We start from the raw sequence: 81,643 nt of genomic DNA on the forward strand, positions 1-81,643 counted from the left end.
CTCCCACCCCGCCCAGCCGACGCAGAGGCACTGGCCGACCAACTCAGGACGTACGCCAAGGCCGGAGCGTCCGAGTTCCACCTGTACCACGCCGGCCTGGCCTCACTGCAACGCCTGAAAGCCATGAAAGAAGCCTTGCGTCTGCATCCCTAGGCTCATTGGTCCCTGGCCCAGCAGAACACGGCTTTCCGCAGCCCCGCCCCCAATGCCCGGGTCGCTGGAGCACGAGGATCCGCAACCCGCTGCACACCATGCTTCACAGCCCGCTGGACACGAGAATCCCCAACCCACTGCACACCATGCCCCTGAAGCCCTCCGGATCTTCCGGGCATGGCCCCAACTAAGGTTGAAGGGAAGGCTGTGGCGGGGCGTAACCGACGATTCAGCGGGGAGTTCAAGGACGAAGCCGTTCGCATGGTGCTGGACGGTCCGCGGCCGGTGTCGCATGTGGCCAAAGAACCCGGCATCCACGACACCACGCTCGGAAATTGGGTGAACACCTATCGGCGAACTCGGAGCGACGATGTGGCGCCGGCGCAGGATGCGGGCGAGAAGAAGAGCGAGCGGGAACTTGCGCTGGAGCGGGAGAATCGCAAGCTCCGCGAAGAGAACGCGTTCTTGAGAAACGCCGCGGCCTTCTTCGCCCGGGAACAGCGGTGACTGTCAAGTACGAGCTCATCGATGCGGAGAAGGCCCATTGTGCCATTGTGGACATGTGCTCGTGGCTGGACGTGTCGCGGTCCGGCTATTACGAGTGGCGAGGGCGGCCGTTGTCGGCGACCGCTGAACGCCGTGAACGCCTGAAGGAAAAGATCGAGAAGTTATTCGAAGATAGCCATCAGACCTACGGTTATCGGCGGATCCACTCAGCCCTGCTGCGATCGGGTGAACAGGTCGGTGACCTGCCCGGCCCTACGCGACCACGGCCCCGCTCCTGAACGCGGCAGCGTTTACGGCGGTGGCCTGTGTCTGCTGCACAACCCAGACGAGCCGTTGGACAGCCCAATGCGCCTTCCTCCCTGGACTCGTCTCCGGACTTGACAGGCGCAGCATGTGCGCACCGCGCCGGCCGGCCGAGGCGAGGCGCCACCCGGCCGAGCCGGGCAGACCAGGGACACCGCGCGTACAAACAGCCCCGCCCCGATGCCACACGGCAGAGCTACTTCAATCCCTCAAGGCGTCCAGCGCACGCAGCCCGGGCGGGGCACTTGAGCGACAGCCGTCCGGCGGCAGATAGATTCCCTCTGTGACAGATGTACGGGTCGTGTTTCGAAAGTTCGGCGGAGCATTGCACTGGAACCACCCGGGCCGCCTACTCGGCGAGGACGAGCACGGAGTCTGGGTGGAGGTGCCCGGCGGCACGATCGCCCGCAAGGGTGATGGGCCGCCCGTCACGTGGGAGACAACCGCGATCATGCTGTTCCCTCGAAACGCCTGGTGGACCGCTTCGTTCAACGCCCCTCCCCACAAAAGCGAAATCTATGTCGACGTCACCACCATCCCGGAATGGAGGGACGGTGAGGTGACCATGCTGGACCTCGACCTGGACGTGGTCCTCCTGCGCGATGGCCGACTCGTCCTCGATGACGAGGATGAGTTCGCCGAGCATCAGGTGCTGCTCAATTACCCACCCGAGTTGATCTCGCAAGCAGAGGAGACCGCGCGCTGGCTACTCGATGCGGTAGGCGAGAGCAAGGGCCCGTTCGGCGGCGCACACATGCAATGGCTGACCATGAAGTGACCTCTGCGAAATCAAGAAAAGCCGACTTGGCGGGTATCTTCGGTTGACCGTCAATCCTGCAGTTCACCGCTGATCGCTCCAGAGCCCGCCACCAGAAAGCCCGAACGGACACACCCGGAACGTAGGGCGTGCCGCCTCTCGGACCGCTTCCGAGCCGACCGGACATCAGCGATCATCGACGGCAGCGAAGCCGTGATGAGGAGTCAGTTTCGGTCCCAGATCCGTCCGCTGGCCCAGGCGTATTCCCAGGCTTGGATGTCCGGCGGCTCGATGCCCAGGCCGGCCAGTATGGCGCAGACCTGCTTGGTGGTGGTTAGCGTGGTTGAGGGCCTGAGCCACGAAGATGCCGGCTCGGACCTCGCGCGTTCCGTTGTCCACGACGACCACGCGTTCCACGTCGGTCGGCTTGGCCAACGCCTGCTCCCAGAACTGCTCGGCCTCCGAGGCCCAGCCATGGGGCTTCTGTTCTCGTCACTGTCAACCCAGGCGAGTTCGGATTCGGCCAGACGTCGTATGTGGCTTCCATCCGACACGATGTGTGGCGGAGGGTGGAGAGGATGCCGCCGAAGGTGCCGACGCCACGGATTTCGAATTGCCCCGGGAGAGATCTTGGTCCTGGCAGAACCTCACGAGCTCCTTGCCGCCCAGTTGTTGTGGCGGACCGCGTCGAGCAAGACCCGTTCATCGTTCGCCTCTCTTCCAGCAGCAACGACGATCGTGCCGCGATATCGCCAGGGAACGCAACGCATATACGGCGACCTGATCTCAGCGAATGGGCCACCGGGCCTCCTGGCAACCACCGGGACCGGGCTCCCACCGGTAAACGACAGCCCGCGTACGAGCAACAAGATCCACTGCCATTCCACGGCTTCACCTCTGCTTGGCTTGGGCGTACGAGCTCACCTCGGTGACGATGTGAATCAGCCCGCTGCGGAAACCAGCCCACTCTCATATGCGGCGATCACAAGCTGTGCCCGGTCACGCGCTTCCAACTTGGCCAGCAGCCGCGTGATGTGCGTTTTCACCGTGGCCAGACTCACCTGAAGATGCTCCGCGATTTCGCCGTTGGACAGCCCGCGCGCAATCAACGTGAGCACATCCCTCTCCCGCTCAGTAACCCCGTCCAGCCCTTTAACCCGTGGCGTCACGGGTGTGCGAGTGAATTCTTCGATCAACCTTCGCGTCACCGTTGGTGCCAGCAATGCCTCCCCACTCGCGACGACCCTGATGGCGGCGAGCAGGTCTGCAGGTGGTGTGTCCTTAAGGAGAAATCCGCTTGCTCCCGCCCGAAGCGCGTCGTAAACATATGCGTCAAGATCGAACATCGTGACCACGAGCACCCGGGAAACATCCTTGATCCTTCGGGTCGCCTCGATGCCATCCATCTCCGGCATCCGCACGTCCATCAACACCACATCAGGCCTCTGCTCCATGGCCACGGTGACCGCTTCTGCCCCTGTCGCGGCCTCCCCGACCACGCCCAGGTCAGGCTCAGAGTCGACCAGCACCCTGAAACTTCCTCTGAGCAACGCCTGATCATCGGCCACGACCACCCGGATCACGGCGTCTCCTGATAGGGCAACTGGGCGAACACCCGAAACCCGCTCCCAGGTCTGCCCCCCGCTTCAAACGTGCCGCCATACATCATGACCCGCTCCCGCATCCCGATCAGGCCGTGCCCGGTGCCGACGGAAGGCGACGTGCGTCTCCCAGGTCCGTCATCTATCACTTCAATCCGTACGTCCTTGCCGTCGGCCACGACGGAGACCCGGCACCGGGCGGGCGCCGCGTGCTTGGCCACGTTGGTCAGCGCCTCCTGCACGATCCGGTAGACCGACAACCCCACACCATCAGGCAACCGGTCCCGCTGGTGGTGTCTCTCCCCCTGCCGCCCGCCGACAGCTCCGGCCTCGTCCTCAATCGCCGTCGAAGATCTGCCACCCCAGCCTGACACGCCCGCGCCGCCGCCCTCATCGCCTCGTCCCCGCACCCAACCCCCACTAGTGGTCTCCCCGCGGTACCCAACGTGATCGAGACCTCTCATCCCACGGCCTCCGACGCCATCACCAGCCCTTTCTGCATCACCAGCTGCGCCCAGGCTTTCGTGCAGAGTCCCGAAAGCACCAGAAGCACCCTTCACCCCAGAACTGCCGTCACCGCCGGCGAGCACCCGCCCGGCATCGCCCTCACCAACAACCGACACCCGCCCCGCATCGCCGCCACCAGCGATGTGGATCTGCAGCTCCACGTCAACCCCCGCAAGCCGAGCCTGCTCCGCGAGTTCTTCGAGTCCTTCGATGCCCGGGGTGGGCACGAGGTCAGGCACGTTGGTGGACCTCAGCATGCCGAGCAGGTGCCGCATCTCGACCAGTGCGCTCCGGCTGGCTGTCTCGATCACCCGCAGAGCGTCGTGGGCCTCCTCCGGCCTGGTCGACATCACATGATTGGCCACGCCGGCCTTGACGGCGATCAGCCCCACGCTGTGCGTGACCACGTCATGCAGCTCGCGAGCGATGCGCAGCCGTTCATCAGTCACCGCTTGCGACGCCAGCCGCTCGGCCTCGTGCGCCGCATAATGCCTGCGCTCGTGCACGGCACGGCCGATCGTCCATGAGCCGCCCAGGGCGGCGATCCCCATGAGTGGCTTATCGAAGTGGACCAGCCAGTCGGGAGCGCCCTCCTGTGGTGCACCCGCCAGGGTCAACCCGAACAACGTGACCAGGCTCAACCCTCCGATGGCGGACGAAGGGATCAAGGGGCCGACCCTATCGGACAGCGCGACAATATAGAGGGCGTACGCGGGTGCGAGGTAGGCGAACCCGATGGCATCGCTCATGACGGCGAAGACGGCCAGCACCAACGTCAGGCAGAACACGGGCAGCGGCCACAGTCTGCGCACCGACAGCAGCAGGCCGAGCCCGAAGGGCAGAGCAAACCTCATCCATGGTGGCAGCGCCGTGGCGTTGACCGCCATAGTGAAGGCCACGGACCCGAAGCACAGCCCCACCGCCATATCGAGCACGATCAGCTGGATGCGGCTCAAGCGCCGGGTGAAGAAGGGGTGCCTGTCGTCCACGCGTTGAACCGTAGCCGCTGAAGCGGCGAGCGCACGTCAGCCCAGGGTTTGACCTTCAGGTTCGAACCGTGGTCCGACGCGCCGCCGACCCTCCGCACCGCATCCTTTACGGCGTGATCGAACTCCACCGCCTCACGAAACGGTACGGCGACGCACTCGCGGTAGACGACCTGTCCTTCAAGGTCGGCCCCGGCCACGTGACCGGATTTCTGGGCCCCAACGGCGCCGGCAAGTCCACCACCCTGCGCCTGATCCTCGGCCTCGATGCGCCCGCTTCCGGGCAGGCGCTCATAAACGGCCGACCTTACACATCGCTCAGCAGGCCGATGCACGAAGTGGGCGCGCTTTTGGATGCGCATGCCGTCCACGGCGGACGCAGCGCCTACAACCACCTGCTCTGCCTCGCTCGCACCAACGACATCGGCGCCGCCCGGGTGACCGAGGTGCTGGAGCAGGTTGGCCTGGCGGGCGTGGGCCGCAAACGGGTAGGCGGCTTCTCGCTCGGCATGAAACAACGGCTCGGCATCGCGGCCGCCCTGCTCGGTGACCCCGGCGTGTTGATGTTCGACGAACCTGTCAACGGCCTCGATCCCGATGGCGTGCGGTGGATCCGCGGCCTCATGCGCTCGCTGGCCGCCGAAGGCAGGACGATCCTCCTCTCCAGCCATCTCACGAGCGAGATGGCCCTCACCGCCGAGCGCATCGTCATCATCGGCCGCGGCAAGCTGGTCGCCGAGGCGGCGGTCGCGGAGCTGACCGCAGCCTACCCATCGCTCGAAGACGCCTACATGGCGCTGACCGCCTCCAGCGTGCAGTTCGGAGCCGCCCGATGATCAGCCAGCGCAGACCACCAGCCGACGCCCGTCGAACGCCGAGCACCGCACGCGTCCTTCACCAGCGCCCGCCCACACGAATGAATGCGGTCGTGAACGTTCTCGCGTCGGAATGGATCAAGCTCCGCTCTGTTCGCTCGACCTATCTCATCGTCGTCCTCGGCGTCAGCGCCGTTCTGCTGGGCTACGCGCTGGCCGTGATGGCGGCCGGCATGTACGACGACGCCCCACCCCAACAACGCCTGAGCGCTCGCATCGCGGATCTCGAGGAGGTGGTCGTGATCGTGCCCCAACTCTGCATGGGCATCCTGGGCACGCAGGCCATCACGTCCGAATACGCGACCGGCCTGATCAGAACAAGCCTGACCATCGTCCCGCGCCGGTGGCCGATACTCGCCGCCAAGTCCACGGTCGTGGGGGCACTGGGCCTGATCACCGGTGCGACAGCGGTCTTCGGCACCTATGCCGTCACCCGATTGGTGCTCGATGACCGGTTCTCGGGTGCATACACCGGCGCGTTCGCGGACCGGCTCCCGCTCCTGATCGCCATCAGCGTCTCGGTGCCGGTGTTCGCACTACTCGGCCTCGGTCTCGGCGCGCTCCTGCGCTCGAGCGCCGGTGCGATCGCCATCATCGTCGGCCTCGTCTACGTCATCCCCATGATCATCGGCAACATCCCCGAACCTTGGAGCGAGCGCCTCGGGTCGGTGATGATCGGAGCGCTTCCCCGCGAGATCACCGGCGACACGATCACGACCTCGGTCTATGGCTCGCTTTTGCCTCCCGCGGCGGCCGCCGCCGTGCTGGCCTCCTATGCGGCTCTCCCTCTGCTAGCCACAACCTTGCTGATGCGCAGGAGAAACGCCTGAGGTGTGGGTGCCGATGCCACGAAGGATCCTGCATGTCGACGCCGACCCACACAAGGGCCTTTGCCGTGGCGATGCTGATCCACACGGAGGCCCCGCGACATGGCGTCCCAGACCCACACAAAGCCCCCGACATCCCGACGAGCCAACGAAGGACAGCCCGACATGTCGACGCTGACTCACACGAACCCCGACACGTCGACGCTGACCCGCACGAAGGTCCCCGACATGCGGGTCAAGAGACCGCAGCAAACACGTGGTCGTCCGGCGATGCGCAAGACCGGAACGCCTGCCGTACCACCAGGCGTTCCGGCTGCCATGCCGTCAGTGGGCTCAGACTTCGAGCACCACGGGGATGATCATCGGACGGCGGCGGTAGGTGTCGCTCACCCAGCGGCCCACTGTGCGGCGGACCACCCGGCGAATCTCCTGCATGTCGACCACCCCGTCCGCGGCCTTCTCCGCAAGGGCCCGTTCGATCTGAGGAATGAACTCGTCGAACTGCAGAGGGTCGATACCCGAACCTCGCGCGTGGATCTCTGGGCCCGCGGTGAGCTTGCCGGTGCTGGAGTCGACCACGACGACCACGGAGATGAATCCCTCGTCTCCGAGGATCCTGCGGTCCTTCAGCGAGGTGTCGGTGATCTCACCGACCGACGAGCCGTCAACGTAGACATACCCGGCGTGCACCGCACCGACGATCTTCGCGCGGCCGTCGATCAGGTCGACCACGACGCCGTCTTCGGCGATCACGATGTGATCGTCCGGCACGCCCGTGAGGGCGGCCAGCTTGGCGTGGGCGCGCAGGTGCCGCCATTCGCCGTGCACGGGCATGAAGTTCGACGGGCGTGTCAGGTTGAGCACGTAGAGGAGCTCGCCGGCGGCCGCGTGACCGGAGACGTGCACCTTGGCGTTGCCCTTGTGCACGACCCGTGCGCCCCACCGGGTGAGACCGTTGATCACCTTGTTGACCGCGGTCTCGTTACCCGGCACCAGCGAGGAAGCCAGGAGCACCGTGTCGCCCTCGGCGATGCGGATCGGATGGTCACGGTTGGCCATCCTCGACAGCGCCGCCATCGGCTCGCCCTGGGAACCGGTGCAGACCAGCACCACGTCCTGTGGCGGCCACTCCTCGATGTCGCGCGAGTCGACGATCAGCTCCGGCGGGACCTTGAGATAGCCCAGGTCTCGGGCCACTCCCATGTTGCGCACCATCGAGCGTCCGACCAGGGCGACCTTGCGGCCGTGCCGGGCGGCGGCGTCCATGACCTGCTGGATGCGGTGGACGTGCGAGGCGAAGCTCGCCACGATGACCCGCTGCTCGGAGGTGCGGATCACCTCGTCGATGACCGGCGCGATCTCCCGCTCACTGGTGACGAACCCAGGCACCTCGGCGTTGGTCGAGTCGGACATCAGCAGGTCGACGCCCTCGGTGCCAAGCCTGGCGAAGCCCCCGAGATCGGTGAGGCGCCCGTCGCTCGGCAGCTGGTCCATCCGGAAGTCGCCGGTGTGCAGCACGATGCCGGCGGGCGTCCTGATAGCCATGGCCAGCGCGTCGGGGATCGAGTGGTTGACCGCGAGAAACTCACAGTCGAAAGGTCCGAAGACGTGCCGCTCGCCTTCGATGACCTCGCGTTTGGTCGGCTGGATCCGGTGCTCGGTGAGCTTGGCCTCGATCAGGGCAAGCGTGAGCTTGGATCCGATGAGCGGGATATCGCGCCGCTCCCGCAGCAGATAGGGCACAGCTCCGATGTGGTCTTCGTGAGCGTGCGTCAGTACGACGGCTTCGACATCGTCGAGCCGGTCCCTGATGTATTCGAAGTCGGGCAGGATGAGGTCGACACCCGGCTGGTCAGGCTCGGGGAACAACACCCCGCAGTCGACGATCAGCAGACGGCCGTCGTATTCGAAGACGGCCATGTTCCTGCCGATCTCACCCAGCCCGCCGAGCGCGACGATGCGCAAGCCGCCGTGAGGCAGCGCCGGTGGGGGGCCAAGCTCAGGATGCGGATGGCTCATGCCCGGCCCCCACGGTCAGATCGTGTTCTCAAAACTCCCGGTTCCTCCCCGTTCCTATGCGTCTGTCAACTTCACCCCGCCGGCTACCAGGCAAGCACGCAGCTCGGCGATTTGCTTCTCTGTCGCGTCCACGAGCGGCAGCCGTACCGGTCCTACCTGCACGCCCACCATGCTCAGCGCCGCCTTTGCCATGATCGCGCCGCCCGCACGCAGCATGATCCCGTCCACTACGGGAGCCACCTGACTGTGCAGGGCCAGCGCTTGAGCGACCTCGCCGCTCTTGTACAGGTGGATCATTCGCGCCAACTCCGCGCCGACCACATGTCCGACGACGCTGACGAACCCGGTCGCCCCGAGCGAGAGCCAGGCCAGGTTGAGCAGATCGTCTCCCGAATAGAAGACGAGATCGGTCGCGATCATCACCTGACTGGCAGCGAACAGATCGCCTTTGGCGTCCTTGACGGCCACAATCCGTTCGTGTTGCGCCAGCCTGATCAGAGTCTCCGTTTTGATCGGCACTCCGCTACGCCCCGGAATGTCATAGAGCATCACGGGAAGATCGGTCGCGTCGGCGACAGCGGTGAAGTGCCGATACAAACCCTCTTGCGGAGGTTTGTTGTAGTAAGGCGTTACCACCAGCAGGCCGTGTGCGCCGGCACGTGCCGCCTGCTTCGCGAGCTCGACACTATGGCGGGTGTCGTTGGAGCCCGCTCCTGCCACCACGGCCGCGCGGTCACCGACCGCGTCGAGGACGGCACTGACGATACGCTGCTTCTCCTCGTCGGAAGTGGTGGGCGACTCACCAGTCGTCCCGTTGACGATCAAGCCGTCATTTCGCTGCTCGTCTACCAGATAGGTAGCAAGACGCCGCACAGCCACATAATCGACCTCACCGTCAGAAGTGAACGGCGTGACCATCGCGGTCAGCATACGGCCGAAGGGCGCATCGGTGGTTCCAGTTGGCGATGCCATAGTGCGAACGCTACCTGGATTCAGAAATCCATTGGACGTCGCCACCCCGCTTTGCCTGCCTGGAGCCGCCTTTTGCCCCCTTTCGACAGCAGCCGTGTGCTGCTCATCCAACGATAGGTCCTTCCGCCGAGTCCTCCAGCCACACCGGCAGTTGTGACCCGCCATTACTTCGCACGGACCACGTCGCAGCTCCGCGGTCCCCGCCCAGGAGCACTTTCCGCTACCGCTCACCCCGGTTCCCGGGTAAGCCGCGCGGGCCGACGACCGCCCTGTGACCGATCGTGCACCTCTTCCACGCCGAGCCACGCGCTCCCTGGCCCTGGTCCGCAGCCGAGTCTCCACCCGCCCGCGTCACATGGCGTTCCCGTGCCAGAAACAGGAAGGTCTCCGTGGATCAGGACTTCTTCGTGCTACCGGCCACTTGGTACGCGTGCAGGCGGGAGCGGAGGCTTCGCCCCTGCCTCACCCACGCGTCCCAGCCCACGTCGCTCCTTGCCCTTGTCGTCGCATCCCGCCCTGCCGGTGCGCGTCCCACCCTGTCCCCGCACGCGCGCACCCTCATCCCTGGTTCTCCACGCGGCTGCCCTCATTCCAGCACCGCACACGGTCACCCTCACCCCACTCTCCCCCACACGGTCACCCTCAACCCAACCCCGCACACGACCGCCCTCACCCCAGCACCGCGCACGGTCATCCTCACCTCAGCCCCGCACACGGCTGCCCTCTTCGCAGTTCTGGCTGGCCGGCGTGTTACTCGGTAGCAGCGTGTGACTGATTGTCGCCCGATGTCGGTACTTCGACCCTGATGGGGCATTTGGCCGTACAAGCGGTGTGCCGTACTGTCCGAACTGCGCGGATGTAGGGCGTGCGTGACGGGCCCGGGCAGTCGAAGCGACACCCCTGACCGCAGCGCCGCTCCATCGAGACCCACGGGCCGCAACCGGCCCGCTCGATCCACGAGCCGCTGGAGCGACAGGCATGGGCATGGAAGAGGTCGCCGATATGTGCTCGGGGGTACACACATCGACGACCTCTATCGGAGAATCGGTGTCCCTTACATCCGCGTTACAGGGTTTCTCCGATAATTTTCCGCCATCGCAAAGTTGGGGCTCCAGCAGTCATCGATGACGGTCGGTTACCTGCCGAATACGGCAACATAGGGCAACGCCTCACACGAACCCCCAGGGATGGACTAGTGGCCACCTCAGATCCGGTCTACCTGCGTGTCGTCGAAGACATCCGGCGACAGATCACCGACGGCACCCTTCCCCCCGGCGCGCCCATTCCGTCGCGGGCGCAGCTGACCCGTAAATATCAGGTCGGCGAGACCGCCGCCCGTCACGCCCTCCGCGTACTCGCGGGTGAGGGCCTCATCATCGGCCGCGTGGGATCGGGCCATTACGTCAGGGAACGCCCCGACCTCACCTCGTTGCATCGATGGCGGTTCTTGGACCATCCCGCCCCGTTCGCGGCAGACCTGCAGTCTCAGGGCAGACGCGTGACGTGGGACTGGCACAGCGAACCAGCCGAAGCGGGCGCCGACATCGCCAGGCGGCTGCGCCTCAGCGAGTCGACCACGCTGAGCAAGACGCGCTACGTCTATCGCAGCGACGGCAAGCCGCTACAGCTCGCCACCTCCTACGAGCCGATGGAGTTCGCCGCCCATTCGGAGGAGGAACGGCGCAGCCTGGTGGCGAGGATGTACGCCCACGGCATCAAGATCACCGAGGTCGTCGAGAGCGTGCACACCCGCGTTCCCCGCCCCGCGGAGAGCGATGCGCTCGACCTGGCCGCAGGCGTTCACGTTCTGCATATCGAGCGCACTCACTGGGCCGGTGATCGTCCCGTTGAGACCAGCGACATCGTCATCCCGGGAGACCGCTTCCGGATCACGTACAGCATGCCCGTGTAGGACCGGCCCTGGCTCCGGGCGAGCGCCTCCTCACCCGGAGCCCATCCTTCCGCCACGACCACGCTTCGCAGGGCAAGCCTCCACGCATTCCCTGGACGCCCTCAGCGGATGAATGCGTGTCGACAGGCGGCGCACGAACGCGATCTGCGGACGCCGCGGCGCACGCCGCGCGCTGCGGACGTCGGCAGACAAGTGCGCGGACAAGCGCCGCGAGCAGGAACCAGGCAAACGACTCGCCGATCATCGGCCCCGCTCTGGGCGGCCGCAACGACCTGGCCCGCCGCCCCCAGCCTGGGAGTCCCGTCACCCACAAGGTGCGTGCCGTGATATCCCGATATTTCATCCATGGGACAACGCGTGGGATTCGCGGCAAACGCGCAGGTCAGAGATTGTCGGTACGCGTTGATAGAACGGTCGCGGAGGTTGCCGATGCGAGTCAAGGATCTGCCGAAGAGCGACCGGCCCCGCGAACGGCTCATGTCCAGCGGCGCCGCTGCGCTGGCCGACCGGGAGCTGCTGGCCGTGCTGCTCGGTTCAGGGTTTCGCGGGTCGAGCGCTCTCGATCTGGCCAGCCAGGTGATCCAGCACTGCGGGGATCTGGAGGCGCTCAGCCGATCCGAGCCGCACCGACTGCTCACCGTGCCCGGCATCGGCCCGGCCAAGGCCGCGCGGGTGAGCGCGGCCTTCCATCTCGTACGGCGGGCGGACGCATGGCCGGAGCGGGAGCGGATCAACAGCACGTCCGACCTGGCACACGCGTGCGCTCCTCTGCTGCGAGATCGTGCTCAGGAGCGGCTGGTCCTGGTCGTGTGCGACATCCGTGGCCGGGTGCTCCGGCGCGTTGTGCTCTCCGAAGGCGGGGCCGACCATACAGCGGTGCCGATCCGGGAGGTGATCACCGAAGTGCTCACCGCGGGCGGCGCGATGTTCGGCCTGGGGCACAACCATCCGAGCGGGTCCCTGGAGCCGAGTGTGGCCGACCTGGAAGCCACCGCCCAGCTCGTCGCGGCCGCCGAGACCGTCGGGGTGCGACTCCTCGACCATGTGATCATCGTAGATGCCGCCTGGCGACGTATCCCGACATAATCCCAATCCGCCACGGATCTCGCCCAGCCACCATCAAAGGCCATGATCTCCTGCATAGCAACGAACTGCAGTTTTCCAAGGGATGACCATGAGAACCTAATGCCGCGGGAGGCCGTTATGGACGTCAGTCGGCCACCACCCGCCATGGCGTGGCTCTGTGCCTCCGGAGGGCACGACGCCACGTCCGTGGTTTCGCGCCGGTCCCGGGCGAAGCCCGATCGTCTACGTCGTGCGATTGGGCAGGCGCGTCGCCAGAGACCGGCGCGGAACACCTTCCGCGCAAGGCCATACGATTCGCTGCCTTCCTCTTCCGACGCCCTCACTTTGCTCGATCCGGTTGGACGGGCACCGGGTTACGGCAGCCGTGAACCGTCAACTGGTGTTGTGGCCTTGCTCCCCGTCGCTGCTCGATGTCGTCAACCACGCCGGACCAGAGCAGGGCCTTGCCGAGGGGGCGGAGAGACGCGACGGTGCCGAAGTTCCACCAGTTCTCGGCACGTCATCCAGCGGATCGGCCGCCGGTCGGGCCAGCGTCGCTAGATACCCTCGAAATACCACGGTCACATCCCCGCTCAGGAAGACCTCCACGAGTGTGCGACGACACCAGTCGCGCGCCTGCTCGGCGCTGTCGTCGCCCCGCGCGATGGCGTTGTCCACGCCGACCTCTCCCAACACGTAACGCAGGTAGTCGTCCAGTGTCATCGGCACGGCGATCTCAACGTCGGCGTAGCCGAGCAGGCGCAGCCCCGCCCCGATGAGCGGCAACTGCTGCACGGCCAGCGGCCGCCATCCGGGCGGCGATGGAAACCGCTGCTCGAACGACTCGAACCACGCCGTCAGCGCGTCACCGGTCAGCGAGGACCGCCCTTTCGAGAAGTCGTACACGAGGAAGACCCCGTCCGGAGTCAGGACGCGGGCCACCTCGGCAAGGGCGGACGTGAGATCGGTGTAGTTCAGCGAACCAGCGGCGGCGACCAGGTCGAACGACGCCGCAGCGAACGGCAGCCGCTCCGCCGTGCCGATGACGAACCGAGCGGAGGGCGCGACGGATCGCCGGTGGACCAGCATCGCCGGGACCGGCTCCAGGCCGATGACACGATGGGCCAAGGGCGCGAGCGCCGCAGTGGACACGCCGGCGCCCATCCGACATCCAGTGCGCGCCTGGCCGGACGCTCAAGGCGAACCTGCTCGAGCATGCGCTGATGCACCGGAGGACGGTCGAAGGCATAGCTTGCGACAGCCGTTCGCTGTCATAGACGCTCGTCATGGCCTCTCCGAGATCCGCACCGGCTAGACAGGTGATCACGCCTGTGAAAGCGTAGGCGACCAGGGATCGGGGATGGACTGCTCGGTCGCGTGGTCGCGTGGCCGGGGACCGCAAGGATGCGTTGCGGTGAGAGCTCTGCTGCCGCAAGCCCACGAACGAAAGGGTTCAGCATTCACCCTTCGCCACCAGTCGGGCGCTGCTCCGCAGCGGCTGCGGTCCTGAGTTGTCGACGCGAACCAGCTTCTTCGGCAGATCGAACAGAGAGTTCCACAGGTCGCGCACCCGAGAGTTCGGCCTGCTGGTGAACTCCTCGACCTTCACATTCACTCCCACTCTCGTGGTTTTACAGATGAAGGACAGGCCACCCGCCACGTACAATTCGTAAACCACTGGCATGCATTCACACGTACAATCCCTGACCCGCACCCACGACGCCGGATCGCCGGATCCCAGTTGATGACTCCGCGTACGTCGGCACCCGGCCGAACGTGCCGGCCGTGCAGGTCACCTTCGTCCCATCATGACGCTCACTATACCGGGCCCGTATCCATTGGTATCGTGAACGTATCTATAGACCTACAAGGCGTCTGTGTTGAGCACTCATGTACGGTTTCGTCTATGATCCGGACGTGCTAGATCGCGAAGGGCCCGTGCCCATCTACAAACAGGTCGCCGACCTGGTCCGCGATCAGATCGAACGCGGCGAGCTCCAAGCAGGCGATCCGGTGCCGAGCGAGGCCACGCTCGAAGAGGAATATGACATCGCGCGGACGACGGCCCGACGGGTGGCCCGGGAATTGCGCGAGCAAGGGCTGGCGTACACCGTGCAGGGCGAGGGCACGTTCGTCGGCCAGCCGGGTGCGCCACGCTCACCCAAGACGGTGCCGCTTTATCAGAAAATTGCCAAAGAAATCGCGAAAAGCATCCAGAATGGCGATATTCCGCCGAACAGGGCCATCCCGGGCGAAAAAGTGATGATGCGACAGTACGGCGTCGCAAAAGTCACCGCACGCCAGGCGGTCGCCTATCTCAGAGAGCAGGGATGGGTCTTCACCGTCCCCTATCGGGGCACTTATGTGAATATTCCAGAGAAATGGCCCATAAATCGTGATTCCTAGTCGCCCACGTTCGTGAGCGACCCGGCCACGCCGCGTCCCCCGGCGACTACGGACCCCCGGTGAAACACCGGCCGAGACGGAACCACGCGCAGACGATCGTCGTGGCGTCGTCCACCCCATGACCCGCCCAATAGCGGCGGTGTGTCCCGCGCCAGTCGTCGGTCGACTGGCGTCCCTCCCCTCGGCCCCGGGCGAACGCCCAGGGAGGCGAACGGCGTCAGCTCCACCCGCGAGACCCCGGCCTCAACCGGCCCTGCCACCGATGTCGCCCTCCGGGACCAGGCACTCGCCCTCGACTTCGTGGTGGTCGAGGGCGAGCACGCCCGCCGTGGGCGATCCTCCGGTGAGCCGGGCCGGGGGTGCCCGGCTCCAGCACCCTGAGTCCCTCCATACGCGGCTCAGAAGACCGGGATGATCTCCTCGGGATCGATGAAGTCCACCTGCACCCCTTCCAGGTCGAGCTCAGGAATGGCGGGGAAGGCGATCCCCCAGCGCTCCACGATCACCCGGATCCTGGCCATGGCCACGCGCCAGTTCTCCGCCTGCTCCTCGTACGACAGGACGCCGAGCCCGGCCTCCCTGGCGTGGTCCATGAGGACACGGTGGTTGGCCAGGAAGTACGGCGGAAGCTCCCAGAAGCCCTCAGGAGGCTCCCAGAGAATCATGCTCAGGAAGACGAACCCCGCCCTGAGCTGGCGCGTGATCAGCGCCTTGGTGTCGTCGGTGAGCCCGGGCCACTCGTTCTCCAGGATAGTCATGCAAATCTGGAGGTGGCGGGATTCGTCCCTGCCGATGCGCTGGAACATCTCGCCGAAGACCGGGTGCTGCGTCCCCGAGGCCATGCCCCTGAAGAGCGTGGAGGCGGCCATCTCACCCATCATGAAGCTGGTGAACAACACCGGGAGCGAGTATTTGCCCACGGCCGAGCTGTAGCCGTTCCAGTAGCGGCCGCCGTTGTGATAGAGCCAGCCGATGTTGTTGTGGGCGGCTGATTCGAGGTCGTCGGAGGGCGTCCAGTCGAGCGGTCCGCCCGGCCAGAGCTTGGCGATGGTGCGCTGGCAACACTCCTCGTGGTTCATCTCGTCACGAGTGATCGAGAAGAAACACTTCCTGACCGGGTCCTCCTCGTGTTTCTCGAACGCCTGGATGGTGGCGCGGGCGAACACCGCGGGCCCCGAGGCGTCGAAGTTCGCCAGGACCGCGAACCAGTACATGATGCCCAGGCGCTGCTCGCGGGTGAAGTCGTCCGGTCGGAGACCGTCCCAGGGCAGGTCGGCGGGGTTCCAGACCATGCGCTTGGACTTCTCGTAGATGGCGGCGAGTTTTTCGGTCTCGACTCGCCATTCCATGGGATAGATGTTGGGCTGCGGGATCTGCGGTGCAGGCCAGAAACCGCCCTCTGGGATCGTGAGGTCCGCCATGTGTGACACCTCCTCCCCCATCCTGCGTGTCGGCGTCACGTCTTTCAAGTACGGGCGCGCTGGGTGACGGCCACGCAGACCAGGACGGCCAGCGCCGCGACCACGGTGACCGGGCCGAATCGTTCGCCCATCAGGAACCACGCCCAGATCAGGGTCAGGAGGGGCTGGGTGAGCTGGGTCTGGCCCGCCCTGGCGATGCCGCCCTTGGCCAGGCCCGCGTACCAGGGGAAGAAGCCCAGGAACATCGAGACCAGCGCCACGTAGGCGAAACCGGCCACCGACTGCGGGGTCGGCGCTACGGGAGTGGTCAGGGCCAGCACCGCCGTGATGGGGGCCGTCAAGGGGAGGGACAGGACGAGCGCGTGGGAGATGACCTGCCAGCCCGGAGTCTCCCTGGACAGCCGGCCGCCCTCCGTGTAGCCGACCGCAGCCGACAGCAACGCGCCGACCAGGAGCAGGTCGGGCCAGGTCGGCCTGCCCTGGTGCTGGGTGAGGGTGAAGGCGGTGATGGCGGCGGCGCCGGCCGTACAGGCGGCCCAGAAGAGCGGGCGGGGGCGCTCGCCCGCCGACACGACGGCGCAGGCGGCGGTGGCGGCGGGGAGAAGCCCGATGACCACCGCGGCGTGAGCCGTGCTCGCGCCCAGGTCCAGGGCCAGGCCGCTGAAGGCGGGGAAGCCGAAGACCACGCCCAGGGAGATCAGGGCGTAGGCGCGCCACTGGTCGCGCGGCGGGAGCAGCGGGCGGCCGGTGGCCTTCAGGCAGACCAGGGCCACCACGCCTGCCACGGCGGCCCGGCCCAGGGCAGTCAGCCACGGGTCGAAACCCTGCATCGCGTAGACGGTGGCGGGGAAGGAGCCGGAGAACGCCAGGACGCCGAGGAACGCCAGGGCGGTGCCGCGACGTCGCCGGCCTCGGTCAGAGGCGGGGACCGCTACTCCAACACCGATAATAGCGCTATTCTCCATCTTCATGGACAACGATAGCAGTATCGCCAAGATCGCCGCGATACTGCGCGACGAGGCCGTCAGGCTCGGCCCCGGCGCGCGGCTGCCGTCCAGCCGGGAGATCATGCGCAGGCACAACGTCAGCCCCGTCACGGTGTCGCGGGCCATCGGGCAGCTGGCCGCAGAAGGGCGGGTGGTGACGAGACCCGGCAGCGGGGCGTTCGTGGCGCACCAGGTGGCCAGGGGCGAGGACCCGGCGGACCTGTCGTGGCAGACCGTCGCCCTGGGCGACCGGGTGGTCGACGAAGGGCCCGTCGCGGAGCTGCTGGGCGTGGCCGCCGACGGCGTCGTACCCCTCACCGGCGGCTACCTGCGTCCGGGACTGCGGCCCGACAGGCAACTGGCGGCCGCCGCGGCGAGGGCCGTGCGGCGGCCCGGCGCCTGGGCCATGCCGCCGCTGCCCGGCCTGCTCGAACTGCGCAGGTGGTTCGCGGCGCAGGCAGGAGGCGACGTGACCGCCGCCGACGCGCTCATCGTGAGCGGCGGGCAGGCGGCGCTCACGCACGCGTTCCGCGCGCTCGCCGCACCCGGCACTCCGGTGCTGGTCGAGACGCCCACCTACCCGGGCGCGCTGGTGGCGGCCAGGGCCGCGGGGCTGCGGCCCACGGCGGTGCCCGTGGACCGCGACGGGGTACGGCCCGACCTGCTGGCCGAGGCGTTCGCCGTCACCGGCGCGCGGGTCTTCCTCTGCCAGCCCACCCTGCACAACCCGACGGGCGCGACCCTGCCGTCCGGGCGCCGGGCGCAAGTGCTGGACGTGGCCAGGGCGGCGGGCGCGTTCGTGATCGAGGACGACTTCGCCCGCTACCTCACCGGCCAGGCGCCCCCGTCGCTGGCGTCCATGGACCGGCACGGCACCGTCGTCCACGTGGGCTCGCTGACGAAGATCCTCTCGCCGAGCATGCGGGTGGCGGCCGTCATCGCCAGAGGGCCGGCCGCGCACCGGCTGCGGGCCAGCCAGCTCGTCGAATCGTTCTTCGTGGCACGGCCGCTGCAGGAGACAGCGCTGGAGTTCGTGGAGTCACCGGCCTGGCGGCGGCACCTGGCCGCCGTGCACGCGGAGATCGGGATCCGGCGCGACGCGCTGGCCACCGCGCTCGCCGCGCGGATGCCGCGGGCCGAGCCGCACCTGCTGCCCGCCGGCGGGATGCACCTGTGGGTACGGTTGCCGGCCGAGGTCGACGAGAGCGCGCTGGTGGAGGCCGCGAGGCGGAACGGCGCGCTGGTGAGCCCCGGCCGGATCTACTACCCGTCCGAGCCGCCGGGGCCGCGGATCCGGGTGACCCACATGGCCGCCGCCCACCTGGCGGAGCTGCACGAAGGGGTACGCCGGCTCGCCCAGGCGCTGGACGAGGTCTCCACGAATCCCTGGTCGGGTCCGGGGCGAGCATGAATGCTTGATCCACACCTATTAGAGTGACCGGCATGCCGTGCCCTGCGGAGCTCGTACGCGACTTCGTGAACACCTACGACGTCGAGGCGCAGGCGGACGAGCTGTCCTCCCCCGCCGAGCTGGCCCTGTGGCTGCGCGAGCGCGGCCTGGCCGGGCCGCACGACCGGGCCACCGACGACGACCTCCACACCGCGATCGCCCTCCGCGAAGGTCTCAGGGCGGCACTCAGGCGCGAGGCCGCCGAGCTGCCCGCGTTGCCGTTCACGATCAGGGCGAGGCCGGGCGAGCGGCCCGAGCCGGCCGCCGCCGGCGGCGGCGTGCCGGGCGGGCTGGCGACGATCGCCGTGGCGGCCGTGACCGCGTCGTGGGACCGGCTCAAGGTGTGCGCGGAGGGAACCTGCCAGTGGGCGTTCGTCGACGGGTCGAAGAACCGATCGCGCTCATGGTGTTCCATGAGGGTATGCGGTAACCGCACCAAGACCCGGGCTTACCGGGCCAGGAAGAAGGGTTCACGTCATCTCCAAGGGTCAAACACCGATACGGTGTAAGTCGTGCCTTGTGGCATGAACGGCAGTCGAAGGAGCGGGCCGAGATGGCAGACGTAGGCGTCCGGGCGGCCCGGCGCGAGGATGTGCTCCAGGTTGCGAATACGCAGATCCGCGCCTGGCGCTACGGCTATCGGGATTTCCTCCCCGAGGGCCCACTCGAGCAGATGACCGGCGCGGCTGCGGAGAAGATGTGGTTGCGCCAGTGGGACGAGGCGATCGTCGCTCCGCCCACCCCCATGCATCGGGTGCTGGTGGCCGTGGAGACCATCCTCGACACCGAGGGCTTCCCCGCGCTCGGCAAGGGAGGCAGCGCCGCCCTGACCACTCCCCGTGGCGGCGAGCGCGTGGTGGGGCTGGCCTCCCACGCCCCCGCCGAAGATCCCGACCTCGACCCCAGCGTGGTGGCCGAGATGCTGACGCTGCTGGTCGACCCCGATTTCGTCCGCCGGGGCCACGGCAGCCGCCTGCTCAACGCCACCGTCGACCACCTGCGCGAAGACGGCTTCCGGCAGATCGTCACCTGGGCTTTCGCCGACAACTACGCGGTGCTCGGCTTCCTCGAATCGGCCGGCTGGGGCGAGGACACCGCCGAACGCGTTCTCGACATGGGCCGCCCGATCAGGATGGTCCGGCTCACCACCGACATCAGCTAGAAGGTCGACGACATGGCAACCTCCGGTCAGTGGTTCGCGGGCGCCCGCCCGCGCACGCTCCCCAACGCCGTCGTGCCTGTCATGGTGGGCACCGGCGTGGCCATCGGCGAGGGCGGCTTCGTGTGGTGGCGGGCGATCCTTGCGCTGTTCGTGGCGCTCTCCCTGCAGATCGGCGTCAACTACGCCAACGACTACAGCGACGGCATCCGCGGCACCGACGACCAGCGGGTCGGCCCCATGCGGCTGGTGGGCTCGCGGGCGGCCACGCCGCGGCAGGTGCTGACCGCCGCGCTGGGCAGCTTCGCCGTGGCGGCGGTGCTGGGGCTCGTCCTGGTCATCGTCACGCGGGCGTGGTGGATCCTGCTGGTGGGCGCGGCGTGCATCGCGGCCGGCTGGTTCTACACCGGGGGCAAGCACCCGTACGGCTACCGCGGCCTGGGCGAGGTCGCCGTGTTCGTGTTCTTCGGGGTGGTGCCCGTGGTGGGCACGGCCTTCGTGCAGACCGAGTCGCTCAGCTGGGCGGCGCTCGTCGCGTCGATTCCCGTGGGGCTGCTGTCGTGCTCGATGCTCGTGGTCAACAACCTGCGCGACGTCGGCACGGACGGCCAGGCGGGCAAGCGCACGCTCGCCGTGCTACTGGGCGCCGAGCGCACCCGCGCACTCTACGTCGCCTGCCAGGTGGTGCCGTTCCTCGTGGCGCTGGCCATGGTCCCGATCACGCCGTGGGCCGCGCTCGCGCTGCTCGCCGCGCCGCTGGCGGTCTCGCCGATCAGGGCGGTGCTGGGCAAGGCGGTCGGGCCCGCGCTGATCGCGGTGCTGCAGCAGACGGGGAAGCTGCAGATGGCGTACGGTCTGCTCTTCGCGGTGGGGCTGGCGTTCATCTTCTAGGGCGGACGGTCGTCTTCTAGGGTGGACGGGTGAAGGACTTCATCGCCGGTCTGCCCAAATGCGAGCTCCACCTGCACATCGAGGGCACCCTCGAGCCCGAGCTCAAGTTCGAACTGGCCAGGCGCAACGGCCTGCGGCTGCCCTATGCGAGCGTCGAGCAGATGCGGGCCGCCTACACCTTCGACAGCCTGCCGTCCTTCCTGCGGATCTACTACGAGGGCATGCGGGTGCTGCGCACCGAGCCCGACTTCTACGACCTGGCCATGGCCTACCTCCGCAAGGCCGCCGAGCAGAACGTCCGCTACGCCGAGATCTTCTTCGACCCGCAGGCTCACACCTCGCGGGGGGTGCCGTTCGACGTGGTGATCCGAGGGCTGCGGCGGGCGCTGATGGACGCGGAGGCGCGGCTCGGGGTGCGGGCGCAGCTCATCATGTGCTTCCTGCGCGACTTCCAGTCCGAATACGCGATGGCCACGCTGCTGGAGTCGTTGCCGCACAAAGAGTGGATCGCCGGCGTCGGGCTCGATTCCGACGAGAAGGGCAATCCGCCGGTGAAGTTCGCGGCGGTCTATGAGCGGGCCAGGCAGGAGGGCTATCTCCTGACGATGCACTGCGACGTCGACCAGGACGATGCGGCCGAGCACATCCGCCAGGCCGTCGAGGACATCGGCGTCAACCGGATCGACCACGGCGTCAACCTCCTGGAGGATCAGCGGCTGGTGGGAGCGGTCCTGGAGCGCGGCATGGGGCTGACCTGCTGCCCGATCTCCAACGGCTACGTCACCGACTCGATGAAGGCCGAGGACATCCGCAAGCTGATGGACCTGGGCGTGCGGGTGACGATCAACTCCGACGACCCGGCCTATTTCGGGGCCTATGTGGGGGAGAACCTGGAGGCCCTGCAGGGCGCGCTCCAGCTCACCAGGGACGAGCTGGCCCGGCTCGAACGCGACGCGTTCGAGATCGCCTGGCTGCCGCGGCACGTCAAGGACGCCTATCAAGCCGAGGTGGACGCCTACCTCTCCCGGGGGTGACGTGTCCAGCGTTATTACCGTTGGATAACCACGGGCATTCGGTGGCATAAAAGAGGCATCCTCTTGCTGGAGGGACGATGCCCGATTTCGCGATGCTCTCGGATGCGCCGGTGGATTGGCGGGGAGATCTGCTGCAGTTTCGGCGCTACGTTAATCCGCTTGTTTCGGTCATCACCCATCCCCGCACCCAGACGCCTTTGACCATCGGGATTTTCGGCGCTTGGGGAAGCGGGAAATCCACCCTGCTCCGCATGGTCGACGAGCGGCTCCTCGATCAGCACGGCGACGATTTCGTCCGGGTGCATTTCAACCCGTGGGTGCACCGCCGAGAGCCCGAGATGTTACTTCCGCTCCTGAACGCCCTGCACGACACGCTCAACGCCGACCCCGGCCGCCGTTTCGCCGACACCGTACGGCGACTCGGCACGATCATGCTGAACCTCGCCGCCGACGAGGTGCTGAAAAGGGTCAACCTGGGCTCGGTGAGCGTGGAGAAGATCGGCAGGCTCGCCCAGCAGTACGCCGAGCTCCGCGGCCAGGTCGACAGCCAGACCGGCCGGCTGCGCGGGCTGCTGCAGCAGGAGGCCGACCGCCTGGCCGCCACGGGCAAGACGATCATCTTCTTCGTGGACGACCTCGACAGGTGCGAGCCCGACCAGATCATCGACGTGCTCGAATCGATCAAGTTGTTCCTGGACCTCAGGAACGTCTTCGTGATGATCGCGCTCGCCAAGGATGTGGTCGACCGCGGGGTGTCGGTGAAGTATCAGCCGTTCGGCTTCTCCGACCACGCCACCGTCGCCGACGACTACCTCGACAAGATGATCCAGCTCCCGCTGCACCTCTACCCGCTCGGCCCGGCGGAGGTGGGGGCCTTCATCCGCGATTCGCTCCCCGGCGAGATGGCCGCCATGCATGGGGAGACGCTGGAACGGATCGTCGCGCCCAACCCTCGCAAGATCAAGCGGGTGCTCAACCTGTTGCGCTTGACCGAGGCCGTCATCGACAACACCCCCGGCCTCGCCGGACTGCACACCGACCTGGTGGTGCGGCTGGTGGTGCTGCGCGTGCAGAGCCCCGAGCTGTTCGCGGATGTGGTGCGGCAGCCGGCCCTGCTGGTCGCGCTCGAACTCGCCTACCAGGACAAACTGGTCACCGACGTGCTTCAGGGGTTCCAGGCGCGCTTCGGCGCCCAGGCCGACGAGCTGCAGCGTCTGACCCAGGCCCACCACGACAGGCACGCCTTCCTGGCACCGTTGTTCGCCGGCTCCACCTTCGAGGCGTCCGCAGGCGAGCTGCCCGCCTACCTGACCATGATCGGCGGATGAGATGCCGCCCGCCGCCCGTTACGAGCTCTACGGCCTGCGGTCCGGCAACCCGTACACCTGCCGGCCGCTGAACGCCGTCGCCGACGACGCCGACCGCGCACGCATGCTGGAGCTGGCCGGCTTCGTGCGGCTCGCGACGATCAAAGAGGCCGTCGAGACGGGCGTCAGCGAGAAAGGCCCGGTGTTCTTCCTCATCAACGGCGTGAGCAAGAGCGGCAGGACATCCCTGGCCAACCACGTGATGAGCCTCTACAGGCACGCCGCCGGGCTCGGCGAGAGCTTCGCCACCCACTGCGCGGAGCCCGAGGAGATGACCCAGGACCCCTATCCGATGATGTGCTCGACGCTGCTCTCCCTGCGCAACAAGATGAACGAGCAGGCCATCGCCATCCCCGACGTGCTGCGCGAGCGCTTCGCCGAGCTGGGCAGGCGGACGCACACCGACCAGATGAACGCGTACGACCTGCAGGAGATCGCCGGGCTCACCGGCTCGACCTACGCCGCGGCGAAGAGAGGCTTCGGCATCCGGTACGAGAGCGTCCCGACGAAGAAGCTGATCAGCCTGGCCACCAAGGTGTTCGAGAACACCCGTACCGTCGTCGTGTTCACGGTCGACGACTACGACCACGCCAACACCTTCAGGCTGACCAGGGCGGAGCGGGAGCGGCTGGCCTCCCACGTGCACGTCGTCGATCTGAGCGCCCTGACAGGGGAGCAGGTGGCACAACTGGCGCGCGGACGCTGGACGGGCCGGCCGCCCTCCCCCTTCCACGAGGAGGGCGTGAAGAGCGCCTTCAGCGGTCGCCCCTACACCGTCGGGCGGGCGATGCAACATCTGGAGCTGCTGCTGGAGTTCCGGCTGCGCGAGTACGACAGGGACGACCCCTGGCCCACGGACGACCTGCACATGCCCGAGAGCTGGCTGGTGAACCGGATGTACCAGCGCGAGAGATGGAACGGGCTTGGAGGCATCGATGGCTGACTACCCCGCGCGCAACCCCTTTCCCGCCCGTGGCACGTCCAGCGCCGAAGAGACGTCCCTGCCGGGCTTCCTGAGCGACTGGGCGCGCAGCACGCCCACCGCGCTCCTGCCGGGCGTGCGTGACGTCGTGCGCCAGGCCCGGGCCTACCTGGCGGCGTTCGACGGCGACGGCGGCCTCCATTGTCTGTACGGCGCGCACGGGATCGGCAAGACGCACGCCGCGCGGTCCATGATGGCGGTCGTCAACGAGGAGTCCCCCGACGCCGTTCAGCTCTACCTGAGATTCCAGGACGACGACTTCGTCGCCGCCTACCGGCGCATGGTCTCCCAGCTTCCGCTGAGCCTGCTGGTGGAGCTGAGCCTGAGCTACCTCGACACGCTCGCGGACGACCTTTCCGGCCGCGCGGTGAGGCCGGCCGCCGGGGAGTCCCGGCGGTCCGGCCCGTTCGTTCCTGATCCGGTGGAGTCCGGGGAGGTGCTGGAGGAACAGGCCAAGGAGATCGCCGCGGTGGCCGGCGACTGGCCGCAGTTCCAGCGGGCCCTGTCGTACCTGACGCGGCCCGGGTTCGCCGACGACGCCTACGACTGGTTGTGCGGGCGGCCGATCAGCCCGGAGTCCTCCAGGGCGCTCGGGGTCAGCGCCCAGATCGACGACCCGCTCACCTGCCGTTACGGCCTGCAACTGCTGACCAGGTTGGTGACCAGGGGCGGGCGGCCGTTCGTGATGGTGCTCGATCAGTGCGAGAAGTTCCTGCTCGACGACGGCGACCCGGTGCCCAGGAACATCGGGATCCTGCACGGTCTGGTCGAGGCCGTCCCGCGGGCCCGCGGGATGCTCGTCCTCGTGGCGAGCGAGGCGGGCTGGGAGTGCATGCCGCAGGATCTCCGCCAGCGGCTGGGCGCCGGCGCCTGCCACATGCTGCCGCTCACTCCTGGCGAGGCGACGCTGGTGCTGGCCACCTACATCAACGCCGTCCGGCAGTCGGACGGCGACGACGTCTGGCCGTTCACCGAGGCGGGCGTGCTGGAGCTGCTGCGGCACAGCGGCGGCAACGTCCGCCTGCTGCTCCAGCTGGCCTGGGCTGCCTTCGAAGCCGCGGCTCCTGGAGGACTCATCGACGCCGGGCTGGTCGCGACCGCCTCCGCCCGGCACGGCCGCGCGCCCAGTTTCGCCGCCCTGGCGACGCTCGTCGAGAGAGAGCTGCGCGCCTGCGGGCTCGCCGCCGAGCGGGTCGAGGAGAACGGCGCCGTCACGTCGTTCGAGCTGCCCGGCGGTTCCGCGCCGAGAGCCGTGATCAGGTTGTCCGAGGCCATGTTCTTCGACGACGAGGTGGCCATCGCCGACGAGATGGTCACCAGGCGCTCCGGTGCTCCGGCGGCGTTCACCGCGCTCCTGGTCACGGGATACGTCAGCCCCACCGTGCTCACCGTGTTGCGCGAGGCGATGCACGTGGTCCTGGTCGCCGACGGCTCCCCCGGCTTCGGGCGCGCCCTGGACGAGCTCGTCAAGCGACTGGCCGCCATACCGGCCGGCTCCGGCGAGCCGCTCCCGCAGGACGAGACCCTGCGGGAGTTGCGGACGCGGATGGACGACCTGGTCGCGGCGCGCCAGGGCGAGGTACTGGCGCTGCAGCGCAGGCTCGACGACGTGGCCGAGCGGCTCGACCGCGAGCGGCAGCGCCGCCCCGACTGGCCGGCCCGCCGGGTGGAGCTGGTGGAACGCATCACCGAGTTCAGGGACGCGCGGGCCGCGACCGACTGGCTGGAGTTCAGCAGGGCCGGCACGGTCGCCGCGCGCAGGCGGACGAGGCTGCTCTCCCTGCTGGCCCTGACCGTCGTCGCGGCGGCCGTCCTGTTCGCCGCGGCGCCCGCGGTCGGCATGCTCCCCTTGCGGTGGGCGCTGATCGTCGGCGGCGTCGCCGCGCTCGTCGCCGCGGCCCTGCTCTGGAGGTCGCCGGCGGCGTCGAACGTACGTCACGCGGTGGCGGGCGCGGAGTCCAGGCGCGACCTCGACCGCCTGGCCCGTGAGGCGGGCACGCGCGCCGGCCCGCACGCCGCCGACCCGGTCGGACGCTACGCCTACGCGCTCCGCGAGGACCCCGACGACGGTTACCAGCGGCTTGTGGAGGCCATGCTGGCCGAGCCGCTCGCGATCGTCAGGCAGGCCCTGGGGCGCCGGCTGGCCGTCTCTGAGCGCTCGCCCGCCCAGTGCGTGCCGGACGTGCTGCGTGGGCTGCGTGAAGGGTGTCCGGAGATGCTGCTCCTGCTGGCGCGCAGGCAGCGGCATGCCGAGTCGGAGCTGCCGCCGCGCGTGCTCCGCGATCTGCCTCCCGAGCTGCGCGTCCTCGTGGCCCTGGCCAACCCGGGAACGCTGGGGCTGGCCGACGGCGCGATGTCCAGGCAGCCGGCCGAGCTCGCGCTCGAGGCGCTCGGCGTACGCGGGCTGCTGCACCCGCTCGCGCTGGCCTTCCGCGGCGGCGTCAGCCAGATCATGCCGATCGAGATCCCGCCGAGCGCCCTCAGAGCCACCGCTCATCTGCTGTCGCCACTGGAGCCCGGCGGATTCGGCACGTACGACTGGTTGCCGCTGATCGCGGAAATCGATGAGCTGTTTCTGTTCTTTGAGGAGTTGCTCTATTACCAGGAAGAAAATCGCATTAACCGCCATAAATCTTGACTCGCCGTCCAAGTCGTGAGACATAAGGACCGGGGTCCAACGCAGCACTCCGCCATGAGCGACGGCCGGTTGAGGCGCGAGAGCGAAGAGGTATCCGTTGTCAGGAAACCCTGCATCGAGACCACTGCTCACCCTGGGATTCCCGGAATTCCTCGACGTCGACGCGCTGCTGGCGACCGGCTGGAAGCCGCTCGCCTTTCAGCAGTTCATCCTGAAAATCCACAGCCGCTGCGACCTGTCCTGCCGCCACTGCTACGTGTACGAGATGGCCGACCAGAGCTGGCGCGACCAGCCGCGCAGGATGTCCGACGCCATCGCCGACCGCGCGATCCACCGCATCGCGGAGCATGCCACCCGCCACGACCTGCCGGAGATCGACGTCATCCTGCACGGCGGCGAACCGCTGCTCGCGGGCCCCGCGCTCATCACGCGACTGGTCGAGGGCGTGCGCGGCGCGGTCGACACGGGCACCAGGGTCAACGTCCACGTCCAGACCAACGGGGTGCGGCTCGACGAGTCGTACCTGCGGCTGTTCGAGTCGCTGGAGGTGCGTGTCGGGGTGAGCCTGGACGGCGACGCCAAGGGGCAGGACCGCCACCGCCGCTTCGCCGACGGCCGCGGCAGCCACGCCCTGGTCAGCGAGTCGTTGTGGCGGCTGACCGCCGGACCTTACCACCACCTGTTCAGCGGCATCCTGTGCACGGTCGACGTGCGCAACGATCCCTTGCGGACGTACGAGGCGTTGCTGGAGTTCGACCCGCCGGCGATCGACTTCCTGCTGCCGCACGGCAACTGGGCCGCGCCACCGCCCTTCCGCGACCCCCACTCGCCGGCCACACCGTACGCCGACTGGCTCATCCGCATCTTCGACCGCTGGTACGAGAGCCCGGTCCTGCACACGGAGGTCCGGCTCTTCCGGGAGATCATGCGCCTGGTCATGGGCGGCTCCTCCCGGGCGGAGAGCGTCGGGTTGTCACCCGTCCGCATGGTCGTGATCGAGACCGACGGCGGCATCGAGCAGTCCGACATCCTGAAAAGTGCCTATCACGGCGCGCCCGAGACCCGGCTCCACGTGCTCAGCGACTCTCTCGACAGGGCGTTACGGCACCCCGCGATCGTCGCCAGGCAGATCGGCGAGCAGGCGCTCTCCGTCACCTGCCACCGCTGTGATCTCATGTCCGTCTGCGGGGGCGGCCACTACGCCCACCGCTACCATCAGGCCACCGGCTTCGCCGAGCCGTCGGTCTACTGTCCAGACCTGTACCGGCTGATCACGCACATCGCGACGCGCTGCGAGCGTGATGTGGCCCGGCTGCGGGGAGCCGGATGAACGCCGTCCACACAGTGTCCGGCGCCGCGTTCGCCGGGCTGGCCGCAGGTGAGGGAGGCGCGCAGGCCGTGGGCGAGTTGTGCGCCGCCCAGGCGAGCAAACACCGGCTCCTGGTACGGCTGCTCGTGGCCGAGGCGCACCGGACCGGACACCCGCACACCGCCCTCGTGTCCCGCGCCTACTCGGTCCTGTCCGAGTTGGAGACCGCCTTCCCCGCGGAGGTCGACCGCTGCCTGCGCCATCCGGCGGTGGGCGCCTGGGCGCTGCACACCTGCCGGACGCTGCCCGCCGGCGGCGGCGACCCGGGGCGGCTCTCGGCGGTCGCGCTGGCCGCGGCGATCCGCACCCGCAGCGCCTGCCGCCTGGAGGTGCCCGTGCCCGGCGGCGAGCTCATGCTGCCCTCGCTCGGGCTGCTGACCCTGCCCGGAGACCTGCCCGAGGTGGTCCAGGCGACCGTCGAACCCGCGGAGGACGGGGCTGAGCTGCACGTCGGCGGCCGCGCGCACCGGGTGAGCCTCTCGGGCGACGAGCCGGGCTGGCAGGCCCTGCACCACATCCCCGTCTCGCCGGACGTGCGCATGACCATCGACGACCTCGACCCCTACCGCTGGCCGGGCGACGACGTCGGCGAACGCCTGACCGGCGAGCGACGGCAACGATGGGCGGCCTGCCTGCGCGAGGCCTGGCAGGTGCTGCTGACCCGCCACCCGACGGTGGCCGGGGAACTCGCGGCGGCGGTCTCGGTGCTCACGCCCGTGGTGACCACGTCACTCGAACAACACAGCGCTTCCGCGCGGGACACGTTCGGCACGATCGCGCTGTCCGACCCGATCGACGGGATCGGCATGGCCCTCACCCTGACGCACGAGCTCCAGCACACAAAGCTGAACGCCCTGAGCGAAGTGGTGGAGCTGGTCGCTCCCGACGACGGCCGCCGCTTCTACGCGCCGTGGCGTCCCGACCCACGCCCGGTCTTCGGGTTGCTGCACGGCGCGTACGCGCACGCGGGCGTCGCGAGATTCTGGCGGCGGCACACCGACGACCCGGAGCACGCGCAGCGTGCCCAGGTGGAGTTCGCCCGCTGGCGCGAGGCCGCGTACCAGGTCACCGGCACCCTCCTCGGCAGCGGCGCGCTGACGGAGGCCGGCACGCACCTGGTCACCACGCTGCGCGGCACGCTCGCACGCTGGCTGGCCGAGCCGGTCACGCCGGCCGCGGCCGTCCAGGCCCGGCTGCGGTCCGAGAACCACAAAGCGACCTGGGCCGGCACCCGCACGTGACGCGGACCGGCATCAGATGGGCGGCGGGTCGAAGTCGCAGTTGAGCCGCTCACCTGCGAGAACAGCGAGGGTTTCCGGGTGGTCACGACCCATGACCGCGCCCAGCCGTTGCGAGGTCTCCGTCAGCAACCGCTCCGACTCTCCCTTCATCCCCGTCGCCTGCAGGTCCTGGGCCAGGTTGGCGGCGCAGACGAGACCGAGGTAGTGGTCCGGGTTGAAGCGAGCCTGGATCAGCCGGTGGGTCTCCTCGCCCTGCAGACGGGCCTGCTCGTGCAGGCCCAGCGCTGCCAGGTCGTTCTGCAGGTTGATGGCGCACGTCAAGGAATAGTCGTGATCCCGGCCGATCCGCTCGGAGAGACTGGCCAAACACCGCTCATTGAGCTCCCGCGCCGCGGCGGCCTCGCCGTCCAGGCGCATGAGCAGCGCCACATTGACCTGGGCCGCATGGGTGAACGGGTGATCGTCCCCGAACACCCCGGGGTAGTGCGGAAGCGCGCGCTGCGCCGTCTCCCTCGCCTCTTCGAACTCACCGGCTGCCCGCAGCGCGTTGGACAAGGCGATGGCCGCCGCCATCGTGTCGGCGTTGCCGTCTCCGTACAGCCGGAACAGGCGCGTGTGAGTGTCCCGCATCAGTTCCAGCGCCTCGGTCAGCCGCCCGCTCCTGCGCAGCGAGATGGCGAAGTCCTTCGCCGCCCGCAGGGTGATGGGATGGTCGTCTCCCAGATGTGACACCCCGTACGTGTACGCTTCCTCGGCCATGTCGGTCGCGATCTGGCACTTGCCGCTGAGTCGTACCGCTCGGCTCAGATTGGTCCACGTCAGGAGCAGAACGCGCCGGCCGACTCCCTCCGTGACGCTTCTGTGGAGGTAGACCTCCTGGAAGATCTGCTGCGCCTCGATGTAGTCGCTGGTGAGGGCGAAGTCCAGAGCAAGGTTGTTGCGAGCCCGCAGGCTGTTGTTGTCGATCTCGCCGTGCAGCCGCCGGTAGCCCTCGTAGACCTCCGCGTCGAGCTCCCGGGCGCGGAGGAAGTCGCCGCGGCCACGGAGCGCCCCGGCGTAGCTGTTCTTGCCCCACAGCGTTTCCGGGTGCTCTGGACCGAGAGACTCGATCATCTGATCGACGGTCTCCTTCATGAGCTCATCAGCCCTGACGTACATGGTCAGGGCGAGCTGAACGAGCCCCAGGTGAATGCGGGCCACCAGCACGTCGGAATGCCGTTCGCCGCTCGCCTCCGTCCACCGCGTGATGTACTGGTTCAGCAGCGCCTGCGCCTGCCGGTAACTGCCGCGCACGTACAGGTAGCGTACGAGGTTGAGGGCGAACTTGCGCGCGATCGGCGCCTTGCAGTCGATCAGTCCCGACGGCTCCAAGTGAGCGGCGAGTTCGTCGAACTGGGACCACTTGGTCGTGTCGTCAGGGTCGCTGGGCGCGCTGCCCGCCAGCAGGAGGTGCACTTCGTGGCGGAACTCCGTGCGGTCCTTCTCATTGGTCTCATCGCGTAGCAGCGCCTGGTTGAGCCGGTGGACCTGGAGCGTGCGCGCGGACGGCTCGACCTTGACCAGCGCCAGGCGTTCCAGGTTGCTCAGGGCATTGGTCAGTTCGATCGGGTCGGACAGGATGGGCATGAGGCGAGGGCCGACCGCTCTGTTGCCGCGGCGGAAGACGTCTCGCGGGATGGGCTCGGGCCCGAAGAACGCGCAACAGCGCAGCACCTCGACCGCAGCCGGGACTCGATCCTCCAGTTGGGCGACGGAAAGTTGCCACGCGGCGGTCATGGACTGCGGATAGGTCGGAGCCTTCTCGAGGCTGAGCAGCCTGCTCGCCTGCTCGTCCAGCAGCGAGACGTATTCCTCGACCGACATCAAGGTCCTGGCCAGCAGGGCGCTGGCCTGCTCCAGCGCGAGCGGCAGGTCCCCGAGCTTGTCGGCCAGGAGATCCGCCTCCTGCTGCGCGATCGCATCGCCCAGGCGCTTGGCGAGGAAGGCGATGCTCTCCTCACGCTTGAAGACGTCGACCTCGATGGTGGGCTCATGGTCGCTCCAGCGTGAGTTCCGCGACGTGATGAGGACGTGGCCGGGCCCTCTGGGAATGAAGTCCTTGATGTATTCCGGCTCTTCGGCGTTGTCGAAGATCAAGAGCCAACGTCTGTAAGGCGCCCCGCTCTCCAGCGTGCGTAACACGGACTGCGTGGCCTGCTCCACTCCGGTGCTGGTCGCCGGCGGCAACCCGAGCGCCTGGGCCATTCCCGCCAGCACCGACGGAACGAGCAACGGCTGATCGGCGGAGACCCACCAGACCAAGTCGTAGTGATCGCGATATTGCCACGCGTATTCGATCGCCAGCTGGGTCTTACCGACACCCCCGAGACCCTGCAGTGCCTGGGGCTGGGCCACGACCGCGGTCACGGTGTTGATGCTCTTCCTGAGAGCCGTCAGGAGGTCTGCGCGGCCGGTGAAGTTGGGATTGCGCTTCGGAACCCTTTCCCAGATCTTCTGTCCAGGCGTCATGGGCTGAGAATGCTCCGTCATGTCGATCCTCCGCTTCACGCCCGAAGAGCCGGTAACCGTGGACCCATCCTAGAGGTTGATAAGTCGAGCCGCTTATCACAGAATCATAATAAGGAACTTGTCTGAACGTGTTGCAGACCGGCCGGGCGGGCACCTGATAAGTGCCCGCAAGTTGTTTGATATTCGGGTGGCCAAAATGGACGGAGTGCGTATGCGTGACGGACAGTACACATCCTGCAGCCTGATCGACGTGTCCAACCTTCCGCTGAGCAGCCTGGGCGAGATGGAGAGCGCCGCACTCCGGGCAGCGGTGGTCTCCTGCCTGAACGACGACAAGGAGCAACTAGCGAGATTCGACAGTTCCATCTGAAGCATTTCTCCGCTCCTCCCGCAGCCGAACACGAGAACCGCACTTCTCGCAACGGAGAACGGAGCGTCACTGCGGACGGGTGCGCGCGGCCACCACGTGCGCGAAGATGTATGCCATCTTTCGCCACGGAGGAAATGTGCGGTGAAACGCGGCTGCGGATGGGATCGACATGGTTATGGCCGGCACAGACTCACAGCACGTGACGCTGACCCCCTATAAGGGCTTGCGTGCCTTCCGCACAGAGGATCGGCATCGGTTCTTCGGGCGTGACGCGGAATCCCATCAGATTTGCGACCTCTGGCAGACACAGCGGCTGAGCGTCCTTTACGGCGCTTCGGGCATCGGGAAGACCTCGCTGATTCTGGCGGGCGTGATGCCGCTCCTCAGCCCGAACAAGATCGACGTCCTCCCCCTCGGGAGGGTGTCCTACGGGTCCTCTTTTCCGCGGGCGGCGTTGCCTCCTCATAATCCGTACGTCCTGGCCCTGTTGTTGTCCTGGTCCCCGCTGGCTCCCCCCACCCGGCTCGCCGGCATGACGATTTCGGCGTTCCTGCGCAACCGCCCCGTCAAGCGCGACGCCTATGGAGATCCGACTCTCACCCTGATGGCCATCGACCAGGTCGAAGAGCTCTTCTCTCACGGCCGGCGACATCAGCTCTACCGCGACTGGTTCTTCGGCCAGCTCGCAGAGGCGCTGCGCCAGGATTCGCGCCTCCACCTGCTGCTGTCGATCCGCGCGGATCGGCTGACGGATCTGCGGAAGTATGAGCCGGAGCTGACCCGCGCCGCCCCGGCAGCGGACGGCGCCGCCCCCGAACGTTTCGCTCTCGAGGCGTTGAACTTCGACTCCGCACTGGAGGCGGCGCGTCGGCCGATCCAAGGCACGGGACGCGCGTTCTCAGGAGGCGCGGGCGAACGGCTGGTACGCGACCTCGTCACGGTCAGGACACGCTCCGGCAGCCGCCCGCAGCCCGAGGGCGCCGACCCGGCCCAGCTCCAGGTGGTCTGCGAGGCGCTGTGGAACACTCTGCCCGCGGAGACCACCGAGATCTCGAAGAGCGACGTGCTCGGACACGTTGACAGGACTCTGTCGTGGCATTATGCCGGAGAAATCCGACAGATCGCCGCCGACCGGTTCAGCGGCGACGACCCTCGGCTGAGGACATGGTTGCGGCTGACCTTCCTCGATCCGGCGGGAGGCAGCAGAACGGTCAAGCAGAGCGCGATCAGGACAGCGGGGATCGGCAGGACCGTGATCGCTCTGCTGGTGAAGCGGCGCATCCTCCGGGCTGACCAGGACATGGGCGAACGGCTGTACCAGCTCGCTTACGACCGGATGCTCCAGCCCGTCGGGCAGGACGACCGGACATCGCACCCGTACGTGGAGCCGGGACCCGCGGAGCTCCTCCGCGAGGCGGAGAGCGCGGTGCGCGAAGGCGATCTCCTGCTGGCGGCCAGGCTCTGCGAGGAGGTGCTGGCCGGGTCCGTGGAGAGCGACCTCCGGCTGCGGGCGCACGTCGAGTCGCTGCTCGGCAACATCGCGCACGAGCAGAGGGATCTCGATGACGCGATCCTCCACTACAGCAATGCCGCCAAAAGCTTCGAGACCGCCGGAGCGGTGACCGCAGTCGGGCCGTTTCTCACCGCCATCGGGCGGCTCCGGCTGGCGCAGGGGTCACCCGAAATCGCTGTGCGCGAGTTGCACGCCGCGGTGGTCCGGGTGCCCGGGGATCTCACGATCCAGACGGAGCTGGCGTGGGCGCTGTGGCATGGCGGACATCCGGGCGCGGCCGTAAGCGTACTCGACGGTGTTCTCGACAGGGAGGGCAACAACACCGACGCGCTGCTCAGCCGCGGACAGATCCTGGCCGGCATGGGCCGGCCCCTTGCAGCGCTGCAGGACCTCGAACGGGCAGGTCCACTGCGATGGCCGTTCGCCAAGGTCGCGCACGCGCTCGCGCTCGCGCAGACCGAGAGCATCAAAGATGCTCAGCAGGAGATGGTCGAAGCCCTGGCGGAAGAGGACATGGAGCACGGTCCGCTGCTGTTGTATGCGGCGAGAGTCGAACAACTCGCGGGTGAGATCTCCTCGGCGGTGGACCTGGCTCGACGGGCGATCTCCGCTAAGGCCCCCGCTCTGCCTCACCACATGGCCCAGGACGCCCGGCGACTGGTCGATGCCGCCCTCTGATCCAAACGGTCAGACATGTCGCTGCGCGGGGGGCGATATGAGACTTCTCCGGAAACCCCGCATGGCGGTGCCGGCCACGGCCACACATGTCATCGCGACGAGCAGGACGATCGAGCCGCCTGACACATCGCACCATGTCACCAGGAGACCTCCCAGAGGCGCGGAAAGACAGACGGCGCCGTGAGACGACAAGCGAGCAGCCCCGACCACGCGGGCCAGCATGTCAGGGGCGACGCACTCCACCTCCATGGTTTTGATCGACACGTTGCTCAGAGCGCCGACGAAACCGGTGATGAACAGGGCCATGGCGAAGAAGGCCGGCCGCGCATGGAGCAGAAACGCTCCTACGGCCGCGGTGGACAGGGCCATGACCCAGACCCACATGTGTATGAGGAGCATGAACCGTCTCGGCTTGATATAGGCGGCAGAAAGCCCTCCGAGGGTTCCTCCCACGCCGGCCAGCCCGAGCACGAGCCCGACCGTCAGCGGAGCCAGGTCGCCCGAGCCGGCGACGAAGAGCATGATCAGTGCGTTGACCATGAGGTTGGTGATGGTGATCAACACGACCGACGCGCGGAGGAACGGCTGGCTCGCGAGGATGCGAAACCCCTCCAGCAGGCTGCGTCTCAGCGGCAGGGGGGCGGGGCCTCTGCGAGGTTGGGCACGCAGCCCGAGCGACAGGACATAGGTGAGGGTAAAAAGTACAGCATTCACCACGAAAGGGATAAAAAACCCCAAACCAAACAACAAGCCGCCAAGAGGCTTGCCCGCAAGCGACGCCAGATGGTTGGTGCTCTCGGTCTTGGCCACCGCATTACGAAGTTTGCCCGGCCGTACGAGTGACGGCATCAGGGATGTGCCGGCCAGCGAATGGAGGACCCACATCCCGCCCTCCAGGAGCGCGGCCAGCACGATGTGCCCCAGAGACGGGCCCCCGGCGGAGAGTGCCACACATACGCTGACGACGGTGAGCGCTCGCACGGAATCCGCGAAAAGGAGAACTCTACGAGGTGGTATTCGGTCAACCAGAACCCCGCCCGGAACGTAGAGAATCAAGATCGGTATCGTCAGAACGAACCCCGTCAGCCCGGCGGCGGCCGGCGAGCCCGTCATCGCCAGAGCCAGGAGCGGATAGACCACGCCGAGCGTGCGCGTGCCGATCGAGGAGATGACCGAAGCCGCCCAGACGAGCGCGAAGTCCGTCGCTCTCGTACGGCGCGGAAAATCGCGCCTCACGGTGAAGATCTCTTCCACGCCCCGCCCCAGTCGTTTCCCTCAGGCGCATGTGTCTTCTGCCATCAATACAGGTAGGCCATGGCGACAAGCCGCCTCCGACAAATGGACGGGAAGATTTTGGAGAAGATTGGCACCTGCAAACCGCAGGATTATAGCCGACGCAATCTTCACTGCCGACGCAACGATCCCAATTTTAGTCAGGCCGAAACCTAGCCTTTAGGGGGATGTCCCATTTGTCATATAAAGTGCAGCTTTGGAGGGATAGTAGATATTGGCGTTACGGATCATCTTTCATCAATAATGTGATCCATGGTCGAGTCAAGTGGTGATCAGCATCTTATGGTCGACAATGACCGGTTGGTCACAGATCTTACGGCGCTCGGGGTGGAGTACGGGCAGGTCCTGCTGGTGCACTCATCCCTGCGGTCCTTAGGCCATGTCGAGGGCGGGGAGGGCGCGGTCGTCTCCGCGCTGCGTGGTGTGCTCGGCCCCGACGGCACCCTGGTGGTGCCCACCGGAACGTCCGCCAACTCCGACACCTCTCCCCTTCACCGCGACGCGATCACCGGGATGTCGGCCGGCGAGGTCGCCGCGTACCGCGCGCGTATGCCGCCCTACGACCCGGCGACGACCCCCACCAACGTCATGGGCCGCGTCCCCGAGCACGTCCGCAGGCTACGAGAGGCGCTGCGCAGCGCCCACCCCCTGACCTCCTTCGCCGCCGTCGGCCCGCTGGCCGCCAAGATCATTGACGGACACGCCCGTGACTGTCTCCTGGGCGAACGCTCCCCGCTGGCCAGGCTGTACGACGCCGGCGCGTCGGTGCTGCTGCTCGGCGTCGGCTACGACAAGTGCACGGCCTTCCACCTGGCCGAATACCGCTACACACGGTGCCCGCAGCGCCGCGCTTACCGGGCTGTGGTGGACGACGGCGCGGGGCGGACATGGTGTGCGTTCGAGGACGTGGCGCTGGACGACAGCGACTTCGCGATCGTCGGCGCCGCCTTCGAGCGGACGGGAGTCGTGCGCGTCGGCCGGGCCGGGCAGGCGCGTGCCCGGTTGTTCTCGCTGCCCGACGCCGTCGACTACGCCGCCCGCTGGTTCGCCGCGCACCGCCTGCCCCAGAGCCGTTAGCGGCGCATCACCACGCGGGGGGCGACCTCGATGCCGAGCTTCCGTTCGTGCTCCACCAGCGCGCGCAGCTCGGGCCCCCACTCCGGCTCGGGCAGCACCGTGAAGCCGTGCCGGGCGTACCACGGTGCGTTCCACGGCACGTCGCGGTAGGTCGTCAGCGTCACCGCCGGCGCATCGGAGGCCCGCGCGTGGTCGATCACCGCGGCCATCAGCCGCCCGCCGATGCCCTGGCGCATGCTGCGCGGGTGTACGGCGAGCTGGTCGAGATGCACGTTGCCGTCGACCCGGCCCAGCAGGGCGAACCCCGCGGGCGGGTCCCCCTCGACCAGGACCCTCCCGGGGTCCTCGACCTCTTCGATCATGGTTGTCCCCGGTGGGAAGACGATCCCCACCTGCGCGAAGATCCCGTCGGCCGCCAGCTCGACGTCGGCCAGCCCCGACAGCTCATCCGCATCCGCCCAACGCACCATAAGAGCCTCCTGAGGGGACCGTCGCCTTCAGGCGACGGGGAATCGCGGGGCGAGAAGCCGCTCCCTTCAAGGAGCGGAGGAGTCACGACGACACGATGTCATGTCTCGGGCGGACCTCGCCTGGGGTACTAATCTTGGTGATCGTAGGCCCGGCTGTGCGGAGCCGGGGCCCTCTCCTCACGACGTGCCCACGACCGCCCGGTGGTGGGCACGTCGTGTGCGCCGGCTCCGGCAGGGTGCGCGGTCAGGGGCGAGGTCAGAGGTCGAGCAGCGGCTCGAGCCCCACGGTGAGACCGGGCAGCTCACGGACCCTGCGCACCCCGAGCAGCACGCCAGGTGCGAACGCCGACCTGCTCATCGTGTCGTGCCGGATGGTCAGAATCTCGCCGTCGCCGCCGAGCAGCACCTCCTGGTGCGCGATCAGCCCCGACAGGCGCACCGCGTGCACGTGGACGCCCTCCACGTCGGCCCCACGAGCGCCGTCGAGCGCGGTGGTCGTGGCGTCGGGCATCCGGGCCGACCCCGCATCGGCGCGCGCCTCAGCGACCATCTCAGCCGTACGCCGGGCTGTGCCGGACGGCGCGTCGGCCTTGTTGGGATGGTGCAGCTCGACGATCTCGACGGACTCGAAATAGCGGGCTGCCCGCTGGGCGAAGTGCATCATGAGCACGGCGGCGATGCCGAAGTTGGGAGCGATCAGGCAGTTGGTGCCCGGCGATGCCGCCAGCCATCCGCGTATGGTCTCCAGCCGCCCCTCGTCGAACCCGGTCGTGCCCACCACCGGGTGGACACCGTGGCCGATGGCCCACTCGAGGTTGCCCATGACCACGTCGGGATGGGTGAAGTCGACGACCACCTCGGCGCCCGCGAGCCCCTCGATGGCGTCGTCCTTGTCGAGCGCGGCCACCAGCTCCATGTCGGTGGCGGCCTCGACCGCTTTGCGCACCTCCACGCCCACGCGGCCGCGGGCGCCGAGCACTCCTACCTTGATCACACCGACAACCCTATCGTCCTGCCCCGACGCGCTCGCCGACGTCCCTGCCCGCGCCGCCCGATCATCTTCACCGGCGGGTGCGCCGGCTGCTGCTCTCGCTCCCATGCAGGAGCCCCGGCCCGAGCCCCGGCCCGAGGACCTGCCTGAGGACCGGAGCGCTGCGTACGGTAGCGGCAGGTCAGCTGATCGCGTCGGTGAAATCCTTGTCGCCGTACGGGCCGATCACGGCGAGCGTGAGCGGCCGGTTGAGCACGTCGGCGGCCACCTCGGAGATCTCGTCGGGCGTGACGCCCTCGATGCGCGCCAGCACCTCGTCCACCGACATCAGCTCGTCGTAGACCAGCTCGTTCTTGCCGATGCGCGACATGCGCGAGCCGGTGTCCTCCAAGCCGAGCACGAGACCGCCGCGCATCTGGCCCTTGCCGCGCATGATCTCGTCGGCGGTCAGGCCCTCGGCCACCACCCTGGACACCTCGTCGCGGCAGATCTTGAGCACGTCGTCGATCTTCGAGGGCAGGCAGCCCACGTAGATGCCGAACTGGCCGGTGTCGGCGTAGGCCGAGGTGTAGCTGTAGGCGGAGTAGGCCAGGCCGCGCTTCTCCCTGATCTCCTGGAAGAGCCGGGACGACATGCCGCCGCCCAGCGCGGCGTTGAGCACGCCGAGCGCGAACCTGCGGTCGTCGGTGCGGGCCATGCCGGTCGTGCCCAGCACCAGGTTGGCCTGCTCGGTCGGCCGGTCGAGCACCGTGACGCCCGAGCGGGTCCCGGCGCCGGGGCCGCTGGTGCGCGGCGGGGCGAACTCGGCCGGGCCGTCGAGCATGCCCGCCCGCTCGTAGGCCCTGGTGACCAGCTCGACGACCTCTTCGTGGCGTACGTTGCCCGCGACGGACACGACCGTGCGGCGGGGCCGGTAGTAGCGGCGGTAGTACTCGGCGATCCGGTCGCGTCCCAGGGTGTTGATCGACTCGACCGTGCCCAGGATGGGCCGCCCGATCGGCGAGTCACCGTAGAGCGCGGCGGCGAACTGCTCGTGCACCACGTCGGACGGGTCGTCGTCGTGCATGGCGATCTCTTCGAGGATCACCCCGCGCTCCGACTCGACGTCCTGCTCGGCCACCAGCGAACTGGTCACCACGTCGGCGAGCACGTCGACCGCGATCGGCAGATCCTCGTCGAGGACGCGCGCGTAATAGCAGGTGTACTCCTTGGCGGTGAAGGCGTTGATCTCACCGCCGATGCCCTCGATGGAGGCGGAGATCTCCATGGCCTCGCGCGTGGGGGTGCCCTTGAACAGCAGGTGTTCGAGGAAGTGGGTGGCGCCCATGTGTTCGAGGGCCTCGTCGCGCGAGCCGATGCCGACCCACATGCCGACCGCGACGCTGCGCACGGTCGGCATGGTCTCGGTCACCACGCGCAACCCACCCGGCAGGACGGTGCGCCTCACCACCCCGGCGCCGTCTTTGCCGGGGTGCAGCGTGGTCGTGCTCACGGAGACTCCTTCGTGAGCACGCCGCCGTTGATGATGGTTGCCTGGCTGAGCTCGCTCACGAGTTGCGGTCGTCCCCCTCGTTACGGCTGCTGCGCACGCGGGTGCGGGTGCGGCGGGGCCGCTCGGACCGGTCGTCGGCGGCCGGCGCGGGCTGCTCAGGAGCGGCGTCGCCGCCCTCGTCGGACCCGGAAGCGGCTTTCGCCTCCTTCTCCGCGGCCTCCTTCTCGATGACCTCGACCGGCACCAGGGAGAGCTTGCCCCGGCCGTCGATCTCGGCGATCTCCACCTGGATCTTCTCGCCGACGGCCATGACGTCTTCGACGTTCTCGATGCGCTTGCCGCCGTGCAGCTTGCGGATCTGCGAGACGTGCAGCAGGCCGTCCTTGCCGGGCATCAGCGAGATGAACGCGCCGAAGGCCGCGATCTTGACGACCGTGCCCAGGTAGCGCTCGCCGACCTCCGGCATGTGCGGGTTGGCGATGGCGTTGATCGCCGATCGCGCCGCCTCGGCGGACGGGCCGTCGGTGGCGCCGATGTAGATCGTGCCGTCGTCCTCGATGGTGATCTCGGCGCCCGTGTCGTCCTGGATCTGGTTGATCATCTTGCCCTTCGGGCCGATGACCTCGCCGATCTTGTCGACCGGGACCTTGATGGTGATGATGCGCGGCGCGGTCGGGTTCATCTCCGCCGGAGAGTCGATCGCCTCCTGCATCACGTCGAGGATCGCCAGGCGGGCGCCCTTGGCCTGCTTGAGCGCGCCGGCCAGCACCGAGGCGGGGATGCCGTCGAGCTTGGTGTCGAGCTGGAGCGCGGTGATGACGTCCTTGGTGCCGGCGACCTTGAAGTCCATGTCGCCCATGGCGTCTTCGGCGCCGAGGATGTCGGTCAGCGTGACGTAGGTGTCACCCTCACCGATCAGGCCCATCGCGATGCCCGCGACCATCTCCTTGAGCGGCACTCCGGCGTCGAGCAGCGCCATCGTGGAGGCGCAGACCGAGCCCATCGAGGTGGAGCCGTTGGAGCCGAGCGCCTCGGAGACCTGGCGGATGGCGTACGGGAACTCCTCGCGCGTGGGCAGCACGGGGATCAGCGCCCGCTCGGCGAGCGCGCCGTGGCCGATCTCGCGGCGCTTGGGCGAGCCCACCCGGCCGGTCTCGCCGGTGGAGTAGGGGGGGAAGTTGTAGTTGTGCATGTAGCGCTTGGTCCGCTCGGGGTTGAGCGTGTCGATGACCTGCTCCATGCGCAGCATGTTGAGCGTGGTGATGCCCATGATCTGGGTCTCGCCGCGCTCGAACAGCGCCGAGCCGTGCACCCGGGGCACCACGTGCACCTCGGCCGACAGGGCGCGGATGTCCTTGGTGCCGCGACCGTCGATGCGGACACCCTCCTTGATGACCCGCTCGCGCATGAGCTTCTTCATCACCGAGCGGAAGGCGGCGGAGATCTCCTTCTCGCGCCCCTCGAACTCCGGCAGGAGCTTCTCGGCGGCCAGCGCCTTGACCTTGTCGAGTTCGTTCTCGCGCTCCTGCTTGCCGGCGATGGTCAGCGCGGCGGCCAGCTCGGTCTTCACCGCGGCCTCGACGGCGTCGTGGACGTCGTCCTGGTATTCAAGGAAGACCGGGTATTCGGCCGTCTCCTTGGCCGCGACCCGCGCGATGCGCGCCTGCGCCTCGCACAGCACCTTGATGAAGGGCTTGGCGGCATCGAGGCCCTGGGCGACGGTCTCCTCGGTCGGCGCGACGGCGCCTTCTGCGACCAGCTTGAGCGTGTCCTTCGTGGACTCGGCCTCGACCATCATGATCGCGACATCGCCGTCGGCGAGCACACGGCCCGCCACGACCATGTCGAACGTGGCCCGCTCCAGCTCGGGGTGGGTCGGGAACGCCACCCACTGGCCGTCGATCAGCGCGACGCGCACGCCGCCGATCGGGCCGGAGAACGGCAGGCCGGCCAGCTGGGTGGACAGCGACGCGGCGTTGATCGCCACCACGTCGTAGAGGTGGTCGGGGTTGAGCGCCATCACGGTGGCGACGACCTGGATCTCGTTGCGCAGACCCTTGACGAAGGACGGGCGCAGCGGCCGGTCGATCAGGCGGCAGGTGAGGATGGCGTCCTCGGAAGGACGGCCCTCACGGCGGAAGAACGAGCCGGGGATGCGGCCCGCGGCGTACATGCGCTCTTCGACGTCGACCGTGAGCGGGAAGAAGTCGAAGTTCTCCTTGGGCGACTTGGACGCGGTGGTGGCCGAAAGCACCATCGTGTCGTTGTCGAGGTAGGCGACGGCGGAACCCGCCGCCTGGCGTGCGATGCGACCGGTCTCGAACCGGATCGTGCGCGTGCCGAACGAGCCGTTGTCTATGACGGCTTCAGCAGTGTGGACACCCTCCACGGGGGACCTCCTTGTGGTCGGTCTCCCGCGCCCTTTTCTCACCGGCACCCTCGTTAGGTGCAGCGCCGGTCTTCGATCGAAGCGCCCGGTCTTTCTTACCGGAAGCCACTACCGAGGACCGGCCCGCAGGCGTCGCGGGTCGCATGGTGCTAAGCGGACGCGGGGGCTGTGTGTCTCGGATCTTCAGTTGTACGCCGGGCGCGGGAGGCGTGTGTCGCCACGCGCCCGGACACATGGCTGCGGCCATATGCGAAGGGAGCGGCGCGGACGCCGCTCCCTTTCATGCTATCGGCGCAGGCCGAGCCGCTCGATGAGCGAACGGTAGCGCTGGATGTCGACCTTCTGCAGGTATTTCAGCAAGCGGCGCCGGCGGCCGACGAGCAGCAGCAGGCCACGACGGCTGTGGTGGTCGTGCTTGTGCGTCTTCAGGTGCTCGGTGAGCTCGCTGATGCGCTTGCTGAGCAGGGCGATCTGAACCTCGGGCGACCCGGTGTCGCCATCGGCCGTCGCGTATTCGCTGATGATGGACTTCTTGGCAGCGGTGTCGAGGGACACGGCTCTCCTTCGAGCTACGGGCACGCACGAGTGATGTGAGTGTGCGAACGACCGTGCGTGCCTACAGTCGCCGCGTGAAGGCCGTCATGGGCAGCGCGCAGCACCGCCGCTACAGAGCCGACATGCAAGGTTACCACCTTGTCCAGGGTGTCGGGACACACGGCGCGGGACACGCGGAGGCGGGTCGTGGGTCAGCCGGTGATCCTCCGGGTGGTCTCGACGTCGGTGTGAATCTGGGCGATCAGCGCTTCGATCGACTCGAAGCGGGTGTTGCCGCGCAGCCGCGCCGCGAACTCGACCGCGACGTGCGCGCCGTACAGCTCCAGGTCGTCGCGGTCGAGCGCGTACGCCTCGACGGTGCGCGGCACGCCCTCGAACGTCGGATTGGTGCCGACCGAGATCGCCGCCGGCCACCGCTCGCCCTCGTAGAGGGCGGGCAGGTTGGCGACGGGCACGCACTCCAGCCAGCCGGCGTAGACCCCGTCGGCCGGGATCGCGGTGTGCGGGGGTGTCTCCACGTTGGCGGTCGGGAAACCGAGCTGCCGCCCCCGCTGGTAGCCGCGCACGACCACACCCTCCACGCGGTGCGGCCGCCCGAGCCGCTCGCTCGCGCCCTCGACATCGCCGGCCACGAGCAGTTCGCGAACGGCGGTCGAGGAGACGCCGCCAAGCAGGGGCACGGCCTCTACCTCGAAATCGTATTTGTCGCCCAGCGTCCGCAATGTCTGGACGTCGCCGCTGGCTTCGTGCCCGAACACGAAGTCCTCCCCCACCACCACGACCGCGGCCCGCAGCCGCTCGGCCGCCACGCTCTGGACGAAGTCGTCAGGGCTGGTCCGCTGCAGCGCGAGGGTGAACTCCACCACGTCGACCTCGTCGATCCCCAGCGCGGCCAGCAGCGCGCCCCTGCGCCGCAGGCTGGTGAGCCGGTGCGGGTGAGACCCCGGCCGTACGACCTCCTCAGGATGCGGCTCGAAGGTGACGGCGACGCTCCGCAGCCCTCGCTCGCGGGCGATGGCCACCGCGCGCTCAATCACCCGCCGGTGCCCGCGGTGCACCCCGTCGAACACGCCGATGGTGACGACAGACCTTCCCGAACCCTGCACGCCAGGCCCCATTCGCTCGTCACGGATCAACCGCACCCAAGCCTGCCATGCGCGTCGCGGTCTCCCGCAACCCAGGGGGTTGTCGCCGCGCCGGCTCGTCCCGGCGCCCTTACTCCGGCAACGGATAGGATTGGGCATCGTGCCTCGTTACGCGCTTCTGATCCTGCCTGCCTTCAACCGGGTCTACGCCGAGAGCTCCGTCCGGCTGACCCGCAACGAGCTGGCCGTCTTCAGCGCGCGCGGCCTCGGCGGGCAGGTGGCGGCCGGCGACGAGACCGTCATCGGCGGCGTCCCCTACGTGACGTTCGAGACGGCGGAGCCGCTGGCGGAGCCGCACCTCTCGCTGCTGTCGAATCTCTCTTCCGGCTACGCCCTGTTCGGCGTGGAGGGCGAGCTGCTCAGGCCGCTGACCGTGCGCCCGCTCGACCGGCTCAGCAGCGACCTGATCACCATCCAGAAATACGCCGGCAAGACCAACGAACACTTCACCAAGCTGCTGCTCAACGTCACCGCGCTGGCCACAGGCAAGGGGCTGGGCGAGCGGCTGGCGGTGTTCGACCCGATGTGCGGCCGCGGCACGACCCTCAACCAGGCCCTCATGTACGGCTACGACGCCTACGGCCTCGACGTCGACGGCAAGGACTTCGAGGCGTACGCCGGTTTCATCAAGACCTGGCTGCGCAACAAGCGGCTCAAGCACACCGCCGAGACCGTGCCGGTGCGCCGCGAGCGGGCGCTGGCCGGGCGGCGGCTCAACATCACGTTCGGCCTGTCGAAAGAGGCGTTCAAGGCCGGCGACGTGCAGCGCCTGACCGTGGTCAACGCCGACACGCTCAAGAGCCGCGAGTTCTTCAAGCCGCGCTCGTTCGACGTCGTGGCGACCGACGCCCCCTACGGCGTCCAGCACGGCAGCAAGGGCGGCGGCGGGTTGTCGCGCAGCCCCATGGAGTTGCTGAGCAGGGCCGTGCCCGGCTGGGCCGAGCTGCTGCGCCCCGGCGGCGCGATGGGCATCGCCTGGAACACCTACGGTGGCAAGCGCGCCGAGCTGGCCAAGATCCTCGCCGGCGCCGGCCTGGACGTGATGGACTATCCCGACTTCGAGCACTGGGTCGACCAGGCGATCGTGCGTGACATCATAGTCGCCCGCAAACCCGGCTGACCCCGCTCACCTCGCGAAGGCGATCGGCACCCCGGCTGACCCCGCTCATCCCGCGAAGACGGCGAGCGGCTTGGCGAGCGCGCCCCGCTCCTCCACGAGCGCGAGCAGCTCGCCGTCCGGCCCGAACACGCCGATCGGGCCCGTGCCGAGCCCCGCGGCGGGCAGCCGGCCGCCGTGCCCGATCACGCGCGCCTCCTCAGCGGTGACGTCCCTGCGCGGGAAGGCCGCCGCGACCGCCGCGCCGATCGGCAGGATCTCGCACTCCCCGGCGAGTTGCTCGACCGTCCTGGCCAGCGACAGGTCGTAGGGGCCCACCCGGGTGCGCCGCAGCCGCGTCAGGTGGCCTCCGACGCCGAGCTCCGCCCCGAGGTCGCGGGCCAGCGCGCGGATGTAGGTGCCGCTCGAGCAGGTCACGACCGCGTCGACGTCCACGACCTCGTCGCCGGCCCTGATGTCCAGCACCTCGAACGCGCTCACCGTCACCGGCCTGGCCTGCAGCTCGACCGTCTCGCCCGCGCGCGCCTTCTTGTAGGCCCGCTGCCCATCGACCTTGATCGCGCTGACCTGCGGCGGGATCTGCATGATCGCGCCCGTCAGCGCCGCGACGCCCTTGTGGATCTCAGCCGGGGTGATGTCCGAGGCCGGGACCGCGGCGGTGACCTCGCCCTCGGCGTCGTCGGTGTTGGTGCTCACTCCTAGCCTGATCGTGGCTTCGTAGACCTTCTCCGTCAGGGCCAGATGACCGAGCAGCCTGGTCGCCTTCTCCACGCCGACGACCAGCACGCCCGTCGCCATCGGGTCGAGCGTGCCCGCGTGCCCCACGCGGCGGGTGCCCGCGACGCGCCGCATCTTGGCCACCACGTCGTGGGACGTCCAGCCGTCCGGCTTGTCGACGATGATCAGACCGCTCTGAGCCATCAGGCCTTCCTCAGCTCTCGCCGGAACTTCACCATCGTGTCCTCCACGCTGTCCTGGGAGGTGTAGCCGGCGGCGTTGTGGTGCCCGCCGCCGCCCAGTGCCGCGCACACGGCGGCCACGTCGACGGTGCCCTTGGACCGGGTGGACACCTGCCAGTAGCCCTGGTCGTCCTCCTTGAGCACCACCGCGACCTCGGCCTCGTCGGTGCGCCGCAGGATGTCGATGACGCCTTCGAGCTCGGAGTAAGGCAGCGCGTACGCGGCCCGATCGACCTGCGACACGTATGTCCACACGAGCCCGTCCTCCAGCGTCACCCGCTCCAGAGCCCCTGCCAGCACCTTGAGGTAGCCGAAGGGGGAACGGTCCCACAGCTCACGGGCGATCTCGTCGGTGCGCAGCCCGGTGGCGACCAGCCTGGCCGCCATGTGGTGCACGGCGGGCGTGGTCGTGGAGTGGCGGAACGATCCGGTGTCGGTCACCAGGCCCGCGTACAGGCAGGTGGCGATGTCGCGGTCGAGTTGCCCGCCGAGCCGGTAGATCAGCTCCTCGGCCAGCATGGCCGTGGCCGCGGCCGCGGAGTCGATGAGGCTGAGCGTGCCGAACTCGCCCTCGTTGGAGGGGTGGTGATCGACCACGATGACCTCACAGGCCCTGGCGGTGCTGGCGCCCAGGAGCCCCAGCCGCTGGAACGTCGACGAGTCGAACGTGATCATCAGGTCGGGGGACTCGGGGAACTCCTCCGGCGGCACCAGCATCTCCTGCCCCGGCAGGAACCGCAGCAGCCGCGGCACCACGAAATGGTGGTCGCCGAACGACGTCACCACCCGCTTGCCCATCGAACGCAGCGTGAACGCCACGGCCAGCATCGAGCCGAGCGCGTCGCCGTCGGGGGTCACGTGGCAGGCCATCGCCACCTCGTCGGCCTGCCGGATCAGGTGCAGCGCCCGGTTCCACGCGGCCTCGGGGACCGCGCACTCGTCCGGCGGCCGTCCGTTGACACGGGGTGGCTCCGCCCTGTCGCGTACGTCGGGCGTCACGCCTGGTCGTCCCCACCAACGGCACCCCCGTCTTGGCCCTCGTCGGGCTTGCGGTAGGGGTCGGCCTCGCCCGCGTAGGTGGCGCTCTGGGCCCGCCGCGCCACCTCGGCGTCGCGCGCCCTGGCGGCGTTGATCAGATCGTCGAGCTGACGCGCGCTGTCAGGCAGCGGGTCATGCTTGAACGTCAGCGTGGGGGTGAAACGAACGCCGGTCTGGCGTCCTACCTCGGAGCGGATGATGCCCTTGGCGCTGTCGAGGGCCGCGGCGCTGTCGGCCCGCTCGGCCTCTGAGCCGAACACCGTGTAGAACACCGTCGCCTCACGCAGGTCGGCGGTGATGCGCGTGTCGGTCACGGTGACGAAGCCCAGGCGCGGATCCTTGATCCGGCGCTCCAGCATCTCGGCGACGATCTGCTGGATGCGGTCGGCGAGCTTGCGCGCTCGTGCGGCATCCACCATGGTTCGCTCCCCCTCACGCACGACCTGGCCGTGCAGTCGTTCATTCTTCGTCGGTGTAGAGCCGGTGCCGGGCCGACAGCAGCTCGATCTCAGGGCGGAAGGCCACCATACGCTCGCAGGCGTCCAGCACTTCCTTGCAGTTTCCCGCTGAGGCGGAGACCACCGCGATGCCGATTTCCGCCCTGCGGTGCAGGTCGAGATGGCCGGTCTCAGCCACCGCGACGCCGGGATAACGGCGCTGGATCTCGGCGATCAACGGGCGCACGGCAGAGCGCTTCTGCTTCAGCGATCGGACGTCGCCGAGCAGGATGTCCAGGGTCAAGGCACCCACATACATCGTTGGCTACCACCGCTTGTCCTGGTGGGGTGGACGCACGACCGGCCTGCTGCGGTGGGGACCAGGCCGAGGCGTGCGAGAGGCGCCCGGCGGATGTCCCGCCGGGCGCCCGGCCGCGCGTCACACGCGCGGCTTCTCCCGCATCTCGAACGTCTCGATCACGTCGTCGATCCGCAGGTCGTTGTAGCCGACCCCGATGCCGCACTCGAAGCCCTCGCGGACCTCGGTCGCGTCTTCCTTGAAGCGACGCAGGGACGAGACTGTCAGGTTGTCGGCGATGACGACGCCATCGCGGATCACCCTGGCCTTGCTGTTGCGGACGATCACGCCGGAGCGGACCAGCGAACCGGCGATGTTGCCGATCTTCGGCACCTTGAAGATCTCGCGAACTTCGGCGGTGCCCAGCTGGGCCTCTTCGAACTCGGGCTTGAGCATGCCCTTGAGGGCCGCCTCGATCTCCTCGATCGCCTGGTAGATGACCGAGTAGTAGCGGATGTCGACGCCCTCGCGCTCGGCCAGGTCGCGCGCCCGGGGCTCGGGGCGGACGTTGAAGCCGATGATGACCGCGTTGTCGTCGGCGACGGCCAGGTTGACGTCGTACTCGGTGATCGCGCCGACCGCGCGGTGCAGGACACGGAGCCTGACCTCGTCGCCGACGTCGATCTTGAGCAGGGCGTCTTCCAGGGCCTCCACCGAACCGGACACGTCGCCCTTGATGATGAGCTTGAGCTCGTCGACGCTGCCCTTCTCGAGGTCCTTGAAGATGTCCTCGAGGCTGCGGCGACGGCTCGACTTCGCCATGTCGGCGCTGCGCTTGCGCGCCGCGCGCTGCTGGGCGATCTGGCGCGCCATCCGGTCGTCGGTGACGACGATGAAGTTGTCACCGGCGCTCGGCACGGCCGTCAGACCCATCACCAGGACCGGACGGGACGGCGTGGCCTCCTCGACCGGCTCACCGGTGTCGTCGAGCAGGGCGCGGACGCGGCCGAAGGCCTCGCCGCACACGATCGAGTCGCCCACCCGCAGCGTGCCGCGCTGGACCAGGACGGTCGCGACGGGGCCACGGCCGCGGTCAAGGTGCGCCTCGATCGCGATGCCCTGAGCGTCCATCGACGGGTTGGCCCGCAGGTCGAGCTCGGCGTCCGCGGTCAGCAGGATGGCCTCGAGGAGCTGCTCGATGCCCGTGCCGTTCTTCGCCGAGATGTCGACGAAGAGCGTCGAGCCGCCGTATTCCTCCGCCACCAGGCCGTATTCGGTGAGCTGGGCGCGCACCTTGTTGGGGTCGGCGCCCTCCTTGTCGACCTTGTTGACCGCGACGACGATCGGCACCTCGGCCGCCTGAGCGTGGTTGAGCGCCTCGATCGTCTGCGGCTTCACGCCGTCGTCGGCCGCGACCACCAGCACCGCGATGTCGGTGGACTTGGCGCCTCGGGCACGCATGGCGGTGAACGCCTCGTGACCCGGGGTGTCGATGAAGGTGACCTTGCGGTCTTGGCCCTCGTGCTCGGCGGAGACCTGGTAAGCGCCGATGTGCTGGGTGATGCCACCCGCCTCGCGCGCCACCACGTTGGTCTTGCGGATGGCGTCGAGCAGCTTCGTCTTACCGTGGTCGACGTGACCCATGACGGTCACGACCGGCGGGCGCGCGGCCAGGTCGGCCTCGTCGCCCTCGTCCTCGCCGAACTCGATGTCGAAGGCCTCGAGAAGCTCGCGGTCCTCCTCCTCCGGGCTGACGACCTGGATGTTGTAGTCGAGCTCGGCGCCGAGCAGCTGCAGCGTCTCCTCGTTGACCGACTGCGTCGCCGTCACCATCTCGCCGAGGTGCAGCATGATCTGCACGAGCGCGGCGGGGTTGGCGCCGATGCGGTCGGCGAAGTCGGACAGCGACGCGCCCCGCGGAAGGCGGATCGTCGCGCCGTTGCCGCGAGCGACCTGCACGCCTCCGATCGCGGGCGCCGACATGTTGTCGAACTCCTGGCGCCTCTGCCGCTTGGACTTGCGGCCACGCGCCGGACGACCGCCGGGACGCCCGAAGGCTCCCGCGGTGCCGCCGCCACGACCGCGACCGCCGCCGCCAGGCCGGCCGCCGAAGCCGCCGGGACCGCCGGTGCCGGTGCGCGGACCGGCACCGCCGCCACCGGGACGGCCGGCGTAGCCGCCGCCACCGCCGCCGGGACGACCGCCACCGCCGCCGCCACCGGGGCGGCCACCACCGCCGGGACGGCCACCACCGCCACCGCCGCCGGGACGGCCACCACCGCCACCACCACCGGGGCCGGCAGGACGGCCCTGCGGCATCATCATCGGGTTGGGACGCGGACCACCAGGACGGGGACCACCCGCACCGGGACCGGGACGCGGTCCGCCCGCGGGCGGACCAGGACGCGGTCCCGCGGTGCCGGACCTGCCCTCGCCACCGCCACGGCCCTGCGGCGGACGCGGGATCGCGCCGTCGCGCGGCGGGCCGTCACGGCGCTCACGCTGGCCGGGACCGCCGCCGTCGCGGTTGCCTCCCGGACGCGGCGGACGGGACTGGCCCATGCCGCTGGCGTTGGAAGAGAACGGGTTGTTGCCGGGACGCGGACCACGCGGACCGGGCTTGGGGCCCGGACCGGGACGCGGGCCGCCGCCGGACTGACCGCCTGGACGCGGCGCCTGCGAGGAGCCGCCGCCTCCCGGCCCGGGACGGGGCGCGGGACCGGGCTTGGGACCCGGGCGGGCCGCCGGACCCGGCCGCGGGCCGGGACGGGCGGGGGCGCCGCTCTCGAAACGTGCCTGTGGTGCGCCGGACTCGCCGCGCGCCGCCTCGGGCTGCTGCTGCGGCTGGTGCGGCATGGGCACCGGCGGACGCGGCTGCGTGCCGCCCGCGGGACCTGGACGCGGACCGGGCTTGGGACCCGGACGCGGTGAGGGGGCCGGCGCCTGCGCGCCGTTACCGGCCTGGCCTTCGGCCGACCGGGGGGCAGCCCTCGGGGGCTGCGGTTTGCTGGACGGCTGACCGCCGCCTCTGGAGGGCCCACCCTTGGATGCGCCCAGAGCTTCGGTGAGCCTGCGGACCACCGGCGCTTCGATGGTCGAGGACGCCGAACGGACGAACTCTCCCATCTCTTGGAGCTTGGCCATGACGACCTTGCTCTCTACGCCGAACTCCTTAGCGAGCTCGTATACCCGGACCTTCGCCACTGCACTCCCTTACTCGGCCCGGGAGGCTGGCTGTGCCGTCCGGACCGTCGCTACCTTGACGTCTTCATCGCCGCGTGCTCATCAGGCGCTCATAGCAATCTGACTCCGCCCATCAACTCGGCGTCCTACATGACATTTCGTGGTTCTCCTTCCAGGTGCGCCCGCACGCGCGAGACGTCAAGCGGCCCCGGCACGCGGAACGCGCGCGGGAACGCTCGGCGACGCTCGGCAAGCTCCAGACAACTCGCGGACGGGTGCAACGATGCACCACGCCCAGGGAGCCGTCCTCGCAGGTCGGGAACCACGTGGTCCTCGACCCGCACCAGGCGGAGCAGCTCGGACTTAGCCGTGCGGACCCTGCAGCCCACACAGGTGCGCTGTGGGGCGGCCAGGCCACCATATTCCAGCTTACCGTGTCGACGCATCTACGGAACCGGCGGCATCCTCGGCTTGGGTGTCAGGACGGATGTCGATCCGCCATCCTGTCAGTCGCGCGGCGAGCCGGGCATTCTGCCCCTCTTTCCCGATGGCCAGCGAGAGCTGGTAGTCGGGAACGGTCACACGTGCCACACGCCCGTCGAGATCGAGAACCTCAACGTGGGAAACGCGCGCGGGGGACAGGGCATTCCCCACGAACTCGCCCGGGTCTTCCGACCAGTCGATGATATCGATCTTCTCGCCGTGGAGCTCGGTCATCACGTTACGCACCCGTGACCCCATCGGGCCGATGCACGCGCCCTTGGCGTTGACACCCGGCTTGCGCGACCGGACCGCGATCTTCGTACGGTGGCCCGCCTCGCGCGCCACCGCGGCGATCTCCACGGTGCCGTCGGCGATCTCCGGCACCTCGAGCGCGAACAGCTTCTTCACCAGACCGGGATGCGTGCGCGACAGGGTGACCGACGGGCCCTTGTGGCCCTTCTTCACCTGCACCACGTAGGCGCGGATGCGCTCGCCGTGCACGTATTCCTCGCCGGGGACCTGCTCGGCGTGGGGCAGCACGGCCTCGATCTTGCCGAGGTCGACCAGCACCACGCGCGGATCCTTGCCCTGCTGGATGACGCCGGAGACCAGCTCGCCCTCGCGGCTGGCGAACTCGCCGAAGTTGATCTCGTCTTCGGCGTCGCGCAACTGCTGCAGGATGACCTGCTTGGCGGTGGTGGCGGCGATCCTGCTGAAATTGCTGGGCGTGTCGTCATATTCCCTGACGATCTCGCCTTCCTCGTCGACCTCGGCGGCCCAGATCGTGACGTGACCGCTTCGCCTGTCGAGCTCGGCACGCGCCTTGGAGGCGGCGCCGTCGGTGCGGAAGTAAGCGATCAGCAGCGCGTCCTCGATCGCCTTGACGACCAGGTCGAAGGAGATGTCCTTCTCCCGTTCGAGGCTGCGCAGGACGCTCATGTCGATGTCCACGACGGCTCCCCCCTTAGCCTTCGTCGCCGTCGACGTCGTCGATCCGGCGGAACTCCACTTGTACCCGTCCCCGGGCCAGGTCTTCGTAATCAAGCCTGCGCGCGGCGCCCGCGACGTCGAGGTCGACGCCGCCGGCGTCTGCCGCCAGGATGCGGCCCTCCACCACGGAGCCGTCTCTCATCTCGGCCTTCACCAGCCGTTTGGCGGCGCGCCGCCAGTGACGCGGCTCGGTGAGCGGGCGGTCGACGCCGGGCGAGGAGACCTCGAGCGTGTAGGCGGCCTGGCCCATCGCGTCGGTGTCGTCCAGGGCTGCGGAGACCGCCTGGCTCACGTCGGCGACGTCGTCGAGACTCACCCCGCCGTCGCGGTCGACGATCACGCGCAGGAGCCGTCTCTTGCCGGCCTGCGTGACCGTGATGTCCTCCAGATCGAGGCCCTCCGCGCTGACCACGGGCTCAAGGAGCTTCATCAGGTGGTCGCGGGGTGATGCGCTGCCCATATCGACCTCCCCTATTGTCATGTCTCAGCCGGGCGGACCTCGCCTCTGGCTCTCCGCCGCCTGGCCGCTCGGCCAGCGACGACAGTTGACACCCTATCCGTACGGGGGCACGAAAAGAGCGCCACTCGTCGTGCTCGAGTGGCGGAGCGTCGCTTGACAACGATCCGGGGTGCCAGCCCGTACGATGCTACCGATGAGAAGCCGCCAGGCGGGCTGCCGCTACGGCATCAGCGCGGCATCGGTGCGGCACGGCGGTTGACCGGCCGGCTGATGGGCGGGTTTCTCGTCCGTCTGCTCCATGAACAGTGGGAGGTCCATCCCGTGCGCCCGCGTCAGCTCTCCAGGCGTGCCCTGCTGGCGGGTGGAGCGGCCGCTCTCACCGCGTGCAGCGCGTCCGGCCCTTCGCAGCCGTCCTCGCCGCCGTCCGACTCGCCGGAGACGGTGCTGGTGAAGGGGCTGATCGCGGAGAAGGAGGGTACGATCGCGCTCTATTCGTCGCTGATCGCCGACGGCGCGGAGAAGCTCGTGCCGTTCCGCGACCGGCATCAGGCACACGTCGACACCCTGCGCAAGCACGTGCCGACCGGCTCCGCGGCCCCGACCGGGTCACTGTCCGCGTCGTCAACGGGGTCGCCAACGGGATCGCCGTCCGGGTCGCCGTCCGCACCGGCCACGCCGGAGAAACCCTCGCTGTCCCGGCTGCGGTCGCTGGAGCGGAAGGCGGCGGCACGGCGCGCCCGCCAGCTCGCAGGCCTGTCACCGGGGATGGCCCAGCTGATCGCCAGCATCGGCGCCTGCGAGGCCGCCCACGCCGCCGCTCTGCCGAGGTCGTTGTGAACGCGGGCGACATCGAGAAGCTGCGCAGGGCGCTGGCGGCCGAGCACGCCGCGGTGTTCGCGTACGGGCTGCTCGGCGCGCGCACGTCGGGGTCGTTGCGCGACGAGATGACCGCCGCCTTCGACGCCCACCGGGCGCGCCGCGACCAGCTGCGCGGCTACATCACCTCGCGGGGCGGCAAGCCCGCCGAACCCGACGCCTCCTACGCGCTGCCGTTCGTCCCCTCCGACGCCGCGCAGGCCGCCAAGCTGGCGGTGCACCTGGAGAACGGCGTCACAGCCGCCTACCTCGAACTGGCCGCGGCGCAGGACGGCGCGCTGCGCCGCTACGCCGCGCTGGCCATGCAGGAGGCCGTGACCCGCTCCTACGCCTTCCGCCCCGCCCAGCCGCCGGCGTTCCCTGGCATGCCGGCGCCGCCACCGGCGCCGCCGTCTCCCTCGTCGTCACCGGTACAGGACGGAGAGTAGGTCGGGTCCGAGGCGCTCGATGGCGGCCGCGTCGAGTTGGTAGTAGACGACCGAGCCGCGCCGGTGGGTGTGGACGAGCTCGGCCTCCCTGAGCCTGCGCAAATGCCTGGAGACCTGGGGCGCGGTCATGCCGAGCTGGGTGGCCAGCTCGGCGGTGGCGACCGGGTTGCGCAGGATCGCGTAGCAGAGCCGCAGCCTGGTCGGGTCCTGCAGGGCGGCGAGCCGGCGTCTGGCCGTCTCCAAGGTCGGCGCGGGAGCGGTGCCGGCGCTGTACTGGATGACGACGGGATGGCCGGGAAAGTGCTTGATCACCAGGTGTGGCCGCCCGTGGACGGTCGGCACGATCAGGCAGGGACGCCCGGCGTCCACGCGGGCGGTGGCGCTGTAGAGCTTGTCGAACACGATCCGCAGCGACCCCGACGCGGTCCTGGTCGCGGTGGCGGTCGGGAGGTCGGCCAGGGCCAGGGGCCCGCGCCTGCGCAGGTCACGCGTACGCAGCGCGCCGTCGTGGTCGAGTGCCTGGCGCAGCGACGGCCATTCGGCATCGAACATCGCGGCGGCGAAGCGGGTGAGGAAGGCGAGCAGTTCCTCACGGAACCCTTCGGGGTCGGCGCGCAGCCGGGCGCCGATCTCCACGCGGCTGGTGGAGATCAGCCGCATCCGGTTCAGCTCCTCGTCGCCGAGCAGCGGCACCAGCTCGGCGTCGTTCTTGCCGATCAGGGCCTGCACGGTCATCGCGGTGAAGTCGCCGATGGGCAGCTCGGCCACCTCCCGCAGCTCGCCGGTCAGGGTGCGCTTGGGCGTGGCGGACAGCGGCAGCAGATAGCGGGCGCGGAAGGCGCCCCAGAGCGGTGCCCAGGCGGCGGCCGCCGCCAGCAGCCCGTCTGGCAGGTCGCGGTGCGCCCTGGCGGCCCAGGCGGCGCTGGCGGGGTGGTGCCCTGGCTCGTCGAACGCGTGCAGGCAGGCGCACAGCTCGGCCAGCGGCGAGCGGCGCACGACGATGGATTCGGTGGCGGATAAGTCGAGGAACAGCGTGACGGCCACCCTGCACATTACCGCGTACGCGTCAATCTCCTTGCGGCTGACCCCGCGTTTACCGAGGCTGTCGCCTCATGACTGAGGCATTGCATGTGGTCAAGCATCCGACCGCCTTCTATTCGGCGGGCGCCACGACCGTGTTCGCGTCGAGGTTCGACCAGCGGTTCTCGTACTGCCTGTACGTGCCGTCCACGCACGACCCGGACGGCGTTCCTCTGCCGATGGTGGTCCTGCAGCACGGGACCGGCCGGCGCGGCCCGCAGTATCGCGACAACTTCGCCGGGTGGGCCGAGGAACACGGCTGCCTGGTGCTCGCCCCGCTCTTCCCCGCCGGCATCGAGGACCCGCACGACCTGCATGCCTTCAAGTTCATCCGGTACGGGGCCATCCGCTTCGACCGCGTCCTGCTGGCCATGGTGGACGAGGTCGCCGAGCGCTTCAACGTGGCGGCGGAACGGTTCCTGCTGCATGGATTTTCCGGTGGCGGCCAGTTCGTGCACCGGTTCGGCTACCTGCATCCCGACCGGCTGTCCGGATTGTCCATTGGTGCACCAGGGCGGATAACGTACATCGACCACACGAGCCCGTGGTGGATCGGGCTGAAGGGGTTCGAGGAGGAGTTCGGCTGCCCGCCCAGGGTGGAGGAACTGCGCGACGTGCCGGTGCAGATGGTCGTGGGCAGCGCCGACGTGGAGACCTGGGAGATCAACAACCAGGGTGACAGCAACTGGATGGACGGCGCCGACGCCCACGGCCTCACCCGCGTCGAGCGGCTCACGGCCCTGCGCGACAACTTCGAGGCCCACGGCATCAGCGTGCGGTTCGACGTCGTGCCCGGCGTCGGCCACCAGCCGATGCAAGTGCTCGAACCGGTCAAGGACTTCTTCGCCTCGATCCTCACCCCCCGGGAGTCATCATGAAGATCAAGCTACTGGCCACCGTCGCGGCGGCCGTGACCCTCAGCGGCTGCGCCGTGGGCGGCGAGAGCGCCGACGCCGGAGCCGCCTATCCGAGCAAGGCCCTGTCGATCATGGCGCCGGGCAGTCCCGGCGGTGGCTGGGACACGCGGGCACGCGGCATCGCGAGCGCGCTCAGCGAGTGCGAAGTGGCCGACGTGGACGCCACGGTGACGAACGTGCCCGGCGCGGGCGGCACGATCGGGCTGGCGCAGTTCGCCAAGCACAAGGGCGACCCCTACCAGCTCATGGTCATGGACAGCGTGACCATGCTGGGCGGCATCGTGAGCAACAAGTCTCCGGTGGACCTGTCCGAGCTCACTCCCGTGGCCGGGCTGAGCCGAGGGCCGAGCGCCATCGTGGTGCCGGTGAAGTCGCCGTACAAGGATCTGAAGGCGCTGCTCGACGCGATGGAGGCCAAGCCGCGCAGCGTCAAGTGGACCGGCGGCTCGCTCGGCGGGCCCGGCCAGATGACGGTGGCGGGGCTGGCCAAGGAGCGCGGCGTCGCCGCCAAAGAGATCAACTTCGTGCCCACCGCGGGTGGCGGCGAGTCCATGAACCTGCTGCTCAGCGGGGCCGCCACAGCCGGCATCGACACGGTCGCCGAGCTGCGCGCGCAGATCGAGGCGGGCGAGCTGCGGGCGCTCTCGGTCGACTCCGAGCAGCGGGTCCCCGGCCTCGACGCGCCCACGATGAAGGAGCTCGGCCTGGGCGACGAGGCGGTCTCCACGCTGGCCGGCGTGCTCGCGCCCGCCGGGCTGACCAAGGAGCAGCAGCAGGAGGTGATCGGCCTGCTCGACAAGGTGCGCAAGACCTCGTGCTGGAAGAAGGACCTGGAGCGCAACAACTGGACCGAGGACTGGAAGCCGGGTGACGAGTTCGGCAAGGTGCTGGCCGAGCAGCGCACGCAGGTCACCGCCATCCTGGGCGATCTGGGGCTCGGCAAGTGACGCAGCGGATCGTCTCCGCCGGCTTCCTGCTCGCGGCCGTGGTCGTGCTGGTCCAGGCCTTCGCGATCCCGCAGAGCGAGGGTTATCAGGCCGTGGGGCCGCGGGCGTTCCCGCTGCTGGTCGGCGGCGGGCTGGCGGTGGTGGCCGTGGTCGGGGTCGTCCAGGCCTTCAGGGCCGGCCCGCGGGCCGCCGAGGAGGAGACGCACTGGCCGTCGGTGCTGATGCTGGTGGCGGCGCTGGCGGGCTACGCCGCGGTCCTGGTCCCCGCCGGCTACTGGCAGGCCACGACCGTGTTCTTCGCGGTCGTGGCCAGGGTGCTGGGCAGCAGGAAGCTGCTGCGCGACGCGCTCGTGGGGCTGGTGCTGGCGCTGGCCACGTATTTCCTGTTCGACCGGCTGCTCGGCGTCACGCTGCCGCCCGGCCTGGTCAGATTGGCGATCTGAGATGGACGTGCTCGGCAACCTGCTCGACGGGTTCGCTCACGCGCTGAGCCTGCAGAACCTGCTGCTCGCCGTCCTCGGCGTCACCGCCGGCACGCTGGTGGGCGTGCTGCCAGGGCTCGGGCCCGCCACGACGATCGCGCTGCTGCTGCCGCTGACGTTCGTGTTCGACCCGGTCGGGGCGTTCGTGATGTTCGCCGGCATCTACTACGGCGGCATGTACGGCGGCTCGACCACCGCCATCCTGCTCAACATCCCCGGCGAGACGGCCTCCATCCCCACGACGCTGGAGGGCTATCCGATGGCCAGGCGCGGCCGGGCGGGGGCGGCGCTGGCGACGGCGGCCATCGGGTCGTTCGTGGCGGGCACGATCTCCACGGTCGTCATCACCTTCCTGGCTCCCGGCATGTCGAACATCGCCAAGCTCATCCAGCCGGCCGAGTACTTCTCGATTATGGTGCTCGCCTTCGTGACGGTCACCTCGCTGATGGGGGACTCGATCGTGCGCGGGCTGTCGAGCCTGCTCCTGGGGCTGACGATCGGGATGGTGGGGATCGACCAGATGACCGGCCAGCCGCGCTTCGCGTTCGGGCTGCCCGAGCTGTACGAAGGGCTGTCGGTGGTGGCGCTCGCGGTCGGGTTGTTCGCCGTGGCGGAGGCGGTTGCCACGGCCGCCTCCCGGAACCGGCCCGCGCAGGCTCCCGTCACGGTCGACGGCAGGATCGGGATGACCCGCGACGACTGGCGCCGCTCGTGGAAGCCGTGGCTGCGCGGGACGGCCTTCGGGTTGCCCATCGGGTCGCTGCCCGCAGGAGGCGCCGAGCTGCCCACGTTCCTCAGCTACAACGTGGAGAAGCGGCTGTCGCGGCACAAGGAGGAGTTCGGGCAGGGGGCGATCGAGGGGGTCGCCGGTCCCGAGGCCGCCAACAACGCGGCGTTCTCCGGAGTGCTGGTGCCGCTGCTCACGCTGGGCATCCCGACCTCGGCCACGGCGAGCATGTTGCTGATCGCGTTCCAGATCTACGACGTGCAGCCGGGGCCGCGGCTCTTCGACCAGCAGCCGGTGCTGGTGTGGACGCTGATCGCCAGCCTCTACCTCGGCAACGTGATGCTGCTCCTGCTGAACCTGCCGCTGATCCGGGTGTGGGTGAAGCTGCTCAGCGTGCCCGCCGCGCTGCTGACGGCGGCCATCCTCGCCTTCGCCACGCTGGGGGTCTACTCGATCTCGCAGAGCGTGTTCGAGGTGCTGGTGGCGTACGGGTTCGGGTTGCTGGGGTGGGTGCTGCACCGGGCGCGGTATCCGGTGGCGCCGCTCATCCTGGGGGCGGTGCTGGGGCCGTTGATGGAGGTGCAGTTCAGGAGGGCGCTGGCGTTCAGCGAGGGCGACCCTTCGGTGTTCGTGACGCGGCCGGTGTCGCTGGCGATCCTGCTCGTGGCGGCGGCGTGCCTGATCGGGCCGGCGATCGTGCGCGCCCGCGCCAGGACCTCCGTGCCGTCCGCCTGACGGCGCCAGCATGGCGGCCTGCCGGCAGGCCGCGGCGCCCGGACTCAAGCGGATGGGCGCCGCGGGGGAACGTCAGGAGGAGGCGGCGGCGATGCGGTCGGCGGCCTCGGCGAGCGGGATCTCCGACTTCTCGCCGGAGACGCGGTCGCGCAGCTCGACCACGCCCTGCGCCAGGCCGCGCCCGACCACCACGATCGTCGGCAGCCCCAGCAGCTCGGCGTCCTTGAACTTCACTCCCGGCGAGACCTGCGCCCGGTCGTCCACCAGCACCCGCAGGCCGCGCGACTCCAGCTCGGCGGCCAGTTCGAGCGCGGCCCCGACCTGGTTGTCCTTTCCGGTGCCGACGATGTGCACGTCGGCGGGCGCGACCTCGCGCGGCCACACCAGCCCGAGCGAGTCGTGCAGCTGCTCCGCGATGACCGCCACGGCACGCGAGACACCGATGCCGTAGGAGCCCATCGTGACGCGGACGGGCTTGCCGTCAGGGCCGAGCGCGTCGAGCCCGGCCACGTCGGCGTATTTGCGGCCGAGCTGGAAGATGTGGCCGATCTCGATGCCGCGGTCGATGGACAACTCGGAGCCGCAGCGGGGGCAGGCGTCGCCGGCGCGCACCTCGGCGGCCTCGATCGTGCCGTCGGGGACGAAGTCGCGCCCCGCGACCACGCCGGCGGCGTGCTTGCCGGGCTCGTTGGCGCCCGTCACCCAGGACGTGCCGGTGACGACGCGCGGGTCGATGAGGTAGCGGATGCCGAGCTCGCGCAGGACCTGCGGGCCGATGTAGCCGCGCACGAGGCCCGGGTGCCTGGCGAAGTCGGCGGCCTCGAAGATGGCGGGCTCGCCGGGCGCCAGGGCGGCCTCGAGGCGCTTGAAGTCGACCTCGCGGTCGCCGGGCACGCCGATGACCAGCGTCTCGGCCTCGTCGGAGCCGGGCGTGGTCACCTTGACGACGACGTTCTTGAGCGTGCCGGCGGCGGTGACGGACAGGCCGTGGTGCTCGTTGACGTAGGACACCAGCGTCTCGATGGTCGGGGTGTCGGGGGTGTCCATGACCCGCAGCGCCGGCGCGTCGTCGAAGGAGCGGGCGGCGGGCGCGGGCGTGACGACGGCCTCGGCGTTGGCCGCGTAACCGCAGGCGCGGCAGGCCACGAACGTGTCCTCGCCGGTGGGCGTGGGCGCCAGGAACTCCTCCGAGGCCGAGCCGCCCATCGCGCCCGACTGCGCGAAGACGATCTTGTAGTTGATGCCGAGGCGGTCGAACGTGCGGATGTAGGTCTCGCGGTGCTGCTCGTAGGAGCGCTTGAGCCCGTCGTCGTCGAGGTCGAAGGAGTAGGAGTCCTTCATGAGGAACTCGCGGCCGCGCAGGATGCCCGCCCTGGGCCGTGCCTCGTCGCGGTATTTGGTCTGGATCTGGTAGAGGGTGACCGGGTAGTCCTTGTAGGAGGAGTATTCGCCCTTGACCATGTCGGCGAAGAGCTCCTCGTGCGTGGGGCCGAGCAGGTAGTCGGCGCCCTTGCGGTCCTGCAGGCGGAAGAGCGTGTCACCGTATTCGGTCCAGCGGCCGGTCGCCTCGTAGTATTCGCGGGGCAGCAGGGCGGGGAAGAGCACCTCCTGGCCGCCCATCCGGTTCATCTCCTCGCGGACGATCCTGGCGATGTTGTCGAGCACCAGCTTGCCGAGGGGGAGCCAGGAGTAGATGCCGGGCGCCACGCGGCGGACGTAGCCGGCGCGGACGAGGAGCTTGTGGCTCGGCACTTCCGCGTCTGCCGGGTCGTCCCGCAGGGTGCGAAGAAACAACGACGACATGCGCAGCAACACGGCCACTCCTTGCTCGAACCCGGGTCTGAAGGACTACAGGCTATCGACTCCCGGCGGCGCGCCGCTCTGCTTGTCCCCGCGGTCAGACCGGCAGCGGGAGCAAGCCCGCCAGGGAACCGGTCAGGCCGGCCGCGAGCAGGGTCGACAACACCGCCGACATCGCCAGCGCGCGCACCCGTCCCCACGCGTTCCTGCGCAACCCGAGCACCAGCGCCACGGACAGCAGCCCGATCGCCGCCGCGGGATACGGCCAGAACGAGCCGTCGCTCTCGACGAGCCCGGGAACCGCCCTGTCGGCCACGTCCGCGATCAGGGCCGCGCCGACCGCGGCCGCCGCGAGGTCGCCCCACACGTCGTCCCTGCGGGTGACGTAGGCCACCAGGCCCAGGCCGACGAGCAGGACGAGCGTCCAGTTGACCCCGGCGGCGTCGCCGGCGGCGCCCAGGACGTCGTCGCCGAGCAGCGCCCTCGCGCCCATGGCCGAGACCAGCGTGGACACGGCCGCCAGAAACGTTGTCACCAGCGCCCACCCGAATCCCGTGGCGGTGGCGCCCACCGCCAGGGTGAGGGCGAAGTAGGCGTACGGGTCGTAGATCTGGCCCAGCCATCCGGGGCCGTCGCCGGTGGCGAGCACGCCCATGGGGCCGACGGCCAGACCACCGAGGAAGGCCGCCAGCAGGTGCTGTTCGATGTTGCGCTGACGCCGGTCGTATTCGGCGTAGTCGCCATAGTCGATTGTGGTGTTGTCCATCTCCATCCCAGGTCAGCCCTCCCCCGGCGGATTCCAGGGATGACCAGTACCAGATTATGAAATCGTACAAAAAGGGCAAAATCGGGTCATCAGTCCACATACGAGCAATCGCTTGGTTAAGATGCCGTCCGTGGGTCTTCCCGATGAGCTACGCGACGCCGTCCGCGCCTATCTCGCCGGCCGGCCCGGCGCGTCGTGGCAGGAGTCCGCGCGCGAGGTGGGCATCGCCGGGCTGCTGGTCCCCCAGGAGCACGGCGGTGCGGGCTGCGGCCCGGCCGAGATGGCGGCCGTGGCCGGGGAGCTGGGCCGGGTCCTGTCTCCCCATCCGTTCCTGCAGTCGGCGGTGATGGCCGTCACTGCGGCCAGGGCCGGCGGGGCCGGGGAACTGCTGAGCGCGCTGGCCGACGGCTCGGCGACCGCGACCGTGGTGCTGCCGGGCGACGGCGACCTGCGGCTGGAGGGCGATCTGCTCACGGGCGACGTCGCGTACGCGCCGGCGGGCGAGGTGGTGCTCGTCTACGTCGCCGGGCTGCTGGTGGAGGCCGTGCCGACGCGGCGCGAGCCGTACGTGACGATGGACGAGAGCCGCCCGCTGCAGCGGCTCGCCTTCCACCAGGCCCCGGTACGCCGGCTGGGCGACGGCGGGTCGTGGACCCGTGTGCGCGACCTCGGCATCGCGGCCCTGGCCGCCGAGCAGGCGGGCGGGGCGCGGCGGTGCCTGGAGATGGCCGTCGAGCACGCCAGGACGCGGCGGCAGTTCGGGCGGCCGATCGGGTCCTTCCAGGCGATCAAGCACAAGCTGGCCGATCTGCTCCTGCTGGTGGAGTCGGCCCACTCGGCGGCGGAGGCCGCGGCCCGCGACGAGGTGTCCGCGGCCATCGCGGGGTCGTACTGCACGGAGGCCTATCTGGCAGCGGCCGGCGAGAACATCCAGGTCCACGGCGGGATCGGGATCACCTGGGACCATCCCGCGCACCGCTACCTCAAGCGCGCCACCTCGGACGCGCAGCTCTTCGGGCCGCCGCAGGCCCACCGCACCCGCCTGGCGGCTCACGTTTTCACGGACGCCTAGCCGTCGCCTAGCCCCCGAGCAGTTCCTCCCACGGGTGGCGGGTGTTGGTGCGGCGGGTGGTGTCGAGGGCCTCGGACAGCCGCCAGAAACCGGACCGCGCCCGCAGCGTGGCCCGGCCCATCGGGTCGATCGCCCGCAGCTCGAACCGCACGCCCATCACGTCGAGCACGGCCGAGCCCGCGCTGCCCGGGCCCGCCTCGGTGACGAGAGGGCCGTCGGAGGCGCGGACATGACCTGAGAGGAGCGCGGCCACCTCCGAGGCGTACGGGCCGTCGCGCCACTCGATGTGCCAGCTGTGGTCGGCCCCGCGCCACCAGGTGAGGTCGCGGCACGACTCGATGAAGTCGACCTCGGTCGCGAGCGCGGCCATCACCCGGCCGAACGCCTCGTATCCGCGGGCGCTCGTGAGCGAGAGGTCGTCGTCGCCGAGGCCGGGGCCGGGGCCGGGGAGCGCGCCGTCCTTGGGCCGCCGCGGCGCGCGCTTTCGCTTCACGGGCATCACTCTGATCGCCGCCGCGCCCTTCCCGCAAGTCTTTGCCGCTGATACGCTCTACCAAGCGAGCGCTTGGTCACTAACTTGCCGGAGGCGCGATGACGTCCCTACGGATCAGCCTGGGATACGAACTGGAGGTCCGCGGTCGCACCCGCGACGTCGAACAACAGGCGTTCCAGAACGTGATCGAGCAGGTCGTGCTGGGCGACCGGCTGGGGTACGACACCGCGTGGTTCGTGGAGCACCACTTCACCAGGGGTTTCTCCCACTCCTCCGCCCCCGACCTGGTCCTGGCCGCCATCTCCCAGGGCACCGAGCGCATCCGTCTGGGGCTCGGCGTGGTGCTGCTGCCGTTCCAGTCCCCGATCCGCACGGCCGAGCGCGTCGCCACGCTGGACGTGCTCAGCGGGGGGCGGGTGGAGTTCGGCACGGGCCGGGGTGCCTCGCCCCTGGAGTACCAGGCGTTCCAGCGGCCGTTCGAACAGTCGCGGCGGATCTGGGAGGACTCGCTGGAGGCGACGCTGGCGATCTGGCGGGCCGACGGCGCGCCGATCAGCCGGTCGAACGCGTTCTTCGAGATCCCTGACGTGGCCGTCTATCCCCGGCCCGCGCAGGAGCCGCATCCACCGGTGTGGGTGGCGTCCACGTCGCTGGAGGGTTACCTGGCGGCGGCACGGAACGGGTACAACCTGCTCGGCATGACGATGCTCAAGGGCATCGACGACGTGGCCGCCGACATCACGAGATATCGGGAATGCTTGGCCGAGAACGGCTTCGACCCGGCCTGCCGGCGCGTCGCCCTGATGATCCCCTGGTACGTTGCCCCCACCCGCGACGAGGCGACCGCCACGGCCGCCGACGCCGTGCTGTGGTACATCCGCCGCCAGGTCAACCTCGTCACCCCGCCCGACTACTACGACGCCCGCCACGCCACGCACCGCGTGCTGGGCCAGCTTGCGGCCGGGCTGCCGCCGGAGGAGGCGATGGCCACCCTGCGCGAGAACCTGATGGTGGTCGTGGACGACGTGGCGGGCTCGCGCAAGGCCCTGGCCAGGATCGCCGAGGCGGGTGCCACCGACCTCATCATCCAGGCGCAGGTCGGCGGCCTGGCGCACGACCGGGTGTGCGACGCGATGACGCTGTTCATGGCCGAGGTGGCGCGGTGACCCCGGGGCCCCGCTGGCTGACCCGTGACGACCTGGGTGCCGCCGGACACTCCGCCACCGGCCTGCTCCTCGTCTCCCCCGACGCGTCGAGCGTCCTCCCGATGGGGCCGGACGACCGCGCGGCGGCGTCCGCGCTGACCGGCGCGGCGCTGCGCGCGGCAGGGGTGGGCGAGCGCGACCGCGTCGTGGTGGCCCTGGCGGAGCCCGCCGGCGCGCTGTGGACGGCCGCGGCGGCCGAGATGGCCGCGGCCGCCGCCTGCGCCGGGCCGCGCGGCCGGATGCGGCTGCACCACGCGCTGTCCGCGTTGAAGGCCACCACGCTGGTCATCACCCCGACGGGGGCGATGGACTTCCTGGCCCGCCTGCACCTGGAGTTCCTGCTGGACCCGCTGGATCTGGGCCTCAGGACCATCGTGCTCACCGGCGAGATCGCCTCGAAGCGCACGATCGGCCATCTGGCGGGCGAGTTCGGGGCACGCGTCACGGAAGTGCTGGCGAGCCCGTTCGGCGGCACGGCCCTGGCCTGGCGCGCGGCCGAGGACGACCCGCTCACGCCGCTCGCCGGCGGCCTGCTCGCCCCGGCTCCCCTGACCAAGGACGACCAGTCCGCGCCGACCGGCCCGCTGGCCGAGCTCGTCATCACCCCGCGAGGCCACGCGACGCTCGGCGACGCCGTGCTCAGGACCGGGCTGGTGGCCGGGATCGGTCCTGAGCACGGCCCCGGCGTTCCCGCGCCCGCCCATACGGCCGGCGAGCACGTCCTGGTGAGGGGCGTGTGGCTGGCCCTGCCCCGCGTCGAGAAGGCGCTGGCGAAGATCGACGGCGTGGCGGGCTGGGAGCTGGCGATCAGCCGCCCGGGGACGCTGGACACGGCGGCGCTGACGGTGACGTTCACCCGCGAGAGCCTGGTGGCCAACCCCATGTGGCGCTCGCGGATCGAGCAGGCGCTCCGGGCGCTGACCCCCGTCTCGATCGACGTGGAGATCGCCGGGAACGTCTCGGAGGCGCCCTTCCCCGCGACGGTGACCGACCTGCGCGGCCACCACCTCGGCAGGGACCGGGCGCTCATCACCTGAGAGGCGACGGGAGGCGCGAACCGATGGAACCGATGCCGGGCTGGGGGACGCTCCCCCGCATGCTGCGCGACCAGGCCGAGCAGCATCCCGGCGTCACCGTGGTCGCCGAGGGCGGCGCCTGCGTGACGTTGTCCGGGTTGCGGGCCGCGGCGTCCGGGATCGCCCGCGGCCTGATCGCCCTGGGCGTCGGCCCGGGTGACCGGGTGGCGATGTGGGGGGTAAACTCGGCGTACTGGGTGGCGCACGCCTTCGGGATCTGGGACGCGGGCGCGGTCATCGTGCCCCTCTCGTCCCGCTACAAGGGCATCGAGGCGGCCCAGCTCATCGAGAAGACGGGCGCGAAGGTCCTGATCACAGGCGCGGGCCCGGCGGACGCCCCGCTCGCCGGGCTGCTGCCGCCGCTTCCCGGCCTGCGGGTCGTGGGCCCCGAAATGGGCCCCGCAATAGGCCCCGCAATAGGCCCCGAAATAGGCGCTGAAATGGGCCCTGAGGCGGCCGGTTTACGGTCGCTGGGAGCGGAGGTCTCCGGTAGGGAGGCCGAGGACCGGGCGCTCGCCGTCCGCCCTGACGACCTGTGCGAGATCATGTCGACGTCGGGCACCACCGGAGCGCCCAAGGGGGTCATGCTCGACCACGCCCAGATCCTGCGCGGCTACTGGGACTGGTCCGAGATCGTCACCCTGGGCGAGCACGACCGCTACCCGGTGATCGCCCCGTTCAGCCACGGGTTCGGGCTGAACGCCGGGCTCATCGCGTGCGTGTTGCGCCGGGCCACGATGGTGCCGGTCCCGGTGTTCACGCCCGACGCCCTGATGTCGCTGATCTCGTCCGAGCGGGCGAGCGTGCTCGCCGGCCCGCCCACCCTGTTCCACCGGCTGCTCGACGAGCTGGACCGGGGCTCGTGGGACGTGTCGTCGCTGCGGGTGGCCATCTGCGGGGCCGCCGCCGTGCCGTCCGCCCTGATCACCAGGCTGGCCGAGCGGGTCGGGCTGGAGCGGATGATCAACGCGTACGGGCTGATGGAGGGCACGGTCGTCTCCATGACCAGGGCCGGCGACCCCATCGACGTGATCGCGAACACCACGGGCAGGCCCGTGCCCGGCATCGAGGTCAAGATCGTCGACGATGACGGCAAGGAGGTCGCGCCCGGCGAGCGCGGCGAGATCCTGCAGCGTGGCTACGGCGTGATGCGCGGCTACTGGAACGAGCCCGCGAGGACGGCCGAGACCGTCGACGCCGACGGCTGGCTGCGCACCGGCGACATCGGCGTGCTCGACGAGGCCGGCAACCTGGCCATCGTGGACCGCAAGAAGGAGCTCTACATCGTCAACGGGTTCAACGTCTCCCCCGCCGAGGTCGAGTCGCTGCTGCTGCGAGAGGGCTCGCTGGCGCAGGCCGCGGTCATCGGCGTGCCCGACCCGGTGGCGGGCGAGGCGGGCCTGGCGTACGTGGTCGCGCGGCCGGGTGTGACGCCCGACCCCGAGGCCCTGCTCGCCTGGGCGAGGGCCAGCATGTCCGGCCACAAGGTGCCCAAACGCGTCATCGTCGTCGACGCCCTGCCCGCCAACGCCAACGGCAAGATCGACAAGCGGGCCCTGCGCGACCGGCTGCCGTGAGCCTCAGGGGTCCCAAGGAAGGGACGGGCGCGTTACGGTGGGCTCGGCGCCTGAAAAACGGCCTGAAAAGCGGCCCGAATGAACGGCCCGATTGAGTGGCCCGGACGAGCGGTCATGTCGGCATTGACCGGTTGTGCGCTGTTCGCCGGCGGCGTTCATCCGGGCCGGCGATCGGGGATACATCGATCACACCGGCCGGTTGTACCTAAGGGGACACATGTCTCGTGCGACCGGGTGTTAGGAGGCAGCGTGGCGTTGCACGTGGCGGTCATCGGGTCGGGCCCCGCCGGAATCTACACGGCGGAGGCCCTGGTCAAGCAGTCGTCCGAGCCTGTCCATGTCGACGTGCTCGAACGCCTGCCGACCCCGTACGGGCTGGTAAGGTACGGCGTCGCGCCCGACCACACGTCGATCAAGTCGATCGCCAACTACCTGCGCAGGGTGCTGGAGCTGCCCGAGGTGCGCTTCCTCGGCGGCGTCACGCTGGGCGAGCACCTGTCCGTCGACGACCTGCTGGGCGTCTACGACGCGGTGGTCTACTGCACGGGCGCGATGGTCGACAGGAAGCTCGGCATCCCCGGCGAGGACCTGCCGGGTAGCGTGGCGGCGACCGACTTCGTCAACTGGTACTGCGGCCATCCCGACGTCGGCCCCGGCAGGTTCACGCTCGACACCTCCGAGGTCGCGGTGATCGGCGTCGGCAACGTGGCCGTCGACGTCGTCAGGGTGCTGGCCAAGACGTCCGACGAGCTGCGCTCGACCGACGTGCCCCACGACGTGCTCGAACGCCTCCAGGACAGCCAGGTCAAGGCCATCCACATGATCGGCCGCCGTGGCCCCGAGCACGCCAAGTTCACCCTGAAGGAGCTGCGCGAGCTCGGCGAGCTGGCCAACGCCGACGTCTGCGTCCGCCCCGAGGAGGCGGTCGTGCTGGGCGGCGACTTCCCGCGCCAGGTCCAGGGCAACATCAAGGTCCTGCAGTCGTGGGCCGAGCGCGAGCCGGTGGGCCGGCCGCGCCGCCTCGACGTGCGCTTCTGGCTGCGGCCCGTGGAGATCCTCGGCACGGAGCGGGTCGAGGGCATCACGCTCGAACGCACCCGGTTGTCGGACGAGGGCCGGGTGGTCGGCACGGGCGAGTTCGAGACGCTGCCCGTCGGCATGGTGCTGCGTTCCGTGGGTTACCAGAGCGTGCCGCTGCCCGGGGTGCCGTTCTCCGAGGCGACCATGACCGTGCCGCACGAGGCCGGCCGGGTGCGCGAGCGCGAATACGTGGCGGGCTGGCTCAAACGCGGGCCCACCGGGGTGATCGGCACCAACAAGTCCGACGCGGCGGAGACCGTGCGCACGCTCCTCGCCGACCTGGCGGCAGGCGGCGATGGACGCGAGCGGGCTCACCGCGGCTCCGTCGACGCGCTGCTGGCCGAGCGCGGGGCACGACCGGTGACGTACGAGGAGTGGCTGGCCATCGAGAGGGCCGAGACCGAGCTGGCCAGGTCGCTCGGCAGGGGCGAACGCGTCAAGCTTGTGGGCTTGGAGGCCATGTTCCGTGCGTGCCGGCCTTAGGGGTTTCGCGGAGACGTACACGATCCAGCAGGCCCGCTATCCCGCCGGCGAGCCGGAGTGGCAGCCGGTCCACACCGTCTACGTCCCCGCCGACCGGTTTACGGCCGGCACGGTCTCCGCGTGGGGCGATCAGGCGTCGTCCCTGGTCAAGGCCCATCTGGCCGGCCCCGGCGAGCTGGCCGAGGTGTTCGGCGTGCCCGGCGGGCTGGCGCCGGCCGTGCACGAGCGGGTAGTGCGCAAGCTCGCGTCCGAGCCCGTCGAGGACCTGCGCGTCGACTTCGAGGACGGCTACGGCGTGCGGCCGGGCCCGGTCGAGGACGGGCACGTGGAGCAGGCGGCCGAGGCGGTGGCCGCGCTGCACGCCGCCGGGGCGTTGCCGCGGCGGTGGGGGCTGCGGGTGAAGTCGTTCGCCGACGGCGACCCCGAGCGGTCGGTGCGCACGCTCGACGGGTTCGTCACGGGGGTGGTCTCGCGGGCCGGGGAACTGCCCGGCGGGTTCGTGGTGACCTTTCCCAAGGTGCTGATGGAGGCGTACCTCGGGCAGTTCGCCGAGGTGCTGGCGCGGCTGGAGAGCGGGCTCGGGACACGGCTGCGGTTCGAGATGCAGGTGGAGGCGCCGCAGACGCTGCACTTCCTGCGCGGCGACCTGCCCGAGTCGCTGGACGGCCGGCTGGCGGCGGCGCATTTCGGGGTCTTCGACTACACGGCGGCGATCGGGTTGCCGCCGCACGAGCAGCGGCTCGACCATCCGGCCTGCGACCACGCCAGGCACGTGATGCAGACCGCGTTCGCCGGCACGGGGGTGGAACTGTCCGACGGCTCGCTGGCCGCATCGCCGGCCTGCGGCCGGAAGGGGGACGTGCACACGCTGTGGCGCCGGCACGCCGAGCTCGTCAGGCACTCGCTGCGGCACGGCTACTACCAGGGCTGGGACATGCACCCGTCACACCTGGTGAGCAGGTTCGCCGCCGTCTACGCCTTCCACCTGGCCCGCTACGACTCCTACCGGGAGCGGGTCAGCGCGTGGGAGGAGCAGCGGGAGGCTGGAGGAGGCGTCATGGACGAGCCCGCCACCATCCGCACGCTGGCGGCGGCCCTCCGTCGCGCCGACGCGGCCCTTCAGTGAGCCCTCCGTTGGCCCTCCCGTGAGTGCGGGGGCTCAGTCGCGTTCGACCAGGGCGCGCCACTGGCGTACCAGGCGCCACTCGACCGGGTCCGACCAGCTCGCCCGCACGGCCGATCCGACGTGGAAGGCGCGGATGCCATAATCCAGCAGGGAGGGCACGTACGCTGGCCGCAGGCCGCCACCGGCCAGGATGATCGAGCCGTCGCCCGCCTCGGCGCGTGCCTTCAGCACCGGCAGCCCGTTCCCCACGCCCGTGGGAGAGCCCGAGGTGAGCACGGTGGCCAGGTTGGGGAGTAACCGCACGGCCCGCCACGACGCCTGCACGTCGGCGGCGTGGTCGACGGCGCGGTGGAACGTCCAGGGCAGCGGTGAGACGGCGTGGATGAGCGCCTCGGTGGCCGCCAGGTCGACCGCGCCGGCCCCGTCCAGGAATCCGAACACGAACCCCGCCGCCCCCGCCTGCGCCAGCGCCTTGGCGTCGCCCGCCAGCCGGTCGAGCGCGTCGGCGTCGGCGGTGAAGCCGGCGTCGCGCCGGAGCATCACCATCTGGGGGAGGGGGCATTCGGCGGCGATCGCGGCCACGGTCTCCGGGGAGGGGGTCAGCCCGTCGGCCGCCATGTCGGCGACGACCTCAAGCCGATCGGCTCCGCCCTGTTCAGCGGCCACGGCGTCGCGCACGTTGAGCGCGATCACCTCGAGCAGGGATCCGGTCATGCAGGAGAGGTTATATGGTGCTCTGCACCCTTCTGCCGCCGTAGCCCAAAAGGGCGGCACGATGACACCCCCACAGCGCCTCTCCGCCCGCCTGAGAGCCCCCGCACGGGGCCGCGCACCGGCGGGCCGCCTCATGTGCGGGCTGGCGGCGTCCACCCGTCCAAGAGACGCACACGCGGGCCCGGCCCCCGCGCGGGGGGCCGGGCCAGGAGCGTCAGGCGCTGATCAGCTCCGCCATCGTCAGGTCACGGAAGGCCGTGGCCGGAAGGTCCAGCGACGGGCGCTGGAAAAGGGCCCCGGAGGACCGGTGCGGCAGGTCCACCGTGCGGACGTGCCGGAAGCCCCGGGTGCGGTAGTAGCGCTGCAGCCGCGGATTGCCCTTGGCGCAGTCGAGCCGCAACCAGGGCAGCCCCGCGAAGTGGGCTGCGGCTCCGGCCCAGTCCAGCAGGGCGTCGCCGAGACCGCTGCCCGACCACGGGCGGGCGACGGCGAGCTTGTGGATGTAGAGCGCCGCGCCCGGATCGTCGGCAGGTCTCCAGAATTCCGGGTCGGCATGGTCGTCGAGGGCTATGGTGGCAACCGGTGGCGCCGCTTCGTCGGGGTCGAGATATCTGAGCTCGTCTTCGAGCAGGAAGAGCACCCGCTCCTCGATGAGCGGCTCGATCCGCTCGGGACCGAAACCCCCGCGGGGCCACTGCCTTAGACCCTGCGTATGGAGCCACTCGGCGGTGTCCGCCAGGAGAGTGATTACGCCGGGAAGGTCCGCGGGTTCCGCGCGCCGGAGCGCGAGCGGATGAAGCAGCGTGTTTGTGTGCATAATACAACTCCCGTTGCGTTGGGTACCCGCGCTGGCACAAAGCGTGATGAGGCGATGGTGCGCGGTGGCCGAAATGGGCCGTAACCCGATATATACGGATAAATGGCGATTTGGGGGAGTATGCACGACTCCCCCAGGCCAGCGAGGCGGCTAATTCTCGCTGCGCCCGGCCGGCGGGATCACCCCTTCAAACGAGCTCTTCAGCGGCGATCGAGCTCGTATCTGATCAGATGTTTGTCGGCGGGCAGCACCGACACCGCGACACGCACGGGCATATCGGCCCCGTCGAAACCAACACGGACATAGACCATGACTGGCGTGCCGAGTTCGAGCTGGAGGCGCTCGGCTTCCTCCTGGTTGGGCATGCGGGCCCAGATGTCGTCGACGACGCGGACCTGAGCATGCCCCAGCTCTTCCAGCACCCGGTTCGCCCCTCGCGCGATGTCTCCGGGCCTGGCGATCTCGGAGTCGGCGACGAGATCACGTGGAAAGTAGGAATCGTTGGTGTTGTACGGCTGGCCGTCCACGAACCGCAGACGACGTCTCACCACCGCCAATTCCCCATCGGCCAACTCCAGCCTGCTGGCGATCTCCTCGACCGGAGACACCGTCAGGACCTCGATGTACTGGCTCGGGGCGCGGCCTTCCTGCGCCACGGCGTAGGCGAAGGCTTCCCGAAGTTCCCCACTGGGTTGCGGCTCCAGCTCCCGCTGCGGATAGATCAGCAGCGGTCTGCGGTCTCGGACCACCGTCCCGCGCCGCGGCGTGCGCGTGACCAGCCCTTCGTTGACGAGTTCGCCGAGGGCCAGTCTGACGGTGTTCCTGCTCACCCCATGGTCTTCCATGAGCTGCGCCTCGGTCGGCAGCTGCGCCCCGGGGCCGAGGACACCCGAGTAGATGGCTCGTCTCAACTCCGAAGCCACCTGCTGATACAGCACCGACCTTGCCACTTTCACCCCTTTTGTTCCAACAATTTAGACGATCTGGTTCTAGCAGGCCACAACCCCTTGACCAAACCCCCTCGCCCGGCCCATCATCCATTCGTTGGTACAAATCCATCTATAGGCCGGTGAGGAGGTGAAGGCCAGTGTTGCCGGACCGCACGGATATGCCATACCCGCGCTGGCATGCCTCTCGCGATGCAACACGTTTACTGCGTTACGCGTTGCGTCGCCAGAGGTTCACCCACACCTACCAGAGCAATGGCACCTCCGTGCAATCGGTGTCGACTGAGCTGACCGTGTGGTGCGAAGACGGAACCTTTGTCTGGAATGAGGAGGGTGGCGCCCCCGTCACGCACCCCAACGATGACCCGGTTGGTACAGCTCAACGCATCGCCGTACGCTGCCGGCAGCGCGAGCCTTCGCACTCCCCATCGACTCCGTGTGTGAGCTAACGGTCTAGGACTCCATCCCTCGCCGGAGTCCTGGCGCCGTCGCACACGGGGCAGGAAGCGCGTCCTGGCGGGTCCCCCACGCCCGCCAGGACGCGTTTTCCTCCGAGGACCGACCAGTTGCCCGGGAATTCGACCGGCTACAGCCTCTTCTCCCGTTGCGAGGCTCACTCCGGTCAGGCGGCGCCCGGGCCAGGCCGGGCCGACACAGCCGGGGCCGGACAGACCGGCAGGCAGGCTCGTAAGCAGGCCCGCGAGCAGGCAGGGTCGCAACCCACGACCTCACGGTCGCGCCCGTCACCACGCCAGAACCTCTCACGTCAGCCACCACCGAGCCGTCCGCGTTGACGCCTACCGCATCATCATCAACCCTCGGGGCCCGACCTGTGAGCCGCTTGGGAAAGGCGGGGCTGGTGGGGTTTTCCGGTACCAATCGAATTTGCGGCGCAAGATCAACCAGCGCGAGACCTTGCGCCGCGACCGACGATCGTCTAGGGCCCTGGCCGCCAGTCGACCAGCGTCAGGTCCGCGTCGACCCGGGTGTAGGAGGCCGTGACCCGCTCGCCATGCTCCGGCGGTCGCCGGCCGCGCCAGTTCCCGCACACGAAGCAGCCGGGGACCGCCGCCAGCCTGACCATCACCACCACATACGGCTCCCGCAGGCCGGGCACGAAGGGCTGGTGGTTGACGATCCAGCTCTCCACCGTTCCCTCGGGCGCCACCGCCCGCCAGTGCGCGCCCTCCGTACGGCACCGCGCGCAGAACGCCCTCGCCGGGAAGCGGGCCGTGCCGCAGGCGTCGCACACCTGCACCGCGAACTCCCGCCTGCCGACCCGCTCCCACCACTCCCGGGAATCGCGGTCGGGCTCCGGACGGTATCCCGCCATCACGGCCTCCGCAGGATCAGGGCCGAGGTGGCCGGGAGGATGTAGCCGGGCTGGGCCGTGGACAGTGCCACCTCCGCGCCCGGCACCTGGCGCTCGCCGGCGTCGCCCCTCAGCTGGGAGACCGCCTCGGCGATGTGGTTCATCCCGTGCACGTAGCCCTCGGACAGGAATCCGCCGTGTGTGTTGACCGGAAGCCGGCCGCCCGTCGCGGTGGCGCCCGAGGCCACGTACGGTCCGCCCTCACCCTTGCCGCAGAAGCCGTAGTCCTCCAACTGGACGATCACCGAGTACGTGAAGCAGTCGTACACCTCGGCCACGTCGATGTCGTCCGGCCCGAGACCGGCCTGCGCGTACAGGCGCGGGGCGAGCGCGGCGGCCGCGGTCACCGTGGGGTCGGCGCCGGGGCCCGACAGGTGGGTGGTGCCGCCGCCCCAGGCCGCGGCCGAGATCAGCACGGGAGGGCGGCGCAGGGCGCGGGCGCGTTCGGCGGTGGTGACGACGACGGCGCAGGCGCCGTCCGTTTCCAGGCAGCAGTCCATGAGGCGGAACGGCTCGGCGATCCACCTGCTCGCCAGGTAGTCGTCCAGGGTGATGGGGGTGCGCATCAGGGCGCGGGGGTTCTTGGCGGCGTTCGCGCGCTGGGTGACGGCCAGGTGCCCGAAGTGCTCGGCTTTTGTCCCATATTTCAACATGTGGGCGCGGGCGTACATGGCGTACTGCTGCGGTGGCGCGACATAGCCGTACGGAGCCTGGTACTGCACCTCCGGGCTCACCGGCACGCCCCGGCCGGTGCCGCCCATACGGAACTCCGAGCGGGCGTTGATGGCCCGGTAGCAGACGACCGTCTCGGCCATGCCCGTCGCGACCGCCAGCGCGGCCTGGCCGACGACCGCGTGCGAGACGCTGCCGCCGCCGAACTGGTCCAGGTGCCAGGCCAGATCCGTCAGCCCGAGGGCGGGGCCGACCAGGGTCGGCGGGGCCGAGTCGCCCACGCGGTGCGTGGCCAGGCCGTCCACCTGGTCCACGGGCAGCCCTGCGTCCTCAAGGGCGGCCAGCACGGCACGGCAGGCCAGCGTCAGGGTGCTGACGCCCGAGTTCTTGGTGAAGGGGGTGTAACCGACCCCGGCTATCGCGGTCAGGTCAGAGAAAGCAAGCAAGCGCTTGGGCACAACCGTCACGTTAGACAGGACATTTCACCCATGTCAACGCACCTCTCGCGGCCCGGCTTGACACTGTTCCCGGGTTCACCCTACCGTCCAAGCAAGCGCTTGGTAATATTAGGCGCACCCGGTGGACGAGGAGGCGGACCATGAGCACACACGCTGCCCGGCTCATCGCGCCGGACGGCTGTCGCGGCCTTCCGACGCCCCATCAGCGCAGAGTCCGCAACGGAGCCGCCATGCCGCCAGGCCCCTCACCAGGCCACCTCGACACCCTCCGCTTCCGCCAGGTGCTCGGCAGGTTCGCGACCGGCGTGGTGGCCATCACGGCGGTCGAGCCGATCAGCGAGGAGCCCTGCGGCCTGGCGGCCAACTCCTTCACCTCGGTCTCACTCGATCCGCCCCTCGTGGCGTTCTGCGTCGCGCACACCAGCACGAGCTGGCCCAAGGTACGCGGCGCCAAGGTCGTCACGGTGAACGTGCTGGCCGAGCACCAGCAGTCCGTGTGCGCCCAGCTGGCGGCCAAGGGCGGCGACAAGTTCGCCGGCCTGACGTGGACCGGCTCCCCCGGCGGCAACCCCGTTCTCGACGGCGCGCTGGCCTGGATCGACTGCGCCGTCGAGGCCGAGCACCTGGCGGGCGACCACATGATCGTGGTGGCTCGGGTGCTCCAGCTCGACACCCACGCGGACGGCGGCCCGCTGGTGTTCTTCCGCGGCGACTACGGCGGCTTCGTTGCGCCTGCCTGACCCGGAGACGCCAGGCGGCCTTCGCGAGCAGGCGCGGACCTGGCTGGAGGAGGCGCTGAGCGGCGAGTTCGCCCATGTGCGCGGGCTGGGCGGCCCCGGACGCGAGCACGAGGGACACGAGGAGCGGCTGGCGTGGGAGCGCCACCTCGGCAGGGCCGGCTGGACCTGCCTGGGCTGGCCCCGCCGGTACGGCGGCCGCGCCGCCTCCCTGGAGGACCAGGTGGCCTTCCACGAGGAGTACGCCAGGGCGCGGGCCCCCGCCAGGGTCGGCCACATCGGCGAAGGGCTGATCGGCCCGACCCTTCTCGAGTTCGGCACCGACGAGCAGAAGGAGCGGTTCCTCCCACCGATCCAGCGCGGCGAGGAGCTGTGGTGCCAGGGCTACTCCGAGCCCGAGGCCGGATCCGACCTGGCGAACGTCCAGACCAGGGCCCGCCTGGAGGGCGGCACGTGGGTGGTCACCGGCCAGAAGGTGTGGACCTCGCTGGCCCACGTGGCCCACTGGTGCTTCGTCCTGTGCCGTACGGAGGAGGGCTCGCAGCGCCACCGCGGACTGTCCTACCTGCTCCTCCCGATGGACCAGCCCGGAGTCGTCGTCCGGCCGATCGTCCAGCTGACCGGGACGTCCGAGTTCAACGAGGTGTTCTTCGACGGCGCGCGCACGGCGGCGGGCAACGTCCTCGGCGCGCCCGGCGACGGCTGGCGGGTGGCGATGGCCACGCTCGGCTACGAGCGCGGCGCGTCCACGCTGGGGCAGCAGATCGGCTTCCGGCGCGAGCTGGCCGAGGTGATCGCGACGGCCGAGCGGACGGGCGCGGCGGACGATCCCGTGCTGCGCGACCGGATCGTCAGATCGTGGCTGGAGCTGGAGATCATGCGCCTCAACGCGCTCAGCATGCTGCGCCCCGGCCCCGGCCCCGAGGTGTCGATCGCCAAGCTCTACTGGTCGGAGTGGCACCGCAGGCTGGGCGAGCTGGCGCAGGCCGTACAGGGCAAGGCCGGGCTGGTGGCCGACGGCGGGCTCAACGAGCTGCAGCGCCTCTACCTGTTCAGCCGCGCGGACACGATCTATGCCGGATCCAGCGAGATCCAGCGGAACATCATCGCCGAGCGCACCCTGGGACTCCCCCGCTGATTGGAGCCTCATGCCCCAGACCTACCCCAAGGCGCACGGCCTGCTCGACGGCAAGGTGACGCTGGTCACGGCGGCCGCGGGAGCCGGCATCGGATACGCGACGGCCAGGCGCTGCGCCGAGGAGGGCGCGACGGTCGTCGTCTCCGACCGGCACGAGCGCCGCCTGGCCGCCGCCGCCGAGGCCCTGACCGAGCTCATCGGCGTCAAGCCGCTGGCGGTTCCGTGCGACGTGACCTCCGAGGCGCAGGTGCTGGCGCTGTTCGACGCGGCGGTCGAGGCGCACGGCAGGCTGGACGTGGTGGTGAACAACGCCGGGCTCGGCGGCACGGCCCCGCTCGCGGAGATGACCGACGAGCAGTGGCACACGGTCGTCGACGTCACCCTGACCGGCACCATGCGCTGCACGAGGGCCGCGCTCAGGCAGATGATCACGCAGGGCTCGGGCGTCATCGTCAACAACGCCTCGGTGCTCGGCTGGCGAGCCCAGCCGGGCCAGGCGCACTACGCGGCGGCCAAGGCCGGCGTGATGGCTCTGACCCGGTGCGTCGCATTGGAGGCGGCCGAGCACGGTGTGCGGGTGAACGCCGTGGCGCCGTCGCTGGCGGTGCACCCGCATTTGGCGAAGGTGAGCGGGGAGGAGTTGCTGGCGGAACTGGCGGCCAAGGAGGCGTTCGGCCGGTCGGCGGAGCCGTGGGAGGTGGCCAACGTGATCGTCTTCCTGGCCAGCGGCTACTCCTCGTACATGACGGGCGAGGTGATCTCGGTCTCCTGCCAGCACCCGTGACTCTCGCGCGAGGGACGCGACCCGGGAGGTCAGGGAAAGATCAGGGTAGGCGGGAGGGGCGTCGAGATTTACTGTCCGGAGTATGGGCACACGCTCTTCGTTCCTGCTCGATGTCCTCATGACGGAGTTCGGCGAGTCGATCAAGAAAGATCCTGCGGCGTTCAGGCGGAAATTTCGGAAAATGGCGGCTTCGCCCTTCGCCTTCTACCGGGGCAGCGCCTGCCTGTTCTACGCCGACATGACCGGCCAGTACGCGGACGACTCCTTCCTCGACGGGCCGACCAACAGGGTGTGGATCCACGGCGACCTGCACGCGGAGAACTTCGGCACGTACATGAACGCCTCCGGCGTCCTCGTCTTCAACGTCAACGACTTCGACGAGGCGTACGTCGGCCCGTACGTCTGGGACCTCAAGCGGTTCGCCGCCAGCGTGGCCCTGCTCGGGTACGCCAAGGCGCTGTCCGACGACTCGATCAGCGTGCTCGTGACCGACTTCGCCGGGGCGTACCTGGTCGAGCTGACCGCCATCGCGGCGGGCGGTGACGACGCGATCGGCTCGCTCACGCTGGACACCACCACCGGCGTGTTGCACCGCGTGCTGCAGACGGCCCGGCTGCGCACGCGGGTGGCGCTGCTGGACGTCGAGACCGTGATCGACGGCTACGACCGGCGCTTCGCGCTCATGGCGGGACGGGAGCCGGTGGACGCGGCGACACGGCAGGCCGTGCTCGGCGCGTTCGTGGACTACCTGACCACGCTGCCGGTGCGGGTGGACCCGGTGGAGCAGGTGATCAAGGACGTGGCGCTGCGCAAGGGCGTGGGCATCGGGTCGGCGGGGCTGCCGTCGTACAACCTGCTGCTGGAAGGACACTCGCAGGCGCTGGAGAACGACGTGATCCTCTACATGAAGCAGGCGGCGGCGCCCGCCGTGGCGCGGCACGTCACCGATGAGAAGGTGTCCGCGTACTTCAAGCACCAGGGGCACCGTACGGCCGAGTCCCAGCGGGCGTTGCAGGACTACGCCGATCCCTGGCTCGGGTACACCACGCTCAACGGTGTGGGGCAGCTCGTGGCGGAGGTGTCCCCGTACTCGGCGGACCTGGACTGGGACGACGTGAACGAACCGGCCGAGCTGCGCTCGATCGTCCAGGACCTGGGGCGGGCGGTGGCGCGGATGCACTCGGTGGCCGATGACGAATCCAGTCACGACCTCGTCGACTTCTCGACGGAGGAGGCGATCGTGGGCGTGATCGGCAGCGACAGGTCCGGATTTATCGGCATGCTGGTGGATTTCGCCCATCGGTACGGGGCACAGGCCCGCGAAGACCACCAGAAGTTCGTCGACCTGTTCCGCAACGGCCGGCTCCCTGGCGTCTGAACCGGCGCACGGGACGGGCGCACGGGACGGGCCCATGTGGACGGGCCCATGTGGACGGGCCTCGCACGGCGGCTGCTCGGAGCCGTCGGCGGCTAGCAACCGACCGTTCGGTATGGCATGCTTCCGGAACATGACCCTGTTCTCGGTGGAAGGCAAGACAGTCGTCGTCACGGGCGGATCGCGCGGCATCGGACGCATGATCGCCGCCGGGTTCGTGGAGGCGGGGGCGTCCGTTTACATATCCGCCCGCAAGACGGCCGAGGTCGAGAAGACGGCGGCCGAGCTGGGCTGCGTCGCGGTGCCGGCCGACCTGTCCACGCCCGAGGGGCTGGAGTCACTGGTGTCGGCGGTGGACGGGCCACTGCACGTGCTGGTCAACAACGCGGGCGCCACCTGGGGGGCTCCGCTGGAGGAATATCCGGAGCACGCCTTCGACAAGCTCTGGAACATCAACGTCAAAGGGGTCTTCTACCTGACCCAGCAATTCCTGCCGAGGCTCAGGGAGGCGGCGAGCGCGGACGACCCGGCGCGCGTGATCAACGTGGGCTCGATCGACGGGATCAAGGTGCCGGCGCTGCCGAGCTATGCCTATTCCTCGACGAAGTCGGCCGTGCACATGCTCACCCGGCACCTGGCCAGACACCTGGCCAAGGAGCACATCACGGTCAACGCCATCGCACCCGGGCCCTTCGACTCCAAGATGATGGCCTTCGCCCTGGACGACCCCGAGACCCGCGAGAGCATCGCCTCCAGCGTGCCCATGGGCCGCATCGGGCGCCCCGACGACATGGCGGGCGCGGCCATCTATCTGTCGTCGCGGGCGGGCGCGTACCTGACAGGAACGGTCATCCCGGTGGACGGCGGGATCTCCTGCTGAATGAGCCGGGCCAGGCCGGACCCGTCACTGGGAAGGGTGCGGGGACGGCGGCGAGCACCTTCCCGGCGGGTCCGGCCTGGCCCGGGGCTCGTGGCGCGCGCGTTCTGGCGGACCGCGGCGCCGTGGCGCGGGACTAGTCGAGCACGTCGTCGATGGCCACGTCGCCACCGTGGGTCGCGGTCACGGCGACGCCGTTGACGTTGTTGACCCCGGTCGCGCCGCGACCGCTCACGTTGCTGTTGACGACGTTGCCGAAGTTGTTGCCCGACTGGATGGCGTTGCGGTTGCGGCTTGCGTTGCCGGCGTTGGTGTCGGCGAACGCGGGGGCCGACATGAGAGCCATCCCGGTCGCGGCGGCGACGACGATGCCGGACACGCAGAGCTTCTTCATGTGAGGTCCTTTCACTGTTCGGGTCACTGTTCGGGTCACTGTTCGGGTTGGTCGGACGTCAGCCGGTCAGTCGAAGATGTAGATCACCGTGATGCCGCCGTTGGTGGCGGTCGGGGCTATGCCGTTGACGTTGTTGACGTTCGTCGAGTCGTCCTGGCCGCGGTTGGCGGCGAAGACGTCGGCGAAGTTGTTGCCGGACTGGGTGGAGTCGCTGTTACGGCTCCAGTTGGTCGCCCAGGAGCGCCCATCCCAGGGGCCGGCCACGTCATCGGCGTGAGCGGGGACGGCGAACAGCAGCCCGCCGGCGACCGCCGACACCGCGGCCGCGGCGCACACCCTTTTGATCACTTCTGCTCCTTCACCGGTATGGAAGTCGCCGGGGGCAGCGGACGCCGTGGGCCCGAAGGCGCACCACCAGCCCCATTGACCTTTGTTGACCTCAGCGGATCAAGGCCAGTGCGAGCATATAACCGTACGTTGCCGATGAGTAGCTCTGAGTGATCAGAACTTTGTTCGGCCATGACGCGGCCCCAGGGCGCCGGTGACCCGCGAGGTCCGGCCCTCCTGGGGATGCCCGTAGACGCCCCACGGACCGTGCGTCACTACGGTGGTTCAGCTACGCCCTCGCACACGATGGGCGCACGCTCGGCCAGGCGGAAGGCCGGTCGTCGATTCCGGAACTTCCGAGGGCCTGACGCAGGGACGGGCTGGGCGGATGGCTCAACGCCACCGAGGTGGGACTCAGCGGGGCGCGGGCCGCGCCTCAGCGGCGGGCTCGACGGGGTTCGGCGACGTGCTCCCTTCGGCCAGGTGGCGCCAGGCCGGGGTCTCGCCGCCACCGTCCACCCGCACCTCGGCACCGGTGACGTAGCCAGGCGCCGCCAGCCACAGGCACACCTGGGCCACGTCGCCGGGTGTCGCCATCCGGCCCGCGGGGATGGTCGCCCCGATCCGGCCGGTGCCCATCTCACCGGCCTCCGGGTCGCCGGTCTCCATCCCACCGACCTCCATCCCACCGGCCCCCGTCTCGCCGGTCTCCAACTCACCGGCCCCCGTCTCACCGACCTCCTGGTCGCCGCCGACCGCCGGAGCGGTGCCCGTCGGCCCAGCGCCCCGCACCAGAACATGGCCACCGGCCGTCGAACCGGTGCCGCCCTGGTGGGGCTCGTAGTGAGGGGTGGCGCCAGTTGTGGCGGCCAGGCCGACGACGATCGTGTTGACCCGTACGCGGGGTGCCCACTCGGCGGCCAGGCAGCGGGCCAGATGGTGCAGGCCCGCCTTGGCGGCGCCGTACGCGGCGGTGCCGGGCGAGGGGCGGCTGCCGCTGACGCTGCCGATCATCACGATCGCACCGCAGGAGGCGGCGAGCAGCGGGTACGCGCGCTGCGCCACGAGCAGCGGGGCCGTCAGGTTGAGGTCGATGACGCGGGCGTGCAGGCGCGGCGAGGTGCCGTCCAGCGGCGCGTACGGTGACCCGCCCGCGTTGTTGACCACCACGTCGAGCCGGGCGAAGCCGGAGACGAGCCGGTCGACGTCCTCGGGGACGCGCACGTCGGCCTGGACGAACCGGATCTCACCGGCCGCCACGGGCCCGGGTGGGGTGCGGGTGGACGC

74 protein-coding genes and 1 pseudogene are annotated in these 81,643 nt (G+C 69.4%); 39 read left to right on the forward strand and 36 right to left on the reverse strand.

The annotated features are described in order from the left end of the window. Nucleotides 1-330 precede the first annotated feature (330 nt). From E1294_RS10360 to E1294_RS10370, 3 genes are all read left to right on the forward strand, one after another. Nucleotides 331-660 (forward strand): transposase, encoded by a 330-nt coding sequence (locus E1294_RS10360; protein WP_132507231.1) that lies wholly within the window; start codon nt 331-333, stop codon nt 658-660. Beyond that, entirely contained in the window at nt 657-938 is a 282-nt protein-coding gene (locus E1294_RS10365) for an IS3 family transposase (RefSeq protein ID WP_132507233.1), read from the forward strand. The genes E1294_RS10360 and E1294_RS10365 overlap by 4 nt, the downstream gene beginning before the upstream one ends. 308 nt (nt 939-1,246) lie before the next feature. After that, on the forward strand, nt 1,247-1,741 hold the full coding sequence (locus E1294_RS10370) for a DUF402 domain-containing protein (RefSeq protein WP_132507235.1): 495 nt from the start codon (nt 1,247-1,249) through the stop codon (nt 1,739-1,741). Between the two features lie 920 nt (nt 1,742-2,661). On the opposite strand, the gene E1294_RS10375 is transcribed toward E1294_RS10370, so the two are convergent. After that, nucleotides 2,662-3,303 carry a response regulator gene (locus tag E1294_RS10375; protein WP_132507237.1) on the reverse strand — a complete coding sequence of 214 codons (642 nt, stop codon included), beginning with the start codon at nt 3,301-3,303 and terminating at the stop codon, nt 2,662-2,664. Then, the gene (locus E1294_RS54410; protein ID WP_165977209.1) at nt 3,300-4,817 is read right to left on the reverse strand and encodes a sensor histidine kinase; all 1,518 of its coding nucleotides are present in this window, start codon (nt 4,815-4,817) and stop codon (nt 3,300-3,302) included. Before E1294_RS54410 ends, E1294_RS10375 begins: the two co-directional genes overlap by 4 nt. 113 nt (nt 4,818-4,930) lie before the next feature. Here E1294_RS54410 and E1294_RS10385 point away from each other — a divergent pair. After that, nucleotides 4,931-5,572, forward strand: a pseudogene (locus E1294_RS10385) (ATP-binding cassette domain-containing protein); the annotation flags it as partial. Nucleotides 5,573-5,646: 74 nt separating this feature from the next. After that, nucleotides 5,647-6,519 carry an ABC transporter permease gene (locus E1294_RS10390; protein WP_132507241.1) on the forward strand — a complete coding sequence of 291 codons (873 nt, stop codon included), beginning with the start codon at nt 5,647-5,649 and terminating at the stop codon, nt 6,517-6,519. 330 nt (nt 6,520-6,849) lie between these two features. Here E1294_RS10390 and E1294_RS10395 read toward each other — a convergent pair whose 3' ends face one another. Together E1294_RS10395 and dapA are read right to left on the reverse strand one after the other, a co-directional pair. After that, nucleotides 6,850-8,535, reverse strand: coding sequence for a ribonuclease J (locus E1294_RS10395; protein ID WP_132507243.1), 1,686 nt, complete (start codon nt 8,533-8,535; stop codon nt 6,850-6,852). A 54-nt stretch (nt 8,536-8,589) separates the two neighbouring features. Beyond that, nucleotides 8,590-9,507, reverse strand: a complete 918-nt coding sequence (dapA, locus tag E1294_RS10400) for a 4-hydroxy-tetrahydrodipicolinate synthase (protein ID WP_132507245.1) — start codon at nt 9,505-9,507, stop codon at nt 8,590-8,592. A gap of 1,195 nt (nt 9,508-10,702) precedes the next feature. Between dapA and E1294_RS10405 the strand changes: the two genes are divergently transcribed. Next, nucleotides 10,703-11,419, forward strand: coding sequence for a GntR family transcriptional regulator (locus tag E1294_RS10405; protein ID WP_132507247.1), 717 nt, complete (start codon nt 10,703-10,705; stop codon nt 11,417-11,419). A gap of 429 nt (nt 11,420-11,848) precedes the next feature. Beyond that, nucleotides 11,849-12,505 carry a RadC family protein gene (gene radC / locus E1294_RS10410; protein ID WP_132507249.1) on the forward strand — a complete coding sequence of 219 codons (657 nt, stop codon included), beginning with the start codon at nt 11,849-11,851 and terminating at the stop codon, nt 12,503-12,505. Between the two features lie 372 nt (nt 12,506-12,877). On the opposite strand, the gene E1294_RS10415 is transcribed toward radC, so the two are convergent. Beyond that, nucleotides 12,878-13,648: a class I SAM-dependent methyltransferase gene (locus E1294_RS10415; RefSeq protein ID WP_132507251.1), complete on the reverse strand. Its 771-nt coding sequence runs from the start codon at nt 13,646-13,648 to the stop codon at nt 12,878-12,880. A 289-nt stretch (nt 13,649-13,937) separates the two neighbouring features. Next, on the reverse strand, nt 13,938-14,093 hold the full coding sequence (locus tag E1294_RS52595) for a hypothetical protein (protein WP_165977210.1): 156 nt from the start codon (nt 14,091-14,093) through the stop codon (nt 13,938-13,940). A gap of 281 nt (nt 14,094-14,374) precedes the next feature. On the opposite strand from E1294_RS52595, the gene E1294_RS10420 reads away from it, so the two are divergent. Next, nucleotides 14,375-14,890 (forward strand): GntR family transcriptional regulator, encoded by a 516-nt coding sequence (locus E1294_RS10420; protein ID WP_132507253.1) that lies wholly within the window; start codon nt 14,375-14,377, stop codon nt 14,888-14,890. A 398-nt stretch (nt 14,891-15,288) separates the two neighbouring features. On the opposite strand, the gene E1294_RS10425 is transcribed toward E1294_RS10420, so the two are convergent. Beyond that, on the reverse strand, nt 15,289-16,311 hold the full coding sequence (locus tag E1294_RS10425) for a hypothetical protein (RefSeq protein WP_132507255.1): 1,023 nt from the start codon (nt 16,309-16,311) through the stop codon (nt 15,289-15,291). A gap of 44 nt (nt 16,312-16,355) precedes the next feature. Beyond that, nucleotides 16,356-17,282 carry a DMT family transporter gene (locus E1294_RS10430; RefSeq protein ID WP_132507257.1) on the reverse strand — a complete coding sequence of 309 codons (927 nt, stop codon included), beginning with the start codon at nt 17,280-17,282 and terminating at the stop codon, nt 16,356-16,358. On the opposite strand from E1294_RS10430, the gene E1294_RS10435 reads away from it, so the two are divergent. The 10 genes from E1294_RS10435 to E1294_RS10480 all read left to right on the forward strand — a co-directional run bounded on the left by E1294_RS10435 (nt 17,281) and on the right by E1294_RS10480 (nt 29,428). Continuing rightward, nucleotides 17,281-18,708, forward strand: a complete 1,428-nt coding sequence (locus E1294_RS10435; RefSeq protein WP_132507259.1) for an aminotransferase-like domain-containing protein — start codon at nt 17,281-17,283, stop codon at nt 18,706-18,708. The two genes, E1294_RS10430 and E1294_RS10435, sit on opposite strands and share 2 nt — an antisense overlap. Nucleotides 18,709-18,740: 32 nt before the next feature. Beyond that, nucleotides 18,741-19,256 carry a CGNR zinc finger domain-containing protein gene (locus tag E1294_RS10440; protein ID WP_132507261.1) on the forward strand — a complete coding sequence of 172 codons (516 nt, stop codon included), beginning with the start codon at nt 18,741-18,743 and terminating at the stop codon, nt 19,254-19,256. Nucleotides 19,257-19,300: 44 nt separating this feature from the next. After that, nucleotides 19,301-19,909 carry a GNAT family N-acetyltransferase gene (locus E1294_RS10445; RefSeq protein ID WP_165977211.1) on the forward strand — a complete coding sequence of 203 codons (609 nt, stop codon included), beginning with the start codon at nt 19,301-19,303 and terminating at the stop codon, nt 19,907-19,909. Nucleotides 19,910-19,921: 12 nt separating this feature from the next. After that, entirely contained in the window at nt 19,922-20,797 is an 876-nt protein-coding gene (locus E1294_RS10450; protein WP_132507263.1) for a 1,4-dihydroxy-2-naphthoate polyprenyltransferase, read from the forward strand. 29 nt (nt 20,798-20,826) lie between these two features. Continuing rightward, nucleotides 20,827-21,831 (forward strand): adenosine deaminase, encoded by a 1,005-nt coding sequence (locus tag E1294_RS10455; protein WP_132507265.1) that lies wholly within the window; start codon nt 20,827-20,829, stop codon nt 21,829-21,831. Between the two features lie 92 nt (nt 21,832-21,923). After that, the gene (locus E1294_RS10460; RefSeq protein ID WP_246082933.1) at nt 21,924-23,159 is read left to right on the forward strand and encodes a KAP family P-loop NTPase fold protein; all 1,236 of its coding nucleotides are present in this window, start codon (nt 21,924-21,926) and stop codon (nt 23,157-23,159) included. Nucleotide 23,160: 1 nt separating this feature from the next. Beyond that, nucleotides 23,161-24,141, forward strand: coding sequence for a hypothetical protein (locus tag E1294_RS10465; RefSeq protein ID WP_132507269.1), 981 nt, complete (start codon nt 23,161-23,163; stop codon nt 24,139-24,141). After that, complete coding sequence (locus tag E1294_RS10470) at nt 24,134-26,818, forward strand: hypothetical protein (protein WP_132507271.1); 2,685 nt, start codon at nt 24,134-24,136, stop codon at nt 26,816-26,818. The genes E1294_RS10465 and E1294_RS10470 overlap by 8 nt, the downstream gene beginning before the upstream one ends. A gap of 97 nt (nt 26,819-26,915) precedes the next feature. Then, nucleotides 26,916-28,148 carry an FxsB family cyclophane-forming radical SAM/SPASM peptide maturase gene (locus E1294_RS10475; protein ID WP_246082925.1) on the forward strand — a complete coding sequence of 411 codons (1,233 nt, stop codon included), beginning with the start codon at nt 26,916-26,918 and terminating at the stop codon, nt 28,146-28,148. Then, nucleotides 28,145-29,428, forward strand: coding sequence for an HEXXH motif domain-containing protein (locus E1294_RS10480; protein WP_132507273.1), 1,284 nt, complete (start codon nt 28,145-28,147; stop codon nt 29,426-29,428). Before E1294_RS10475 ends, E1294_RS10480 begins: the two co-directional genes overlap by 4 nt. 12 nt (nt 29,429-29,440) lie before the next feature. On the opposite strand, the gene fxsT is transcribed toward E1294_RS10480, so the two are convergent. Further along, nucleotides 29,441-31,936 carry an FxSxx-COOH system tetratricopeptide repeat protein gene (gene fxsT, locus E1294_RS10485; protein WP_246082926.1) on the reverse strand — a complete coding sequence of 832 codons (2,496 nt, stop codon included), beginning with the start codon at nt 31,934-31,936 and terminating at the stop codon, nt 29,441-29,443. Between the two features lie 118 nt (nt 31,937-32,054). Here fxsT and E1294_RS10490 point away from each other — a divergent pair, with 118 nt between their 5' ends. Continuing rightward, nucleotides 32,055-32,306, forward strand: coding sequence for a hypothetical protein (locus tag E1294_RS10490; RefSeq protein ID WP_132507277.1), 252 nt, complete (start codon nt 32,055-32,057; stop codon nt 32,304-32,306). A 175-nt stretch (nt 32,307-32,481) separates the two neighbouring features. Further along, on the forward strand, nt 32,482-34,497 hold the full coding sequence (locus E1294_RS10495; protein WP_342775042.1) for an nSTAND1 domain-containing NTPase: 2,016 nt from the start codon (nt 32,482-32,484) through the stop codon (nt 34,495-34,497). Nucleotides 34,498-34,506: 9 nt separating this feature from the next. On the opposite strand, the gene E1294_RS10500 is transcribed toward E1294_RS10495, so the two are convergent. Beyond that, nucleotides 34,507-35,751 carry an MFS transporter gene (locus E1294_RS10500; RefSeq protein ID WP_165977212.1) on the reverse strand — a complete coding sequence of 415 codons (1,245 nt, stop codon included), beginning with the start codon at nt 35,749-35,751 and terminating at the stop codon, nt 34,507-34,509. A 339-nt stretch (nt 35,752-36,090) separates the two neighbouring features. Here E1294_RS10500 and E1294_RS10505 point away from each other — a divergent pair, with 339 nt between their 5' ends. Continuing rightward, on the forward strand, nt 36,091-36,867 hold the full coding sequence (locus E1294_RS10505; protein WP_246082927.1) for an AAC(3) family N-acetyltransferase: 777 nt from the start codon (nt 36,091-36,093) through the stop codon (nt 36,865-36,867). On the opposite strand, the gene E1294_RS10510 is transcribed toward E1294_RS10505, so the two are convergent. The 6 genes from E1294_RS10510 to E1294_RS10535 form a co-directional block, all read right to left on the reverse strand. After that, on the reverse strand, nt 36,864-37,337 hold the full coding sequence (locus E1294_RS10510) for a GNAT family N-acetyltransferase (protein WP_132507285.1): 474 nt from the start codon (nt 37,335-37,337) through the stop codon (nt 36,864-36,866). The two genes, E1294_RS10505 and E1294_RS10510, sit on opposite strands and share 4 nt — an antisense overlap. A gap of 256 nt (nt 37,338-37,593) precedes the next feature. Continuing rightward, nucleotides 37,594-38,331: a 4-hydroxy-tetrahydrodipicolinate reductase gene (dapB, locus tag E1294_RS10515; RefSeq protein ID WP_132507287.1), complete on the reverse strand. Its 738-nt coding sequence runs from the start codon at nt 38,329-38,331 to the stop codon at nt 37,594-37,596. Between the two features lie 178 nt (nt 38,332-38,509). Next, nucleotides 38,510-39,820, reverse strand: a complete 1,311-nt coding sequence (locus tag E1294_RS10520) for a M16 family metallopeptidase (protein WP_132507289.1) — start codon at nt 39,818-39,820, stop codon at nt 38,510-38,512. Between the two features lie 55 nt (nt 39,821-39,875). After that, nucleotides 39,876-42,209, reverse strand: a complete 2,334-nt coding sequence (locus tag E1294_RS10525) for a polyribonucleotide nucleotidyltransferase (RefSeq protein WP_132507291.1) — start codon at nt 42,207-42,209, stop codon at nt 39,876-39,878. 285 nt (nt 42,210-42,494) lie between these two features. After that, nucleotides 42,495-42,764 carry a 30S ribosomal protein S15 gene (gene rpsO / locus E1294_RS10530; RefSeq protein ID WP_132507293.1) on the reverse strand — a complete coding sequence of 90 codons (270 nt, stop codon included), beginning with the start codon at nt 42,762-42,764 and terminating at the stop codon, nt 42,495-42,497. A gap of 191 nt (nt 42,765-42,955) precedes the next feature. Beyond that, nucleotides 42,956-43,882, reverse strand: a complete 927-nt coding sequence (locus tag E1294_RS10535; RefSeq protein WP_132507361.1) for a bifunctional riboflavin kinase/FAD synthetase — start codon at nt 43,880-43,882, stop codon at nt 42,956-42,958. 127 nt (nt 43,883-44,009) lie between these two features. Between E1294_RS10535 and E1294_RS10540 the strand changes: the two genes are divergently transcribed. Beyond that, complete coding sequence (locus E1294_RS10540; RefSeq protein ID WP_132507295.1) at nt 44,010-45,029, forward strand: TRM11 family SAM-dependent methyltransferase; 1,020 nt, start codon at nt 44,010-44,012, stop codon at nt 45,027-45,029. A gap of 45 nt (nt 45,030-45,074) precedes the next feature. Here the strand turns inward: E1294_RS10540 and truB are convergent, their stop codons facing one another. From truB to rimP, 8 genes are all read right to left on the reverse strand, one after another. Continuing rightward, nucleotides 45,075-45,947: a tRNA pseudouridine(55) synthase TruB gene (gene truB / locus E1294_RS10545; RefSeq protein WP_132507297.1), complete on the reverse strand. Its 873-nt coding sequence runs from the start codon at nt 45,945-45,947 to the stop codon at nt 45,075-45,077. Continuing rightward, nucleotides 45,947-46,984, reverse strand: coding sequence for a DHH family phosphoesterase (locus tag E1294_RS10550; RefSeq protein ID WP_132507299.1), 1,038 nt, complete (start codon nt 46,982-46,984; stop codon nt 45,947-45,949). The genes truB and E1294_RS10550 overlap by 1 nt, the downstream gene beginning before the upstream one ends. Beyond that, entirely contained in the window at nt 46,981-47,442 is a 462-nt protein-coding gene (gene rbfA, locus E1294_RS10555) for a 30S ribosome-binding factor RbfA (protein ID WP_132507301.1), read from the reverse strand. Before rbfA ends, E1294_RS10550 begins: the two co-directional genes overlap by 4 nt. 40 nt (nt 47,443-47,482) lie before the next feature. Further along, nucleotides 47,483-47,779, reverse strand: a complete 297-nt coding sequence (locus E1294_RS10560) for a DUF503 domain-containing protein (protein WP_132507303.1) — start codon at nt 47,777-47,779, stop codon at nt 47,483-47,485. 120 nt (nt 47,780-47,899) lie between these two features. After that, complete coding sequence (gene infB, locus E1294_RS10565) at nt 47,900-50,962, reverse strand: translation initiation factor IF-2 (protein ID WP_132507305.1); 3,063 nt, start codon at nt 50,960-50,962, stop codon at nt 47,900-47,902. A 125-nt stretch (nt 50,963-51,087) separates the two neighbouring features. Beyond that, nucleotides 51,088-51,387 (reverse strand): YlxR family protein, encoded by a 300-nt coding sequence (locus E1294_RS10570; protein WP_132507307.1) that lies wholly within the window; start codon nt 51,385-51,387, stop codon nt 51,088-51,090. Further along, nucleotides 51,371-52,363, reverse strand: coding sequence for a transcription termination factor NusA (nusA, locus tag E1294_RS10575; protein WP_132507363.1), 993 nt, complete (start codon nt 52,361-52,363; stop codon nt 51,371-51,373). The genes E1294_RS10570 and nusA overlap by 17 nt, the downstream gene beginning before the upstream one ends. A 25-nt stretch (nt 52,364-52,388) precedes the next feature. Continuing rightward, nucleotides 52,389-52,874, reverse strand: coding sequence for a ribosome maturation factor RimP (gene rimP / locus E1294_RS10580; RefSeq protein ID WP_132507309.1), 486 nt, complete (start codon nt 52,872-52,874; stop codon nt 52,389-52,391). Nucleotides 52,875-53,195: 321 nt separating this feature from the next. On the opposite strand from rimP, the gene E1294_RS10585 reads away from it, so the two are divergent. Both E1294_RS10585 and E1294_RS10590 read left to right on the forward strand, forming a co-directional pair. Further along, entirely contained in the window at nt 53,196-53,711 is a 516-nt protein-coding gene (locus E1294_RS10585; RefSeq protein ID WP_132507311.1) for a hypothetical protein, read from the forward strand. Continuing rightward, nucleotides 53,708-54,178, forward strand: coding sequence for a ferritin-like domain-containing protein (locus E1294_RS10590; protein WP_246082928.1), 471 nt, complete (start codon nt 53,708-53,710; stop codon nt 54,176-54,178). Before E1294_RS10585 ends, E1294_RS10590 begins: the two co-directional genes overlap by 4 nt. Here the strand turns inward: E1294_RS10590 and E1294_RS10595 are convergent. Next, the gene (locus E1294_RS10595) at nt 54,155-55,222 is read right to left on the reverse strand and encodes an ArsR/SmtB family transcription factor (RefSeq protein ID WP_220447653.1); all 1,068 of its coding nucleotides are present in this window, start codon (nt 55,220-55,222) and stop codon (nt 54,155-54,157) included. The genes E1294_RS10590 and E1294_RS10595 overlap by 24 nt on opposite strands. 68 nt (nt 55,223-55,290) lie before the next feature. Between E1294_RS10595 and E1294_RS10600 the strand changes: the two genes are divergently transcribed. From E1294_RS10600 to E1294_RS10615, 4 genes are read left to right on the forward strand one after another with little or no spacing between them, the layout of a single operon-like run. Continuing rightward, the gene (locus E1294_RS10600; protein WP_132507315.1) at nt 55,291-56,136 is read left to right on the forward strand and encodes an alpha/beta hydrolase family protein; all 846 of its coding nucleotides are present in this window, start codon (nt 55,291-55,293) and stop codon (nt 56,134-56,136) included. Continuing rightward, nucleotides 56,133-57,122, forward strand: a complete 990-nt coding sequence (locus tag E1294_RS10605; RefSeq protein ID WP_132507317.1) for a Bug family tripartite tricarboxylate transporter substrate binding protein — start codon at nt 56,133-56,135, stop codon at nt 57,120-57,122. Before E1294_RS10600 ends, E1294_RS10605 begins: the two co-directional genes overlap by 4 nt. Next, nucleotides 57,119-57,565 carry a tripartite tricarboxylate transporter TctB family protein gene (locus E1294_RS10610; protein ID WP_132507319.1) on the forward strand — a complete coding sequence of 149 codons (447 nt, stop codon included), beginning with the start codon at nt 57,119-57,121 and terminating at the stop codon, nt 57,563-57,565. Before E1294_RS10605 ends, E1294_RS10610 begins: the two co-directional genes overlap by 4 nt. A 1-nt stretch (nt 57,566) precedes the next feature. Continuing rightward, the gene (locus tag E1294_RS10615) at nt 57,567-59,066 is read left to right on the forward strand and encodes a tripartite tricarboxylate transporter permease (protein WP_132507321.1); all 1,500 of its coding nucleotides are present in this window, start codon (nt 57,567-57,569) and stop codon (nt 59,064-59,066) included. Nucleotides 59,067-59,138: 72 nt separating this feature from the next. On the opposite strand, the gene E1294_RS10620 is transcribed toward E1294_RS10615, so the two are convergent. Continuing rightward, entirely contained in the window at nt 59,139-60,881 is a 1,743-nt protein-coding gene (locus E1294_RS10620; protein WP_181958485.1) for a proline--tRNA ligase, read from the reverse strand. An 82-nt stretch (nt 60,882-60,963) separates the two neighbouring features. Further along, a complete protein-coding gene (locus tag E1294_RS10625; protein WP_132507323.1) occupies nt 60,964-61,632 on the reverse strand; it encodes a hypothetical protein in 669 nt (222 codons plus the stop codon). A 130-nt stretch (nt 61,633-61,762) separates the two neighbouring features. Here E1294_RS10625 and E1294_RS10630 point away from each other — a divergent pair, with 130 nt between their 5' ends. Next, nucleotides 61,763-62,704 carry an acyl-CoA dehydrogenase family protein gene (locus tag E1294_RS10630; RefSeq protein WP_132507325.1) on the forward strand — a complete coding sequence of 314 codons (942 nt, stop codon included), beginning with the start codon at nt 61,763-61,765 and terminating at the stop codon, nt 62,702-62,704. 7 nt (nt 62,705-62,711) lie between these two features. On the opposite strand, the gene E1294_RS10635 is transcribed toward E1294_RS10630, so the two are convergent. After that, the gene (locus E1294_RS10635; RefSeq protein ID WP_132507327.1) at nt 62,712-63,203 is read right to left on the reverse strand and encodes a hypothetical protein; all 492 of its coding nucleotides are present in this window, start codon (nt 63,201-63,203) and stop codon (nt 62,712-62,714) included. A gap of 92 nt (nt 63,204-63,295) precedes the next feature. On the opposite strand from E1294_RS10635, the gene E1294_RS10640 reads away from it, so the two are divergent. The 5 genes from E1294_RS10640 to E1294_RS10660 all read left to right on the forward strand — a co-directional run bounded on the left by E1294_RS10640 (nt 63,296) and on the right by E1294_RS10660 (nt 69,744). Further along, nucleotides 63,296-64,363: an LLM class flavin-dependent oxidoreductase gene (locus tag E1294_RS10640; RefSeq protein ID WP_132507329.1), complete on the forward strand. Its 1,068-nt coding sequence runs from the start codon at nt 63,296-63,298 to the stop codon at nt 64,361-64,363. Beyond that, a complete protein-coding gene (locus E1294_RS10645; RefSeq protein ID WP_132507331.1) occupies nt 64,360-65,439 on the forward strand; it encodes a phenylacetate--CoA ligase family protein in 1,080 nt (359 codons plus the stop codon). Before E1294_RS10640 ends, E1294_RS10645 begins: the two co-directional genes overlap by 4 nt. 23 nt (nt 65,440-65,462) lie before the next feature. Beyond that, complete coding sequence (locus E1294_RS10650) at nt 65,463-67,055, forward strand: AMP-binding protein (protein WP_165977214.1); 1,593 nt, start codon at nt 65,463-65,465, stop codon at nt 67,053-67,055. A gap of 249 nt (nt 67,056-67,304) precedes the next feature. Continuing rightward, on the forward strand, nt 67,305-68,618 hold the full coding sequence (locus E1294_RS10655) for an FAD-dependent oxidoreductase (RefSeq protein ID WP_246082929.1): 1,314 nt from the start codon (nt 67,305-67,307) through the stop codon (nt 68,616-68,618). Beyond that, a complete protein-coding gene (locus E1294_RS10660) occupies nt 68,602-69,744 on the forward strand; it encodes a DUF6986 family protein (protein WP_246082930.1) in 1,143 nt (380 codons plus the stop codon). Before E1294_RS10655 ends, E1294_RS10660 begins: the two co-directional genes overlap by 17 nt. A 33-nt stretch (nt 69,745-69,777) precedes the next feature. Here the strand turns inward: E1294_RS10660 and E1294_RS10665 are convergent, their stop codons facing one another. The 5 genes from E1294_RS10665 to E1294_RS10685 all read right to left on the reverse strand — a co-directional run bounded on the left by E1294_RS10665 (nt 69,778) and on the right by E1294_RS10685 (nt 74,712). Further along, the gene (locus E1294_RS10665) at nt 69,778-70,458 is read right to left on the reverse strand and encodes a copper homeostasis protein CutC (RefSeq protein WP_132507337.1); all 681 of its coding nucleotides are present in this window, start codon (nt 70,456-70,458) and stop codon (nt 69,778-69,780) included. Between the two features lie 214 nt (nt 70,459-70,672). Continuing rightward, nucleotides 70,673-71,275 carry a GNAT family N-acetyltransferase gene (locus E1294_RS10670; RefSeq protein WP_132507339.1) on the reverse strand — a complete coding sequence of 201 codons (603 nt, stop codon included), beginning with the start codon at nt 71,273-71,275 and terminating at the stop codon, nt 70,673-70,675. A 200-nt stretch (nt 71,276-71,475) separates the two neighbouring features. After that, nucleotides 71,476-72,231 (reverse strand): GntR family transcriptional regulator, encoded by a 756-nt coding sequence (locus tag E1294_RS10675; RefSeq protein WP_342775043.1) that lies wholly within the window; start codon nt 72,229-72,231, stop codon nt 71,476-71,478. A 928-nt stretch (nt 72,232-73,159) separates the two neighbouring features. Beyond that, nucleotides 73,160-73,555 carry a Zn-ribbon domain-containing OB-fold protein gene (locus tag E1294_RS10680; RefSeq protein ID WP_132507341.1) on the reverse strand — a complete coding sequence of 132 codons (396 nt, stop codon included), beginning with the start codon at nt 73,553-73,555 and terminating at the stop codon, nt 73,160-73,162. Next, nucleotides 73,555-74,712 carry a thiolase C-terminal domain-containing protein gene (locus E1294_RS10685; RefSeq protein ID WP_132507343.1) on the reverse strand — a complete coding sequence of 386 codons (1,158 nt, stop codon included), beginning with the start codon at nt 74,710-74,712 and terminating at the stop codon, nt 73,555-73,557. Before E1294_RS10685 ends, E1294_RS10680 begins: the two co-directional genes overlap by 1 nt. Before the next feature lie 152 nt (nt 74,713-74,864). Here E1294_RS10685 and E1294_RS10690 point away from each other — a divergent pair, with 152 nt between their 5' ends. The 5 genes from E1294_RS10690 to E1294_RS10710 all read left to right on the forward strand — a co-directional run bounded on the left by E1294_RS10690 (nt 74,865) and on the right by E1294_RS10710 (nt 79,638). Continuing rightward, a complete protein-coding gene (locus tag E1294_RS10690; protein ID WP_220447654.1) occupies nt 74,865-75,464 on the forward strand; it encodes a flavin reductase family protein in 600 nt (199 codons plus the stop codon). Further along, complete coding sequence (locus E1294_RS10695; protein WP_425465200.1) at nt 75,451-76,599, forward strand: acyl-CoA dehydrogenase family protein; 1,149 nt, start codon at nt 75,451-75,453, stop codon at nt 76,597-76,599. The genes E1294_RS10690 and E1294_RS10695 overlap by 14 nt, the downstream gene beginning before the upstream one ends. A gap of 10 nt (nt 76,600-76,609) precedes the next feature. After that, on the forward strand, nt 76,610-77,383 hold the full coding sequence (locus E1294_RS10700) for an SDR family oxidoreductase (RefSeq protein WP_220447655.1): 774 nt from the start codon (nt 76,610-76,612) through the stop codon (nt 77,381-77,383). An 82-nt stretch (nt 77,384-77,465) separates the two neighbouring features. Then, on the forward strand, nt 77,466-78,761 hold the full coding sequence (locus E1294_RS10705; protein WP_132507347.1) for a DUF2252 domain-containing protein: 1,296 nt from the start codon (nt 77,466-77,468) through the stop codon (nt 78,759-78,761). Between the two features lie 130 nt (nt 78,762-78,891). Beyond that, the gene (locus tag E1294_RS10710) at nt 78,892-79,638 is read left to right on the forward strand and encodes an SDR family oxidoreductase (protein WP_246082932.1); all 747 of its coding nucleotides are present in this window, start codon (nt 78,892-78,894) and stop codon (nt 79,636-79,638) included. A gap of 133 nt (nt 79,639-79,771) precedes the next feature. On the opposite strand, the gene E1294_RS10715 is transcribed toward E1294_RS10710, so the two are convergent. From E1294_RS10715 to E1294_RS55635, 3 genes are all read right to left on the reverse strand, one after another. Then, entirely contained in the window at nt 79,772-80,029 is a 258-nt protein-coding gene (locus E1294_RS10715; RefSeq protein WP_132507351.1) for a hypothetical protein, read from the reverse strand. Nucleotides 80,030-80,095: 66 nt separating this feature from the next. Continuing rightward, nucleotides 80,096-80,377 carry a hypothetical protein gene (locus E1294_RS10720; protein WP_132507353.1) on the reverse strand — a complete coding sequence of 94 codons (282 nt, stop codon included), beginning with the start codon at nt 80,375-80,377 and terminating at the stop codon, nt 80,096-80,098. A gap of 393 nt (nt 80,378-80,770) precedes the next feature. Continuing rightward, a partial coding sequence (locus tag E1294_RS55635; RefSeq protein ID WP_281284407.1) for an SDR family oxidoreductase occupies nt 80,771-81,643 on the reverse strand: 873 nt, incomplete at its 5' end.

This window comes from Nonomuraea diastatica (genome assembly GCF_004349015.1).
Taxonomy (GTDB): domain Bacteria; phylum Actinomycetota; class Actinomycetes; order Streptosporangiales; family Streptosporangiaceae; genus Nonomuraea; species Nonomuraea diastatica.

Bases quoted from the DNA above. Each gene is read 5' to 3' on its own strand.
- E1294_RS10470 (WP_132507271.1), top strand. From the start codon at position 24,134: ATGGCTGACTACCCCGCGCGCAACCCCTTTCCCGCCCGTGGCACGTCC.
- rimP (WP_132507309.1), bottom strand. From the start codon at position 52,874: ATGGGCAGCGCATCACCCCGCGACCACCTGATGAAGCTCCTTGAGCCC.
- truB (WP_132507297.1), bottom strand. From the start codon at position 45,947: ATGGCTCAGAGCGGTCTGATCATCGTCGACAAGCCGGACGGCTGGACG.
- E1294_RS10390 (WP_132507241.1), top strand. From the start codon at position 5,647: ATGATCAGCCAGCGCAGACCACCAGCCGACGCCCGTCGAACGCCGAGC.
- E1294_RS10535 (WP_132507361.1), bottom strand. From the start codon at position 43,882: ATGGGGCCTGGCGTGCAGGGTTCGGGAAGGTCTGTCGTCACCATCGGC.
- E1294_RS10715 (WP_132507351.1), bottom strand. From the start codon at position 80,029: ATGAAGAAGCTCTGCGTGTCCGGCATCGTCGTCGCCGCCGCGACCGGG.
- E1294_RS10710 (WP_246082932.1), top strand. From the start codon at position 78,892: ATGACCCTGTTCTCGGTGGAAGGCAAGACAGTCGTCGTCACGGGCGGA.
- E1294_RS10460 (WP_246082933.1), top strand. From the start codon at position 21,924: ATGCTCTCGGATGCGCCGGTGGATTGGCGGGGAGATCTGCTGCAGTTT.
- E1294_RS10625 (WP_132507323.1), bottom strand. From the start codon at position 61,632: ATGGACAACACCACAATCGACTATGGCGACTACGCCGAATACGACCGG.
- E1294_RS10690 (WP_220447654.1), top strand. From the start codon at position 74,865: ATGAGCACACACGCTGCCCGGCTCATCGCGCCGGACGGCTGTCGCGGC.
- E1294_RS10395 (WP_132507243.1), bottom strand. From the start codon at position 8,535: ATGAGCCATCCGCATCCTGAGCTTGGCCCCCCACCGGCGCTGCCTCAC.
- E1294_RS10415 (WP_132507251.1), bottom strand. From the start codon at position 13,648: ATGGGCGCCGGCGTGTCCACTGCGGCGCTCGCGCCCTTGGCCCATCGT.
- E1294_RS10480 (WP_132507273.1), top strand. From the start codon at position 28,145: ATGAACGCCGTCCACACAGTGTCCGGCGCCGCGTTCGCCGGGCTGGCC.
- E1294_RS10600 (WP_132507315.1), top strand. From the start codon at position 55,291: ATGACTGAGGCATTGCATGTGGTCAAGCATCCGACCGCCTTCTATTCG.
- E1294_RS10670 (WP_132507339.1), bottom strand. From the start codon at position 71,275: ATGCACACAAACACGCTGCTTCATCCGCTCGCGCTCCGGCGCGCGGAA.
- E1294_RS10430 (WP_132507257.1), bottom strand. From the start codon at position 17,282: ATGAAGATGGAGAATAGCGCTATTATCGGTGTTGGAGTAGCGGTCCCC.
- E1294_RS10680 (WP_132507341.1), bottom strand. From the start codon at position 73,555: ATGGCGGGATACCGTCCGGAGCCCGACCGCGATTCCCGGGAGTGGTGG.
- E1294_RS10360 (WP_132507231.1), top strand. From the start codon at position 331: ATGGCCCCAACTAAGGTTGAAGGGAAGGCTGTGGCGGGGCGTAACCGA.
- E1294_RS10510 (WP_132507285.1), bottom strand. From the start codon at position 37,337: ATGGTGCGTTGGGCGGATGCGGATGAGCTGTCGGGGCTGGCCGACGTC.
- E1294_RS10650 (WP_165977214.1), top strand. From the start codon at position 65,463: ATGGAACCGATGCCGGGCTGGGGGACGCTCCCCCGCATGCTGCGCGAC.
- E1294_RS10560 (WP_132507303.1), bottom strand. From the start codon at position 47,779: ATGTATGTGGGTGCCTTGACCCTGGACATCCTGCTCGGCGACGTCCGA.
- E1294_RS10440 (WP_132507261.1), top strand. From the start codon at position 18,741: ATGCCGTGCCCTGCGGAGCTCGTACGCGACTTCGTGAACACCTACGAC.
- rbfA (WP_132507301.1), bottom strand. From the start codon at position 47,442: ATGGTGGATGCCGCACGAGCGCGCAAGCTCGCCGACCGCATCCAGCAG.
- E1294_RS10640 (WP_132507329.1), top strand. From the start codon at position 63,296: ATGACGTCCCTACGGATCAGCCTGGGATACGAACTGGAGGTCCGCGGT.
- radC (WP_132507249.1), top strand. From the start codon at position 11,849: ATGCGAGTCAAGGATCTGCCGAAGAGCGACCGGCCCCGCGAACGGCTC.
- E1294_RS10635 (WP_132507327.1), bottom strand. From the start codon at position 63,203: ATGCCCGTGAAGCGAAAGCGCGCGCCGCGGCGGCCCAAGGACGGCGCG.
- E1294_RS10705 (WP_132507347.1), top strand. From the start codon at position 77,466: ATGGGCACACGCTCTTCGTTCCTGCTCGATGTCCTCATGACGGAGTTC.
- E1294_RS10420 (WP_132507253.1), top strand. From the start codon at position 14,375: ATGTACGGTTTCGTCTATGATCCGGACGTGCTAGATCGCGAAGGGCCC.
- E1294_RS10665 (WP_132507337.1), bottom strand. From the start codon at position 70,458: ATGACCGGATCCCTGCTCGAGGTGATCGCGCTCAACGTGCGCGACGCC.
- E1294_RS10570 (WP_132507307.1), bottom strand. From the start codon at position 51,387: ATGCGTCGACACGGTAAGCTGGAATATGGTGGCCTGGCCGCCCCACAG.
- nusA (WP_132507363.1), bottom strand. From the start codon at position 52,363: ATGAGCGTCCTGCGCAGCCTCGAACGGGAGAAGGACATCTCCTTCGAC.
- dapA (WP_132507245.1), bottom strand. From the start codon at position 9,507: ATGGCATCGCCAACTGGAACCACCGATGCGCCCTTCGGCCGTATGCTG.
- E1294_RS10465 (WP_132507269.1), top strand. From the start codon at position 23,161: ATGCCGCCCGCCGCCCGTTACGAGCTCTACGGCCTGCGGTCCGGCAAC.
- E1294_RS10445 (WP_165977211.1), top strand. From the start codon at position 19,301: ATGGCAGACGTAGGCGTCCGGGCGGCCCGGCGCGAGGATGTGCTCCAG.
- E1294_RS10425 (WP_132507255.1), bottom strand. From the start codon at position 16,311: ATGGCGGACCTCACGATCCCAGAGGGCGGTTTCTGGCCTGCACCGCAG.
- fxsT (WP_246082926.1), bottom strand. From the start codon at position 31,936: ATGACGCCTGGACAGAAGATCTGGGAAAGGGTTCCGAAGCGCAATCCC.
- E1294_RS10615 (WP_132507321.1), top strand. From the start codon at position 57,567: ATGGACGTGCTCGGCAACCTGCTCGACGGGTTCGCTCACGCGCTGAGC.
- E1294_RS10435 (WP_132507259.1), top strand. From the start codon at position 17,281: ATGGACAACGATAGCAGTATCGCCAAGATCGCCGCGATACTGCGCGAC.
- E1294_RS10450 (WP_132507263.1), top strand. From the start codon at position 19,922: ATGGCAACCTCCGGTCAGTGGTTCGCGGGCGCCCGCCCGCGCACGCTC.
- E1294_RS10700 (WP_220447655.1), top strand. From the start codon at position 76,610: ATGCCCCAGACCTACCCCAAGGCGCACGGCCTGCTCGACGGCAAGGTG.
- E1294_RS10495 (WP_342775042.1), top strand. From the start codon at position 32,482: ATGGCCGGCACAGACTCACAGCACGTGACGCTGACCCCCTATAAGGGC.
- E1294_RS10605 (WP_132507317.1), top strand. From the start codon at position 56,133: ATGAAGATCAAGCTACTGGCCACCGTCGCGGCGGCCGTGACCCTCAGC.